Genomic DNA, 115,343 nt, shown 5'->3' on the forward strand with positions numbered 1-115,343 from the left:
ATTTTTTACCAAAGATGATTTTTTCATCCTTTACAACAGGATTGTTCATGTCATCGATGTATCCAAGTCCGATTCCGCCACCGCTTCCTACATCTATAAATCCATCTTGCGGACGTGTATACAGAGCATATTTTCCATTTACAAATTCGGGATGTAATACCACATTACGCTGTTGTCCTGTATTCGAGATTAAATCTGGGAGTCTTTCCCAAATAATTAAGTCTTTGGTGCGCACAATTCCGGCATTTGCTATAGCAGAACTTGTATCATTTTTTGGCGCTTTTGGGTCTTTTCTTTCGGTACAAAAAATGCCGTAAATCCATCCATCTTCATGCCTTGTTAAACGCATATCATAGACATTGGTGTCTGGTTCTTCGGTTTGAGGTATCACGCATGGTTTATCCCAAAACTGAAAATTATCAACTCCATTTGGACTTTCTGCAATAGCAAAAAAAGATTTTCTGTCGATACCTTCTACACGAACGGCAAGAATGTATTTTCCGTTAAACTTCATCGCACCGGCATTAAAAGCGGCATTGATTCCGATTCTTTCCTGAAGAAAAGGATTTGTTTTTTCGTCTAAATCAAAACGCCAGTTAATAGGGGCATGAGCAGCAGTAACTACAGGATTAATGTAACGGGTGTAAATGCCATTTCCAACAATGGGTTGTGGCTCGTTTTTTAATTCCAAAAGTGTTTTTAATTCTTTTTCTAATTCCACTTTTCGTTCTTGAAACGTGGTTACGGATTTTATTGTAGTCATAAATATAATGTGCTATATCAAGTTTTAATTATTTATATAAGATTTCTTTTTTCGTTAAGATCTTGTTCAATTATTTGTAATTTCTCTTCGGTTAAAGGGTAAAACAGTATAAAAATGAAGGAGATTATTGCCGCTATGGCAGGAAGAATACTTAACATTAGCTGGATTCCGTTTTGTGTAACTGCCGTTTGTTCTACATTGGCCTGAAAGCCGTAATATCCCAATAGCCATCCTGTTGCAGCGCCACCAATTGTCCATCCAAATTTTTGAGACATCGAAGAAGCAGAGAATACTAGACCTGTTGCTCTACGACCTTGTTTCCACTCCGAGTAATCGGCGCTATCGGCATACATAGACCATATTAATGGGAAAATACAACCAGCGCAAATACTAATTAATACTTGAAATGTCATGATAAGGAATACGTCTTCTTTCCCGAAGAAATAGAAAACCAGGCTAAGAATTGCAGCCATAGCCATTGCGCCAAAGAAGGTTTTTTTCTTCCCGATTTTGTTTGCAATAGGGGTTGCAATAATAACTCCGATGATATTTGCGGCTTGTCCTAAAACCAAATAAATAGAAGTGGGTGTCATATGAAAAGGAGTTCCGAATAACGTGAAATCAAAGTTTACGGCACTGCTTACATAATATTTAAAATAGAAAACAGCTGCTCCATCACGGATTGAATTGAAGATTAAAGCACCAATTCCAGCACCAAGAAGTATCCACCAAGGTTTGTTTTTTAATAAATCTTTTAAGTCTAGTTTTAAATCGGTTTTTTCGTCGGAGATTGGTTTTACTCTTTCTTTTGTAAAGAAAAAACACCCCCAGAAAAAGGCAGTTGTAATAACTCCAAAAACAATGATGGTAGATAACCAACCGATTTTGGAATTTAAATTTCCTCCAAAATAATTTACTAAAGGCTCAATAAGCCAAAGTGCCAAAAGGCTTCCGCCAAATGCAAATACCATTCGATAAGAGGAAAGTGTATTGCGCTCTTTTCTGTCTGATGAGATTACTCCCAAAAGGGATGCATATGGTACGTTTATCAATGAGTATACCATCATCATTAAGGAATAGGTAACGTATGCATATATTATTTTGCCTTTTTCGTCAAAGTCTGGTGTATAAAAAGTAAGTATTCCGATTACGGCAAAAGGGATTGCCACCCAAAATAAATAAGGTCGAAATTTTCCCCATTTAGTTTTGGTTCTATCAGCAATGATTCCTACGATTGGGTCAAAACAAGAATCCCAAATTCGGGTAATTAAAAACATGGTTCCCACAACAGCAGGTGCCAATCCGAAAACATCGGTGTAGAAAAATAAGAGATACATACTGAAGATTTTCCAGAACATTGATGAAGCGGCATCTCCAAGACCGTAGCCTATTTTTTCTTTTAAACTAACTTTATTGTGCATTTGGTTATTGGTTTAGGTAATATGATTGTGGTATTTATTTTTTTGCTTTTTTGAGGTCTTTTTCGAATATGATCCTGTCAAGATTATAGAAATCAACAAAATCCGGTGCGCTTACTTGCCCTGGATATGGCGCGTAATAATGCATTTTTTGTTCTTTTTCCTGCCATCCGTGGTTACGCCAAACCAGTACGTATGATATTTTGTAATTGCCTATAGCTTGCATTAAAGTTTCTGTCCACCATTTGGCATAAGGGATTGCTTCGTAACCTGTTTCGGCAAAAGCCATTAATTTATGTTGTTCACGTGCTACTTCGTCCATAATCCTGAACTGATTTTGGCAATTTTCTACAAACGAATTATCTTTTAAAGGATCGTTATATTGGTATTTGTCAAAGCTTAAAATATCGACATAATCATATCCGGGATAATATTCCAAGAATTCTTCTTTAGTTTTAAAATCGGCTGTATTGTATACGTAAATTAGGTTATGAACTCCTTTTTTTTGAAAATAATTGATGGTAAATTTCCATAACGTTTTAAATTCTTCGGGACTTGCATTATTTTTACACCACCAAAACCAGTTGCCTGTAAGTTCGTGATAAGGTCGGTAAAGAATAGGAATACTTTTTCCTTTTTTATCTTTTAAAGACAATAAGAAAGTGGCAGCATTATCAAGCCATTTGGTGAATTTTTCATGATTGGCGCCATTTGGTAAAACCGATTCAAGTGATTTTGGAGTGATGTCCCAAGCATTTTTTCCAGTTAAAGGATTGTCAAAATGCCAGCTTATGGTAGTGATTCCGCCTCTTTGATTAGATTCTTCGATGTATTGTTTCATTTTGTTAAAAGGAATACCATCAATATTATTGGCTGCATTATTTTCTAGCCCTCCAAGATCCCAACCATAAACAGCGGGATAGTCTCCTGTAACATCTTTTACGTCACTTCGACCAGGCTCATATTTCCAATTTACACCATAAGCCAAGTCATCTTGATGTCCAAAAAGAATTCCTTTGGAAGAAAGTAAATGAAGCTTTTTGTAAAGTGCTACGGTTTCGAGTGTCGATTTTTTATCGGAAATTGATAAATTAGTATCACTTATTTTGGGTTGAGATGAACAATATGTTCCTATGAAAACGACTGAAATTAGAGTTAAAATGGTGTTTTTCATGTTTGTAAAATGATGTTTTGAGAATTTAAATAAAGAAAACTCAATTTTTAAATTGAATTTTATGTAGTAAATTTTCAATCTAGAATTAGGTATTATTTTCTGTTATTAATTATCAAAACTATAAAAAGATATTATATTAAAAATGATTACTATTTATTATTAATATTTTTTTTGAATAAATGGTAATTGTATTTTTCAAAGATAAACCGATGTTTGTCGTGTAATTAATATTATTTTATCAATTATATATCATATTATTGCAAACAAAAAAAATCTAACATTATATTTTAATAACCTATATAGATGAGTAATTCTAAAAATTTTTATAGAGAGATAGCGCCGCTTTCTTCAGGAGATAGTTTTTTGGTTTTTGATAGAGTTAAAGATAGTTTTGATTTTCCGGTGCATTATCATCCTGAGTTTGAGATCAATTTTATATTGAATGGGAAAGGGGTGAAGCGTGTTGTGGGAGATAATATTGAAGAAATTGATAATGTCGAATTGGTTTTAATTGGACCAAATTTATACCACGGTTGGGAACTGAATAAGTGTGCGAGTAAAAAAATACATGAGATTACGATACAGTTTCACAATGATTTATTTCACGAATCATTGCTTTCAAGACGTATTATGAATCCTATTCGGGATATGTTCAATCGCTCGATTCATGGGATTTTATTTTCTAAAAAAGTAGCCGAAGAACTTACACCAAGACTTGTTAAGCTGTCTAAACTGGATGGTATGGACTACTTTTTGGAAATTACTTCTTTATTATACGATTTGGCTAATTCTAGAAATCAACGATTATTATCTACTTATACGGTTGATTATGATACGTTTGACGATTATGATAAAATGAAGTTGGTTTATGAATATGTACAAAAACATTTTGCTGATAAAATTACATTGGAGGATGCTTCGAATGTTGCTAGTATGTCGAGTATTTCGTTTAACAGATTTATAAAAAAACGTACCGGAAAAACTTTTGTTAACTATATAAATGATATCCGTATTGGGTATGCTGCACGCTGGCTTGTAGAAAAAGATATGAGTGTTTCGGAAGTTGCTTTTAAATCGGGATTCAATAATATCGCCAATTTTAACCGCAGTTTCAAGGCGATTAAAAAATGTACACCAAGTCAATATAGAGAAGATTTCTCTGGCTTGAAGCGCATTTTGTAATAATACTTTTTTTGCACAATCAAATATTATTTATAGCGAAATCGTTTTATTTTTATGCGATTTACTATTTTATATTTATACTTTATGCGTCTTTTGCGTGGTTATATTGAGTATAATGTAAAATTTTATTGTTTTTATTTTCATATATGTTTTTTAAAGTTAAAAAAGTAAAAATATTATCATCAAATGATATAATACTATTAACATGATGATAACTTCTGTTATAGATTTGTTAAATAATTCAGAAAATAAATACCACACTCTTTATAATCCTGAATTACTAGCATTATAAATATCAAACTTTAACTAACTAAACATTTATTATGAAAAAACTATTGTCTAATTTTATTCATTGGAATGCCAACCATATAGCGGTTCCACTGATTTTAATCTTATTGCTGACCAGTAATTTTATTTCGGCTCAAACGAAAATAAAAGGTAAAGTATCAGATGAAAATGGTTTGACTATACCGGGAGCCAATATTTCTATTGTAGGTTCATCGAAGTCTGTTTCTACTGATTTTGATGGAAAATACGAAATTGAAGTACCTACTAATGCAACATTATTATTCTCTTTTATTGGATTTAATCCTCAAAAAATTGCAGTTTCTGGAAAAACGACAATTAATGTCACTTTAAAATCTACTTCTGAAGATTTAAAAGAAGTTGTTGTAATTGGGTACGGAACTCAAAAAAGGAGAGATGTAAATGGAGCGATATCTTCTGTTAAAGCTAAAGATCTGGAGAACTTAAAGCAAATTTCTGTAGATCAGATGCTTCAGGGTAAGGTTGCCGGGGTTTCTGTTACAAATAATTCTGGTGCGCCTGGAAGTGCAGCATCTGTAAGGGTTCGTGGAACTACTTCTATATCAGGGACTAATGAGCCTTTGTATATAATTGATGGTGTGCCGGTTTCGGGTGATGCAACGGGAAAATCGACTAGCGGGCAAACTTTGGTCGGTAAAGATGGATTTTCTTCTTCGGGAGGAAGTGGTAATAATGCAGTAAGCCCTTTATCTATGATTAATCCAAGTGATATTGAATCAATGGATATTTTAAAAGATGCATCTGCAACTGCTATTTATGGTTCTAGAGGAGCAAATGGTGTAATTATCATTACAACAAAATCTGGAAAAAAGGGGGCAGGGAAAATTTCATATGAAAACTCTACGTCTTTTAGTACCGTTACCAATAAATTAAATGTCTTAAACTTACAACAATATGCAACGTTAAAAACTAATTTGGCCAATTTATGGGGGAATCAAACGCGTCAGGAATTTTCTCATCCGGAATTGTTGGGACCAGGTACAAACTGGCAGGATGAAGTATATAGAACAGCAATTACAACGAATCACCAACTGTCTTTTTCCGGTGCCAAGGAGGGAACAAGTTATTACTTGTCTGGAAGTTACCTAAATAATGAAGGGACAATTATTGCTTCTGGATTAAAAAGATATACAGTAAGATTAAATTTAGATTCTAAAATAAAGTCATGGTTAAGAATTGGTGGGAATCTTACTGGTGGTATTACCAATGAAAAAGTTACGGTTAACCAAAGTTATTCCGGTTTAATTGCAAATACATTATTACAATCTCCAGATATACCCGTTAGAAATACCGATGGAAGTTTTGCAGGGCCTCCTACAACAGATCAAAGTGTAACGTACTACAATCCGGTTGGAGAAGCTTTGACTAGAGATAACCAATTGATTAGAAAGAATTTCTTAGGAAATATTTATGCAGAAGCTGAGTTGTTTACAGGTTTAAAATACCGTGTTGAGGTAGCTGCCAATACTGAATATTCTGAAAACAATGATTTTAGACCATCTTATGCTTGGGGATCACAAGTTAATCTTACAGCAGATTTAGATGTTAGAAATCAAAATTGGTATTCTACCAATATTAAAAATTTGCTAACTTATGATAAAACAATAGGGAAACATAAGTTTACGATATTATTAGGTCAGGAAGCAAATGATTCACATTGGGAAGGTCTTATTGCTTCGGCATCTGGATTTAAAACAAATTCCATTCATACTATAAACCTTGCCGATGTAGATAATAATAGGGTTACAGGTTATCAGGGAAGTGCTTCTATATCATCACTTTTTGCCCGTGTGATTTACGATTTCAATGATAAATACAGTATATCTGCTTCATCAAGAAAAGATACTTCGTCTAAATTTGATCCTACTACAGATAATCAATCTGGTGTTTTCAATGCAATTTCTGGTTCTTGGAGATTATCTAGTGAGTCTTTTATGGAGGGAACTCGCAAATATGTCGATAATATTAAATTCAGAATTGGATATGGAGAAACTGGGAATCAACAAATTCCTAATAATAGTTACTCGGCAATGTTAGCGGTTCAAAATTCCGGATTAGGAAGTGGTTTTTTACCCTCTAATTATCCAAATCCAAATTTAACTTGGGAATCTTTAAACCAGACTAACTTTGGTATTGATTTTACTATGTTGGATTCTAAATTATCTGCGAGCGTTGATTTTTATGATAAAAAATCAAAAGGATTTTTGTTTCAAGTGCCATTACCATTGTACTTAACTGGTGGAGGAGGACAATATGGAGGGATTTCTGCTCCTTATTCTAATCTTGGAACGATGAGTAATAAAGGATACGATATTACGGTAGGTTATGATACAAGAAGTAGTGGTAGTTTTAACTGGAATAGTTCATTGGTTGTTTCACATTACAAAAATAATTTGGATGAAATTGCAAATGGAATTGTATTAACACAGGAAGTTAACACTAACGGATATCAACCAGTAGTTGTTACTAATACCGTTATTGGAAATCCTATTGGTATGTTTTATGGTTATATCGCCGAAGGAATCTTTAAAGACCAAGCAACACTTAATGCGGCTCCAATCCAGTTTGGGCAAGCAGTAGGAACAGGTGCTGGACAGACTTCTTTGGGAGATGTTAAGTATAAAGATGTAAATGGCGACGGAATTATTGATGCAAAAGATAAAACCTTCATAGGGAATCCACATCCTAAATTCACTTTTGGATTTACTAATAACTTTAAATATAAAAACTTCGATTGTTCTGTGTTTTTGCAAGGTTCTTATGGTAATGATGTAATGAATTTAACCAAAAGAGCGGGTACAACAAATGCTTCATTGTATGATAATCAATTGGTTGATGCATTGGATTACTATTCAGATTCTAATACAGCAAGTAATAATCCAAGACCTATAGCAAATACCTCAAATAATAATTTATTAATATCTAGTCGTTACGTTGAGGATGGATCCTATTTGAGAATTCAAAATTTAACTTTAGGATATTCTTTGCCTCAGGATATAATATCCAAATATAAAATAACAAGAGTTAGATTATATGGTACGGCACAAAATCTATACACATTCACAAAATATTCTGGTTATGATCCTGAAATTGGTTCTTTTAATCAAAATGTGCTTTTGTCAGGTATTGATAATGGTAGATATCCAACTCCAAGAACTTTTTCTCTTGGGATTAATCTAGAATTTTAATTATAAAAAAACAGAAAATGAAAAGATTTTTTAAAACATATAAATGGTCTGGCTTATCGCTCATATTTTTATTTATGGGAATATCTTGTCAGGAAGATTTTACAAACAGACCCGCAGAAGATGGTATTAGTTTGGATTCTTATTATAGTACAAATGAACAGGTAGCATCGGCTACAAACGGGATGTACAGCAGAACCTGGTTTCAGATGTACAATAAATTTTGGTGGGCTCTAGAAGTAGGAGCAGGAAATATGTATTCCGGTTCACCAGATGTTGCTGGATTGAGAACCTTTTCGCTAAACGGTAGTGACGCAGAGTTAGTGAATGGTTGGTCTTCTTTATGGGCCAATGTGCAACAATCGAATATGATTATCAATTTCCTTGCTAGTAGAGTTGGACCTGGGGTAGACCAAGCTGTTTTGAGTAATACTATTGGAGAGGCTTATTTTTTAAGAGCGACAGCTTATTTTGATTTAGTAAGATTATGGGGACCAGTGCCTATTATCGAAAATCCATTAGATTATGCAAGTAATCCGTATATAAATACCAATACTGTCGATGATGTGTATAAACTAATAATAATGGATTACTTAAAAGCGATTGATTTATTAGCTGATAAAAATAGAGGTGCTAATTATGCGAATAATGGACATGTTTCTAAAGGTTCGGCAAAAGCATTTTTGGCCAAAGTATATCTGTATAGAAAAGATTATATCAATGCAAGAGCAATGGCAGAAAGTGTAATAAACAGTGGAGAATTTAAACTTTTAGGAGGTGATGAATTACCTTCAAAAAGCTTCGGGGATTTATTTACTTATTCTAATAATAATAACGAGGAATCTATTTTTGCGATACAATGGAAAGGTGATGGTAATTACGGCTCGGCAAACAACTGTAATACACAATTTGGATTTGCAGACGGAGGTTTGTCAACTTCTAATGCTTCTTATGCCGGAGTGTTTGGACCAAGTCAGGATATATTTAATTTATACACTGCTGGAGATAAAAGAGAACATGAAACGATTATGGTAGGTGGTGATACTTATCCAAATATAAAAACAACTGAAGGGATTGGTCTTACTGTGCCAACAAATAAGGATTTGGCTCAGGGTTCAGGCGGTGCTATTAAAAAATACTGTATTGGAGTTGTTAATGGAACTGTAACTGGTCCAACGGATTCTTGGGCAATGATGGACAATAATAGCTATGTAATGCGTTACGCTGAGTTATTATTAATTCATGCCGAGGCTATCTTAGCAGGTGGCGGTAGTACAAGCGATGCTGCAGCTTTAAGATCGATAAATGCGGTTAGAAAAAGAGCAGGTTTAACGACTGTTTCTTCATTTACATTTGATGATCTCTTTCTTGAAAGAAGAAAAGAATTATGTTTTGAAGGTGATTATTGGTTTGATTTAGGACGTATTGATAAAACAAAAGCTATCGATATTATGTTTGCTCAAAATCGAGGAGATAGAAATGCAGCTCAACATTTTAAACCTATTTATAGTGAAGATCATGCTGCAAATGATTTTTATATGGATTATCCGGATAATGAAGTGGCGAAAAACCCAAAATTATTGGATCCACCAGTTCCTTATACTTTTAAATAATTATTAAAATTTTAAATATTATGAAAAATTTAAAAATAAAGTATCTATTGAGTTCTCTTGCGATTGCTCTGTTATTTGTAGGTATGTTTTCTTCTTGCGATAGCGATAGCTCCGATGGTTCAGATAATTTAGCAATCAAGAGCGTAAGTAAATCCGTAGCAGGAGATTTAATTCCAGTTACCCAAGGCGATCCTAATAATTATTATATAATTAGGGGGTCTGGTTTTTTATCTGTTCAAAAAATATATTTTAATGATTTTGACACTTATTTTAATCCTGTTCTGGTTACCGATACAGAGATTTTTGTATTGATAAATGAGAAAACCCCATACGCAAATGCTAGTAATAAATTAAAGATCGTTACCAAAAGCGGAACGGTTTCATACGATTTTGTAGTAGCTCCACCATCTCCAAGAGTAGATAGTTATAATTCTATTAATGCAGCTGCAGGTGATGTTGTAACTGTTTATGGAGATTATTTCTTAGATCCTATAGTTAAAGTAGGAACAGAAAATGTATCGATAATTTCTTCTTCATTAACCGAAATTAAATTCAAGATGCCGGCTAATGCAACCGATAAGTATGTAACGGTTACTAATATCTCGGGTTCTGCTGTAGCTCTGGAGGCAATAGGTTCTGCGCTTTATGATGACATATTGCAGGGAGATGCCGGACATTCGTTGTGGAGTGCTGCCGATACTTTTGACACCGCTTTTGCCGATGATAAAGTGCAAGGATTGGTGTCTGTTAAATTTATATTTGGAGGATGGAATGGTGCAGATATGAAATTTACGCCTAGAGATGTTACAAAATATAAAGCATTTAGAGTAAAAGTTAAAAGTATTTCTACAAATGCAAATGCAAGTATAACATTTGTTTTTGGCGGATGGGCATATCAGGTAAAAAAAGCGCTAACGAACAAGTGGACAACCATTGAAATCCCATTTTCGGATATTGGAAATCCTACCACTTTTGATCAATTAACACTTCAGGAGTCGGGCAATTTTGGTGGAAACACAATTCTTATGGATGACATGGGGTTTGTATTGAAATAATAGCAACATAAGCTATTTGTATTGAGTTTTTGTTTGTAAGTATTCCCTAATCCCTAAATTAGGGAATACTTTTTTATAATTATAAATTTAAAAAATGAAAAAAATAGTCTTCACATTATTAGCCTTGAGTTTGTTTACTTTGGGATTTAGTCAGGGGAATACACATACGCAAGGTGCCGGTAAGTTTGAAGGTCTGGCTATGACACCACCGATGGGATGGAATTCATGGAATACTTTCGAAACAAATATCGATGAGAAATTAGTAAAAGAAACTGTCGATATTATGGTTTCATCGGGAATGGCTGCTGCAGGATATAATTATATAGTTCTCGATGACGGCTGGATGACCAAAGAACGCGATAGCAATGGAGATTTAGTGCCAGATCCAATTAAATTTCCTGGCGGAATGAAAGTATTAATAGATTATGTGCATAGTAAAGGCCTGAAATTTGGTTTGTATAATTGTGCCGGAACACAAACTTGCGCGGGTTATCCAGGAACTCGTGGTTATGAATACCAAGATGCACGTTTTTATGCAAAACTAGGAATAGATTTTCTTAAATACGATTGGTGCAATACACAGGGAATTACTGCCAAAGAAGCATATACAACTATGAGTAATGCATTGAAAACGGCTGGTAAACCAATTGTTTTTAGCATTTGTGAGTGGGGAGATAATCAACCATGGGAATGGGGTAAACCAGTTGGAAATCTTTGGAGAATCTCGGGAGATATTTACCCATGTTTTGATTGTGAATATAAACATCCGGGTAATTGGTCGTCTTGGGGATTTATGAAAATAATCGAAATGCGAAAAGACATTCGTAAATATTCAGGTCCGGATCATTGGAATGATTTTGATATGATGGAAGTAGGTGACGGAATGACAAATACCGAAGACAAAGCCCATTTTGCAATGTGGTGTATGATGGCATCTCCATTAGTTGCTGGAAATGATTTTAGAAAAATGGCGAAAGAGACATTGGCAATTTTAACCAATAAAGAGCTTATTGCTGTAAATCAGGATAAACTAGGGATTCAGGGTTTTAAATATTCGGCAGAAGATGGACTTGAAGTTTGGGTAAAACCATTATCTGATGGGAATTGGGCAGTTACTTTCTTGAATAGAAGTGATGTTGCTAAGAAGATAAATTTCGATTGGAAAAAAAATACAATAAAAGATACCGATTTTAATTTGGAAGCCGATTTTAATAAAACAATATTCAAGATAAAAGATCTTTGGAAAAATAAAGAAGTTGGAAATACTAAAAAAGTATTCACTGCTGATATTGCTTCACATGATGTAATTACATTAAAATTAATCCCTTAATTGAATAAGATATGGATTTAAAATCTAAATTTTTTGCAATCATATTACTGCTTTTTTATTGTGTCTCGAATGCGCAATTTGTGAAAAAACATGGGCAGCTTAGTGTTCAGGGAACTCAATTGGTTGATAAAGATAAAAACCCAATTGTACTACGCGGAATGAGTTTTGGCTGGCATAGTATGTGGCCAAGATTTTATAATGAAAAAGCTGTTGAATGGCTTAAAAAAGATTTTAAATGCACCATCGTTCGTGCTGCGCTGGGTATTGAGGAAGGAGCCAAATCTTATAATAAAGAACCTCAATTCTCCAAAGAAAAGATTAAAGCAGTGGTTGACGGAGCTATAAAATCGGATATTTATGTAATTATTGATTGGCATAGCCATAATATTAATCTTAAAGAAGCTACAGTGTTTTTTGATGAGATGTCTAAAACCTATGGTAAATACCCAAATATTATTTATGAGATTTTTAATGAACCCGATTATGAAACCTGGCCAGAAGTAAAAGCATATTCAGAAGAAGTGATAAAAGTAATTAGGGCCAATGATCCTGATAATATCATTCTTGTTGGTTCACCACGTTGGGATCAGGATGTTCAGCTTCCAGCAGCCGATCCTATAAAAGGATATGATAACTTAATGTATACAATGCATTTTTATGCTGCAACTCATGAGAAATGGCTGCGTGATAGAACCGATGAAGCTATAAAAAGGGGATTACCGATTTTTGTTTCTGAATCTGCAGGAATGGAAGCAACAGGCGATGGACCTTTAAATTATGTTGCTTGGCAGGAATATATAGACTGGATGGAATCTAGAAAAATAAGTTGGATTACATGGTCAGTTTCCGATAAGGATGAAACATGTTCTATTCTTCAAAAATCAGCTAATTCAGACGGAAATTGGAAAGAAAAAGATTTAAAAGAGTCAGGAATTAAGGTTCGTGAATTTTTACGAAAGTATAATACCGAAAAATAGACTTTTAGTTTAAAATAAGAATCCCAATCTGAATTTTCAGATTGGGATTCTTTATTGTTTTTTGGCTTAAGCCAAATAAAATTATTTCTTTCTGGTAGGTTTTACTTCTACATCAAAAATACCTGGAATTGCAGTTAACTCAACAATTTTTACAATAACATCTGTTGCTTTTTGCATACTCTCTACAGGAACATATTCATATTTACCGTGAAAGTTATGTCCGCCTGCAAAGATATTTGGACAAGGTAATCCTTTGTATGATAATTGAGAACCATCTGTTCCACCTCTAATTGGTTTGATTAATGGTTTTATATTTAATTCTTTCATTGCTTTTTCGGCAATGTCAACAATATGTTTTACAGGTAAAACCTTTTCTTTCATATTGTAGTATTGATCATGTATCTCTACAATTACGATTGGTTCTCCGAATTGCTTGGCAAATTTGCGATTGATTTTCTTTGCAATTCTCTCAATCAATTTTTTACGTCTTTCGAATCTTTTAGAGCTATGATCTCTAATGATAAGTTCTAAAACTGTTTCTTCGATGCTTCCTGTTAAATGATGTACGTGAAAAAAACCTTCGTAGCCTTTAGTTTCTTGTGGAGTTTCTCCTTTTGGTAATTCATTGATAAACTCATTTGCAATAAGCATAGAGTTAATCATTTTACCTTTGGCATAACCAGGATGCACGCTTTTTCCTTTAAAAGTGATTTTTGCACCAGCAGCATTAAAATTTTCATACTCAAGTTCACCAATCTGGCTTCCATCCATGGTGTAAGCCCATTCGGCACCAAATTTATCTACATCAAAATGATGTGCTCCACGACCAATTTCTTCATCGGGTGTAAAACCAATTCTAATTTTTCCGTGTTTAATGTCTGGGTTTTTAATCAAGAATTCCATTGCGGAAACAATTTCTGTAATTCCGGCTTTATCATCAGCACCTAATAGAGTAGTTCCGTCGGTGGTAATTAAGGTTTGTCCTTTATATTGTAATAAATCTTTAAAATAGCCAGGGGATAAGATGATGTTTTGCTCCGCATTTAATACAATGTCTTTACCATCATAATTAGGGATAATTTGAGGTTTTATATTGGCTCCCGAAAAATCTGGAGAGGTATCAAAATGAGAAATAAAACCAATAGTTGGAACAGTATGTTCTACATTACTTGGTAAAGTAGCCATGATATAAGCCTTGTCATCTATAGTAACATCCTGCATGCCGATACTCTTTAGTTCTTCGACAAGTTTATTGGCAAGATCCCATTGTTTTGCAGTACTTGGTGTGGTTTGTGAATTTGGATCAGACTCTGTATCAATTGTTACATAACTAATAAATCGATCTATGATATGTTGCATTTTTATTTTTTTAAGCAACAAATATAGACAAATTTTTTAGCTGTATTATTTTAGAGTATCACAACCTGATTTAAACAAAAAAAAGGATTCTGTTTAAGTAGAATCCTTTTCGTGTTAATTTTATTTTAGATGCTCTTCACACATCTAAAACCTAGATGGTTTGCTGCTGATCGTACTTCTCCTTTTCCTCTGGTTCCTACCATATATCGGGTACAATATTGATCGGTACATAGAAAAGAACCGCCACGATGTACTTTTTTTAGTTGTCCCGGTTCAGATGGGTCATTACTTGCGTCTGGTCCTTGTGGGTTTTTAGCAACATTCCCATTTTCGGCTAATGATTTATAGTAATCTACGCTGTACCAATCATTAACCCATTCCCAAACATTTCCTGCCATGTCATATAATCCATAATGATTTGGTGCAAATTGTGCAGTTGGAGCAATTCCTTTAAAGCCGTCTTCTCCAGTATCGCCATCTTTAATAGGGAAATGCCCTTGATATATATTTGCCTGAAATTTCCCTTTTGGTTTTAATGTGTTTCCCCAAGCATATAGTTCTCCGGTTTTTCCTCCTCTTGCTGCAAATTCCCACTCGGCTTCACTAGGAAGTCTTTTGCCAGCCCATTTTGCGTAAGCGGCAGCATCTTCGTAAGCGATTTGTACCACAGGGTATTTTTCTTTTCCTTTTATAGTACTTTCTGGACCTTCTGGGTGTTTCCAATCTGTTCCGCCAACATATGACCACCATTGCAGGAAGTTATTTAAGTTTACAGATGTTGGTGTAGGAGTAAATACGACCGATCCGGTTACTAAATCTTCTTCGTTGGCAGTAGGGAATTCTTCTTTAGTAGGTTTTTGTTCGGCAACGGTTACATAACCAGTTGCTTTTACAAATTTCTCGAATTGTTCATTGGTAACTTCAGTTTGATCCATCCAATAACCATCTACGTATACGCGATGTATTGGAGCAGCATCCTTGGTAACACCTTTTATGCTGCATAAACTTTCGTCGGCAACGTTGCTTCCCATAGAGAATTCTCCACCCGGAATCCAAACCATCCCTTCTGGAGCTTTGGATGGTGCCGATTTTTTATTAACTATAGTAGGTTCAAATTTAGATTCGGATGATACCATTTGAACTTCGTTGCAATCTTGAGTTGTTTTTTCTCCAAGTGGTTTTATAAATTTTGTATAACCAAAGCTAATAAATAGAATACCAGTGGCTATTATTCCAAATAACCAATATTTGTTTATTTTTTTCATTAGTTCGACTATTTTTGTATAGTTTTTATTTTAAGGAATAAAATTACAATAAAAAACTTAAAAGCGATTAAATTATTTAAACTGTTTTATATAAAACTAATGCATTTTGGCATATTATAATTAAATTTGCAGCCACAAAAACAACAACACACTTATGTATAAATTGCTTATTCGTCCGATACTTTTTTGGTTTGATCCTGAAGAAGTCCATTATTTTACTTTTTCATTTGTTAGATTTATTTCAAAAATACCAGGAGTTTCATCGATTATAAAAATGATTTATAAAGTAAATGACCCTCGTTTAGAGCGTGAAGTTTTTGGGATAAAATTTAGTAATCCGGTTGGTCTTGCTGCAGGATTTGATAAAGATGCCAAATTATACAAAGAACTTTCAGATTTTGGTTTTGGATTTATAGAAATTGGTACCGTTACGCCAGTTGGTCAGGAAGGGAATCCTAAAAAGAGATTATTTCGTTTAAAAGAAGATCAGGCAATTATTAATCGAATGGGATTTAATAACGGTGGAGTTATTGAAGCTGTAGAGCGCTTGAAGCAAAATAAAGGCGTTTTAATAGGAGGAAACATTGGTAAAAATAAAATTACTCCAAACGAAAATGCAGTTGATGATTATGTTATCTGTTTCGATGCTTTATTCAGTCACGTTGATTATTTTGTTGTGAATGTAAGTTCTCCAAACACACCAAATTTAAGAGCTTTACAAGATAAAGAGCCATTAACACAATTGTTGCAAACGTTACAGAATAAAAATCTAACACATGCAAAACCAAAACCTATTTTATTAAAAATCGCCCCGGACTTAACCAATGAGCAATTATTGGATATTATAGACATTATTAAAACGACACAAATTGCAGGTGTAATTGCAACTAATACGACTATTTCCAGAGATGGATTACAATCGGTAAATAAAGAAGAAATGGGAGGCTTATCGGGGAAACCTTTGGCCCAAAGATCTACCGAAGTAATTCGTTTTCTTTCTGAAAAAAGCAACAAAGCATTCCCGATTATTGGAGTAGGAGGAATACATTCGGCTCAAGATGCTATCGAAAAACTAAATGCTGGAGCAAGTTTGGTACAGTTATATACCGGCTTTATTTACGAAGGCCCAGCTTTGATAAAAGCCATAAATAAAGAAATCTTAAAGAGTTTGTAAAAGCATTATTTGGGCAATTAAGCCTGTAAGTAATGCGATCCCAAAGCTTAATAATGTTCCGATAAGAACATATTCTGTAAGTTTACGGTCTTTGGCCTCCTTTAAATCTCCAAATCTAAAAATAGATTTTGCTGCCAATAAAAAACCAATGGCTTCAAAATGTCCGGTTACAATAAAACAAAATACAAATAGACGTTCTAGTATGCCAATGTAATTTCCTGCATTGGCAAGAGAATCGTTGGTTCCATCTTTATTTTCGGGAGTCCAAATCGAGATGAGGTTTTTGATGCAAATAGAAGTTGGTTTGGTTAAAAATAAAATACCCGTTAGTATAATCCAGAATTGACTATTAAGCCAAAGTAAATCTATTTTTTGTTGATTGTATAAGAGTGCAATTGTAACTAAAACGATGAGATGTGCTATTTGATCACCAATAAACCATGCTCTTTTATTGCTGTTTTTCTGAAAATGAAGTTTTGTAAAGTCGATAAATCCATGAGTAATTGCCAGTAAAAGTGCATACCATCCAAAGGATAATTCCCCAACTAGAATCCAGGTTAAAATACCATGTAAAGCTGCATGTATATATAGGTAAATACTTTTTTGTTTTTTAACTTCTTTATCTGCAACCCATTTGTTAGGTTGGAATATAAAATCACCGAGTAAATGAGCCAAGAATAATTTTACAAATAGTATCATAGAGTAATTTCTTTTATTTGGGATCTAAAATAACGATCTAAATCCATCATTAAATCATATTGTGCACGTTTTTGTCTTCGGCTTACAGCAGCTTGATTAATGCCTAATTTTATACCGATTCCTTCCTGTGATAATGTTGGATTCTGAACTGCAATTACTATAAATTTTGCTGAAGGAACCAACCAATTATCCATAAAAGTCAGACTTAAACGTAGCATTAAATTAAGCTTTGTATCAAAATCAAGATTTCCGGATTTTAATGCCAAAGTTGTTTTTTGCTTTTTTAAAGTTTCAAAAAGTTCTCCGGAATTTATGAAAGCAGTTCCGTTACTTTCGGATATTTTTTTTGCTGTATAGGTCTTATCTCCAAAACCAATACTCATTCTGGCATCCAGTTTTATAGATCTCAAATAGGCTTTTATCAATAAAGTTGTTAATAGAGCTTCTTCAGGATTTTTGATTTCTATCTGGAATTCATCACCACGATAAATTTCCCATTCGCTCGGATTCTTGCCAAATTGGGAGAATAGTTTTTTTAAACTCTCAATCCAATCTTTGGATTTTAGTTGTCTGGAACCTATAATATCTCCTGTGATTACACTTATCATATTCAAATATAATTAAAAATTAAATAACAATTTTGTTTCAATTTGCTCCCTTAGCTTTAGTTCATCTATCAAATAACTTTGTATTTGACTTCGCTCAGGAAGGCATATCTTGATTGTTTTTGTTATACTTTATGTTGTATCAGGCTGAGCGTTTCGAAACTTCGGGAGAAGTCTGTACTTAGTATAGATTGTAAACGTCATGATTCTTCATTTCGCTCAGGATAATAATATTACAAATATAAGGAATATTTTTAATTATTACGTTTTTATGTAATATTTGTATTTATTACAATTTTGTGTAATAAAATAAACGGAGAAGATATTTTTTATTTATATAAAAAAGACAGTAACTTAGCGTTTAGAAACTGAGTAGCTTTGAGTAAAGAAATTAAGATTATCGAATGTCCACGAGATGCCATGCAAGGCATTAAAACATTTATTCCTACTAAGAATAAGGTTTCTTATATACAGTCTTTATTGCGAGTAGGTTTTGATACTATTGACTTTGGAAGTTTTGTTTCTCCAAAAGCAATTCCACAGATGCAAGATACTGCTGCGGTTCTGGCGCAATTAGATTTGTCACAAACAACCAGTAAGTTATTGGCGATTATAGCAAATACACAAGGAGCCGAAATGGCTTCCGAACATAAAGAGATTCAATATTTAGGATTTCCATTTTCTATATCCGAGAATTTTCAAATGCGGAATACGCATAAAACAATTGCCGAATCGATAATTACACTCCGCGAAATATTAGAAATAGCCGATAAAAAGAATAAAGAAGTAATCACATATCTCTCGATGGGATTTGGAAATCCGTATGGAGATCCTTGGAGCGTTGAGATTGTTGCAGAGTGGACAGAGAAACTTTCCAAGATGGGAGTTAAGACACTTTCACTTTCGGATACAGTGGGAAGTTCAACTCCGGATATTATTACCTATTTATTTTCGAATTTAATCACACAATACCCCGAAATCGAGTTTGGTGCACATTTGCATACCACACCCAATACTTGGTTCGAAAAAATTGATGCTGCTTTTCATGCAGGTTGCCGGCGTTTCGATGGTGCAATTCAAGGCTTTGGAGGTTGTCCTATGGCCACCGATAAGTTAACCGGAAATATGCCCACAGAAAAAATGGTGTCTTATTTTACAGCACAAAAGCAAGATACCAATATAAGAGCTATGAGCTTTGAAAGCGCTTATAATGAAGCTTCGAAATTATTCGGAGCTTATCATTAATCAATCATTAATTCCTTTTTTAAAGTAATAAGTTGCAATTGTAAAACGTTGTAAGTATTACATCAAACTAAAATAATTCTGTAATGAAATTATATTACAATAATATGTTTTTTAGGCTCATAATTGTTGCGCTATTATTCTGTTCATGCGCGAGCGATTTAGATTTTAATCTAACCAAAGACCTAAAGTTAGAACCTGTATTTGTTGCCAATTTAACTTATTTCGATATTAAGGCAAATACATTTATCGATAATGGAAGAGAGCATGATGTCGTTTTTGATGTACAGGATTTTGATGTTTTTAGAGATAGTTTTTTCAGAGACAATTTAAAGAAAGTTCAATTTGATTTCGAAATTAATAATACAATATCCAGAGGTTATATTGTTAGTTTAGTTTTTTTGGATGCGAATAATCAGGTAACATATAGCACAGAAATTGATGTTCCCGCATATTCAAATACCCCAAATATTGTGAAACACACCGATGTTTTTGAAAATCAAACACTCGATTCACTAAAAAAATCTGTAAAACTAGAAATAAGTATTACCATGTCATCAGGAGCGCCATTAACCAAAGATAGTCCGGGAAGTTTAAAATTACGTTCGGGAGCAACTGTTTACTTCGAAATAAAATGAGAAAAATCTATTTAGTTTTGTTGTTAGCGGTAAGTGTTTCAGGGATGGCACAGAATAAACAAGTGTTGTATAATTTTGCCTCAGTTCCACAGTCTTTGCTTGTAAATCCAGGAACAGATGTTTCGTATAAATATTATTTTGGAGTGCCTTTGCTATCTGGTATTTCGGCTAATATTGGTTCGAGTAGTTTTTCTGCCTACGATTTGTTTGCAAATAACGGAGTCGATTTTAATACCAAGTTAAGAAATGCAGTAAATAAAGCTACCAGAAATGATAAGGTTTCTGTCAATGAGCAAATCGAATTATTCTCGGGAGGATTCAAGGTTGGAGGACGTGAAAGCAAAGCCTATATTTCTTTTGGAGTATACCAGGAAGCAGATTTTTTCATGTACGTTCCCAAAGATTTAGCATTACTGGCATTAGATGGAAATCAAAATTATATCGGAAAATCATTCGATTTAAGCGAGTTAAGTGTAAAGGCCGAAGTGCTTTCGGTTTTTCATATAGGTTATCATAAAAAAGTAAGCGATAAATTGGTTTTAGGAGGTCGAGCCAAGTTATATTCCAGTGGATTAAATGCAACTTCTACCAAGAATTCAGGATACATCTATACAGGGAACTCAAGTACAACAATGTATAATCAAATTATATCTTCGAATCTAGAGCTAAAATCTTCGGGAATTGCCGAATATCTCGAAGACGATTATAATGGAAGTATAGCTTCGGATATTGCACATAAAACCTTTTTCGGAGGAAATTATGGACTTGGTTTTGATGTGGGAGTAACCTATTATCCTAAAAAAAATATTCAAATTACGGCAAGTATAATTGATGTTGGTTTCATTCGTCATACGAAAGAAGTCGAAAATCTTACCTACAAAGGATATTATCAATATCAAGGTGTGAATCCTAATTTCACGAATCCCGATAAGCCAAAAAATGTATTCGACGAATTCGAGGCTGCGATTCCGCGAGACACACTTTATGGTAAATACACAACTTGGAGACCAGCTAAATTCAACTCGTCAATTCAGTATTCTTTTGGCGAAGCCAGATCAGATGAAAGCTGTAATTGTAAACCACATGGGGAAACCGAATATCTCAATGGTGTTGGATTACAATTGTTTGCCATGACTACGCCCAGAACACCATTGGCAGCTTTAACAGCTTTTTATAGACGTAGTCTTTTAGATAATTTGCAGGTAAAAGCGACTTATACAATCGATTCCTACTCGTCCAAGAATATAGGTTTTGGACTTTCGACAACACTTGGAAAGTTTAATTTATATGCCATGGTCGATAATATTCTCGAATATAAGGATATTACAAAAGCCAATAGTGCCACGTTCCAATTTGGGTTAAATTTTATTTTCAAAGAAAATTCTGAATACAATTAAGTTATTTTTTATTAGGAGCTAATCCGGCTATTCGCTATAATCTTTATTGTTTTAAAGAAAAACAATAAAGGATTTTCGCTGCTATCCGGGCTAGGATAGTAGTAGATTTTAGGGGCTTTTTTAATAGAAAATAACTATAGGAATTTATAAATACTTAAATTTCTGAATAGTATAATGTAAAAGTTTTTAATTTATTTACTATATTTGCACGCAATTCAACTAGAAATTGCACCATGATAGCACACAACTCCAAGATTATCGGCGAAGGTTTAACTTACGACGATGTATTATTAGTACCTAACTACTCGAATGTGCTTCCTCGCGAAGTGAGCATAAAATCAAAATTTTCTCGAAACATAACACTAAACGTTCCAATAGTATCTGCTGCTATGGATACCGTTACCGAAAGCGCAATGGCAATCGCTATGGCGCAAGAAGGCGGAATCGGTGTTTTGCATAAAAACATGACCATCGAACAACAAGCTGCCAAAGTACGTAAAGTAAAACGTGCCGAGTCAGGAATGATTATCGATCCAGTTACATTACCATTAAGTTCTACAATAGCCGATGCAAAAATGGCAATGAAAGAATTCGGAATTGGTGGAATTCCAATCGTTGACGAAAACAGAATCCTAAAAGGGATTGTTACTAATCGTGATTTACGTTTTGAAAAAAACGGAACAAGACCAATTGTTGAAGTTATGACAAGCCAAAATTTGGTAACTGTAGCCGAAGGAACTTCACTAGAACAAGCCGAAGTAGTTTTACAAGGTCATAAAATAGAAAAATTACCAGTTGTTAATGCAAACTATGAATTAGTTGGATTAATTACTTTTAGAGATATTACTAAACTTACTCAAAAGCCAATTGCTAATAAAGATGTTTTTGGACGTTTACGTGTTGCAGCTGCAATTGGAGTAACCGGTGATGCAGTTCAAAGAGCAGAAGCATTAGTTGCTGCAGGAGTAGATGCTATTATTATCGATACAGCTCACGGACATACCGAAGGAGTTGTAAATACATTAAAAGAAGTAAAAAGTAAATTCCCAGGAATCGATGTTATCGTAGGTAATATTGCAACTCCAGAGGCTGCTAAATATTTAGTTGCTAATGGTGCCGATGGTGTAAAAGTAGGTATTGGCCCAGGTTCAATCTGTACAACTCGTATTGTTGCAGGTGTTGGTTTTCCACAATTCTCTGCAGTGCTAGAAGTTGCTGCAGCAATAAAAGGAAGTGGAGTACCGGTAATTGCCGATGGAGGGATACGTTATACAGGAGATATTCCTAAGGCAATTGCTGCCGGAGCCGATTGTGTGATGTTAGGATCGTTACTTGCAGGAACCAAAGAATCTCCAGGAGAAACTATTATTTTTGAAGGAAGAAAATTCAAATCTTACCGCGGAATGGGTTCTGTTGAAGCCATGCAAACGGGATCAAAAGATCGTTATTTCCAAGATGTTGAAGACGATGTTAAAAAATTGGTTCCAGAAGGAATTGTAGGTCGTGTTCCTTACAAAGGAGAATTAAACGAAAGTATGCTTCAGTTTATTGGAGGACTTCGTGCAGGAATGGGATATTGTGGTTCAAAAGATATTCCAACTTTACAAGAAACAGGACGTTTTGTTAGAATCACTTCTAGCGGAATCACAGAGAGTCATCCTCATAACGTAACAATTACCAAAGAAGCTCCAAATTATTCAAGATAATCAAGAGATTTTTACATAAGACAAAGGCATAAGATTTAGTTTCTTATGCCTTTTTTATTTTATTCATATATGATTGCTCCCTTGAATATATCAGCAAAAATTTCCCAGTTAGGTTTGTCGGCATCTTTATGGATTTTCATGTTATCATAATATCCTTGAATGTCTTCGGTGTAAGATGATAATGCTTCAAGAAAATCAGGTAAAGTTTTATTTTTCCAACCCTCTGGGTTTTCACGTAGATCTTTATGTAATGCAGTAATAAAGTCTGCAAAAGATTGTCGATCGTTTACGTTAAAGTCAAATGCTTTTTCTTTCATGCCTATTTAGGAATTTAATCTTTTAAGTTTAATGGATCAATATTTTAAACCAGTCCTTTTATCTTAGCATGTTGCAATAATAAAATAGTCTTGGCATCTGTTATTTCTCCAGTTTCAATCATATTATAAGCCTCATCAAAAGTCATTTCTAGTACTTCGATATTTTCATTTTCGGCTTCAAGTCCGCCACCTTCGCTCACTTTCATGCTTTCGTCATATTGTCCTGTAAATAAATATAAAATTTCGGTTACAGATCCTGGAGACATATAAGTTTCGATTACTTTATCCACATTTTTCAATCGATATCCTGTTTCTTCCTCAGTTTCTCTAATGATGCATTCTTTAGGATTGTCTTTGTCTAATAATCCAGCGCAAATTTCAATCATCATTCCGGTCGCATTTCCGTTAAGATAAGTAGGCATGCGAAACTGTCTTGTTAGGACTACCGTTTTTTTTGTTGAATTATAAAGTAAGATTCCTGCGCCATTTCCTCTATCGTATACTTCACGAACGTGAGTTTCTTGCTCTCCATTATTCTTTTGATAATCAAAGGTTACTTTGTTTAATACATACCAATTATTAGATAATAATTTAGTTTCTGTTATTTTTATTTTTGGATTGCTCATGTGTGAAATGTTTTTGGCATAAAAAACGCTCTGGATTTCAGAGCGTTTAGTGTTTTTATTTAAGTATCGTTTGCTTTCTGTCTGGACCTACAGAAACAATCTTGATAGGTACTTCGACTTCTTTCTCGATAAACTCGATATATTCTTTTAATTCAATAGGTAACTGATCGTAAGTTGTCATTCCGGTTAAGTCAGCTTGCCATCCTTTGAACTCTTTGTAAACAGGAGTCACATTTTCTGGTTCGATGTTATAAGGGAAATGAGAAATGTTTTTTCCTTTGTAGTTGTATTCAGTACACACTTTTAAAGTTTCGAATCCAGAAAGTACATCCCCTTTCATCATCATTAACTGTGTAACACCGTTTACTTGAACAGCATATTTTAAAGCTACTAAGTCTAACCATCCACAACGTCTTTGTCTTCCTGTTACAGATCCAAATTCGTTTCCGATTTTTGCCATTGTAGCTCCGACTTCGTCAAAAAGTTCAGTAGGGAAAGGACCGCTACCTACACGAGTTACGTATGCTTTGAAAATACCGTAAACTTCTTTGATTTTGTTTGGCGCAATTCCTAAACCGGTACATGCTCCGGCAGCTGTAGTATTAGATGAAGTTACAAATGGATATGTTCCAAAATCAACATCTAGTAAAGATCCCTGAGCACCTTCACATAAAATAGATTTACCGGCTTTTTGAGCTTGGTAGATGTATTCTTCACTGTCAATAAAATCTAATTTTTTTAATTCTTCAATAGCTTCAAAGAATTCTTTTTCAAGTTCTGCTAAGTTATATTGAATAGCAACATCATAAAAAGCAATCATTGCTTCGTGTTTATCTGCTAAAGCTCTGTAACGTTCTTTGAAATCTTCTAATTCGATATCACCAACACGTAAACCGTTTCTACCAGTTTTGTCCATATAAGTTGGGCCAATACCTTTTAATGTAGAACCAATTTTTGCTTTTCCTTTAGATGCTTCCGAAGCTGCATCAAGTAAACGGTGCGTTGGTAAAATTAAATGTGCTTTTCTAGATATGATTAATTTCTTTTTGATATCTAAATTAAATTTCTCTAAACCTTCAATTTCTTTTTGGAAAACTACAGGATCGATTACAACTCCATTACCAATAATATTAATTGACTTTTCGTGAAAAATTCCCGATGGAATAGTTCTAAGAACATGTTTTATTCCGTCGAATTCTAAAGTGTGTCCTGCATTTGGTCCACCTTGAAAACGAGCAATAATGTCATAATTCGAGGTAAGAACGTCTACAATTTTCCCTTTACCTTCATCTCCCCATTGTAATCCTAGTAATAAATCTACGGTCATTCTGTTTTTAATTTTGTTGTCGAGGCAGTTTTTACCGCCTGCTCAGATTATCTATTTATTTAAATATTTTCGAGAGCAATCTTTTTATTGATCGCCTATTTTTGTTTTTTATTTCCGTAAAAATATAAGGAGTGATTCGTAATTTCGATATCAAATATTTCTTCGATTGTTTTCTTTATAGTCTGGATTCTAGGATCGCAAAATTCGATTACCTCGCCAGAATCAGTCATAATGATATGATCGTGTTGTTTATCAAAATACGATTTTTCGTAATAAGCCTGATTTTGTCCAAATTGATGCTTACGAACTAAAGCACAATCCAATAATAATTCGATTGTGTTATATAAAGTGGCTCTACTTACACGATAATTTTTGTTTTTCATTTTGATATATAAGTTTTCAATATCAAAATGTTCTTCACTATCATAAATTTCCTGAAGTATAGCGTAGCGCTCAGGTGTTTTACGATGGCCTTTTTGTTCAAGATATAATGTAAAAACATTTTTTACAATTTCTTGATTTTTGTTGTTGTCAGTTGAAATGAGTGTCATATCCTGCAAAGATAATTTATTATTTTTAAATGAATAAAAGTTTCCTGTTTAAAGTTTCACGTTCAAATGTTTAATCGTGAAATTTCAGACACTTATGTTCGATATTCTCTGGTTACTTTATCTACGCCATCAATTTTTTTAATATTGTTAATCATTTTCTTGAGAATAGAATTGTTTCGTACGATTACTGCAATCTGGCCATGAAAAATTCCTGCATCGGTACTCAAAGAAATACTCTGAATATTTACGTTCATATTGTTGGAGATTACTTTGGTTAATTGATTCGTAAGTCCTAAAACATCCATTCCTGTTATATTGATAATTGCCTTGAATTCTTCTTGCGAAGAGTCAATCCATTTGGCAGTCATTATGCGATAAGCGTAGTTGGATTGCATGCCAATAGCATTTGGACAGTCTTTTTTGTGAACTTTTATTCCTTCGTTTATTGTTACAAATCCAAAAACATCATCGCCTGGAATTGGGTTACAACAAGGGGATAATTTATAATCCAGTTTATCGTGTTCTGTTCCAAAAACCAACATATCATAATTGCTGCTAATTACAGGTTTATGAATATCGGTATCGGCAGTTGTAGTGTTGTTGCGTTTTATTTTGTTTTTGAAGAAATTGATAAACGAGTTGCTTTTTTGAGCAGCGTAATCTTTTAATTGCTGGTTTTCAATTGCACCAACACCAACTCTGTAAAATAAATCTAAACTTGTTTTAAGTTTAAAGAAATTAACCAACTCGTTTATAACTTGTTCGTTAATCGTTATTTTTAAGTGTTTTAGTTTACGGGTAAGTAATTCTTTTCCTTCCTCGGCAATCTTTTTGGTATTTTCGTTTAAAACGTTTTTAATTTTATTTTTTGCTCGGGACGTAGTAACATAATCCAACCAGTTCACGGTTGGTTTCTGGTTTTGAGAAGTGATAACCTCTACCTGATCACCGCTTTTTAATTCGTAGTTAAGAGGAACTAATCGTCCGTTAACACGTGTTCCGCGAGTTTTTATTCCTATTTCGGAGTGAATGCTAAAAGCAAAATCCAGTGATGTTGCTCCTTTGGGTAATGATTTGATTTCTCCTTTGGGAGTAAACACGAAGATTTCTTTTGAATATAAATTCATTTTAAAATCTTCAACAAAATCTACAGCATTGGTTTCAGAATTTTCTAAAGCCTCACGGAGGAGATTTAGCCAAACATCGAGACCACTTTCTTCTGTAGCTCCGTTTTTATATTTGTAATGTGCAGCATATCCTTTTTCGGCGATTTCATCCATTCGCTCGCTTCGAACCTGTACTTCGACCCAGCGACCTTTTGGTCCCATAACAGTTATGTGTAAGGCTTCGTATCCGGTAGATTTTGGTGATGAAATCCAGTCACGTAATCGGCTTGGGCTTGGTCTGTAATGGTCGGTTACGATAGAATATATTTTCCAGGCGAGAAATTTCTCGTCATGTGGATTGGATTTATATACAATTCGGAGTGCAAACTTGTCATAAACTTCGTCGAAGCTTACATTTTGCGCACGCATTTTTCTTCGAATAGAATAAATAGATTTCGGACGACCTTTTATAATATAGTCGATTCCTTCTTCATCCAAAGATTTTTTCAGTACATCCGAAATATCTTTAATGTAGGCATCTTGTTCTTCTTTGGTTTCGCGAATCTTACTTACGATATCATTATAAACATCGGGTTCGGTATATTTTAACCCTAGATCTTCAAGTTTAGTTTTAATGTTATATAAACCCAAACGATGGGCTAGAGGAGCATAAATGTATAAAGTTTCGGATGCGATTTTGGTTTGTTTGTATTCGGCCATCGAATCCATAGTTTGCATATTATGCAAACGGTCGGCTAGCTTTATCAAAATTACACGAACATCATCATTTAGAGTAAGGATCATTTTACGGAAATTTTCCGCTTGCATAGATGCATTTAAATCCTTTTGAACCATCGAAATTTTAGTTAATCCCTCTACAAGTTGTGCTACTTTGGGATTAAATAAACGTTCAATATCCTGAACTGTCATAGGAGTATCTTCGACAACATCATGCAATAAGGCAGCAGCAATCGAGGTGGCTCCCAAACCAATTTCGGAAGCTACAATTTTTGCAACAGCAATAGGGTGGAAGATATAAGCTTCGCCCGATTTTCGTCGTTGTTCTTTATGAGCATCAACAGCAACATCAAAAGCTTTTCGGATTAGTTTTTTATCTGTAGGACTTAAAGTCTGATAACTAATTCGAAGTAATTCTTTGTATTCCTGTGCAATAGCTTTATTCTCTTTTTCAATATCTATCTCTATCATAAGTACGCCTGGTTCAATCCCCTAAAAATAAGAATAAGTTTCAATATACACAAGGGAATGAAGTTGTTTTAAATATTGAAAATGGGATAAAATGTTTAAAAAAAGATAGTGCTTTTTAAGCATAAAAAAAACACTATCTAAAATAGTGTTTTGGTTTTTAGTTTGTTATGTTTTTGTTTATCTGTCACCCTGAGTGGAGTCGAAGAGTCTTTGTTAATAGGAGTGAGCTTCGACTCCGCTCAGCTTGACAATATCTACTGTACTCTAAAAAAATCCAAGTCTTGAAAATCGTAACTAAAATCGGTTAATTCAGAGATTGCCTGCATTTTTAAATTAGTATCTTTTCCATTAGAATCGTATTTAAAGAACAAATGCGCATCGGCATGAAAATAGGCATTATCCCATTTTACAACATAATTTCCATCTTTATAAAAGAATACTTCTCCAACTAATTGTGGAGAACGTTTTGAGGCAAAATATATTTTTCCTTTTTTCTCTGTAATAGTCACTTCTCCAAACCAATTGTCTTTGTAAGTTCCTATAATTTTGGTGAAATCAGTTTTTATTTTGTCTTTTTTATTTTTTGCGACTACTGCCCAAACTTCATCTGTTACTTTGTCTGCCGTTTCTTCGTTGGCTTTCATGCGACTGCTATATAACGCAACATAATCTTCGGATTTAATCCCTAAATAGCTGTCTTTTATCGTGTTCGTAATAGCGCTAAATGCTGCGCCAGATTGCTGATTTGTTAAAACAATAATTCCCAATTGTAATTCTGGAATCAAAGTAACCTGAGTAACAATTCCTTCTAAGCCACCTGTATGAGTAACTTGTTTGTATCCTTTTACATCGCTCAGGAACCAACCCAAACCATATCCGCTAAAATGAGTATTGTATGGAGCTTTGGTTCTTGCAGGAATAATAGTTTGTAACTGCCACATTTCGTCATGTTCTTTTTCGGAGAATAATTGTTTATTGTCTGAACCATATTTTCCATTATTCATTTGCATAATTGTCCATTTGCTCAAATCATTTACGCTTGAATAAATTCCGGCAGCAGCATCAAAAAGATGGTTTTGATATCTCTTAATCACTTTCAGTTTTCCGTCAATTGGCACGTGAGGGGCAATGATATTCGTAGAGTCTTTTAAACGTAAAAATGAAGCAGCGCTATGATTCATTTCCAATGGTTTCATGATGCGTTCTTCGACAAAATCACACCAGCTTTTTCCGCTTACTACATGAACGATTTCGCCAGCTACGATATATAATAAATTATCGTAATCATATTTTGTCCTAAAACCCGAAACAGGTTTTAGATATTGTAAATTTTGAATAATATCCTGTGCTGTAAAGTCACTTCCGTCAGGCCAAATCATTAAATCTCCTGCGCCAAGTCCAAGTCCGCTACGGTGCGTTAATAAATCACGAATTGTAAATTCCTGCGTTACATATTCATTATACATTTTAAAATTCGGAAGGTATTTTACAACTTTATCATCCCATTTTATTTTGCCTTCATCGACTAACATTGCCAGAGCAGCACTAGTAAAAGCTTTACTGTTGGATGCAATTCCGAACAGTGTATTAGCATCTACTTTTTCTTTAGTAATAATCGATTTTACACCATAACCCTGTGCTTGAACAATTTTTCCATCTTTGATAATTGCAACTGCAATTCCAGGAACATTGAACGTTTTTAAAGTGTTTTCTACCAGTTCATCAACTTGTTTATTGGTGATTTGTGCAGAAACTGAAAAACTAAATAATAATGCTAAAAGGGATAATTTATAGTTCATTAGATTTAAAATTTATAATTGATTAAAACCTCGTTGTCTTTTTGCTTCAAAAATTAATATGGCTGCTGCAACCGAAACATTCATACTGTCGATTTCGCCTTCCATAGGGATAATTATATTCTGTGTTGCTGCGTCTCTCCATTCCTGAGTTAATCCTGTGGCTTCGGTACCAACAACCAGAGCAGTTGGGGTAGTGAAATCCTGTGTGTGGTACGAAGTTGAATTTTGCAATGTAGCACAGTAAAAATCGATTTTATTTTCTTTTAAAAAGGTAATAATTTCGGTGGTTGTTCCTGTTGCAATTTGGTTGGTAAATAAACAACCTACGCTTGAACGAACAATATTAGGATTGTATAAATCACTCTTTGGATTAGCAATAATAACTGCATTCAGGTTGGCAGCATCGGCAGTACGCAATAATGCACCGATATTTCCTGGTTTTTCTGGAGCTTCGGCAACAAGAATTAATGGATTATCGGATAATTTTAAATCGGATAATTGTAACGATTTGGTTTTGGCTATAGCCAAGATACCTTCGGTTGTATCGCGATAAGCTAATTTTTGATAGACTTCTTTGTTGATTTCGATTAAATTAACTTGTTTACCGGTTAATTTATTGATTTCGTTTTCAGAAATTAATTCGGGTAAAAATAGGATCGTTTCTATTTCATAACCGCCTTTTATAGCCAATGAAATCTCCCGTTTTCCTTCAATTAAAAACGTTCCGGTTTGTTTGCGTGCTTTTGCTTTTTCCTGCAATAACACTAATGATTTTATAAATGGGTTTTGTATCGAAGTAATTTGTTTCAAGGGAAATAGTGCTGAGTTTGTAAGTGGCTAAGGTAATAAGATTTTTTAAATTTTAAATTCTATACTAATTTTTCAAAATGATTAAGATTTATTAATTGTAGTTAGCGTCCGTTTATAAAGAGTATTTCTTTATTTTTGTCAGAATACTAGATTTTAATTTCATTTTAAAAACATATAAATGTTTCACTTATTAGACATTATTGGAACAATGGCATTTGCTATGTCTGGCGCATTAACAGCAATGAATAAAAGACTGGATCCGTTTGGGGTTTTTATAATTGCATTTGTTACTGCAGTAGGAGGAGGAACGTTGCGTGATGTTTTAATTGGTAGAACCCCAGTGGGTTGGATGCTTGATTTAAAGTACGTTTATGTTATTATTTTAGGATTTATTCTGGCAGTTATATTTAGAAAAAAGTTTGACAAATTAAGAACATCCTTGTTTTTATTTGATACCATAGGTTTAGGAGTTTTTACATTAATTGGGTTAGAAAGAGGAATAATTACTGGTTTGCATCCTATAATTTGCGTTGCTTTGGGCACAATGACAGCTTGTTTTGGCGGTGTTCTCCGTGATATTTTATGCAATGATATTCCAGTTATATTTAGAAGAGAAATTTATGCTACGATTTGTATCCTTGGCGGAACTGTTTTCTTCATATTAAAAAAGTTAAACCTCAATGATGATGTTTTGTATCTTGTAACCTCAATTGTTATTATTTCGGTTCGATTAATGGCAGTAAAATACAAATGGTATTTACCAGCTCTGGAACACAAACGATAAATGATTTCTAATAATAAATTGTGAAAAACTATACTGTAAAATTATATCAGGAAACAGATTATGAAAAATGGAATGACTTCATCGGTCAAGCCAAAAATGCGACTTTCTTGTTTCATCGTGATTTTATGGAATATCATAAAGACCGATTCGAAGATTTCTCCTTATTAGTTTATGAAAATGAAAAATTAGTTTCAGTTTTACCTGCAAATAAAGTTAATGATGTCGTTTATTCTCATCAAGGATTGACTTACGGAGGTTTGGTTTATGGTGAAAAAACTAAGCTTGTTTCGGTTATTGAGATTTTTAAAAGTATTTTGATTTTTATGAATGAGAATGCTATTGCAAAATTACATCTGAAAACGCTACCATCTATTTATCATTTAAAACCTGCCGAAGAAATTCAGTATGCTTTATTTTTAGCTGAAGCAAAATTGATCCGTCGGGATTCACTTTCGGTTTTAGATTTATCTCAGGAAAACAAAATCGCTAAAATTAGGAAAAGAGGGATTCAAAAGGCTATTTTTAATAACTTAATAATTAAAGAAGAAGATAATTTTGAAAGTTTTTGGAATGAAATTCTAATTCCGAATTTAGATAAAAAACACAAAGCAAAACCAGTTCATACTTTAGAGGAAATAAACTATTTAAAAAATATTTTCCCAAAGAATTTCCGTCAATTTAATGTGTATTACAATGATAAAATAGTAGCAGGAACGACAGTTTTCGAAAGTAAGAATGTTGCGCATTGCCAGTATATTTCTAAAAACGAAAAGCAGGATAACCTGGGAAGTTTAGACTTTTTATTCGAGTTTCTGATAAAAGAAGTATTTGCTGAAAAACGTTTTTTTGATTTTGGAATATCCAATGAAAATCAAGGAAAAAAACTGAATGAAGGATTATCGTATTGGAAAGAAAGTTTTGGCGCGGGTACAATTGTCCACGATTTTTATGAAGTAGAAACTATAAATTACGATTTATTAAACAACGTTTTATTATGATTTCCTTTTTAGATCTAAAGAAAATAAACGAGCCGTACAAAAAAGCATTTCAGGAAAAAATGGAAGCTGTTTTGGATAATGGCTGGTATATTTTAGGAAAAGAAGTCAAAGCATTCGAAGCATCTTTTGCTGAATATTGTGGTGCAAAACATTGTATTGGAGTAGGGAATGGGCTGGATGCTTTATCGCTTATTTTTAAAGCATATATCCAACTAGGTAAATTACAAAAAAGAGATGAAGTTATAGTTCCCGCAAATACTTATGTCGCGAGTATTCTAGCTATTTTACAAGCAGATTTGGTTCCGGTTTTGGTCGAGCCAAAATTAGAAACATATAATATTGATCCAGATTTAATTCAAGAAAAAATCACACCAAAAACCAAAGCGATTTTGGTGGTTCATTTATACGGACAATTAGCCGAAATGGATGACATAAATGATATTGCAATTCGAAATAATCTTTTAGTAGTAGAAGATGCAGCACAATCACACGGCGCAATCGGCAATCAGCAATCGGCAATCGGCAATGAGCAATCAGCTGTAGCGTATAGTTTTTACCCAGGGAAGAATTTAGGAGCCTTAGGTGATGGCGGTGCAATTACAACAGATGATTCTGAGTTGGCTAAAGTTTTATTTTCGCTTCGTAATTATGGCTCAGAAACAAAATATTATAATGATTTTGTTGGTGTAAATTCGAGATTAGACGAATTGCAAGCCGCATTCCTGAATGTAAAATTACCAAACTTGAATGCCGAAAATGAACAACGAAGAAATATTGCAAAAAGATATTTGAGCGAGATAAAAAATGAGAAAATAATACTACCGATTGTGTCATTGCGAGGAACGAAGCAATCTAATCATGTATTTCATTTATTTGTTATTAGAACTCAAAAAAGAGATAATTTACAAGCTTATTTATTAGAGAATGGCATTCAAACAATGATCCATTATCCAGTTCCTCCACATAAACAAAAGGCATTTTCTCCCGAAACTTCGGGATGGAATAATCTATCTTTCCCAATTACCGAAAAAATACATAAGGAGGTTTTGAGTTTGCCAATAAGCCCCGTTTTGACTGATGAAGAGGTGAGTTTTATTATTGAAATTATTAATAGATACTAGCTTGAGTTTCATTAAAAAATATACCCAGACCAATCTGTTTAAAATAACCTCTTTAAATAGTTTGAGTGTAGTATTAAAAATTGGTATTGGATTAATTACGTCAAAATTATTAGCTGTTTTTGTTGGTCCTAGCGGAATGGCATTAGTTGGAAATCTTCGTAATTTTTTGACTTCATTGGAAAGTATTTCAACATTGGGATTCCAAAGCGGAATTGTAAAATATGTTGCTGAAAATGAAAAGAATGAAACAGAAATTCAAAAAATAATTGCCACAGTTTTTATCACATTATTACTAGTTGTACTTATTTTAAGCGGACTTTTATTTTTTCTAGCCTCGTTCTGGAATAGTAGAATTTTCGGGAGTAATTTTAAATTTTCATTAGTATTCAAAATCTTGGCTTTGGCTTTACCTTGGTATGCAATTTCGATTTTTTTTGCCTAAATTATCAATTGCAAAAAGCAATCAAGAGACAAAATTGATATTCTGGAGCTATTATAAAACGATTTTGCCTGTTTTTATTATTGGTGTTACTGTAATTTATTTTTTACGGTTTTTTATAATAAAGCTACTTTTTACATCCGATTTCCTTCCTGTGGAGAGTTTGTTTTTCTGGCAATTATTAGGAGATGTTTTTAAGGTTTGTTCTCTTATTTTGGGTTTTCAGTTTTTTGCTAAAAAAATGACCGTTGCCTTTATAATCTCAGAGTTGCTTTCTCTCGCCGTTTTATATTTTTCAAGTCTATATTTTATACAGTTTTTTAAAATAGGGGGAGTTGTTATGGCTCAGGCTTTGGATAATTTTCTTTATTTGGTTGTGCTTTGTGTGTATTTTAGGAAGAGTTTAGTTTAGTTAATTTTTTCTTAAATTCCCTTCAGTTTATTTGATTTTATTCAATACTTTTGCGCGAATTAATCTATAAGAAAACGCAAGAAATGAAACCATCTTTTACTCTTTTATTTTCAGGAATATTTATATTAAGCAGCATAACTATAAAAGCACAGATAAGTACCTCGACAGGCGGTTCCGGAAGTGTTTTGCCAAACTCACCAACTTCTAATAGTAACGTAGGAATAGGAACAACTAATCCTTCATTTTATCAACACGGCGGAAACAACAAAATATTAGAAATTAGCAATCCTAATGTTATTATAAATTCACAGTCTCACATTGTAATTTCCTCAGGATCTGTCCAGCCAAGTACCTCCATAGGTAGTCTCACTTGGGCATTGCCAAATACAACTTCTCTTAATAAAGGAGTTGCATATTTAGGAGTTGTAACGGCACCTAATTCTACAAGTTCAAATCCTTCTTCCTCTATTTTATTTGCAACACGAAACGCAACTTCTGATAATTGGAAAGAACAAATGATAATAGCTAATACTGGTAATGTTGGCATTGGTACTTTAGCCCCAACTGCTATATTAGATGTCAATTTGCCTCTACCTACTACGGGAAGATATAGTTCTCAAAAATGGTCTACCATTAATCCGGAATATAATCTAACATTACAAACTATTTGGAATACTGGCGGTATCAATCAGGAATTTATCCAACGTTTTAACGGAGTAGATTACACTTCATTGGCCTTTTTTCAAGGCAATGTAGGCATAGGAACTACAAACCCAACTGCAAAACTAACCGTTGCTGGAGATATTAATGCGCGTGAAGTACGAGTAACGGTAAATGCGGGAGCTGATTTTGTTTTCGAAAACGAGTATAATTTACCTTCATTAACTACTGTGGAAACTTACATTAAAGAAAACAAGCATTTACCTGAGATAGCATCTGCCAAAGAAATGCAGGAAAGCGGTATTAATCTATCTGAAATGAATATCAAATTATTGCAGAAAGTAGAGGAATTAACACTTTATACAATCGAGCAGCATAAAGAGAATACTGTTCAGTCGAAAAAAACAGAAGAATTAGCACTTTATTTAATTCAGCAAAATAAGGATATGGAAGAGTTAAAAGCTCAAATGAAAAAAGTATTAGAGAATAAATAAAAACAGTAAAACGATTATATCATGAAATATTATTTAATACTAATCCTGCTAGGATTTGCAATAACTACAAGGGCTCAGAAAAAAATCACATTCGAATATGATAATGCAGGCAATCAAACAAAAAGAGAATTATGTTTAACCTGTACCAGTAAAAATGCGGATGAAGTACCCAAAGAAATTGAAGCATTGGTCGAAGAAGACCTGCTGAAATTCTCACCGGAAGACGTCGTTTCTTATTATCCTAATCCAGTTAGGGAAGAATTATACTTAAAGTGGCAGCTTGTTAATGATAATTATGTTTCTTCATTGATGGTTTACAATTTTAATGGGCAAGTTTTACAAACATTCTCTCAATCGGAAAGAAATAATACACAAACAATTCCATTTCAATCGTATCCTTCTGGAACTTATCTGGTTGTTCTCCTGTATAATAATGGAGAGCAAAAGACAATAAAAATTATCAAGCAAAAATAATATGAAGCATTTTTACTTTACTCTTATATTTTTAAGTTTATCTTTTTTTGTTAATGCACAAGGGACTACACCTACTGGAAATTCCACAGAAGTTGGCGTAACCGAAGGTGAATTATCAGTCTCATTATCTGGGAGTGCTACTTATTCTATTCCTATTGCAGTGCCGTCTGGAATCAATGGAGTAGTTCCTCAAATCAGTTTGGTTTATAATAGTCAGGCTGGTAGTGGTATTGCAGGTGAAGGTTGGGGTATTTCCGGGGTATCTAGTATTACTAGAATTCCTTCTACCAAATTCCATGACGGTATAATTGATGCCGTAGATTTTGATTCATTAGACCGTTTTGCTTTTGATGGGCAACGATTAGTTGTAAAAAGTGGCACTTCTGGAGTTTATGGAGCAAACGGAACAGTATATGAAACCGAAAGATTTTCAAATGTAAAAATCACTTCTTATGGAGTGAATCCTTTAGGAGCTAATTATGGCCCGGCATATTTTCAGATAGAATATCCCGATGGTTCAATAGCACAATATGGGAATACATCAGAGTCACGTTCATTATTAGAATGGTCTATAACTTACTGGCAAAACCCTCAGGGAGTAAGAATAAACTACTCATACGTAACTACAAATAATACGCTTCGATTAACTGAAATATCTTATGGAGGTATGGGGGCTCCTGGAAGTAACATATTAAATTCCATTCAATTTAATTATATTTCGAGGTTTAACCCTATTGAAATTTATGTAGGAGGACAAAGTATAATTAACAATTATAAATTAGATGTAATTAGTATAAAAAACTTTGCAGCTGGTTTTAGAAATTATAAATTGGAATATATCAATAATAGTGATTTATTATCTAAAATAACCGAAAAATCAGGAGACAATATTTTAGCTTATAATCCAACAGTTTTTACTTATAATAGTACTAAGCACGACTTAGTACATAGTAATTTAACGGCAAAACTGAGTGTAGGAGATATTACTGCTCTTGATTTCGAAACGGTTAGTGGTGATTTTGATGGAGATGGTAATATGGACTTTCTACTATATCCCAAAATTGGACCAGATGCAAAAAAAATGTATTATTTGTTTTCAAATATTAAATCTATTGCGAATATTCCTGTAAATATGGGCTATAAGCATATGGTAGGTTCTTTTGAAACAATATTTCCTGTTTCATGGTTAAGTTCTCAAAATAAATTAATACCAATGCAAGGTTGGTGTACAGTAGTTATAAATCCAACAACATTTACTACTTCATTTAATAATTATTCTATTGGAACCCCTATTTATGGACAAGGAGGGAAATCATACGATTTTCCAAAGCTGATATATTTTTCAGAAGACCCAAGTGCTCGTTGCAATAATCCGAGGCCGCCAACGGAATACCAAGAAAACATTCCAAAAGAATATGTTAGTGGAGATTTTAATGGAGATGGAATTACTGATGTCTTGGTCATTGAGAAAAATATGGATTATAGTTACTATGCTCCATGTGATATTAATGGAAACTATGTTTATTATAATACTACCCGTAAAAGCAATGCTTTTTTTGTAGATTTAGATAGTCGAAAAACTATAGATTTTGTTTCTATTACAAACAATCTAAACATCGATGCAGCAGAACAGTTGCAAGTAGCAGATTTTAATGGGGACGGAAAGGCTGATTTGTTAGTATTCAAATCTGGATCTGTTAGGGTGTTTTCTTTAAACGATGCTAATAAATTAGAGTTATTGTTTACAACAACAGATACAGCTATACAAATTGACAAACCAATTTTAGTAGGGGATTATAATGGTGATGGGAAATCTGATTTTTTAATTCCATCGGCTTCAGGATCTGATGTTTGGAATAAATTTACTTCTACAGGAACTGGTTTTGTAAAACTATCAAGATCGTTGCAAGGAATAACTTTCAGTACTAATACTTCATTAAAAACAAATAGATATATAGCTTCTGATTATGATAAGGATGGAAAAACTGATTTAACAAATATAGTTGTGAATAGAAATCAAACCGATACAAGCGGATCAATTTCCATGACTTGTTTTAGAAATGTTAATGGATATATATCTGTAACTGATTCAAGGACAGTATATACTACTTCAGATGTTGCTATTGGAATTAATACTTTGCCTATTTATCTTCCTTCTAATAATAAAAATACTCATAATGGAGTACTTACATCGATATTTGATGTTGCTTTTATAATTAATGATAAAATTCAATATTTCTATAATACGAAGAATAGTATTACGGATAAGGAATTGAATTCAGTTACTATTGGAAATGGAGTTAAGAAAATAATAACTTATCAACCACTAGATGCTAATTACAATGGAGGTTATGATGCAGTATACCGATCTAGTGACAACATAGAAAGTTATCCTGGTATTGATATTGTAATTGCGCCCAATTTTAAAGTAGTTTCTCAACTGGAAAAGCAAAGTAGTGCAGGATCCTCTAAACAATCATTTAAATATTATGGAGGCGTTTCGAATGTAGAAGGACTTGGGTTTTTAGGTTTTCGTTCCACGATGAGAACTAATTGGTATAATGATCCTTCTAAAATTATCTCTAGTATTTCTAGGTTTGATGTGGGGCAAAGAGGAGCCAATACTGAAAATTATACAGTATTGGGATTACATGATCCTTTAAAGACTACAAGAACTGATCAAACTCCTAGGGTACTCGTAAAAGAAGGAGATTATACAGTAACCAGTACAGATAATTTAATTGCGACACAAAGAATAATTTTAAAACCGAATACCTGGATAAAATCTGGAAGTACTTTTACTGCAAAAATCAATGCAGATGCAAATTCAGCTGGTGACTCACCTACTGAATTCATCGTAAAATCAATACTTACCTACGAAAGTGATGTATTGCCTAATAAAGTTTTTAAAATTCAAAATACTAATAATAAACAATATAATGGTTTAGAGAATACGAATAGTGAAACTAATATTGTTTATGACGATAATAATAATCCAACTCAATCTACTACCGTACTAAGAGAGAGAGGAACAACTATACAAACCACTGTAGCTAATGTAGTTTATGAAAATCAAACGACTACTAGTCCATATTATATAGGAAGAACAAAAAGCAAATCCCAAACTGTGATAAGTTCTGGTGATAGTATGAATTCAAGTGAGATTTATGAATACGGCTCGGGATCTGAAAGTAATTTGCTAAAGACAATCCAAAAATATGGCAACAACACGAGTGCCATTATCGAAACAAATGGGTATGACACTTTTGGAAACATCACAACAAAAACGATATCGGCATCAGGTGTCACAGATAGAAAAACGAGTTTCATATACGATCCCACAGGTCGTTTCTTAAAAGAAAGTACAGATATTGAGGGATTCAAAACCGCATTTGATTACAATCCCAACAGTACACTAAAGTCTGAAACTAAGCAAACGGAACTTGGTATTTGGAACAATGCACTTGTAACAGGCTACGAGTATGATTCTTGGTTTAAGAAAACCACAATTACCGATTATTTAGGTAAAACACATACTTATGCCTATATACGACAAAGCGAAAAAGCCAAAATCACACTCACAGGAAATACGGACGATAGTTATAGTGAAGAACTATTTGATGATCTGGGCAGAAAGATACGTAGTGGTATAAAAGACATTCAAGGCAATATGTCTTATAAAGATTATAAATACGATATTTATGATCGAAATTTTAGTGTAAGTGAACCTAATACCGGTAGTCCATTATGGAATACCACTTTATATGATGTGTATGGTCGTCCCGAAACTATCACAGACTTTAAGGGGAAGGTATTGACAATAAAATATGATAAACGAACAACTACTGTAACTGATGGCAGTACAGGTCAAATCAAAATATCAACCAAAAATGCCATGGGTAATGTTATTACCATGCTTGAAGCCCCAATAGGTGGTACCGTAAATTATAGTTATTTTGCCAATGGAAACCTTAAGGAAACCAATTACAATGGGAATAAAATAACTATGACACAAGATGGTTGGGGACATAAAACCAGTTTAACAGATCCTTCGGCAGGTATGTATACATACGAATATAATGCTCTTGGCGAGAACACACAAGAAACTACTCCAAATGGCACAACTACGTATAAACTGAACGATTGGGGTAAACTTGAAACAAAAACCATAGTAGGCAATAATACCAACAGCACTACTCAATATCTTTATACACCAGACAGCAAATTGCTCCAAAAAACGATTTACACAGATACTGGAGATGCAGGTAAAACAATTATTACTGATTATACCTACGACGCAAAAAAACGTTTGGAAACAACTAGCGAAACCACAGGGTACGGTGCAGTTTTCACAAAAAAAATAGAATACGATGCTTGGGGCAGGGTTGATAAAGAAATTAATACGGCAACTCTAAACGGAAAAAGCAGTACTACTAGTATACAAAAGGAGTACAAAAATGGCTTTGCATATAAAATAAACGAAATAAAAAATGGACAAATTACCAAAACTCTTTGGGAGACAACCGAGATAAATGCCAGAGGACAGTTAACCAAAGCGGCATTAGGTAACGGAATTGTTATAAATAATGCATACGATAGTTATGGATACGTAACCAATATGAAGCATACTTTGGGTACCGTAACCACCATGGAATTAGGTACTAATTTTGATAGCCAACGTGGGAACCTCAAGTGGCGTAAAAACAGTCTTTTTGGTAATGTAACTGAAAATTTTAATTACGATACCCAAGATCGACTTACAGAATTCCCTAATGGATTAGGTGTACAAGAAAGTCAGGCTTATGAAGATGATGGACGTATCAAGTCTAATACGTTAGGAGTATATAATTATACCAATACGGGTAAAAAATACCAAAATACCTCTATAACATTAACGCCTGAGGCTTTACCTTATTATGAGACTAAGCCTTTGCAAACTGTTAGCTACAATACTTTTAAGAGCCCTGTAGAAATAGTAGAAGAGGGTATAGATAAAATAAGTTTTGTGTATAATGACAACAACAACCGTAGTGTTATGTTTTACGGAGGATTAGGACTTAAACAAACCCGAATCTATCGTAAACATTACAGTGCCGATGGTACTATGGAGATTAAGGAAAATACCCAAACAGGAGCTGTCGAGTTTGTAACTTATTTAGGTGGAGATGGGTACTCTGCACCAGTAGTTTATAAAAAAACATATAATAGCGCAGGAGCAGCTCAAGAACAAACATTATATTTGCACAGAGATTACCAAGGCAGTATCTTGGCAATAACCAATGAAACAGGAGTTATTCTTGAAAAAAGGCAATTTGATGCTTGGGGTGCTATTATAAAAGTACAAGATAGTGCCGGTAATATATTAAACGGTCTTACTATTCTTGACAGAGGTTACACGGGGCATGAACACTTGCAAAGTGTAGGTCTTATACATATGAATGGACGTTTGTATGACCCAAAATTGCATCGATTCCTACAGCCTGATAATTTTGTGCAAGACCCTGCTAATACCCAAAACTTTAATCGTTACGGATATGTGTTAAACAACCCCCTGAAGTATACTGATCCTAGTGGGGAGCTCAAAATTAATTGGAATGATATAGTTGCCGCTGTAGCAATAGCTGTTGGAACGGTTTTATCTGCAACTGGAGTAGCAACGGCAGTAGGAGCTGTATTAATTGGGGCAGGAGTCGCACATTTTGGTGCTACTTATGCAGAATATACTAGAACTGGAGATTGGAACGCTGCATCAAATAATGCTGGCATTAGTTTTAGCGCAACCATAACAACAGATTTTGGTTATAATAATTCTAAAGATGCGGCGAATGGTGTTGCTCAAAATGGATCTATTGTAAAACCTAAGACTGTAAATAATGATGGAGAAGATCAAGGTAATGGAAGAGATAATTTTAGCACTATTTCTAATTACACAGGGTTTATTGGCGATATAGGGGCTACGGCTAATTTTAATGGTAGATATTATTTTTCAGACATGGATAATACTTATTTTGATTTGAAAAACTTTTCTAAATGGGGAGGCTATTTAGGTACTGCTGCAAATACCTATGGTATAAGTACAGGAATATATGATGTTTATAATGCTAAAAATCAACAAGAAATGGATTTGGCAACAGCATCTTTAACATTTGATGCATCGGTAATTGCAGTATCTAGATACTATCCAGTTGTTGGTATTGGAGTAGGTACATTACGTATAATAGGTGATTCTGAAGTATATCATAATGCTCAATATGAAGGAAAACGAGAGGCTTACTTCAAAAAATATGGAAGCTACCCAAATGGAGTTAATCAAACAGCCATTATAAGTCAAAGCTCAGGAATGTATAGAGAATGTCCAACATGTCCTTTAAAATTTCGTTAATTATGAATATTTATAATTATGTTTTTTATAAAATGTTTAAATCTATTCATAATACAAATAAGATTTATCCTGAAATATTCACTTGTATGTATTTCTCAATATTGTTAAGTATTAACATATATACTTTTTTAATATTTTTAGATTTTAATATTACAAAATTAACAGTTATCTCGGTATTCATTCTTACTTTACTTATATTATACTTTAATTACCTGCATTTTTTAAAAAGAGATAAATACAAAGTAATTGTTGATGAATTTGAAGAAATTGATGAAATATGGATTGTTGAAAAATTAGTTTTTTTATACCCTCAAATAACTTTTTGTTTGTTATTTGTCTCTTTAAATATCAATTTTTGGCGTATAATTTTATTATTATTGGCAGTATCAATTACTGAAATTATATCTTTTTTAAAAAAATATAAGAGTTGATGTTTTGAAACCGCTGTAGCAATAGTAGCTGGAACTATTGTATCCTTTATACCAGGAGGTGCTGCTATTGGAGTTCCATTAATTGTGGCAGGAGTTGCACATTTTGGAGCTGCATATGCTGAGTATACTAGAACCGGAGGTTGGAACGCTGTATCAAATAATGCTGGCATTAGTTTTAGCGCAACCATAACAACAGATTTTGGTTATAATAATTCTAAAGATGCGGCGAATGGTGTTGCTCAAAATGGATCTATTGTAAAACCTAAGACTGTGGATGTTAAAGAAGATGATTTTAATCAGTATGGGGCTATTAATGCCTCTATGGGGATTTTAGGGGGAATTATAGAAATTGGTGTTGGTGGTGTGGGAGAAGGTGTTACTGCTGGATTCAGTACTGCACTAGTTGTTGATGGCTGGTATAGAGTTGGTTCCAACGGCGCTAGATTAGGAATGTATTTGGCAAATGAAAATTTGGCTGGAGATATTATTCCAAGTAATTCCGGAGCCTTAGCTGGAAAAATTATCGATGGGATGAATGGAACAAAAGCTACCGATGTTGGAAGAATGCAGTCATCAATGGGCTTTGCAAATGATTTAGGATTATTTGTTATTACAGGAGGAAATGGTAGTGCTTATTTGGATGCAAATGCATATCGGGATTTATATCATATTGGAATAATAGGGGGAAACTGGTATACAATTTATGATTATAAAAATACAGCAAAGGAATATAAACATAATAAATCAAAAAAGAAATAAAAATTATGAAGTATATAGCAAATAAGAACCTTGATCTCTGGTTCATAAATTGCCAAAGGAGGGAATCAAAAAATAGTATTTTCACAATTCTACTAATCCTCTTTATTGGGTTTGCTATATTGGCAGACCAAAGAGGTGATAAAATATTTGGTCTTTCGGGATGGACATTAATATCGTTATTCTTTTTTTACATTTTTATTCGAGCTAGTTTTATATTTAACAGAACTATAAAAGAGATTGAAATAAATGAGTTAGGGGTCGTTTTTAAAACTTACGGATTTAAGCTATTTGGGCTAATTCCTCTTACTGGAAAACGTGTGGCAACAGGGTATAGAGACTTGAAGTTTTCTCTTAAAGAATTTCCGTTAAAAGAAAATAAAAAAGCATTGATTATAGAATGTTATCTGATAGTAATAAAGGATGTCGAATATTACTTATTGCATAAAGACTTTGAGGATTCATTAATCCAAACTTTAGCAGATAAAATCCAAACTAAATAATATTCAGAAATGAAATATATTGCTAATTATAAACTTTTTGGATTGGTTAATAAGTTACAAAATTCAATCCTTTTTAATGGTGTTTCTACACTAATTTTTATTGTTTTTCCATGCACTTATGTTTTTTTTATATCAAATAGTAGCATAGCATTAGATAAATTTTGGATTTATGAAGTTGGATTAATTGTTATAAACATTATCACTTTTTTAAATTTTTACAAAAGAGGGAAATTACTAAACAGTACAATTCAAACAATTGATATTGATGAAGAAAATCTTATAGTAGAAACATATCCGTTTTATATCTTAAAATTTTGGTGTATGAAGAAAAAAATAAGAAGTGTAAAATTGGTAGAACTCACTTTTTTACCTGATACATATCCCTTAAAGGATAGGGATTACATTAGTGATCAATCTTGTTTTTTGGTTAAAATAAATGATAACTCTTTTTATTTTTTAAGCCACTTTTTTGAAGAGGAGATATTAAAATTATTGGTTCAGTCAAAACTAGATGAATCTGAGAGTGCTTTAAACGAATAACGACTAATAAGTGTTATTACTATTCTTCTAAGAGTTCTTTTTGAATAATTATTTTATAGAATGTGTTATGTAAAGCCCAAATTGCTCAGATATGCGCAACGATAGCGCTGATTTGTAATCAGTGCCAACAAAGGAAATCGCTATAAACAAGAAAACTTCGCAAATCTGCGAGGTTTTCTTGTTTATACTCCGATCTTGTATGAGTTCTCTTTAAATAATGAATTTATCAAATTTTAAGTATATGGAAATAAAAAATAATATGTACATTATACTCGTATTTTTAATGTGTAATTCATTTTTTTCTCAATTAACACATTTTACTAAAGAGGAAAAGAAACCTTTTTGTTAGGAATGTTTAATCATTACAATGCGAATACATTTATCCCAGCACATCCAATTTTAAAAAATAGGCTAACTTTCTTTTTAAATAATAAAGAAAGAATTCTTAAAGTTTTTAAGGATACACTTTTACAATATTCGTTAGATACTAATTTTAAATATGAAATAAGAGAAGGTCAATTTTTAGAATTGTATAAATTAGAGAATGAAAACCCTTTCGAAAAATATTTTGTAAAAAAAAGACATTCTAATGATTTTTATTCTGATGAGAAGGATGATAAAGAATACGTGCTTTATTTTCTTTAATTTAAATAAAAAAGCATTTAAAGAGAAAAATTTAAAAATATCATTTTTATTAGGTGCATTTATCAATAATGGTATTGTAATCTCTGATGATGAGTGTGTGTTTGAAAGTGGCAATACTGAATACATAGATTTCATCATTTATTTGTTAAAAATAATAAATGTTAAAATATTAAAAATTGAAAAGCCAAATAAAAGTACCTTGGGAGGTATGAAGTCTGTATTTTTTAAACCCTCTGGTAAATTGAAGAGTATGTTAGAAAATAACAGAAGTTTATGGGGAAATTAAGAAGTTTACTCGCTGTTCCCCCAGTTCTTCAAAATGATCTTATTAAAGAATAAATTTGTTGTGTGTGCTGTGCATAGTCTCCCGACTTTGCACCCGTAACGATAAGACGTAAACCAAATCATTTAAAACAATAAAACCTCACAGATTTGCGAGATTTTATTGTTTATATACTACTTTTCTAAGAGTTCTTTTTTAATAATAAATTTATCGAATGTGTTATGTAGAGACTCTCGATTTTGCAGCCGCAATGATGAATGATAAATACAATAATCGATTAAAATAAGCGAGCCACTCAGTAATGAGTGGTTTTTTTGTTTTCCTATTCTACTATATGTTTCTATATAATAATGGTAGCACACTATGAAGAGTCGTTCTGTTTTACTGTGTAAATTATTTCTTGGTACTGCCATGTTTTTGCAGGTATTTATGTTTTAAAACCATCCAGTATCCTGTTAATAAAAAGTAAAATATTTAGTATTTTTCTTAATTAATACATTTTTTTATTCTTCTTTTTTAATACTTTTAAGAGAATTAATTTATTAAAAAAAATATTAAAAATGAAAAAAATTACCCAATTATTATCTTTCGGAATATTTATTTTCGGAGCAATTACTACAAATGCACAAATAAGCACTTCGACAGGTGGTGCAGGAAATGTTTTGCCAAACTCACCAACTTCCAATACTAATGTAGGAATTGGAACAACTAATCCAACAGCTACATTAGAAGTGAATGGAGAGGTCAAAGCAAAAAGAGGAGTGTTCACTAATAGTTTACCTGATGGACAAACTTTTATTGATTCAAATGATAGAAATGTGAAGTGTAATACTTTTACGGCTGGTAGTTTTGTTAGTGCTACAAGTAGAATGATGAATTTTCTTGATTTTCCAGTCTCTAATATTAATAATAAATCGATGTTTTGGTTTTCTATTGATGACAGATCTGATAATCAAAGATTCAGAGTTTATGGCCAAACAGGGGGCTACGGAGGTTTTGAGATAAATGATGCTAAGCAGAGAAACGCATTTAAAGTTGCAGAAGAGAATACTTCTGATGGATGCAATTTTAGTCATGTTTCGCTTCCGCAAGCAAATACTAAATTAATTATTGGTTCAAGTTATGAAAGTTTGACATCAGATGAAAATATAAAATATAAGTTGATAGTAAAAAGTGGTAAATGTGGAGCAACATTTTTAGATGGTTCTGGTAGTGCTTTTATAGAAGGTAATATAATATCTATGGCTAATGTTGGAATCGGAACTACAAACTTTACCGATGGAGCTGATACTTACAAGCTGTCTGTAAAAGGAAAAATAAGAGCGGAAGAAATAAAAGTTTATAGTACTTGGGCAGATTATGTTTTTAACAAAGAATATAAGTTGCTAAACTTAAAAGAGGTTGAAAATTATATTGCTATAAATGGTCATTTGCCGAATGTACCTTCGGCAAAAGAGGTTACAGAAAAAGGTTTAGAGCTAGGGGAAATGGTAAAAATACAGCAAGAAAAAATCGAAGAGCTAACTTTGTATTTAATTAAACAAAATCAGGACATTGAAGAATTAAAAGTTCAAGTAAAAGCTCTATTAGAAAAAAAACTATAGTCATAGTTTAATCATTTAAATAATTAAATTATGAAAAAAGTATATTTTTATGTTATGCTATCTTTTTTAGCAATAAATACTATTGTTGCACAAGAGATTAATAATCATTGGCAATTAGGCACATCAGATTTGAATTTCGGAACTAATCCTCCCGCTGTAACGACAGTCGCAAATTCGGGACAATACGGTAATGCGTCGATTAGTGATGATTCTGGAAATTTATTGTTTTATACAGATGGACTTAAAATTTGGAATAAAAACCATCAGGTAATGATTATGCCATTAAGCTTTGATAATAGTATAGGTGTGCTGCAAGGATTTATTCAACCACAGCCGGTAGTTATAGTTCCTCATCCGGGTAATAAAAACCAGTTTTTTGTTTTTACAACTTGTAATGAAGTAATGATAGGAGCATCTACTTATCCGGGGTATTCTTATCGTTATTATATTGTTGATTTTGGTGATGTCCAATACCCATTGGGGAAAATTATTAATCCATCAAGCGCTCCAACAGGATATCAAAATATTTTAACTGATGGGGGAAATTATATACAATTCGATTATATATTCAGACCTATAATTTGTGTAAAAAACAGTACTAATGATGGCTATTTTCTTATTGGCCAACGTGCTTTTAGCGGAGGACAAACGGAGTTTTTTAGTTATAAAATAACAGCTAATGGTTTCAATCCAGTTCCAGTAAAGAGCATAATAACAAATGATATTTCGTACACTAATTCGCAAACAGAAGGAACATTTCAAAAATATTCATCAGCAGTGATTAAATTTTCTCCTGATAATTTAAAAATGGGAGAATTGGTTATTAATAAAACTTCTATTTCAGGATCAAATACAACCTATTCAAGTAGTAAGTTCTTTACTCTTAATTTTAATAATACAACAGGAGTTTTTAGTAATTTCATATTAGTAGAAGATAATTCAACAGCTATTGGGGCTAGTGTTGATTTTGATTTTTCTTCGGATTCCCAAAAAGTATATTTTGTGCATGGAAATATTTATGTTAAGGATTTAATGAATAGTGCAATACCAGCAAGAAATCTTTCCGATATTACGAATTCGGCTTCAATTCCTAATAATTTTGATCATATCCAAAGAGATAAAAATAATAATATCCTTGTAAGTTCATCCTCATCTTATTTGAATAGAAATAGTTATATCCATAAAATAGATAATCAGGATTCATTTTCAGGATCTTCTTTGATTTTAAACCACATTTCATTGAATGGCTATGCCATTCCGTCTGGGAATTATACGTTACCACAATTAATTCCTGCTTTGACACCACCTTGTTTAAATAATTCAGTCATTACATCCAATGTCGTATCAGGTACGGATAGAAAACAAGCTTCGAATAACATTACGGCTTTGAATAAAATAAGTAATGGAGCGAACGCATTTTATCATGCAGGAAATTCTATTGTTTTAACTAGTGGGTTTAATGCTGTTTCAGGCTCTAATGTTAAAGTTTATATTGAAGGATGTTCTAATAATTTTGGTAAAATGGTTTCTAACTCTGAAAAAGAAGAAATTACTCTAGAAAAGAGTGAAATTGACGGTGCAAGGCTATATCCAAACCCAAATAACGGAAATTTCGTAATTAATTTAGGGAAGGAAAATAAAAAAGAAATCAACATTGCTATTTATAATATTTTAGGAAAACTTGTTTATACTAGAGTTAGTAAAGATTCTGTTGTTGAGGTTAATTTACCAGATCTGTCCTCAGGTTTATATATTATAAAATTAGTTGGCGATAACTATAATGAAACAATAAAGTTTTTAAAACAATAAAAAATTAATAAAAAAGCAAGTCTTCCTAGCTTTAAAAAAAGAGTTCTTGAGAGGGCAATATCTGAGATGTAGTTTCTGATATGAATTCAAAAAAAACAGAAAAGAGGCTGTTTTACAAGTTGTGAGATAGTCTCTTTTTTTATTTATCTATAGAGATATTTAAAGGTTTAACTATATTAATAGGCCTTATTTTTTCGGATAAATAGATTTCATTGTTTAAGGTTGACACTAATATTTTGGAAATTTTTAAATAAATGAAAACCAATATCGTTTGGATTTTAATGTAGTTAAGTTTTTCTTAAATTCATTTCGGTTTCTTTAATTTTATTTAATACTTTTGAGAGTAATAATCTATTAAAAACCACAATAAATGAAGCTATCCTTTACTCTTTTATTTTCAGGAATATTTATATTAAACAGTAATATTACTAATGCACAAATAAGTACCTCGACAGGTGGTGCCGGAAGTATTTTTCCGAACTCTCCAACTTCTAATACTAATGTAGGGATTGGAACAACTAATCCAACGGCTAAGTTGGAAGTTGTGGGAAGTTTAAAAGCAGAAATAGGAGATTTCTCTAAAGTTTTGCCGGATGGAGCAAACTATACTGATTGGATGGATAGAAATAAATCTAGTAGGGTTTTAAATCTAGGGACTTTAAGAGATCCATTAGACAATGGTAGATTATTATGTTTTTACGATTTTCCACAATCAAATGTATTAAATTTAACTAAATCTGCTTTTTCTTTTCAGATTGATGATAGAAGTAATCATACTAGATTTAGAATGACAGCTGAAACTGGAGGATATACTCAAATGGTAGTGTTAAATAAAAGACAAGAGGAATTAATGAAAATTTACGAAGATGGTAATGATAATGTTTTTGCACATTTTCCTAAACCTAACTCAAGAGTTGTAATTGGTGGATTTGGAGATTATCTACCTGAACATAAGCTTGTAGTTAGAGAGAGTTCTAAAATCGAAGGAAATATCTTAACTGATTCTAATATTGGTATTGGAACTTCTAACTTTACCGATGGAGCAGATATCTATAGACTTTCGGTAAAAGGAAAAATAAGAGCAGAGGAAGTAAAGGTTTATAGTACTTGGGCAGATTATGTTTTTAATGAAGATTATAAATTACCTAATTTAAAAGAAGTTGAAAAATATATTGCAGTAAATGGTCATTTGCCAAATGTACCTTCAGCTAAAGATATTACAGAAAAAGGTTTAGAACTTGGAGAAATGGTAAAAATACAGCAGGAAAAGATAGAAGAATTAACGCTGTATTTAATTCAGCAAAATAAAGAGAATGAACAACTGAATAAAGATATTCAGGAACTAAAAGCACAGATGAAAATTTTATTTGATAAAAAATGTCAAAATTAAAATTAATTATTAAGAGATATATACCTGAAAAGATATGGATTTCACTTATAAAGATTTATAATTTTACTAATTTAAGGGCTCTCTATAATTTGTATTTAATTAAAGAAGCACCTAAAAAACATCAAAAAGCACTTGAAATTGTTAGAAAAAAAGAAAAAATAAGAGTCGCTTTCTTTTTGACGCATGAATCAGTATGGAAATATGATATGATTTTTAATTTAATGTTGGAGCATCCAAGATTCGAACCAGAAATATTTGTTTGTCCAATTGTTAATTATGGTGTGGAAAATATGCTTTTTGAAATGGATAAATCGTTTAAATCATTTAAAAATAAAGGATATGATGTTGTTAAGACTTATGATAATGAAACAGGAGAATATTTAGATATAAAAAAGAGCTTTTCACCTGATATAGTATTTTACACTAGTCCTTATAAAGGGGTACAAGATTACAGATACTATATAAATCAATTTTCAAACACCTTAACATGCTATGTACCTTATAGTATCCCAACTGTTAATTATGAGTTCACCTATAATTTAGATTTTCACAATCTAGTTTGGAAAATTTTTTCGGAAACAGAGATCCATCAAAAAATGGCATCCAAAGAGCAAAGAAATAAAGGGATTAATAGAATTGTAACAGGTTATCCAGTATTTGATCCACTTTTAATTAATAAAAAGCCAAAGGAGGTTTGGAAAAATAAAAATCCAATTTTAAAAAAAGTTATATGGACGCCCCATCATTTAATGAACGAATTAAGCAAAGTGTCTAATTTTTTAGAGTATTATGATTTCTTTTTAGAATTAGCCATTAATTATAAGGATAAATTGCAAATTGCATTCAATCCGCATCCTTTACTAAGGGTTAAATTAGAAAACGACCCAAATTGGGGCAAAGAAAAAACCGATTGTTACTTCAATAAATGGATAAATCTTGAAAATGGTCAGTTTGGAGATGGTTATTACATCGATTTATTTTTAACCTCAGATGCACTTATTCATGACAGTGGTTCTTTTATGGCAGAATACCTTATTACAGGTAAACCATCGCTTTTCATGATTAGAGATGAATCGGTTATGGACTATTGGAATGCTTTTGGAGAAAAAGCAATCGGAGCACATTATCAATCTAGAAACAAAGAGCAAGTTATAGATTTCATTGAAAATGTTGTGCTGGATGAAAATGATTGTATGAAAGAGCAGCGTAATAATTTTGTGCAAAATAATCTGATTACAGAAAACAAACAGACTGCCTCCCAAAATATTTTGGAGTATTTAGAGAATCAAATCTTTAAATGATTTTGATTATTTTTTAAGTTTAAGATTTTATTTATAATTAGTAAAGAGTATAATGATTTTGATTGAACAAATTAAATACAAATAAATTAAACATTTAATAAATGGACAAGATCTCTTTAAAAGCAATAGCTACTAAAGGAATTATTTGGTCTGCCGTAGATAAATTTGCCGTTCAAATAGGGCAATTCCTAGTAAGTATAGTGCTTGCACGGATTCTGTTACCAGAGGATTTTGGATTAATTGGTATGTTGGCCATTTTTATCGCCCTGTCGCAGACTTTTATAGAAAGTGGTTTAGGAGTAGGCTTAATTCAACGACAAGACAGAACTAATATTGATTTTTCGACTGTATTTGTATTTAATTTACTAGTATGTAGCTTTTTTTATATACTATTATTTTTCTCTGCACCGTATATATCAACTTTTTTTAATCAGCCACAATTAATAGATTTGGTGCGGATTTTAGGTTTAAGCTTATTTTTAAATGCCTTCGCAATAGTTCAACGAACTAAATTAACAATTGCGATTGATTTTAAATCCATAGCAAAAAGTAATGTAGTGGGCATGATCACCGGTGGGTTAGGTGGTGTAATAGCTGCTATAAATGGATATGGAGTATGGTCGTTAGTTGTCCAAATGCTTATTGGGTCTTTTTTTTCGTCTATGTCTTTATGGTTTTTAAGTAATTGGACTCCTTCGATTGCTTTTTCCAAAAAATCTTTTAAATCATTATTTGGTTATAGTTCAAAAATTTTAATAGCTGGTTTATATGCTCAGCTATTAAATAACGTATATAATATTTGTTTAGGTAAGTTTTATCCAACAGCTTCATTGGGTTATTATACAAGAGCTAAGAGTTTTGCAGACCTATCAGCTGGAACAATTGTTAGTATTATACAGCAAGCCACATTTCCTGTGCTTGCTGCAGTACAAAACGATAAAGAAAAATTAGTTTCTATATACAGTCGTATGATTCGTATGTCGGCTTTTTTGATTATTCCACTTATGACTCTAATTGCTTTATTGGCAAAACCAATTGTTATATTGCTACTTACTGAAAAATGGATTTCTCTGATTCCGCTTTTGCAATGGATGGTTTTTGCACGGATTTTTCTTCCAATGAGTGCAATAAATATGAATTTGTTAAATGCAGTTGGTCGTTCAGATTTATTTTTAAAAGTTGATTTATCCAAATTACCTCTAACTATCTTGGCAATCATAATAACAATTCCGCTAGGAGTAAAAGCGATTATAATTGGTCATGTTGTTACATCAGCAATATCATTTATCATAAATGCATATCTGCCAGGGAAGTTTTATGGCTATGGAGCTTTGAATCAATTGAAGGATATGTTGTCATTCTTTTTAGCAGCATTAGGAATGGCAATTTCAGTATTTGTTATATTTTGTTTTATTGATAATTTAATACTTCAGTTATTTTTAGGGTTTGTAACAGGGCTGATAACATATTTGGTTATTTGTTGGATGCTAAAATTAGAGGAACTAAAAGAAGTTTGGGAGTTGTTTTTGAAGTTAAAAAAAGATATTATTGTAAAGAATTGAGGTCATAGAAATAAATAATATTTTTTTGTCTCTAAGAAGTATTATTTATAAAATAGAATTAATTATTTTTCCAAGTTTTCAAATACTCATCTGCAATTTTGATGAAATTATGCTCCTTTTCTATAAATGTCCTTGCTCTTTTTCCAATCGCAATGATTTCTTGAGGATTTTCAATTAAAAAAGATAATTCATTAACTAAATAATCTACATCGGGGATGGCATTTACACAAACCCTCTGGGTTAAGTTATAATATTCCATAAATTCGGTTTCGGCTCCTGTGAAAACCACTTTTCCTTTTGCCATGGCTTCTAGAGCATTATATCCTTGGTCGTAAGTGAATGCTTGATCCAATAAAATATGTGATTTATTATATAAATTTATATATTCCGCATAAGGAATATTTTGGGTTCTAATTATCTCTACCTTATCTTGATATTTAGTTGCAATTTGTGTTAGGGCTTTTTCAAAATAATCAATCCCTTTTTGATAATAAGAGTATTGGTTTATTCCTAAAAAAATTATTATTTTATTTTTAAAAATTTGTTCTTGGAAAGTTAATTTCTCACAATTTATTGGATAGGGAATTAGTTTTTTAAATTTAGGGCTAGATTTGTTAGCATCTATATAATCCAAATCGGTGACAATTAACCCAGTACAATTTTTGAAAACAAAATCATGTATCTTTTTGTAATTTGGACTTAAATATTCGTGGATGTATTCATAATATTTATGGAGTTTTGGATTCTGTAAATAAGGTTGTAATAAAGATTTTTTATCTTTATTTGATAAATCATAGTTTAAGGTTAGGTAATCTACTCCACAAGATAAAATAAATACCTTTTTATTGTTATCGAAAATCTTTTTTATCAAGTAAAGTTCAAAATTGTTGGTTGTTTTTATTGGTTGTTCATTGATAAACTGAACAACATCATAATCTTTAAATTTACTTAATAAGAAATAAAATCTCAATCCATGTTCTAAATTAGCTATATCAAATTTTGATAATTTATAAATAGCTTGTCTAATGTAATTAACAAATTTTAATCGGCAAATTGTATAATCAATCGAATAATCTGTTGGATAATTTCTGAAGCCATTACTGTAAGAAACAATTTTCGGATTATGTCCAAGCTCAATCAATCCTTCTTTTAATGAATTATGTAAACGACTGTATTCGCCAACGAGTAAAATTTTCATATTTTTAAAAGAGTTGTAAGTTTAGTGTGATTGGATTCTTTAAAAGAAGTTTTTGTTTAGGATTTATATTGTAATTTCGTTGTAAATTTAGGGATTCAATAATAATATGCAAGCTAGAAAACACAAAATTGCTTTAGTAGGCTATCGCTTAAATAAAGGTGGGTTAGAAAAAGTAATGTCTTCTTTATCCGTTTATTTTGGTCAAAAGGGTATTGATATTCATAATATTGTTTTTGTTGACGATATTGGCTATCCTTATTCAGGAACTTTGGTAAACATCGGAAGGATGAAGCTTGGTAAAAATAAAGTTTTCGAGAAGCTAAAACTGTTTTTGTTTTTTAAAAAATATATAAAAGAGAATCAATTTGATTACATTATAGATTTCAGGTATCGTATAAAACCTTTTCAGGAATATATTTTGTCTAAGTTTGTTTATAACTCAAAAACAATTTATACGGTTCATAATTCATGGTTACAAACCTATTTGCCTAATTCTAAGTTTTTAACGAGACAAATTTGCAAGGGGAAGCATAGTGTCGTTTGTGTTTCAAATGGAATTAAGATGTTGGTGGAGGAAAAATTTCAACTTCAGAATAGTGTTTTGATTTATAATCCCATTGATTTGGATAAAATGAAAACCATTGCTAATGATCAAATCGATATTAAGATGCCCTATATAATAGCTGCAGGAAGGTTTGATTCTAATAATGTAAAACAATTTGACAGGCTAATTATAGCTTATTCTAACTCTATTTTACCTCAAAATGACATTTCGCTTGTGTTACTGGGAGATGGGGAACTCAGTGATGCCTATAAAGAGGTTGCGATTGAAAGTGGGGTTTCCGATAAAATTCATATTTTGGGATTTAAAAGTAACCCTTATAAATATTTTAAAAATGCTTTATTCTTGGTGTTGTGTAGCAAATACGAAGGATTTGGAATGACTTTAATAGAGGCACTTGCGTGTGAAACTCCAGTTATTTCATTTAATTGTGTTTCAGGTCCTAATGAAATTATTATAAATAATGAAAACGGTCTTTTGGTTGAAAATCAAAATTTTGATAAGCTTATCGATGCAATGAATTTATTTGTTGAAGACACTGTTTTGTATAATCAATGTAAAAATAATTCATTAAGGAGTATTGAACGTTTTTCAATCGAAAAAATAGGAAAGCAATGGCAGGATTTAATGGGAATTAATATATATTAGTAAAATGAATGTACAAATTATAGCTATTCCAAAAATTGAGGAGCGAAGAGGTAATATATCTGTAATAGAGAATGATACTATTCCTTTTGAGATTAAAAGAGTTTATTACCTATATGATGTTCCTAGCGGTGCAGAAAGAGGAGGGCATGCACATAAAAACTTGCAGCAATTTTTAGTAGCGCTAAGCGGAAGTTTTGATGTAACATTAAATGATGGAGTCGAAGAACAAGTAATTACATTAAACAAGCCTTATGAAGGTTTATTAATTAATTCCGGGATTTGGAGAGAACTTCAAAATTTTTCTTCTGGGTCTGTTTGCTTGGTAGTTGCTTCAGAAGTTTATATTGAAGATGATTATATTAGAGATTTTGACGAATTTATAAGTTATTCTATTGATAAATAGAAAAATTAATACCAATCCTTTTCAAAGAGTTTTTTAGTTTAAGAAAGAAGCGCAAAGAAAAGGCAGGTAGGTTTAATAAAAAACGGATTTTTAAACTTATATTTTGTTTGTCAACATCTTTTAAGTAAAAGTTCATTTTAGGCGTATAACCAAATATATAATAACGTAAACCATATTCGATTCGGTATAAATCCAAAAAAAATTTAAGAGAAGAGTTTTGTTGTTCTGATATCTTAAACTGTTCAAAATTCATTAAGTTCATAGAGCCTACGCTATTTTTAGCAAGACTATTTGGGATGTCATAATTATAAATAGCTGTAATTGTATTTGTAATTGCTATGCTATGTTTAATTCCGATTTTCGTCCACAGTTCTAAATCCTGACCGTTTGTTATGCTAGGTGTAAATCCTCCAAATTTTTCGATAATTTCTTTTGGAATAGCTAAGCTAGAAGTCCATGTAACTCTAAAAGGAATGTTTGATGAAAAGTAATCTTTTATAATTCCCTTAAAAGAGCTATCTATTTGATTATGATTAGGAATTTGAAAATGTTTTTTGGTTGTTTTAATTTTATAGCGGGAGCAATACATTCCGCAATCTGGAAAATTATGATATAAATTGTTTAATTCTTCCAAATGATTTGGATACCAATAATCATCTGCATCTAAGAAAGCAATTAGTTCGCCTTTGGATTTTTCAATTCCTAAATTTCTGGCAACTGAGACACCTTGATTTTTTTGATTGTATAGAGTTATTCGGGAGTTTTTTAAGCTAAGAACCTTGATTTCGCTATCATCTATTGACCCATCATTGACTACAATAATTTCATAATCAGTAAAGGTCTGTTCGAAAACACTTTTTAAAGTTTTTTCAATGTAATTTGATTTATTGTACAAAGGGATAACAACAGAAATAAATGGCATTTTTATTTTTTTAATGAACAAATATAACTGATTCTGTACAGGTTAAATAAAAATAAAGAAGGGTTTTGAGAACATAATTGTTTAAAGAGTAGTTTATTGAAAATTTTAAAAAATAAACCTCCGGGAATAACTAATTTATACTTTTTTAAAGAATAATAAAACCCTAATATTTTTACAAAGTTGGGATTTATTTTATTTTGTTGATCTAATAAAATAAGATTGTTTATGCTATTTTTTACTTTCGAAATAAAAATTTTACTTTCGTCAATGTCTCCATGCTCGATGGCGTTATCAATATGTTTTACATTGAAATTAGACTTACTAACTTCATAGGCAAATAAGGTATCTTCATGCCCATATTTTGTTAGGCTTGAATCAAATTTTATTTGATTAAAATGTTCTTTTTTAATCAAAGTATTATTGAATAATAATGTCTTATAAATCGCTAAATTTCTCTGAGAAACTGTTTTGTCTTCGATAATTTTCCCGTATTTCCAACGTAATTTTTGTTTGTTAGAACTTACTATTATAGGGTGAATACGACCTCCATGAATTATATCTGAGTTCTTAATATTATCTAAATAATTTTGGATATAACTTTTATTAATTACTATTGAATCACCATCTATATAGAGTAAATTGGAATATTTGGCTTTAGAGGCTAGAAGATTTCTATTGGAACTTAATCCAATATTTTCTGATAATGAGATAAAAAAACAATTTTCTAGTAAGTTTATTTTATTATTAGCTTTATTTAATTTAGAATTTGATCCATCATCCTGGCAAATAATCTCGAATTCAATTTTACATTCCAGGCATTGTTTATGTAGTGCTTCAACCAAAGGAGAAACATTATAATTGTAAACCGGGATAAGAATAGAAAGCATTACACCGTTCTTTGAACAACTTCAAAAATCCTAGCGTCCTCACATTTTAATGTTTTCGAAGGGAATTTCATTAATAATGCATAATCATGCGTTGCCATGATAACAGTTTTTCCAAGTGCGTTGATATTTCTTAAAACCTCAAGAACTTCCGAGCTGGTTTGTGGATCAAGGTTTCCTGTAGGCTCGTCAGCAAGAATAAACTCAGGGTCATTTAGTAAAGCTCTTGCAATTGCAACACGTTGTTGTTCTCCACCAGAAAGCTGGTGAGGCATTTTTTGAGTAAACTCTTTCATGCCAACTTTATCAAGTACTTCATCAATTTTACGCTCCATTCCTTCTTTATCAACCCATCCTGTTGCTTTTAGTACAAACAGCATATTGTCTTTTACAGAACGGTCCGGAAGCAATTTGAAATCTTGAAATACAATTCCGATTTTGCGTCTCAAATATGGAATTTCACTCTCTTTTAAAGTTGCCAAATCAAAGTCAACAATATGACCTTCACCTTCAGTCAATGGTAAATCACCATATAAAGTTTTCATGAAACTACTTTTTCCTGAACCTGTTTTTCCGATGATATAAAGAAACTCACCATGTTTTACTTCTAAATTTACGTGAGATAAAATATTTTTTCCTTCTTGATATATAGCTACATCTTTAAGAGACAGTACGGTTTGTGACATGATAAAATTGATTTGAATGGTAAAAGTAATAAGTTAACGCTTGGATTCAAAATAAAATTGAATCATTTACTGAGAAAACCTTTAAAAGGATAACGGAAAGAGAAATGATCATGGTCATTTAAGTAAATATTAGCAAAAGTCAATTAATGCTTTCTCTTGATTAACTACAATATTTAAATTTGATGTTATTTGAATGTTAAGTAAATAATTGTTTAAGAAAGTTTGAGAACCAATATTTTGAGGTTTAATAAGCTGTTAAATATCAGTTGATAATTTTTTTGTTTATAATAAATACCAAAACGGTTTCGTTATACCCAGTAGAAAATGATACATTTGAATATTAAATTAAAATCACAATGCGTAAACTTTCACGGTTATTTTTTATACTAGTTCTTCTTTTATCGATTAAAGTTTCGGCACAAAAGTCGGCTATTTATACCTACGATTTAAAGGATTTCGACAAAGCACTTTCCTTATATAATGACAAACAATATACATCGGCTCAGATAATTTTTGAAAAAGTAAAAGAAAAAGAGACGAGAGAAGAAGTAAAGGCCGATTGTGCTTATTACATCGCCAATTGTGCCATAAGAACAAATCAGCCAAATGCCGATGAGTTAATGGAACGTTTTGTGCAAGATTATCCAATTAGCACAAAGCAGAATCAGGCTTATATAGAAGTTGCTCATTATTTTTTCGATCAAGCCAATTACCCAAAAGCATTGCAATGGTTTGACCGTGTAGATGAGAACTATATGAGTAAAAGTGATTTGGATAAATTCAACTTCCAAAAAGGATACAGCTACTTTAATTCTAAAAAGAAAAAAGAAGCAACAACTTACTTTAATAAAGTGGTAAATTCTCCTGAATATGGTTCTCAAGCCAAGTATTATTTAGGATTTATGGCTTATGAAGGCGATGATTATAAAGAGGCTACTAAATATTTTGATGAGGTTTCGGGCGAAGAAAAATACAAAGAGAAGCTTTCGTATTATCAAGCTGATATGAACTTTAAATTAGGGAATTTTCAAAAAGCAATCGATTTGGGACAAAAAGCAATGCCTAAATCGAATGAAATCGAAAAATCGGAATTGAATAAGATTATTGGTGAAAGTTACTTTAATTTAAAAGCGTATGATAAAGCAATTCCATTTTTAGTACAATATAAAGGTAAAAAAGGAAAGTGGAATAATACTGATTTCTACCAATTGGGATATGCTTATTATCAGCAAAAGGATTATGAAAACGCCATTTCGCAATTCAATAAAATCATTGAAGGAAAAGATTTTGTAGCTCAAAATGCCTATTATCATTTAGGTCAGAGTTATTTAAATACCGATAAAAAACAACAAGCTTTAAATGCATTCAAAAATGCAGCCGAAATGGATTTTGATAAAGCAATCCAGGAAGATGCAAGTTTAAATTATGCTAAGTTGAGTTACGAAATCGGGAATTCATATCAAAATGTACCAGCAGTTTTGCTTGATTTTTTGAAAAAATATCCGAATAATTCAAGTAAATCTGAAGTAGAAAAACTATTGATAGACTCTTATATTTCTTCTAAAAACTACAGTGAAGCACTAAGTTTATTGGAAAAAAATAAATCTCCAGAAAATAGATTAGCTTACCAAAAAGTACTTTTTTACAGAGGTTTAGAATTGTATAATGATAATAATTATCAGGAAGCTTCGAAGATGTTTGTGAAATCACTTAACGAACAAAAAAGTCCCGAATTTACTGCTCGTGCCACTTTCTGGAAAGGAGAAACGGAATATCTTAATGAAGATTTTAAAAATGCATTAATCAGTTACAAGCAATTTGCAGGTATGGCTGCTGCCAAAACAACTCCTGAGTATAAAAACGTGAATTATAATATTGCATACACGCATTTTAAATTAAAAGAATATGATAATGCAGCAAGCTCATTTCAGGCGCAAATCGATAATTCGAAAGATGATGCTTCAAGATTACACGATTCTTATTTAAGATTAGCCGATTGTCGATTTGTAACATCTAAGTATACTTCGGCAATGGAAGCATATACTAAAGTTATGGCTTTTAAAGGTGTTGATGCTGATTATGCTTATTTTCAAAAAGCTATTTGTTATGGTTTTATGAATAAAAATGATAAAAAAATAGAAGAGCTTAATGGATTTCTTCAGATGTATAAAAAATCAGAATATCGTGACGATGCTTTGTTTGAGTTAGCAAATACTTATGCTACAGAGAGAAAAATAGAACAGGCAATTAAAACCTATGATCAATTGGTTACGGAATTCAAAAATGGAGCTTTCACAGCAAAATCTATTTTGCGTGAGGGATTAATTTATTATAACTCTGATAGAGATCAATTGGCTTTGGTGAAATTTAAAAAAGTAGCTGCCGATTTCCCTAGAACTCCAGAAGCTCTTGAGGCGGTTTCTACAGCGAGATTAATTTATGTAGATAATGGTAAAGTAGATGAATATGCTACTTGGGTACGTACGCTAGATTTTATTGCTGTTACAGATGCCGATTTAGATAATGATACTTTCGAAGGCGCAATAAAACAATATGAGCAAAATAATAACAAACAAGCTATTGTAGGCCTTAGTAATTATGTGAGCAAATTTCCAAAAGGAATACATGCGCTAGAAGCTAATTTTAAATTGGCGCAAGCCTATACGACTGAAGGTTCAGAGAGTAAATCGGTTCCTAATTATCAATATGTAATCGATCAGCCTAGAAGCGAGTATACCGAACAGTCTTTGATGCGTTTGGCTCAGATTTTCTTAAAAGCTAAAGATTGCGATAAAGCAATTCCGGTTTTATCTCGTATAGAAAATGAAGGTGACTCTTCTCAAAATAAAACATTTGCACAAGCTAATTTGATGAAATGTTATTATGATAAAAACGATTATAGTAACTCGGTTATATATGCAGAGAAAGTATTGCAAAATCCTAAAACAGATGAAAATGTAAAAAGTGATGCGCAAATTATTGTAGCAAGAGCAGCAATTAAATCTGGTGATGAGGATAAAGCTAAAACTGCTTATGCAAAATTAGCAACAACATCCAAAGGGGAATTAGCAGCAGAATCATTGTATTATGATGCTTACTTTAAAAATAAAGAGAATAAGTATGATGCTTCAAATGCAGCGGTTCAAAAACTAGCTAAAAATTACTCGTCATTTAAATATTTTGGAGCCAAAGGATTGGTGTTAATGGCTAAGAATTTCTATGGTTTAAAAGACAGCTATCAGGCAACTTATATTCTGGAGAATGTGATTCAGAATTTCACAGCGTATCCTGATGTAGTTTCTGAAGCTGAAAAAGAATTAAGTGCTATTAAAACAGAAGAGTCAAAAACCAATTCATCAATTACAAAGTAGAATATAGAACAAAGAATATAGAACAAAGAATATAGAATAAAGAATATAGAATAAAGAATATAGAATAAAGAGAATAGATATTGAAATCTATTTTCTATCCTCTTTTCTCTATTTTCTCAAAAATGATAAATATGAAAATCAATTTCCAAAATAAACATATCGCTTTTCTTTTGTTACTAACTTCTCAATTGATGTTGGCACAAAAGAAGGAAGAAACGAAAAAGAAAGAAGAAACAATTGGCACCGAAGAGGTAAATGTGGTAAAAGCATACTTGCCTACAATCTCGGATGCTTTTAAAGTAAAAGAAATTCCATCGTTAAATGATGAGGGGAATGCAGCTAAAGAAACCATTAAATACACGATTTTTTCTTTTCCTGTAGCATCTACTTTTACACCTTCAAAAGGAAATGCACAACTTGTAGATAAAGCCAAAAAAGAACATTTGTTTACTAATTATGCTACCGCAGGAGTTGGAAATTACGGAAGTTTAAATGCCGAATTGTTTGTAGTGCAGGAATTAGGAAATAATGATTATGTAGCAGGGATGTTCAAGCACCAGTCTTCGCAAGGAGGAATTAAAGATATAGAGCTTAATGATCAATTTTATGATACTTCATTGGATTTAATCTATGGGGTAAAAAATAGGGATATGTCCTGGAATATTGATTTAGGGTATCAAAACCAGATTTATAATTGGTATGGTTTGCCAGTAGATTTTGGTTCTACATTAACTCCACAAGACCGCGGAATATTGATTAATAGCATCAGTCCAAAACATTCGTATAACGGAATTAATCTTGGCGGAAATATCGATTTTAGCGATGGTATTTTTACTAAAGCGAGTATGAAATACAGTCATTTTTCGGATGGTTTAAAATCTTCTGAAAATAGATTTTACATAAAACCATCTTTCAAAGTCGAAATAATGGATCAGTCTATAAATACAGATGTAATTGTAGATTATGTTGGCGGAAGCTTTGAGAATAATTATGAGAAAACAAATTTACAGCCTATAAAATATGGTTTTACCAATTTTGGATTGTCGCCAAGTTTTGTAATGCAACAAGACGATTGGACGTTAAATTTAGGGGCTAAGTTGTTCTATAGTTTAGATAATGAAAACAGTAATAGTAAAATTTTAGTGTATCCAAATGTAACAGCTTCATATAAAGTGGTTGGAGACTTAATGATTTTTTATGCTGGAGCCGAAGGGAATTTAGAGCAAAATACCTATATGGATTTTGTAGATCAGAATCCGTTTTTATCTCCAACATTAAATATTAACCCAACCGATATGCAATTTAATATTTTTGCAGGTTTAAAAGGAAAATTGGCTAATAATGTGAGTTATAAAGTTCAAGGGTCGTATGTGAACGAAAGAAATAAAGCATTGTTTAAAAGTAATAACTATACAGAAGATATAAGTAATAAAAATTATGCTTTTGGGAACTCTTTTCAGGTTGTATATGATGATATGACAACATTGCGTTTTTATGGAGAATTAAAAGCTGATTTTTCTGAGAATGTTTCTTTTGGAATCAACGGAACTTTTAATAGTTATAGTAACGATCATCAAAGTGAAGCTTGGAATTTACCAACAATGAAATTAAGTACTAATCTTGATTTTAATATTACTAAACAATGGTATGCAGGATTCAACTTGTTTTATGTAGGAGAAAGAAAAGACGAACAAGTAAACACTAGCTTAGGAATTGATGCAAGTCCGATTACTTTAAAAAGTTATTTCGATTTAAATGCACATGTAGGATACAAGTACAGCGAGAGATTGACTTTTTATCTAAAAGCAAATAATATTACCAATCAGGCATATCAAAGATGGTTGAATTATCCGGTTCAGGGTTTTCAGATTGTGGCTGGGGCTAATTATAAATTTGATTTTTAAGGATATTTAACTGCAAAGTGCGGAAAGATCTACGCAAAGAACGCAAGGTTTTAAATTCATGATAAATTCTTTTTAGTTAATGAATGGAATTAGTGCTAATTGGTGTAATTCGTGGCCAACTTTTAATCCTTTAAATTTGTGGCGGATAAATTAACCGAAAAGTTTGTACAAAGTTCGCTAAGTCTTTTTTGAAGATTTAGCGAGCTTTTTTTTAAAAAATAATTGGCAAATCTCATATTGAGTAAATAAAATCTTTTTTGCGACCTTTGCCTAAAACCTAGCGCACTTTGCGGTTAAATTATATTATGACTTTCAAGCAAAAAATACATACCTATTATTTACAAATGGTTCAGGATCGAATAGATGTTTTTAAAGATATGATTTCGGCATTGACCGAAGATTCTAAAAACGATGCCAAAGGTTCGGCAGGTGATAAACATGAAACGGCTTTATCAATGATGCATATCGAACAGGAAAAGCTAACCAATAAATTAAAAGAAGCGATTACTCAAAAAGCTATTTTAGATCGAATAGATTCCGAGGCTGTTGCTTCGGCTATTATTGTTGGAAGTTTGGTTCAGGCAAATGGTATTTATTTATATCTGAGTGTTGCTTTACCAAAAATAACTATCGACGGGATTAATGTTATTGCATTATCACCTCAATCTCCGCTTGGGAGTAAATTGATGGGAAATGCCGTAGGTTTTGAATTTGATATTAATACAACTCATTATATAATTGAGAGTATTTGTTAATTAAACCTCTTGATTATTGTTGTTTTACTCCATTTTATTTGAATTTATATCTTCAAATTAAAAATTATAACCAGTATTCTGCTTTTAGTTCTTTTTAAATTACATTTTTATTGTAAATATCTATTTTCGGTTATAAATTATAATCATATTTGGCATTTGTGTTTTGTATTTGTAACTGTTAATGCATCTTTGCCTTATCAAAATAAACAAAACATCAAAATTATATAGTTATGTGCGGAATATTAGCCATTATTGGAAAAGGAAAAGATGAACAATTAGTTAGACAATTGTCAAAAAGAATGACTCACCGTGGTCCGGATGAAAGTGATATACATGTTACTGAAAATGGACACATATTAAGTCATGAGCGTTTGTCTATCATCGATTTGCATTCAGGAAGACAGCCTATTCAGGGAACTTCTACTGCCTGGATGGTTCATAATGGCGAAGTTTATAACCACCAAGTTTTAAGAGATGGTGTTTTAAAAGGGCATACTTTTAGAACAAAATCAGATTCGGAAGTGATTGTTCATTTATACGAAGAGTTTGGTTACGATTTTTGTAACATGCTTGATGGAGATTGGGCTTTCGTAGTAATCGATGGAGATGATTTTATTGCAGGTAGAGATCCAATGGGAGTGAAACCTTTATATTATGGTTTGGATGAAAGAGGAAGAATTTACTTTTCATCAGAAATGAAGCCTATTGCAGACCAATGTAAAACATTTTCAACGTTTCCTCCGGGACATTATTATACACCAAAAACTGGTTTCGTAAAATATTACCAACCAGAATATGAAGATTATTTAAAAGCAGATCAGGATTTGGATTTAGATCTAATCAGAGAAACTTTGACAGAGGCAACCCGTAAACGTTTAATGAGTGATGTGCCAATCGGAGTGTTGCTTTCGGGAGGATTAGATTCTTCTTTAACATCTGCAATAGCTTCAAGATTATTAGCAGAAAGCGGAAAAAAATTACATTCATTTTCTATCGGATTGGATGAAAATGCACCAGATGCAAAAGCAGCTAAAAAAGTTGCAGAGTTTTTAGGAACGGAGCACCATGAAATTCATTTCACGATTGAGCAAGGAATTGAGATTCTTGATAAATTGGTTTGGCATTTGGAAACCTATGATGTAACTTCTATTCGTGCAAGTACTCCGATGTATTTCTTATCAAAAGCAATTACTGATATGGGAATAAAAGTAGTGCTTTCGGGAGAAGGAGCAGATGAGATTTTTGGAGGGTATTTATATTTTAGAAATGCGCCATCAGCAGAAGAATTTCAAAAAGAAACAATCGAAAGAGTTCAGAAATTGTTTACTGCCGATTTATTAAGAGCAGATAAGTCTACAATGGCTCACGGATTAGAGGCTAGAGTTCCGTTTTTAGACAAAGCTTTCTTAGATATGGCAGTTCGTATCAAGCCAGAAGAAAAACAGCCTAAAACGTACGAAGGAAGAGAAAAATATATATTAAGAAAAGCTTTCGATACCCCGGAAGATCCATATTTGCCTGCAGAAGTATTGTGGAGACAAAAAGAGCAGTTCTCAGATGGAGTAGGATATAACTGGATTGATCAGTTGATCGAGTATTGTTCTTCTAAAGTTACAGATGAGCAATTGGCTGGAGCAACTGCTGAGTTTCCTTATAACTCACCAACTACAAAAGAAGCTTATTTTTACAGATCAATATTTCATAAATACTACCCACAGGTTAGTGCAGCGCAAACTGTTAGAAAATGGATTCCAAAATGGCAAGAAAACCAAGATCCAAGTGGTAGAGCGAATGCAGCACACGTAAAAGCAGATACAGAAATTGCTAAATCGGGAGTTGCAGTTTAATAAAACGAGTTTCATTTTGAGTTAAAAAAGAATACATAAGTCAATTGTCAAAATTTCAAAACAGCATTTTTAATGTTCGTTTTGAAATTTTGTCGTTTATAATACTTATAGTTTTTGTTTTTTATGCGTTTTAAAATACGATTTTTTAATAATATGTTAATAACTTAAGTGCTTTAAATGTTATTTTAACGGATATATAATTTGCGTTTTTATATATTTGCGTGTTAGACAAATATTACATTTTTTAGAATAAATTATATGAGCGAAGAAATCAAGAAGAACAGTTATTCAGCGGATAGTATTCAGGCATTAGAGGGGATGGAGCATGTAAGAATGCGTCCGTCGATGTATATTGGAGATGTGGGTGTTCGAGGACTACATCATTTAGTTTATGAAGTTGTAGATAACTCTATTGATGAGGCTATGGGAGGGTATTGTGATACTATTGGTGTTGCGATAAACGAAGATGGGTCTGTAACTGTAGAAGATAATGGGCGTGGTATCCCAGTAGATATTCATAAAAAAGAAGGAGTTTCGGCGTTAGAAGTTGTAATGACTAAAATTGGTGCCGGAGGTAAATTTGATAAAGATTCGTATAAAGTTTCTGGAGGTTTACACGGTGTAGGTGTTTCGGTAGTAAATGCTTTGTCAAATCACTTGCGTGCAACTGTTCACAGTAGTGACGGAAAGGTATATGAGCAAGAATATGAAAAAGGAAAAGCGCTTTATCCAGTTAAACAAATTGGAGAAACTACAAAAAGAGGAACTATTGTAACCTTTTATCCTGACGAAACAATTTTTACACAAACTACAGAGTTCTCTTATGATACTTTGTCTGCGCGTATGCGTGAGTTGTCTTTCTTGAATAAAGGGATAACAATCACATTTATAGATAAAAGAGAAGTAGATAAAGATGGTAATTTTGTTCAGGAAATATTTCATTCTGACGAAGGACTAAAAGAATATATTCGTTATCTGGATGGAAACCGTGAGCCTATTATTGCACACGTAATTTCTATGGATCATGAAAAAGGAGAAATCCCTGTAGAAGTAGCTTTGATTTACAATACAAGTTATACAGAGAATATTTTTTCTTATGTAAATAATATTAATACACACGAAGGAGGAACGCACCTGCAAGGTTTTAGAACTGGTTTAACCAGATCGTTAAAGAAATATGCAGATGCTTCGGGAATGTTAGACAAATTAAAGTTTGATATTTCGGGAGATGACTTCCGTGAAGGACTTACGGCAATTATTTCGGTAAAAGTAGCTGAACCACAATTTGAAGGTCAAACCAAAACTAAATTAGGGAATAGAGAAGTTGTTTCGCCGGTAAGTCAAGCTGTGAGTGAAATGATCGAGAATTATTTGGAAGAAAATCCAAATGATGCCAGAATCATTGTTCAAAAAGTAATTCTTGCTGCTCAAGCACGTCATGCTGCTAAGAAAGCACGTGAAATGGTACAGCGTAAAACCGTTATGGGTGGAGGCGGATTACCAGGAAAACTTTCAGATTGTTCTGAGCAGGATCCAGCACGTTGCGAAGTATATCTTGTCGAGGGAGATTCGGCAGGTGGAACTGCAAAACAAGGACGTGACCGTGCATTTCAAGCGATTTTACCATTACGTGGTAAGATTTTGAATGTTGAGAAAGCAATGCATCATAAAGTGTTTGAAAACGAAGAGATTCGTAATATCTTTACCGCTTTAGGAGTTACAGTAGGTACTGCCGAAGATAGTAAAGCATTGAATTTAGAAAAATTACGTTACCATAAAGTAATTATTATGTGTGATGCCGATGTCGATGGTAGTCATATTTCTACTTTGATATTAACATTTTTCTTCCGTTTTATGAAAGAATTAATAGAGGAAGGGCATGTATATATTGCTGCTCCACCTTTATACTTAGTTAAAAAGGGGAATAAAAAAGAGTACGCATGGAATGATGTTCAACGTGATCAGGCTAACGAAAGAATGGGCGGAAGCGCAGGGATTCAGCGTTATAAAGGTCTTGGGGAGATGAACGCGGAGCAGTTGTGGGAAACTACAATGGATCCAAGTTTTAGAACTTTACGTCAGGTAAATATTGATAGTTTAGCTGAGGCCGATAGAGTTTTCTCTATGTTAATGGGGGATGAAGTTCCACCTCGTAGAGAATTTATCGAGAAGAATGCAGTTTATGCTAAAATTGATGCTTAAAATAAGTGGTTGCAAATTAGATATTTGTTTTTAAATGCCTAATTTGCGATTATTATAATAATGATTGACCAAATTAACTAATAACCGAATAAATTTTAAAATATGAAAGTTACCATTGTAGGAGCAGGAAACGTTGGTGCCACTTGTGCAGACGTTATTTCTTATAGAGGAATTGCAAGCGAAGTAGTATTATTGGATATCAAAGAAGGTTTTGCTGAAGGTAAAGCTTTAGATATTATGCAGTGTGCTACAAATACGGGTTTTAATACTAAAGTATCTGGGGTAACAAATGATTATTCTAAGACCGCTGGTAGTGATGTAGTAGTAATTACATCTGGAATTCCAAGAAAACCAGGAATGACACGCGAGGAATTAATCGGAATCAATGCAGGAATTGTAAAAACAGTTGCCGAAAATGTATTGAAACATTCTCCAAATACAATTATTGTTGTGGTTTCAAATCCTATGGATACAATGATTTATTTGGCATTGAAATCAACAGGGTTGCCAAAAAACAGGATAATTGGTATGGGAGGAGCGCTTGATAGTTCTCGTTTTAGAACCTATTTGTCTTTGGCTCTTGATAAACCAGCGAATGATATTTCGGCTATGGTAATTGGTGGTCATGGTGATACAACTATGATTCCATTAACACGTTTGGCTTCTTATAATGGTATTCCGGTAACAGAATTCCTTTCGGAAGAAGTTTTACAAAAAGTAGCTGCTGATACTATGGTAGGAGGAGCTACACTTACTGGACTTTTAGGTACATCGGCTTGGTATGCGCCAGGTGCTTCGGTTGCTTATTTAGTAGACAGTATTTTAAATGATCAAAAGAAAATGATTGCATGTTCTGTTTTTGTTGAAGGCGAATACGGGCAAAATGATATTTGTATTGGTGTGCCATGTATCATTGGTAAAAATGGTGTTGAAGAAATTTTAGACATCAAATTAAATGACCAGGAAAAAGCATTATTTGCTAAAAGTGCTGACGCTGTAAGAGGAATGAATGACGCTTTAAAATCGATTTTAGTATAAAATTTACGAGTAAATAGGAAAAGACTGCACTTTTGCAGTCTTTTTTTTGAGATTAATTAATAAATAAATTGGTTAATCTTTTCGTTAATTATATATTTGCTCGGTTTAAAAAAATAATGTAATTCGTGATTTCGTTATTTAGATATAAGAAATAGCCTAAAGGCTTGATTTTGTATAATTTAAAACAAAACAAACTATAAAACATAATTAATTTTTAGTAATAATGCAGAATAAAGGACTTATTAAATTTTTCGCAATTCTATTTGCATTGGTAAGTATTTACCAACTTTCCTTCACTTTTGTCGCTGATAAAGTAAAAAGTGATGCGAAATCTTTCGCAGGAGGTAATCCTGATAAAGAAATAAAATATTTGGATTCTATTGGTAAAGAAAAAGTTTTCAATCTAGGATTTACTAGTTTTACTTTTAATGAAGTAAAAGACAAGCAAATCAATAAAGGTCTTGACTTAGAAGGAGGAATCAATGTTATTCTTCAAATCTCTGTTAAAGATGTTTTAAAAGGATTAGCTAATAATTCTAAAAATCCAGTTTTTAATAAGTCATTAGCTGATGCAACTGCTAATATAAAAGGGAATCAAACGTATTTAGATGCGTTTTTTGAAGCTTTTGAAGCAAATTCAAATGGAACTGTAAAATTAGCTTCTCCAGAAATTTTCGCAAACAGAAGTTTGCAAGGTGAAGGTGGAATTGATTTCCAAATGACCGATGCGCAAGTAAAAAAAGTAATCAAAAGAAAAGTTGATGAATCTGTAGAAAGTGCTTTTGGAGTACTTAGAAAACGTATCGATAAATTTGGTGTTACACAACCAAATATTCAAAAACTTGGTGAAACAGGAAGAATCCTTGTTGAGCTTCCAGGTGCGAAAGATGTTGATAGAATCAAAAAATTATTGCAAAGTACTGCTCAATTACAATTTTGGGAAACATACAAAATTGATGAGATGGGTAATTTCTTAATGGCTGCTAACGAAGCCTTGAAGAAAACTGAAATCAATAAAGTTGAAACTAAAGCTGTAGTAAAAGATTCATTGAATGATTTACTTACAGGTGGAAAAGATTCATTGGCTTCTAAAAAAGGAAATAATCCTTTATTTGACAAAATGATCGGTCAAGGTGGTGGACCAGTTTTAGGTCTTTTCTCTCCAAAAGATACAGCTGTTGTAAACAGTTATTTTAAAAGACCAGACATAAGAGTTTTATTAGGTGCTGATCAACATTATGCAAAATTTGTTTGGGGTAAACCAACAGATATTAAAGATGCAAAAGGAAAAGAAATTGAAGCTGTTGAATTATATGCTTTAAAAGGAAATAGAGATAATGTTGCTGCAATGAGCGGTGGTGTTGTAACTGATGCTAAAGATACTTTTGACCAAATGGGTAAACCAGCTGTTTCTATGCAAATGAACAGTCAAGGTGCAAGAGCTTGGGAAGAATTAACTGGAAGGGCTTATACTCAAAAAAGTAATATTGCTATTGTTCTTGATGATATCGTATATTCTGCTCCAGGAGTTTCTAGTGGTCCAATTTCAGGAGGAAGATCAGAGATTTCAGGTGTATTTGATGTAACAGAAACTAAAGATTTAGCTAACGTATTAAGAGCTGGTAAATTACCTGCTGCTGCCGATATCGTTCAGTCAGAAGTTGTAGGGCCATCCCTGGGACAAGAAGCAATTGATAATGGTACAACTTCAGCTATTGTTGGTTTGTTATTAGTATCTCTTTGGATGATGATTTATTATGGTAAAGCTGGTTGGTATGCAAACCTTGCATTAGCTGTTAACTTACTTTTCTTATTCGGTATTTTGGCAAGTTTAGGTGCGGTTCTTACTTTACCTGGTATTGCTGGTATCGTTTTAACAATGGGTACGGCAGTAGATGCGAATATCATTATATATGAAAGAGCAAAAGAAGAATTGCGTTCAGGGAAAACACTTGACGAAGCAATTAAAACATCTTACAGCTGGAGAGGTGCGATGTCATCTATTACAGATGCAAACGTTACGCACATTTTAACTGGAGCTGTATTATTTATATTTGGTTCAGGACCAATTAAAGGTTTTGCTACTACTTTGTTAATTGGTATTGTTACCTCTTTATTTACTTCTATTTTTATCGCTAGAATATTTATTGATAGAAATATTAGCAGAAAGAATGATTTAACATTCGTAACTAATTTCTCTAAAAATATGTTTAATAACTTCCATTTTGATTTCTTAGGAGCTAAAAAATGGACGTATTTATTCTCAAGTATTGTTGTTGTAGTGAGTATTACTTCATTATGTATCAATGGACTTGATCAAGGTGTAGATTTCGTTGGAGGAAGAACATTTCAAATTCGTTTTGAAAAACCAGTAGAAGCAGAAGTTGTTAAAGATGAATTAGCTGTAGTTTTTGGTAGTGCCGAAGCAAAAGTTTTTGGTAGCGATAACCAATTAAAAATTACAACTAAATATAAAGTTGAAGAGCACGGTATTAAAGCTGATGAAGAAGTAAATAAATTGTTGTTTGAGAATTTGAAAAAACATTATTCTCCTGGTTTAACTTATGATAAGTTTGTCAATGCTTACGAAGGTAAAAAACTAGGTATCTTACAAGCTTCAAAAGTAGGACCTACAGTTGCTGAGGATATTAAAACAAATGCATATTGGGCTGTACTTGGAGCAATGGCAATTGTATTCTTATACTTAATGATTAGTTTTAGAAAATGGCAATTTAGTTTAGGTGCTATTGCAGCTATTGCTCATGATGTTATCTTTGTATTAGGTATTTATTCATTATGTTACAAATTCATGCCATTTGGTATGGAAGTAGATCAGCACTTTATTGCTGCGATTCTTACTGTAATTGGATACTCAATGAATGATACTGTTATTGTATTTGATAGGGTTCGTGAATTCTTAGCGGGAAAAACAAAAGGTTCTTTTGCTCAAATTGTAAATGACTCTATTAATTCAACTATGTCTAGAACAATCAATACATCATTAACAATGATCGTGGTATTATTAATCATGTTTATTTTTGGTGGTGAATCAATTAGAGGATTTATCTTTGCTATGTTGGTTGGTATTATCGTAGGAACATATTCTTCATTATTTATTGCAACTCCAGTGTTAGTAGATTCTATTTCTGCAGCTGATAAGATTGCTATTGAAGAGAGACATAAAGAAGCATAATAGTCTTTATTATATATTAAAAAAAGGATCCAATGAAAATTGGATCCTTTTTTTGTGATTAAAAAGGAGGAAGGAACAAAGGTTTAAAGGGATAGAGTAACAAAGAGGCAAAGATTCTAAGTGAGGAAGGTTTAAGTTGTAAGTAGCCGGATAAGAGCGGTATATATCGAAGGAGGTAAGGGGAATTAGGGAGTAAAGTTTGTGATGAAATATTAATTCATCCACGATATAGCCATAATCTTGTCTTTCTTAGTGACAAAGTATCTTTATGAGCACTCGATAATTGTAGGGAAGGATTGGGTTTGTGTTAACTTTAGGGTAATTAATTTTTGTGTTCTAAAATAAAACTATTCGTATGGATTGTGAGGCTAAGATTTAGAATGGTAAAAACAACACTAAGGTTTTGAGCTAATATAGGTTTAGGTATTTTTAAGCATAAAAAGACCCGATACTTTTGTAAAGGGTATCGGGTCTTTTTATTGTATGTGCTTTATTTAGTTTTTAGCGACCTTTTTATTGGCTCTAATCATAAAGAAAGCTCCAACTATTATAAAAGGAATACTTAGCCACTGTCCTGTTGAAAATACGCCTAATTCGTTTTCAAAACCGCCCTGACTTTCTTTTACAAATTCGACTATAAAACGAACTGCGAATAGAAGAACTAGGAATAAACCGAATAGGAATCCTGGTTTTTGGCTTGCATTTGTTTTCCAGTATAAATAATAAAGGATGGCGAATACAAAAATATAGCAAAAACCTTCGTATAATTGCGCTGGATGTCTTACGGGAACCTGTGCTAATAAATCGGCAAATTTTGGGTCTGTAGCGATTGCTGTGTAGGCATCTTTAGGATTTGCGATTTGAGTCTTGTTTACTGCATCACTTTTACTGAAATATTCATGTAGAAATCGAATTCCAAATACTGAGTCTGTTACGTTTCCTGTGATTTCTGAATTAAAGAAGTTACCTAAACGTACAAATATTGCTCCGCTGGCAACTGGAATAACAACTCTGTCTAATATCCATAATAATGGGCGTTTTAATATCTTTTTGCTGTAATAGTACATTGCGATTATAATTGCAATAGCTGCACCATGACTAGCTAATCCTTGGTATCCTGTAAACTCAAAATTGGGGCTAAAACGAAACGGTAGGAAAATTTCTGAAATGTGATTTCTGTAATATTCCCAATCATAAAATAATACATGTCCTAAACGTGCTCCAATCAAAGTAGCCAAAACGGTCCAGATAAATAAAGAATCCAGTTTGTCGATTGGTTCATTTTCGCGTTCGAAGATTTGCTTCATGATATACCATCCTAAACCAAACGCAATTACAAACATTAGGCTGTAATAGCGAATCATAAAAAAACCTAGATCTATTCCTTCAGAGGGATTCCAAACAATGTTTAAAGAGTGTATCATGTAATAATATATTTTTAGGTTGTAAAAATAAAAATTTAAAGTAAAGTTATACTTTATAAAAAGTTAATGTTTGTGTTTGCATTTCTTTGCAGGCACAGGATCGTAGCCACTTCTTCCCCAGGGATGGCAACTTAATATTCGCTTAATGCCTAAATAACCTCCATAGAATAAACCGTGAGTTTGCAGCGCTTCAATCATATAACTCGAGCATGTCGGTTCAAATCGACAAGCAGCAGGTGTAAAGGGTGAAATTGCACTTTGATAAAATCGCACAATTAAGATAAATGGATATATGAGAATTTTTGACAGCATATTTTTATTGATACTAATCAGCTTTGTTTTATTTAATCGTTATCAATTGTAACAGACTTATTTGATTAATTTCAATAGCTGAGTATAAAAAACTATTTGCTAAATACTAAAAGAGGTTCCTTCTTTACCATCTTTCAGATTAATTCCAAGAGCAATCAATTGATCTCTAATTTGATCAGAAAGAGCAAAGTTTTTATCAGCTCTTGCTTGATTTCTCATTTCGATTAGCATAGTCACCGCACCTTCTAATTTATCATTATTTGTGTCGGCTTTCTCATCTTTTAGTCCTAAAACATCAAATAAAAATGCATGTAAAGTAGTTGATAAGGTTTTTAAGTCATCCGCAGTTATGGTTTCTTTTTTCTCTTTTAATAAATTGATATAACGAACTGCCTCGAATAATTGTGCGATTAAAATAGGAGTATTAAAATCATCATTCATTGCATCGTAGCACAATTGTTTCCAGCTTGCAATGTCAATCGAAGAAGTAGAGCCAGGTGTTATGGTTTCGAATGTATCTAGAGCTTCCATTAATCGCTTATATCCTTTTTCGGCGGCAACAATAGCGTCATCCGAAAAGTCCAAAATACTTCGGTAATGTGCCTGAAGCATAAAAAAGCGTGCTACAGAAGCCGAAAATGGTTTGCTAAGAATAGTGTTTTCGCCACTTAAAATTTCACCAGGTAAAATGTTGTTCCCGGTGGATTTTGCCATTTTCTTTCCATTTAAGGTAAGCATATTGGCATGCATCCAGTAGTTAACTGGACTCTGACCTGTACAAGCTTCATTTTGTGCAATTTCACATTCGTGATGAGGGAATTTTAAATCCATTCCGCCACCATGAATATCAAAGTGATTGCCCAGATATTTGGTGCTCATTGCTGTGCATTCAAGATGCCAGCCTGGGAAACCATCACTCCAAGGAGATGGCCATCTCATTATATGTTGTGGTTCTGCTTTTTTCCAAAGAGCAAAATCCTGTGGATTTCTTTTGTCTGATTGTCCGTCAAGATCACGTGTATTGGATAGCATATCTTCGATATTTCGCCCGCTTAATACACCATAATTATTGGTTTCGTTGTATTTTACAACATCAAAATAAACAGATCCATTGGCTTCATAACCAATTCCGGTATCAATTATTTTTTTGACAATCTCAATTTGTTCAATAATATGACCAGTAGCTGTAGGCTCAATACTAGGTGGTAAAAAATTAAAAGACTTAAGGATATCATGAAAATCTACAGTATATCGCTGTACGATTTCCATAGGTTCTAATTGTTCTAAACGTGCTTTTTTGGCAATTTTATCTTCACCTTCATCTACATCATCTACTATATGCCCGACATCTGTAATATTACGAACGTAACGAACTTTATAATCTAAATGTAAAAAATACCTAAAGATTATGTCAAATGACATGAAAGTTCTAACATTTCCCAGATGCACATTACTATAAACCGTAGGTCCGCAAACATACATTCCAACATTTCCTTCATGAATGGGGTTGAAATTTTCTTTTTCACCCGAAAGTGAATTGTATATTTTTAGATGTTGACTTGTATATAATGGCATATTATTTTTAATGTTTAATCGTTTAACTGTTGATTTGTTTAATCAGGTAAACGTTTGTCGTTAATTAGATTTTATTCTTTTGTAAGATAGTATTTTTTTAAACTATTTATTTGATTGCGGATCTTTTCAAGTTTCTTTCTACAATTTAAGTATTCTTCTTCTGATACATAATTTAAGTCTTTGGCAATTATTATGTGATTTAAAGTTTCCATTGCAGATGAATACGAAATAGTTAAAAAATGTGCTTTGTCTTTATTTGTATTTCTAGAAGTACCTTCAGCAATATTCTTAGCTATTGAGGATTAACTTCTTTTTATTTGAGAAATTATTCCGAATAATTCATTTGATGGAAATTTACTAGTTAATTTATAAATATCCAAAACAAACATTCTCGAGTTTTGCCAAACATTTAACTTTTCAAAGGAAAAAATGTTTATTTGGTTAATCGTTTATTTATTTAACTGTTTTCGATTAAACGATTAACCAATCTAACTAAAACTGTGTTTCTAATTTGATGTAATCTAAAAATTCTCTTCGTGTTTGAGGATCTTTAAATTTACCACCAAACTCAGATGTTACGGTACTGCTTTCGATATCTTTAATCCCTCTTGAATTTACGCAAAGATGTTTGGCATCTATAACGCAAGCTACATCTTCGGTACCAAGAGCTCTTTGTAATTCCTGAACGATTTGCATGGTAAGACGTTCTTGAACCTGTGGTCTTTTGGAATAATATTCAACAATTCGGTTCATTTTTGATAATCCAATTACTCTTCCGTTAGAAATATAAGCAACATGGGCTCTTCCTATAATTGGTAATAAGTGGTGTTCGCAGGTAGAATAAAGTGTAATGTTTTTTTCAACCAACATTTCGCCATATTTATAATTATTATCAAAAGTAGACGCTTTTGGTTTTCTTATTGGGTTAAGTCCACCAAAAATTTCTTTAACAAACATCTTTGCTACTCTGTTAGGAGTGCCTTTCAAGCTGTCATCTGTTAAATCCATTCCAAGAGTAATTAGAATATTTTCAACATCTTTCTTTATTTTTTCTATTTTTTCATCGTCAGTAATTGCAAAAGCATCTTCTCTTATTGGGTTTTGCGCACTTGATCCGATATGATTGTCACCTATTTCGTCTAAAAAATCTTCGTTATTTATCATTAAAAACTACTATTATAATGGGTATATCTTTTTGAGTGCGTAAAGATAATTAATAAAAGGGAAACAGTTTCTATCGTTTCTACTATTTAATGTGCAGTTTTTGGATATAAATTAAATCACAGACTCGTATGTACCTAAAACAGAAATGACAACAACTTTTGATCGTTGTTGCCATTTGCATTTTATTAACTAATTGTTTCTTCTGTTGTCTTTTATTTTTTAGCATTATAAGCTAAAAGGGCTTCCTTTAAAACAGTAACTGCGCGAATTAAATCTTCTTTATTCAAGACATATGCGATTCGAACCTGGTTCAATCCCATTCCCGGAGTTGAATAAAATCCTGCAGCAGGAGCAATCATTACAGTTTCGCCATTATAGTCATAACTTTCCAAAAGCCATTGTGCAAAATCATCTGCATTATCAATTGGCAATTGCGCAATACAATAAAAGGCACCTTTTGGTTTGGTAACTATAACGCCTTCTATTTTATTAAGTTCGGTGATTAATGTATCTCTTCGTCCTCTATATTCCGAAATTACTTCATCAAAATAACTTTGAGGTGTGTCTATTGCAGCTTCGCAAGCAATTTGTTCTACTGTAGGCGGACTTAAACGCGCCTGAGCAAATTTCATTACTGTTGCAATAACATCTTTATTTTTTGAAATCAAACAACCAATTCTGGCGCCACACATGCTATAACGTTTCGAAACAGAATCGACCATAATAACGTTTTGTTCAATCCCTTTTAAGTTCATAACCGAATAATGAATATCGCCATCATAAGTGAATTCCCGATATACTTCATCAGCTATTAAATACAAATCATGTTTTTTAACTAAATCCGCCAATTGCAAAATTTCAGATTCAGAATATAAATATCCAGTTGGATTCCCAGGATTACATATTAATATAGCTTTAGTTTTTGGTGTAATTAGTTTTTCGAAAGAGGCGATACTTGGTAAAGCAAATCCTGTTTCGATACTGGAAATTACTGGAACTACAGTTGCACCGGTTGATGCCGAAAAAGCATTATAATTGGCATAAAAAGGTTCGGGAATAATTATTTCATCTCCCGGATCGGTAATTGTAGCCAATGCAAAAAGCAAAGCTTCAGAACCTCCAGTCGTAATAATTATATCTTCTTTGTTTACATTTACGTTTTGGCGTTGGTAAAATTGCGCTAGTTTTTTTCTATAACTTTCATACCCTGCAGACGGACTGTATTCAATAATGTTTAAATCAATATTTTTTATGGCCGCGATGGCGACTTCTGGTGTTTTTATATCAGGTTGACCAATGTTTAAGTGATACACTTTATGTCCTTTTTTCTTAGCTATATCTGCATAAGGAGCAAGTTTACGTATCGGTGATTCGGGCATGTTTTTGCCTTTGCTTGAAATTTCTGGCATGATCTAAATTATTGAAGTGCAAATTTGCATTTTTTTTTCGAATTTAACGTGAACAATATAAGTACTTGTTGATTTGTATCAATTAACTAAAATTTTAGTATTTTTATAAGAAATACTCTTAATGAAAAGAAAAATTACTTTGTTTTTTTTGCAAATAATCACCTTTACTACATTTGCACAGAATGGATTTGTTATTGATAATCATGCCGATAAAATCACTATTCCTTTTAAATTAATAAATAATCTAATATTTGTACCGATAAAGGTAAATGGAGTCGAGTTGAATTTTTTATTGGATTCGGGAGTCGATGATACTGTACTTTTTAGTTTAGAAGATAAAAAAGAAGTAAATTTTTTTAATATCGAGAAAATCAGACTTCGGGGTTTAGGAGCCGAAGATGCTATCGAAGGTTTAAAGTCTACAAATAATACATTGGAGGTGAATGGATTGAAATCCACCAATCATTTATTGTATGTTATATTAGATCAGGAATTTAATTTATCTTCCCATATAGGTATTCCGGTTAATGGTATTATTGGTTACCAGTTTTTTAGAAATAATTTGGTCGAGATAAATTATCTAAAGAAAAGAATTATAGTTCTTAAATCGAATGAAGTAAATCGAAAAAAATTCGAGAGAAAATTTAAAGCTATTCCAATTACTATTGAGAAATCAAAACCTTATATTCATTCAAATACTGTTATAGATAGCGTCGAAGTCTCTGCAAAACTTCTAATTGATATAGGTAATAGTGATGCTTTTTGGATCTTTCAAAACCCCAAGATTAAAGTACCTAAGAAAAATTTTGAAGATTATTTAGGAAAAGGATTTAGTGGAGACATTGAGGGAAGACGCGCTAAGGTTGCTAGATTTTCTATTGGAGATTTTACTTTTAAAAACCCTATAATTGCTTTTCCGGATTCAAGTTCTATTCGAAATGTAAAAATGGTTCCAGATAGAATAGGTTCTGTAGGAGGAGAAATATTAAAGCGATTTACACTTGTTTTTGACTACGCAGGTAAAAAAATATATCTCAAGAAAAATAGAGATTTTTCACATCCGTTTACATATAATAAAAGTGGAATTACATTGCAACATAACGGATTACAATGGGTTCAGGAAACGGTTCGTCTGGAAACAGTTCCATTAATGGGAGAATCATTAGATGCCAAAGGGGAAAAAATTAGTAATGATTTCAAATATAAATTCCAGTTAAAGCCTATTTTTGAAATAGCTAATATTCGTAAAAATTCGACCGCAGAACGTTCCGGTTTAAAGACTGGTGATATTATTGTAAGTATCAATAAAAATAAAGCTTATAAATATTCATTGCAACAGATAAATACATTATTAAAATCAGAAGAAGATATTTGGATTACATTAGAGATTGAAAGAGACAGTCAGGTCTTAAAATTTAATTTTCAGTTAACCGATGAGTTGTAACTGTTTTATCTTTTTTGGTGCTTAATAGTAATCAAGTTATTGATAGTTAATTTGTTAAATTATTTTATTTTAATAAGGAATTGGCGAAATAAATGTGTTTTTTTGGTGTTAAGGAATTGTTTTGTTATTTTTATCAGAAATTTAATAATAATACATGGCCAAAAACTACTTTGTTGCATTAAAATTACTTTTATTTTCTCTAGCTTTATTCTTATTACCAACCAAAAGTATTGCACAATGTGCCGGTATAGATACCGAAGTGAAAATATGTGATATTGAGAATCCGGTAAATGAATCGATTAATCTACTCGGATTATTAGACGGAAGTCCAACTGCGGGAGGAAAATGGTCAGATGATAGTAATACACAAGCGCTGGATGTTAAAACGGGGATTTTATATGCACAAAATATTACTAGTGGTGGTATCTATGAGTTCACGTATACTGTTCCAGCTGTTCCAGGCTGTGTAAAGAATACCGCAAAATTAAGAATTACTATAGGTGCCTATGCGGGTGTGGCAGCTCCTTTTGCGACTCCATGTAGTGATAGAGAGGCTTATAATCTTTTTGAAGCATTTAATGGTACAGTTATGGGACCACATAAAAACGGAACCTGGACTAATAGTGATGGTCAAGTTGTATCTTCTTCATTTCCAATTAAAGGATTGCAAGGAATTTTTAAATTTACATATACAGTACCTCCAGTACCTGGCTGTGTACTACTAATTCCATCAGTCACAGTATGGATAACGGTTGTTAGAGCACCAGAATCGGGAACAGCAAATGATTTATTGTTGTGTGGAAGTACTGATTTAGCTGCTTATACCAATTTTGATTTACACGATTTACTCTCCGGACATGACGCTGGAGGCGAATGGAAAGGTCCTGGGCTAACTTCGCCAGCAGACCATAATGTCAATCTTCAGCAATTATTTGATACGTCTGGAGCGGGAGATTATACGTATGTTTATACTGTTTTGGCGCCTACTCTTAATGGTCATAGGCCATGTTCTAATAAATCCGTATCTGCGATAATCACACTCGAAAAAAGCGTTGATTTTACAGGAGCTACTCTTGTTGTAAATTCGGATATATGTGAGACAGAAATTCCTAATGCGATTTATTTTGCAACACTTAGAAGAGGTCCAGAAGTTATTCCAGACGGTAAATATAATGTTACTTATAGCATATCGGGTCCAGCTGGGACAACAGTTAATACGGAGTTGCTAACTTTAAATAATGGTATGGTGACTTTTCCATTATCTGCTACCTATTTTCAGCAAGTAGGTGCTTTTAAGGTTGAAATTACAAGTATAGTTGCCGATTGGAATAAAGGAGCTTGTGTTAATATAGTTAATGATTTATCGGATATTTTAAATGTTTTTCCAACTCCGAATATAGATTCTGCAAAACTGAAAATTGACCCAATTTGTCAAAAAGAAAATGCGTTGGTACAGATTACAGAAGCCTCAAGTCTTACGGATGGGACTTATCGTATTGTGTATAAATTAGGTGGAGCCAATGTAATAAATGGAGTAGTAGTTTCTATATCTGTTATTAACGGAGTTTCTAGTTTTGTAATTCCATCGGCCTTAATTAGTAATGAGGGGAATACTTCGGTTGTAATTACAAACATTACAAATACAATTACCAATTGTACCAATACTGCTAATGTTGCGGGGAGTATTGTAGTGAAATCTTTGCCTAATCCAATTAATTACAAAATACATATAGATGATTTTTGTTTAAACGAGCCAGTTTTAGTTTCACTTTCGGGATTAGGAACTTTAACAGATATTATTATTTCATATACAATTTCGGGAAGTAATTTGGCACCAACACAAATGATTACTTTAGTAGTATCTGGTGGGAAAACAAGTTTTGTAATTCCGCAAAATTTATTTCTCAATACAGGTTCAACAACAGTCTCAATTACAAGTCTTAGAAATAACGAAACGGGTTGTGGTATTGTGATCACGAGTTTATCAGATGATTTTTTAGTAAACCCTATTCCAATAGCGCCAACTGCTGGTCCTATGAGTTTTTGTAAATCAGATGGAGCTACAGTTGCTAATTTATTGCCAAACGGGACACAATATAAATGGTATGATTCTGTAACGGCTACAACGCCTCTTACGGCTTCATCTATATTAGTTTCGAAAAATTATTACGTTAAAGAAACGGCACTTTCCAGCGGATGTGTATCCCCTGCAACTTCTATTATTGTTACTATAAATGATGTGGCGTCACCAGTATTAAACCAGAAAGGACAAAATTTTTGTGGAATAGACAATCCTACAATTGCAAATTTGTCTAATAATACCAATGCTTCGGCTTCGGTAGTTTGGTATGATGCTCCAGATAATGGAAATCCGTTAACCAATGCAGTTTTACTTCAGGATAATGCAACCTATTACGGATTTGATTTCTCAAACACTATCAATTGTTTCTCTAATGATGCTCTGATAGTAAAAGTTTCGCTTACAAATTGTACTGATACACAATATGGTGATTTCTTTATTCCCGATGGATTTTCTCCAAATGGTGATGGAATAAATGATACCTATACAATTCCCGGAATTGATTTTTTATATCCGAATTATACGCTTGAAATCTATAATAGATATGGGAACTTAATGTTTAGAGGTAATAAAAGTAAACCGGATTGGGATGGGAAAAATTCCGATTCAAAAATAATTGATGGAGTTGCTCCAAATGGCGTTTATTTTTATGTTGTCAATTTCAATAAAGACAATAGACCACCTATACAAGGTCGACTTTATTTAAATCGATAATTCCTTTTCTCTTAATATAATTTTCAAATGAAAAAAATAATACTAATCATAAGTTTTCTTTTTTATATCATGCATGCATCCGCGCAGCAGGATCCCGAATACACACATTATATGTATAATATGAGTATTGTAAATCCAGCTTACGCAACAGGAACTCCTGCAATGTTAAACTTAGGAACTTTATACAGAACACAATGGGTAGGTGCAGTTGGAGCACCAAAAACGTTTAACTTTTTTGCGCATACTTCCCTGAGTAATAAAATAGAAGTAGGAGCATCATTAATATCTGATGATATAGGTGATGGAGCCAAAAAAGAGAATAATTTCTATGCCGATTTCGCTTATATACTAGAATTAGGAGGTAAAAATAAACTTTCGTTAGGATTAAAAGCAGGATTTACATCCTTGCAAACTAATTTTAATGGATTCAAGCTTCAGAGCGGTGATGTTACAACCGATTTAGCTTTTGCGGAGAATATCAACGTTACCAAACCTAATATTGGTCTGGGAGCCTATTATTTTACAGATAAGTTTTATGTTGGATTATCGGCACCAAATTTACTTCGTTCCAAGCATATCGAAGAAAAATCGGGAATAAACGCCTATGGTTCCGAAGATATTCATACGTTTTTGACTGCTGGATACGTTTTTAAACTTAGTGATGCATTTAAATTAAAACCTGCATTTATGTCAAAATTTGTGGTTGGAGCTCCGGTTTCTGTAGATCTTTCGGCAAATGTTTTGTACAATGAAAAGTTTGAATTGGGTGCGGCATACAGGATTAATGACGCCATAAGCGTTTTGATGAATGTAAATGTTTCTAAAGCAATTAGAGTAGGTTATGCCTATGATTATACAACATCCAATTTGGGTCAGTTTAACTCTGGGACTCATGAAATTATGCTCCTTTTTGATCTGGATTTACTAGGAAAAGGATTTGATAAATCACCTAGATTCTTTTAAAATGAAAAATATGAAAAAACTACTTGTTATACTATTCGTATTTTTAATACAATTTATAAACGCTCAGGATCAGGATGTAGCAAGAGCAAAGCGCTTTTTTGATAAAACATATTATAGTGAAGCCATTCCGTTATACGAGAAAATAGTTTCAGAAAAACCTTCGATGGAAGCTATCAGGAATTTAGCCGACTCTTATTATAATACCAATGATTTAAAGAAAGCCCAGCAATATTATAGGCTTCTGATTAAAAGTTATGATAAAGATTTAGATAGAAATTACTATTTTAAATATGCGCATACGCTTAAAGCAACTAATAGTTATGAAGAAGCAAATGAAGTTTTAAAACAATATTATTCTAAGAATAGTCAGGATTATTTAGATTTGGAAAATGCTACAAAAGAGCTTGAAAATGTTTCGGCAATTGGAGACAGATATATTATAAAGAATCTGGCTATAAACACTAAAAATTCAGAATTTGGAGCTGTAAAATATGGGGACAGTTTAGTTTTTGCTGCAGTAAAAAAGAAACCTGGATTATTTGATAAAATGTACAAATGGGATAATGAAACGTATCTAAACCTAGTTTCGGCATCAATAAAAAGGATAAATGCAGGAGATTCGATTGCTTATTATTTTGCAAAAGAATTAAAAACAGGAATGCATGAATCCAATGCAGTTTTTACTAAAGATGGTAAAATCATGTATTTTACAAGAAATAATTATAAAAATGGACATCGAGGTAAAAACAAAGAAAAAGTTTCAAATCTCCAAATTTTCAGGGCTGAACTTGTAAAAGGAAAATGGACAAATGTGGTATCACTTCCGTTTAATAGCGAAGATTATTCGGTGGAACATCCAGCATTGAGTCCAGATGAAAAAACACTGTATTTTGCTTCGGATATGCCGGGAACATTGGGCTCATTTGATATATTCTCGGTAGAAATATATGAAAAAGCATACGGGAATCCTCAAAATCTAGGAGCATTAATTAATACCGATAAAAGAGAGCAGTTTCCATTTGTTTCAAAAGATAATAAGCTTTATTTCTCCTCCGATGGGCATTTGGGCTATGGATCACTAGATGTTTTTGTATCCGAGATTAAAAGCGGAACATACAGTAAGGCTTCAAATGTTGGTTTGCCATTAAATTCTAATCTAGATGATTTCTCATTTAATATAGATTCAGATACTAAAGAAGGATATTTTGCTTCGAATAGAGCAGGAGGAAAGGGAAGTGACGATATCTATCAATTAAATGAAACCAAAGCTTTAATAATCGAGGATTGTAAACAGCTTATTACGGGAATAATTACCGATATAGATACCAAACTACCACTGGAAAACGCTGTTGTAATTCTTCGACAAGAGGAAAGTAAAGAGTTGCGTACGGTTATAACTTCTGCCGATGGAAAATTCAATTTTATTGTGGCTTGCGAGTTATCGTATACTGTTTTGGCATCCAAGGATAATTATACAAATGATTCCAGAAAATTAGTTTTGGATAAAACTAGAGGTAAAAGTAATGATGCTTCGATGGCACTTAAATCTCTGGAAGTCATAAAACAAGAGGAAAAAGAACTCGAAGAACAGAAAAAACAAAGAGAAGCATTAGAGTTAGTAGCTTTAAAAGCAAAAGAAGCAAAAGCAAAAGCAACTGAAATAGCACAGGCGGAAATCAGGAAAAAAGAAAAAGCGGAGAAAGCAGTTGCAGATCAGAAAGAAAAAGTAGAGAAGATCATTGCACAGGAAAAAGATGTGGTAAAAGATAAAGACCGATTAATTATCAAGACCGATCCTATCTATTTTGACTATGATTTATGGTACATAAGAAAAGATTCAAAAATTATACTCAACAGGGTTTTCGAATTAATGAAGAAATATCCTGATATGGTTGTCGAAATTGGTTCTCATACCGACTCAAGAGGTAATGATAAGTATAATGCAAATTTATCTGAAAAAAGAGCACAATCGACCAAAGATTATTTGGTAGATTCCGGGATTGACAAAAAGAGAATTATAGCCAAAGGTTATGGTGAATCGGTGCCTATTATAAAATGTAAAACAGATGATGCTTGTTCCGAAGAGCAACATGAGCTTAACCGCCGAAGTGAATTTGTGATTAAAAATCTATAAGAATCATTTATGTGGGGGAATTAACCGCAAAGGTCACAAAGGTTTACGCAAAGCTCACAATCCCGAAGCGTCGGGATTAAATAGTTTAATCTTTTAATCTGTGGCAAAAAAAAACGTGCTTATTCGTGGCAAACTCTATAAAAAAAATCGCTTCCTAAATTTTAGGAAGCGATTTCTATTTATAGGGAAGTATGCTTTAATATTAATTTGCTACGTCTCCTTTGATTTTTAAAGCAATACGGCCTTCGTCGTAATTTACTGCATTGGTTTCTACGGTAATTGTTTTTCTGATTGGCCCAGAAGCCATATTAAATTTTACTTCAATTTTTCCTGATTTGCCAGGCATAATTGCTGCAGATGGTTTAGATACGATACTAATACCTGCCGTAGATTGTACTGATGTGATCATTAATGGAGCGTCACCAGTATTTGTAAACTCGAAGGCTTTAACTCCGTTATCTCCTTTACTTACTGTACCATAATCAATAGTATTGTCCTTGGCAGCAAAATCAATTTTTGGGCCGTTTTGAGCAAAGCTGATGGTTGTTACCATTAGGGTTGCTATAAATGAGGCTACTTTCTTCATTTGAAATTGTTTTAAGTTATTAAGGTAAATATACTTTCTTTTAATTAATACACAAATTATTAATTCGCTTTTTATAGTGTACTTAATTATTTACTTTTGTTCTCTATTACAAATACAAAAATCAAACCAAAGTATAAAAGGGTTATTTGTTAAGCTGCTTGATCGTTTATTTTACTGAGGTAAAAACGATTAGACAATTTAGTGATTAAACAATTTAATGATAAAAACATATCCAAGATAAAATGACAATTCCAGCACAATTTGACGCTAAAACAATCGAGAACAAATGGTACGACTATTGGATGAAAAATAATTATTTTCATTCAGAGCCAGATCATAGAACACCTTATACTATTGTAATCCCTCCGCCTAACGTTACTGGGGTCTTACACATGGGGCACATGCTTAACAATACCATTCAGGATGTATTGATAAGAAGAGCGCGTCTTAAAGGATTCAATGCTTGTTGGGTACCAGGAACAGACCATGCATCGATTGCTACAGAAGCTAAAGTTGTTGCTAAATTAAAAGCCGAAGGAATCAATAAAAATGATTTAACCCGTGAAGAATTCTTGGCTCATGCTTGGGAATGGACAGATAAATATGGTGGTGTAATCTTAGATCAGTTAAAAAAACTAGGAGCTTCTTGCGACTGGGAAAGAACTAAGTTTACAATGGATCCAGATATGTCGGCTTCAGTAATTAAATCGTTTGTTGATTTGTATAACAAAGGATTAATCTATAGAGGTTACCGAATGGTAAACTGGGATCCTGAGGCAAAAACAACTTTATCTGACGAAGAAGTTATTTATGAAGAACAACAAGGAAAATTATTTTTCCTTAAATATAAAATAGAAGGAACTGAGGAATTTTTGACCGTTGCTACAACACGTCCGGAAACTATTTTTGGAGATACTGCAATTTGTATTAATCCCAATGATGAGCGTTTTACTCACTTAAAAGGTAAAAAAGCTATTATTCCTATCTCTGGAAGAGTTATTCCTATTATCGAAGATGAGTATGTAGATGTAGAGTTCGGAACAGGATGTCTTAAAGTGACGCCTGCACACGATATGAATGATAAAACGCTAGGAGAGAAGCATAATCTGGAAATTGTAGATATCTTTAATGAAGATGCTACCCTTAATAGTTTTGGATTGCATTATCAAGGAAAAGATCGTTTTGTAGTTCGTACTGAGATTGCAAAAGAACTAGAAGAAATCGGTGCTTTGGCGAAGACCGAAACTCACCTTAATAAAGTAGGAACTTCTGAAAGAACCAAAGCAGTTATCGAACCAAGATTATCAGATCAATGGTTTCTTAAAATGGAAGATTTAGTAAAACCAGCAATTAAATCTGTTTTAGTTGATGGTGATATTAAATTACACCCAAAACGTTTTGAAAATACGTATGCACACTGGTTAAATAATATTCGCGATTGGAATATCTCTCGCCAGTTATGGTGGGGACAACAAATTCCAGCTTATTTTTATGGAGATGGAAAAGAAGATTTTGTAGTTGCAGAAAATATAGAAGACGCTTTAAAATTAGCACAGGAAAAAACTTCTAACAATTCACTAAAAACATCTGACTTAAGACAAGATGTTGACGCACTAGATACTTGGTTCTCATCTTGGTTATGGCCAATGTCGGTTTTTGGTGGAATAATGGATCCAGAAAGTGAAGATTTTAAATATTACTATCCAACAAATGATTTGGTTACAGGTCCGGATATTTTATTTTTCTGGGTTGCCAGAATGATTATTGCAGGGTATGAATATGCAGGCGAAAAACCATTTACAAATGTATATTTAACAGGTTTAGTACGTGATAAGCAACGTCGTAAAATGTCTAAATCATTAGGTAACTCACCAGATCCTTTAGATTTAATTGATACATTCGGTGCAGATGGTGTTCGTGTAGGATTGCTTTTAAGTGCTTCTGCAGGAAACGACATCATGTTTGACGAAGAATTATGTAATCAAGGAAAAGGATTCTCTAATAAAATATGGAATGCCTTTAAATTGATAAAAGGATGGGAAGTTTCGGATACTATTCCGCAACCAGAATCATCAAAAGTAGCAATCGAATGGTACGAAGCTAAATTGCAACAAACATTAGTAGACATCGAAGATAATTTTGAGAAATACAGAATTTCAGATGCTTTAATGGGAATTTATAAATTGGTTTGGGATGATTTCTGTTCTTGGTTCCTTGAAATGATTAAGCCAGCTTACCAACAACCTATTGACAGTGCTACTTTTGCGAAAGCAATAGAAATGTTAGAAAGTAACTTGAAATTATTACATCCGTTTATGCCTTTCTTAACAGAGGAAATTTGGCATTTAATTGCTGATAGAACTCCAGAAGAAGCTTTAATTGTTTCGACTTGGCCAGAATTAAAATCATTTGATGCTAAATTAATTGCTGATTTTGAAAACACAAGCGAGGTAATTTCTGGAATAAGAACAATTCGTAAAGACAAGAATATTCCGTTTAAAGATGTTATCGAATTAAAGATTGTAAACAACGATAAAGCTTCAACTTATTTTGATTCGATTGTAACTAAATTAGGAAACATTACTTCATTAGAATATGTTTCGGATAAAGTAGATGGAGCGTTATCTTTTAGAGTAAAATCGAATGAATATTTTATTCCGATAACAGGAAATATTAATGTTGAAGAAGAAATTGCAAAACTTACTGCAGAGTTGGTTTATACGCAAGGATTCTTGAAATCGGTTCAGTCTAAACTGGCAAATGAGAAATTTGTGGCTGGTGCGCCAGAGAAAGTTTTGGCTAACGAAAAACAAAAAGAAGCTGATGCTTTAGCAAAAATTGCTACAATCGAACAAAGTTTAGCTGGTTTGAAATAAGAACTAGAATTGCTTTTAAAAATAAAAAATCCCAATACTAAATTTTAGTATTGGGATTTTTATTTTCGTAAAAAACATCATTGATATAGAAAACGGTATCAATAAATTGTAGAATCCCATTTTCTGTTAATACGTTTTCATCATGAAGATCTTCAAGGATAATTCCTAGTTCTGGATTATAGTAATCATTGTTTTTCGTATTTAAAAATCCATTTGCAAGCATGAACTTCTTAACTAAATCTAGATTGGTTTTTTCAGTTGCTTTTACAAAGGGTTGCTCAACAACGGCATACAATGTATCTGTTTCTTTATGAAATCCTAATAATTTATAAGCTGTGTCGGGGAAAAAATAATTATTTAAAAGTAAGTTGTTTAGATAATCTAACCAAGAATTGTAATAAATGGAATCATTTAGTTTTATTACATTTTTTCCATCTTTTAAATAAACTTTCTGTTCAGCTCCTTCAGAAACATAATTATCTATATTAATATCTAAAACCCAAAGGTTATTTTCTGTAATAAATTTTTCTAAGGCTTCTGTTTCTTGTTCTTTGAAGTGCTTGAACCCTTTAGCCATTTCACTTGAGCTCTGGCTTCGGCTAAGGTAACTGGTTGTTGCTTGGATAGTTGTTCCATGCTTAACTTTGCCCTTTCCTGAAATGATAGATTGTAATTCATATTTCATAGTATAAAATGTAAAAGTATTACATTTTATCACATTATCAAAAGCTATTTAGTTTTTGTAGCTTTTATATTATTTTTTTTCGGTTTACTTCTTTCTGGTTAAAACCAAAAACAAAGGATAAGAAACCACAGTAATACCCAGTATAATTACAAAGCTTTTTGGGTCGCTATATATGAATCCGATTAATAATGCCAATGAAACGATAATAGCCAAAATGGTAGTCCAAGGATACCAAAAAGAGCGATATGGTCTTGGTAGATCAGGTTCTGAAATTCTTAGCTTTAGCAAAGAAAAATATGCCAATCCCCAAACGATGATTGATGTAAATGCTGCAAACGAAAACAATACTTCGAAGGAACCAATACAAATTAAGAATAAACTAAATACTGAAGAAACTAAAAGTGCAACAATAGGGGTTCCGCCTTTGTTAACGATTGTTCCTTTTTCGATAAAAAAGCCATCTCTACTCAATCCGTATAAGATTCTTGGTGGAATCATCATAAAGGCATTTAGAATACTAATTAAGGAGAAAATAGAAATAACGGTTACTATTATGGCTCCGTTTTTTCCGAAAATAATGTTTGCTACATCTGCAGCAGCCAAATTAGATTTTGCCAACGTTTCGATTGGTAGAACATGAAAGAAAGCAATGTTCAGTAAAACATAAATGGCAATTACAAGAAGTACTCCGCTATATAATGATCTTGGAATATTCTTGCTTGGATTATCATTTTCTTCTGCAAAAAAGCAAACACCATTCCAACCATTATAGGTTCCGATAATGAGTTGAAGTGATTTGAAAAATCCAAATATAAGTCCGATTTGAAAAAAAGAATTGTCTTTTTGGATAGGAGGTAACTTTACGCCAGCATACATAAAACAAGCAATAACCAGTGCAACAAAACAAATAACTTTAATGAAACTGGTAATTTGCTGAATGGCGCTACCATTTTTTACACCACTTAAATGCAGTAATACAAATGCAATTAATAACGAGATGGCAATTGTTGTTGAATAGCTTTCGAGACTTGGAAATAAAATAATGATATATTCACTAATAACGATACAGTAAAACGCAGGCGGAATTACATTGGTAATATAATCGAACCAACCTGAGAGGAAACCGGCATATTCACCAAAAGCTCTTTTTATGTAATTATAAGATCCTCCAGCTTTGGGAAGCATTGTGGCAAGTTCTGCATAAGAATTGGCTCCAATTAAGACAAATAATCCACCAAAAAGCCAAGAAGCAATAATGAGCCAATAATTATCTAATAAGCCAGCAATTGTTCCCGGAGTTCGTAAAATTCCGACTCCAATTGTGCCTCCAATTAATACGGCAATATTAAAGCTTAATCCTAAACTTTTTTTTAGTTGGTTTTTTTTAGAATCTGACATATTTAGAATTTTGTTTTTTTGAAATTTGAATTGTTGGGGCAGCAAAAGTAATACAATTAAAGTACTTTATTTTGAAAACAAAAAACCTCGTTTATTGCTAAACGAGGTTTTGTATTTTGTTAGTATAAAATTGTATTAAGCTAGTAAAAACAAGAATATAAGTGGGAATAAAATTCCAGCCACAGCTAGTTTCCAACCTCTGTTTTTAAAGCTAAATTTACTTGCCGATTTTATCATTATAATTCCAGTTACAGCAATTACAATTAAACTTAAAGCAAAGATATCCGAGTAATAAATCCACCAGTTTGAAGTGCTTTTATGCAATTTCATCGTCTGGCTAATAAAAGGTGTTTTTATGAAAGTAACGATTTCACCTTTTCCTGTCTTCATATCAATCTCTACATCATGATTTTCGAAAGAGATTTTGTAAGTCCCTTTTTTAGCTCCCTGACGACGGATTTTATCATCTATATTTAATTTATTTCCAAGTTCTTCGGCAAATTTCTCGTTCAGTTTTTCTTCTGCTGGAAGGCTTACCTCTATCGCTTTAGTCTCGGTAGTGTATTTATCAGGATGCCAATTTTCGCGGTGGTTCATTAATATTCCTGAAAAAGAGAATGAGATAATAAGTCCGACGTAAAAATAACCTAGATCACGGTGTAGATTTCTGAGTTGTTTTGCTGTTTTCATAACGGGAATTTGATGTGGTATATTAATAGATTGCTGAAAATTTTGTGCTGCGAAAATACTTTATATTTAACTAAAAATCAAAAACCTTTTTCTGATTTTCAATAGATGAAAATTTAAGAAAAAAGTTTTTGATTAACAGAAACAATATTGTCTCTTAGAATTTATATCTTAAACTTGTCATTACTTGACGAGGTGCAATTGGGTTCACACTATAATTCTCGTGAACTGTATAATTTAACTCGTTTGTAATGTTTGATAATTTACATAAGATGGAGAATTTATTCCATTCGTAACCTGCAGAAACATCAATAGTAGTATATGCTGTTAATGGAATTTCTCTGTCATTGATTCCGCTTGGTTTTGTAGCGTCGTATTGACTGTTCCAACCACCAGTTCTTTTTCCAATATAATTTCCGATTGCTCCAAAAGAAACACCTTTAAGTAAACCGTTTTGTAAAGTATAAAAGAAACTTAAATTTGCTGTATTAGCAGGAGTTCTTACTAAACGATCCCCTTCGATAAAACTACCATTTGCTCCAGAAGTTTTGGTATAACGCATATCGTTATAGCTATATCCTGCAATAATGTTTAAACCATCAAGAGGTCTTGCGGTAATGTCAATTTCTATTCCTTTACTTTTTGTTTCTCCACTTAAAACTTTAATAGTTGTATCTATGTTTTGAGATCCATCAGCTTTAAATTCGGCAGTTTGGGCTAGATTACTGTTGGTAATTTGGTATACAGTAACATTTGTACTTAATAAACCTTTCCAGAAATCTTTTTTCACACCAAATTCATATTGATCAATGATAGATGGTTTTATCGCGTCTCCATTAACAGTTGTTCCTGTATTTGGAGTAAAAGAGTTAGAGTAACTTCCAAATAACGAAATGTCTCTTGTAGGTTGGTATACTAATCCTAATTTTGGGGAAAAGGCTGCGTCTGTAAGTTTCTGGCTTTTGATTACTGTGGTTGGTGATACACTATAATCTGTTGTTTCAACTTGAGTTTCTTGCCATGACCAACGTAATCCTGCTAGAACTTTGAATTGATCTGTAATCGAAATTAAATCCTGGAAATAAACTCCAAAACGATTAGAATCTGTATTTGCAAGTTTAGTTGCTTTTGCATTCGGGATGTCCATACGTTGTCCCATATAAGTAAGATCATAAATGTTTACGCGGTCGTATGCATTTGCAATGTATTTTCCTTTGGCATCTTTCTCTGCTTGTTGACTAAAAGCATAAGTATATGCTTGTGTAAATGAGTTTTCAAAATCAACACCTGTAAAAAGTTGGTGTTTTACTTTTCCAGTATAAAAATTACCTTGTAAGCTTAATTGTTCTCCAATTATTTGTTCAAAATTATCGTTTTGACCTAATGGACGAATATAATCACCATTTACATAATTTGGAATAGTAGTATCAATAGATACACGTTCAGTACCTTTAGAAGTTCTGTGGTAATTTTGGAAAGAAGTATTAAAGTTTAATTTCCAATTGTCATTAAAATCGTGGTTTATCAAAGTCGAAACACTTGTTTGAGTTGTTTTTCCGTTTGACCAAAGTGCTCCTAAATATTTGTTTCTTGGTAGATCGGCAAGTTCTTTTCCAATAATTCCTGTTCCAAAATCCGGAGTCCAGTCGTAACTTAAATAATCTCCTTGTAATGTAATTTGAGTTTTATCGCTTACTTTAAATAAAAATGAAGGGTTTATGTAATAACGCTCATTTTTAACGATATCTCTAAAACTTTCTGAGTTTTCGTAAGTACCAGTAAAACGATACGCGATGTATTTGTTTAAAGGACCGTAAATATCAACCGATGGTTTGTAAAAAGAGTAACTTCCCATTTGCATAGAAATCTCTCCACCTTTGGTAAATTGTGGACTTTTTGTAACCATGTTCAAAATTCCTCCCGGAGCAACATTACCAAATAATAATGCAGAACTTCCTTTTAGGAATTCTACTTTTTCCAAAGATGAAACTTCCGGCATAGAACCGCTGCTGAAACGAAATCCATTTTTGAACATATTATTCGCCGACATATCGTAACCTCTGGAGAAAAAAGATTCTTGAGCTCCACCACGTGCGGATCCTACATAAATACCATTCATGTTTTTTACAACTTCACTCAATCTAATAGCTTGTTGTTGCTCGATTATTACATTATCTATTACTTGTACACTTTGAGGAAGATCCATAACCTTTATCCCTGATCGCACTGCAGATACTGGCTTTCTTTGTTTATTGGCTGTAATTACAACCTCATTAAGAACTTCGCCTTTTTTATTTTTTACTGTATCTGTAATTGCAAGGGCGGTATCATTATTGCTTTCGACTGTTTTTGCACTTCCTTGCGCAAAACCTGATAGACTGAATAATAAACCTAAAGTGGGTAGAATATATCTCATGTTTGTTTATTTGGAATAAAAAAAAATAACGATGCAAAAGTATGTTCTATGTTTCGATATTCAAAGCTTATTTAGATTAAATATGCTTAATTTTGCCTTAAGTTTATGTATTTGATTTATTATAAAGTAAGTAACCCTCGCTTAGACAAGCGAGGGTTACATGTTTTGATATAAAAAATGGATTTATATTGTTCCTTTTAAGAATTTTTATTTAACATTTATAGCATAAGTTGCCATTTTCCATACTTCGTCATATTTTTTTCCATTATGTTCACCAGCACTTTTCTCTGTATGAGCAAATTCTACCATATATTGTCCTGACCAGATTGGTGTAAATTCGAATGAACCTTTATCATCTGTGTATAATTCTTTTTCCCAACCATTAGGAGCAATTACCTTAATTTTTTGTTCTTTGGCAGAAACACCGTCATATAAAGCAAATACAGATACCTTTATGTCTTTTTTTGCGATATCGGCATTTTCAGCAAATACACCGATTGCATTTTTATTTGCAGTAGCATAATTACCTGCAGCTTTGTTTCCAACAACTACATTGGCGCTTGAATTATAATCTAATTTCATAGTTCCGTACACATCTTTTACAGTATGTTGCATTACTACAGTATATACTCCATCTTCTTCTGGTGTGAAAAAAGCTTGGTATTTTTTCTCTAAAGCTGTTGGAGTTAATTTAATTTCTTTTTTAGAAGGAGTTATCAATACTAATGAGAAATCTTTTAAATCCGAAAACCATTTTGCGGAAGGCGTAATATCGTTATCTGAAAATTCTCCAAAATAAACCGAAATTTCCTGAGGTTTTCCTTTGGTACCAGTTGCTTTGGTTTCTATCCAAAGTGCATGAGCAAATAATTGTGGGCTAAGTAATAAAGTAAGTAATACCAGGGCTGTTTTTAAAGTGCTTAATTTCATAATATAAAATGTTTAAGTTAATTTTTATTGGGAATCTCTTAAATAGATATTTTTGATAACGGAGATTTCTTTATTTTTTTTTAGAATTTATAGCTTACCGATAAACGTACGTTTGTTCCTGGTTCTGCTTGCCAGTAGTAATATCCGGGATTGTATTTTCCTCCTGAGTATAAATATTTGTTTAATACATTATTGACAATAACATTATAGATCATTTTTCCTTTTTGGTAGGTAACTCCACCATCAACACGGAAATAATTAGGTAACATAGAATTTTGATCTTTAGAAACAAACCACGGAGATCTGTCTACTTGATATTGGTATCCCAAGGAAAGTCCCAAACCGTTTAAAGTTCCATGATCCATTTTATAATTAAGCCATGTGTTTTGAATATGTTTTGAAGTTCCAGCTACTTGAGTTCCTACTAATGCAGGATCTGAATCTTTGGTTATTTTAGCTTCTGTGTAGGCATAGTTGATAACAACGTCCAAATTTTTAAAAATTTCCCCTCTCACATCTACTTCAACTCCTTTTACTTTTTGTTCTCCGCTTTGTCTGCTGTATTGAATTGCTCCCGTAGAATGTTCCGGATCTGCTGTTAAAATGTTTTTGTTTGTAATTTGATAAACTGCAATTACCGAGTTCCATTTTCCGTTCATCCAGTCTCTTTTAAAACCAAATTCAAGATTACTTCCTGTTTGTGGATTAAAACTTTTTCCTTCCCAATCGGTACCGTAATTCTCGTTAAACGATTGATCGCTTACAAAATAAGCTGCTGTGTTTTTATTAATTGAATAACTTACACCAACACGAGGAGTAAATTTACTGTTTTTAAACGAACCCGAATATACATCAGAAGTTCTTAAAGTGGTATACCTACCGGCAAGTGTAACACGAAGTTTGTCTTCAAATAAACCTATTTCATCTTGAAGGTAAAAAGCATTATATCCATTATGATATTTTACACCTCTGTCTTTTATGTCTTTGCTTCGGTCGAATATGGGCATTTTATCATCTGGAACATTTCCGTGAATGGGATTATAAATATCAAAAGGAACAATATTTCCGGCAGCATCATAACCATTAAGTGCCGCAGATTGGCTCCAGTCATGATAATACATTTTATCACTTATATCAAATCCACTTAAAATTTTATGGTTTACAGAACCTGTTTTTACTTGTCCGTTTACAAATATTTGACCAGTTCCGGTGATTCCTAATACATCCCAAATAGATACGCCACGGGTTAAGATGTTTGTATTTGCAGGGTCAAAACCTGGCCATTGTGGCCACATAGACATCCCTTGTTGTTTGTAATTAAAATAAGAACCCTGAGCGGTAAATTTCCAGTCACTATTGATTTTTTGTTCCAAAATTCCCAAAAGACTTTTATCGGTCATTTTAGTTGGATCAAAATTAGGTTCTCCTGTTGTAAAGTTTCTAGGTAAATCTGCGTAGGCATTATTGGAGAAAACATAATTAGAACCAATAATATTTACTTTAGAAAATTGTTGTGTATATTCAAGTGTAATAGCGGTTTTATCGTTAGGTACATATTTTATGACTGGTGCGATAGAATAACGGTCGTTAAAATCAAATGGGCGATGACTCCTTTTCTTTTGTCCCATAACATTTAAACGGTATAGAAATTTCCCGTCTTTTGTTAGTTTTCCATCCAGGTCAAAAGCTGCTCTGTACATATCAAAACTTCCTAATGAAATATTTGCTTCTCCTTTAGTACGTCCACTAGGTTTTTTGGTCACTACATTATAAAATCCGCTTGGGTTTCCGTTTGCAAGCATAAATCCTGCAGGACCTTTTACAAATTCTATACGCTCTACCATACTCATATCCTCAGTAAGTGGTCCCCAAGTTGTACTCACGTTCATACCGTTTCTAAAAGCGGCTACTTGGCTACCTCTCATCGTAATGTTGGCATAATTATCCCAATGTTCTACTCTGGTTGCACCACTCACGTTGCGCGTTACTCCTTCGAGCATATCATAAATTTGTTGATCTTGAATTAATTTTCCGGTAATAACCTGAATGTTTTGTGGGATTTCTATAATTGCCGATTGTAAACGAAGCGAAGATGAAATTCTGTTGGTTTTAAAAGCACTTTTATTACTTAAAACCACAACTTGGTTTAGTTCTGTGTTAGATAAAGTAAGTTGGATATTTGTTGTAACAGTTTCTCCAGTCACAACAGTAACTTCTTCTTGAAGGTCATTATATCCTACCAGAGTTATAATTAATATTTGGGTTCCTGCGGGAGCTTTTTTTATTTCGAATCCACCATCATTGTCGGCTATAGTCGGCTTATTTATTCCTTTAATAGAAATAGAGACTCCTTCGGCAGGCTTGTTATCGTTTGTAAGTACTTTTCCCTTTATAGTACCAGTTCCTTGTGCCGAAACTGTAGTTATTGTAAGTATAAAAAAGCTCAGAATTAAAGCTACTTTCTTTATTTGTTGATTCAGGTATTCCATAATTTAAAATGTAAAATTTGGTTTTAGGTTTAAATTGGGTTTGGTTTTTAAAATCTGCAGCAAATGTAAAATTTAATATTTGTTTAACAATGCTTATTTAGACTAATTATTAATAATAATTTAAAATTTATGGTTTTAAAGCTTTATGAGCAATCGTAAAAGAATCATTTTAAGTATATTATTCAGTTTATGAATGTATTATTTTGTTAGTAGTTCTTTAGTGTTATTGTTTACATTAGATAAGGCTTAAAATACTTAATTTTGCAGCTAGAATAAATTGAAACACACTTAATGATCATACCTTATTTTAAGAAATTACAGCATTCGCCTAAAGGATTTAGACTAGCAAATACTGTATTTTTTTTCGTCTCGGGATTTGGATATTCTTCTTGGGCTTCCCGTATTCCCAATATTAAAGCACAGTTACATTTAACCGAAGCACAATTTGGAGCTGTTTTATTTGCTTTTCCAATAGGGTTAATGCTTACGATGCCTTTTACAGGAAGGTTATTAAATAAATACAGTAGTAGATATTGTATGCTTCTTGGAGCAGTTTTATTTAATATTGTTTTGGCTCTACCTGGGTTTAGTGCTTTTGTATGGCAGTTGGTGATTATACTTTTGATATTTGGTGCTTCGCGAAATATCCTCAATTTATCGATGAATGCTCAAGCTCTGGAAGTACAGAAGTTATATCCAAAATCGATTATGACAAGATTCCATGCCGTTTGGAGTTTGGCAGGATTTGCCGGAGCCGGTTTAGGCTACGTTATGGTGGCACAAAATATTGCGCCATCACATCATTTACTCGGAATAAGTATTGCTATGATGGCTATTACAGCCTTTTTTTACCCAATGAGTATCCATACAGAACCTGTACCGGTTAAAAAGAAATTCTTTTCGATGCCGGACAAAAATCTAATCAAGTTTGCGATTATTTGTTTTGTTTCCATGGCGTGCGAAAACACGATGTATGACTGGAGTGGAATCTATTTTCAGAATATATTACATGCATCGCCTAAACTCACCACAGCAGCATTTGTATTTTTTATGACAGCTGTTACTTTAGGTCGCTTTTTTGGAGATTATGCGGTAATGAAACTGGGAGTTAAACGCATTTTGTTTTACAGTGGTATTTTTATAATGATAGGGTTTTTAACTTGCTTTCTGTTACCGTTTATTTACCCTACGATCTTTGGTTATGTTCTTATCGGTATTGGAGTTTCTTGCGTTGTGCCATTGGTTTTTAGTATTGCTGGAAAATCAAAAAGCTTGAGTAGTGGTTCTGCATTAACCTCTATTTCTACGATTGGATACCTTGGTTTTTTACTTGTGCCACCAATGGTTGGTTTCATATCAGAATTCTTAAGTATGAAATGGGCCTTCTTGGTAATGGCTTTTTTAGGCGGAATTATGATTTTAATGGTGAATAAGATCGGGGAGGAGGAGTAAGGGTAGAGGTTCTGAGAGAGAAAGGTTTTGAAGTATTAAGATGTTAAACTAAAGATATTTTTGAATACTGATTAACGATTTCAGATTTTGTGTGAATAAATAAATATCTATTTTAAGAAGTTCCTTTTATCTGAAATCAAAAATCTTAAATCATTTTTTTAGTGCCTTAATCAGTTCGATGATTCCATATGTAATTAAGTGTAATGTTAAAAACGCTAAACCATAAAATAAAACCGATAATGAACCTCCATATTTAAAATTATTTTCATCTGAAAAAAAACAAAATGTATTTATTAATGTTGAATTTCAATTTTTATAACTTTAAAAGAATTACTTCTTAGCCATAACAAATTTCTCTGTAGTTGCTTTTCCTAATTGAACACCAGAAATTTCGGCAACTAAACTTTCATTAGCTTCCTTGGTATAGCTAATTTTTTGTGGATAATCGTGTTTTGGATTTTCGAAAACTAGTCTTTTTTCGGTTGAACTGGTTAACTCAAAAGCAACTGGCTCATCATTATTTTGACCTTTTACAGTAGCGTTATAAGTCAATACTTCACCTTTTTGTTGTAGTTTGATAGTTTCAAAATGAATAGTATCTTTTCCTTTTATAAAGAAAGAACTTCCTTGAAAAGTACTATCGTTAACTTTGCTCCATGTTTCGGTTAAAGTTCCTTGTGGAGATACATTTTCCCATTTTCCAATAAGCCAATCCGCAGCTTTTATTTTGTCTTTTTCTGGAGTTTCAGCTTTTTTGCAAGAAACGAAAGCCAATAAAAGTAGTATAAGAGTAATTTTTTGAAACATTTGTGTAAATATTTGGTGTTATTTGGAATTGCTAAATTATAAAAAAAAAGTTAGCGTAAATTAGAGAAATTCGTGGCAGAAGTAAATTATTTTAATCCTTTAAATCTGTGGTAAAAAAACTAAATGCTTTCTTGTAAAATAGAATAAACTAGTTCTTTGGTAGGTTTTTGGTCTTTTAGTTTTTCTCTAACAGTATCGAAAGTTACTTTAAAATCACAACCCAATTTATAATCTCCGCAACCATAAGCTGTTTTTCCTTTCATTATCGTTCCCTTTTTGCATTTAGGACACGTTAAAGAGTCTGATGTTGCTGCCGAAGTTGTTTTTGGTGTTGCTTTCTTAGGTTCTAGTTTAAGTTTGTAATTCTCTTCAAACCGAATCAAACCTTCTACTGTACCAGCATCGGTTTTAAAGCCTTTTATATTTACTGTTGATCCTTTCTGAACTAATCTTAAATATTGGTTTTCGGATATTTTTTTGTCAGCAAAAGTATAAGGTAATACAAAATCGCAACCCGCTTTATAATTGCCACAGCCATAAGCCGATTTTCCTTTTATAAGTGTTGCTTTTTGGCATTTAGGACAGGTTTCTGCCAAGATTCCTGCTGCTTTCTTTTTCTCAACTTTGGCAACTTCTTTTTGTACGCTTCCCACATGCGAAATATTGGCATGTCTGGTTTCACTTCGCACTTCATATACCAAAGCTTCGACCATGCGTTTCATATTGATGATAAAAGCACCAGCGGTAAAAGTTCCTTTCTCGATATCTTTCAACTGCTTTTCCCAAGACCCTGTGAGTTCTGCCGATTTTATTAATTCATTCTGAATTGTCTCAATAAGCTGAATCCCTGTTGGTGTTGGTAAAACTTGTTTTTTATTTCGAACAATGTATTGACGTTTAAAAAGCGTTTCAATAATATTAGCTCGGGTAGATGGACGTCCGATACCATTTTCTTTCATCAATTCGCGTAAATCTTCATCATCGACCTGTTTACCTGCAGTTTCCATGGCACGTAATAAGGTTGCCTCTGTAAACTGATTGGGCGGTTTGGTTTCCTTTTCTAAAAAAGAAGGTTCATGCGGACCTTTTTCTCCCACAATAAAACTTGGTAATAAATCGGCTTCTTTTTCCTTTGCATTTGGGTCTTCAAAAACAACACGGAATCCTTTCTTTAAGATTTCTTTTCCGGTGGTTTTAAAGTGCACTTCGGCGGCTTTTCCTATTACTGTAGTATTAGCAACCAAACAATCATCATAAAATACGGCAATAAATCGTTTTGTAATGATATCATAGACTTGCTGCTGATTGTATTGCAAATTAGATTGTATGCCCGTTGGGATAATTGCGTGGTGATCGGTTACTTTTTTATCGTTAAAAACCTTAGGTGATTTTTTAATCTTTTTTTCTAAAAGTGGTTGGGTTAATGCTGCATAATTGGTTAAGTTTTGCAAAATCCCCGGTACTTTTGGATAAATATCGTTTGGTAAAAACGTAGTATCAACTCTGGGATAGGTGACTACTTTTTGTTCGTATAGCGTTTGTACAATTTTAAGCGTTTCATCTGCCGAAAAACCAAACTTAGTATTGCAATATACTTGTAAACCTGTTAAGTCGAAAAGTTTTGGCGCAAACTCATTCCCATTCTTTTTGTCTACAGAAACAATTTCGAATTCACTTTCTTTAACTTTATTGGCGAGAAGTTCTCCATCTTCTTTTTTTAAGAAGCGACCTTCTTCATAGCTAAAAAGTGTTTCTCGATATAAAGTTTGTAATTCCCAATAGGGTTGAGGTTTAAAGTTTTCGATTTCTTTCCAGCGATCTACAACCATCGCCAATGTTGGGGTTTGTACCCGACCAATAGACAATACTTGTTTGTAACCACCGTGTTTTACAGTGTATAAACGGGTGGCATTCATACCAAGTAACCAGTCGCCAATGGCTCTTGAAAATCCTGCGTAATATAAATTATCGTAGTTAGCAGATGGTTTTAAGTTTTCAAAACCCTCTTTTATGGCTTCGGTTGTTAATGACGAAATCCATAAACGTTGTACTTCGCCTTTATAGTTGGCTTCATTCATAACCCAACGCTGGATTAGTTCTCCTTCTTGTCCAGCATCGCCACAGTTTATAACCAACTCGGCTTTGTCAAATAGACCTTTTATGATTTTGAATTGTTTCTGGATTCCTGAATTTTCCACCACTTTGGTTTCAAATTTCTCGGGAAGCATGGGTAAGTTGTTCAAATCCCAACTTTTCCAATGTGGTTTATAATCGTTAGGTTCTTTTAAGGTGCATAAATGTCCAAAAGTATACGTTACCGCATATCCGTTGCCTTCATAATACCCATCGTGTTTGGTATTGGCTCCTAAAACGGATGCGATTTCACGTGCTACACTTGGTTTTTCAGCAATACAGACCTTCATTTTTCTCCTTCTTATTAAAAGGCGAAATTAAGGATTTTTTATAAGAAAGGAGCAAAGGTTCTTAGGAACAAAGGCACAAAGGCTCTTTTTTAATATTACAGAAACGCAATTTTTTTGTTTCACGCAGATTGTTAAAAGATTAGAGCAGATATATACAGCGGATTTATTTTATTTGTAGAATCTGCTCTTGATTGCTATAGAGACTGAGTAAAATAATCTTTTTAATCTATTCTAACTCCAAGCCAAAGGAACGCTGATTATAGGGATTTGCTAAAGCAAAAACACGGATTAAACGGATTTTATTTTTGATTGTTTTAAATCAGTTTTTATTCTTGTAGCCCATGAATAAAGCATAAAAACCACAAACAGAAGCTTGTGGTTTTTGAACTTATAAATTTCAGCATTGCTTTAAAAATAAAGAAGCTTGCTATTTGGCTATTTTAATTTTAGACGTAAAGTGTATTCTTTAACAAATTCATCAACATGTTCTTGTTTGATTTGTTGTCTGTTTAAGCCCTTCAGACTGCCTACATATCCTGTAAAAACATGGCTAATAAAGAGGGGAGAAACAGCTTTGTTATAAGATGCGCTATGGCAAAAAAAGCAATTAACAAGATTTTCGACTGAAGTTTCATGTATTGATTTCGGTTTAAAACCAGCCTGAACATAGGTTTCCATCGTAATATTGTAGGCCGCAACGGAACCTCTGGTCAGTTTTCCGGGTGCAGAATTTGAAAGATTACCAGCTAACGAATCTAATAAGGCAGCTTGTTCCTGAGTAGTATTGTATCCTTCAGTATTAATCCATAGCGAACCATTGTAAAAATAATTATTCCAGATACCTTTTAGCTGTGCTTTAACGCTTTGATTAATAGTACGAACATTATTGAAGTTTTGTGAACCATCTTGGCTCGTTTTCATATAAAGCTGAACATTAAAAGAGCCTTTCATTGCTTTTTCAACAGGAACGCCATATTTATAAACGGAAAAGACATCGGTATAAATCCCGTTTTTTGTAGTTATATTCTTAACTGTTGCAGTGCTACTTTTATTAAAAAAAGGATAATCAACTGTACTCGTCACTGGCGCATCAGTTGTTGGCGTAGCTTTTGACCAATCGTAAGCAGGTGCAAGATTTTCATGTTCAAAAGTAGCCCATACAAATTCGGGATGATTTTGTACAACCCCAACGACATGCATTCCTAAAAGTGCCACTCTTTTTTTAACTCCATTGATTACGCCCTCAGTTACAAAATAAGAGGAAGGATCTTTAAGAACGCTCGCATCAATCCAAGAGGTTTTAAGTTCTAATGCCCCTACAGGAAAAGTTATACCTTTCACTTGCAAAGGGTTCTTCTTTGCTATTGGACCATATTTTAGCATTGTTGAGTAAAGGAGGTTGTCCATGAATATAGAATAATAGACTGTAGTAGATCGAGGAACACCCGATGTATAATTAGGGGTTTTTAAAATGTCAATAGTAGAACTCGCCTGAGCAGTATCTCTTAGAACAATTCCTTGACTTGGATCTAATCGCTTACCTTCCGCAGTCACCTGAATCAAATTAGAAATAAAGAATGGTTTTCCATTAACTTCATTGGTGAGAAAAAGAAATTTTTGCCACGACCATTGATGAAAGTCACAATTCGTTACTGTTGCATTGTTAGCAAATACGCTAGTTGGACCTTCATTTGGTGGAGGAGTTTGGCGCGTGTTGTTTACGATCGTAAACCAATTAGAAGGAGCTAAACACTCGGATGTAGCGGCACTTTTTTCTATAGTTGTATAATTATCTTTTTCTCCCTTTGAATCCTTTTTACAGGCACAGAATGAGATTAGGGTGATAAAAAGTAATACCTTTTTTGTAGTTTTCATAATAAGGGGCTTTAGTTAATTTTTGTAGTTATCTCTTTTGAAGATCTGAAATTAAGTAATTAAGAAAATGACTTCTGAAAAAATGTCATAAGCTCTCCATATTTAGGTATAAAGCCAATAAAAATGTGTATTAATAAAAATAGTATAAGTGCTATGGTTCTGATGTTTTGCAAAAGAGTTGCTAAGGTTCTAAGATACTAAGTTTTTTATGCCGTAGTATTGATTCTTGTGAAGTTACAGAGCCGGAAAGCTTTTTTCTTTCATGCAGATTTTAAAATATTTAAGCAGATAGGCGCAGGGTATGCTGCTGGCGAAGTCTCCCGACTTCGTCCCCATTACTATATTCCGCTATAATTTTGAAAATCAATAATCATTATATCGAGTAAAATTATTCAAATTCAATGTGTCAACGATAGGGATGTCAGCTTTTACAATTTTTAATAAGCCTGTATCCGTGACATAATTACTAGCACTAGAATAAATATAATGTGATGCTTTTTCGACAATTCCAGCACGAACGGGATTAAGATGAATGTAATTCAACTTTGACCACATAAATTTGTTGCTATAAATTTCCTCGGGATGGCTGCCATATTGCCAAAACTGATAGTTTTTGTTTCTAGAATGACTTTCGGTTGCTAATTTAAAACGTTCAAGCATCCATTCTCTTCTGCTTTCTGGTTCAGATTTTATCTTTTCTATAGTTTTTGTAGCAGTAAATTTTTTAAAATCTCGCAATAAATCCGACAACTCTCCATTACCAGATTGTACTATCATATGAATATGATTACTCATAATTACATAGCCATACAAAAGCATTGATTTGTTTGTAATACAGAAATTTAAACATTCAACAACTAGGTCTCTGTAATTTTTTCTTGTAAAAATATCAACCCAATCAACAACAGTTATTGTTATAAAGTGTGGTAAATTTTGATCCCTTATTTTATAACCGCCTTGCATTTTTTTATCCAAATATAATCTTTTTTCTTACAAATAAGTTTTTATCTCTGATTATTGCTTATTGGAATGTGTACGAAGTCGGGAGACTTCGCCCAGCAAGTGATATTTATTTTGAATGGCTAACCTTCTTTCTCCTATCTGTAAGATATTTTCGAACAGGAATATCATAGGAAATCATTGTAAGATAGGCGATACCTACTAGAAGAATTGTTCCTATAATTATAATAAAAGTAAGTTGACTTGTTTCTGGCTTATACTTGGTGTAATAGTTTGCAAATATCCACATCACAGCGTAATGCGTCATGTATAGCGGATACGATATATTTCCGAGGAAGACGCATAGTTTTTTGAATCCTGATGCTAGAGTTGCTCCAGCTCCTAATACAATCAATAAGGGGAAATATAACAATACAACTATAGGTTCTGTAAGCCAGTTCCAATTGGAAAAAGGAACTAAGAAAGCTAAAAGCAGTAATACTGATAAACCAATAAAGCCTAGTTTTGACTTTATAATCCAATTAGAACGATAAATTAGCATTCCTGCTAAGAAAGAATAGGAAATACGAGCACAACCATCCCAAAAATTTTCTCCGCTCCATCCACCCATTAGGGAACCTCCCGCGCGGTGACTAACAAAACAGATTCCTGCTGCAGCAAAAACAGTTAATAAAAAGAGGGATCGGCGACTCAGTTTATAAAGGAAAAGCGCATAAAGAATATTAGCAACGTATTCCCAGAACAAAGACCATCCTGGCGCATTTAAACCAAAGAGGTTAAAATAACGATCTGCCATTACTGGAAAAGGAATCAGAAATATAGAAGCCAAGAATATCAGAATCAGTTTACCTGTTTCGTAGGTCCCAGATTGACCACCAAATGGATCAAAAAGAAAAGCCAATAATCCTAATACGGAACCAAAAATAACCAAGGGATGTAACCTGATTAGCCTTAATTTAAAAAAGTCAGTGATTCTCATTTTATCAATTCGATCATGATAGGCGTAGGCAATAACAAAACCAGAGAGACAAAAGAAAAAGTCGACTGCTAAAAATCCGTGTGCGATGAAGTTTTCGTTGGGAGGATAAACTATTTCCATAAAATGAAAAATTACAATCGCCACAGCGGCAATTCCTCTTAAGCCGTCAAGGATTTCAAAATGTTGTTTTGGTTTTAAAGTTTCGGTTTTTATCATGTTTATAGATATCGCATTTCAATAGTACGGTTTATGAATTGGATTGGGTTTACGAGCGGGTAAATTAAGAATTTACAAGTTGATATTAAAGAGAAATCATCAGGAGTTATGAACGGTGGTTTTGCCTCGAAGACGCTAAGGTTCGAAGGATTTATTTGTTCTCGTGAAGTTGCGAAGTTTTTTAATGATTATTTTTTGGTTTTCTATGCCAGTGAACTAAAAAATCATGGCAACCCGAAATAATATTCCTAAAATCAAAAATAGTATTATTGAAGACTATCGTTTTATCTTATATTTTTATTTTGTTGTAAATGAAGCAATAAAATTACTACCATATAAAGAGAAAAATTTATTTGACTGTTCGTTTTCAATTTGATTTGTTTTTAGTGTTATTTCTTCAAATAATTTTTGAAAATCTTCTTGGGTCTTACATTTTAAAATCTGACTGTTGCTGAAATTAACTAAATTTTGAAATGAAATTCTTCCTTCTTCTCTAAGTTTCCAAGTTTCAAAGACTTTAAATTGCAAAATAAACGTTGCAGCTAATGAGCCTATTAAAGGAATTAAAATGCTAATAATTCGTGTTGTAAATGTCCAGGTTTCTTGGGTTTGAAATGCTACAAAGATGGAAGTAATAAAACCACTCAATAAAGATAAAAGTTGTAATGAATACCATATTCTATAATTTAATCGGCATGCCTTAGCATACCATACTTCATATTCTTTATGGATTTTTGTTATAAATGTTTGAAGAGATGCAAAGTCGTTTGGAATTTGTTCTGACATATTTGTAATTTTTTAGTTGGTTAATTTTTTTTTACTTAACTAAAGTGCTAAAAATTAGCATGTAAGCTTTCTAAAAAAAATAGCGGTTTTGTGAATATTTTCTATTTATAAAAAAGTTACAGGAATTATTTTCCTGTAGCTTTTTGATATTGAGTATTCGCTTACTGTGTAGGAGCAGCGGATTAAATAAAATTCATAAATAAAAACCGCTACAAGAACACTCTTGCAGCGGTTTAATTTATTTGTAATATGCATAGTTTTTTATGGCAGAACAATTTATTTGAAACTTAATTTAAATTCAACTTTACTTATTTCTTCAGGTTTATTTGATGTAAATTTTATATTTTTTATTTTATCTAATTCTACATCTATTTTTACTGTAGAATTTACTTTTGCTTTTTTAACAACTGCAGTATTTTTAATTAGTGTTTTCATACTATTTTCTTTTAATAATAAATCCGTAAAAATCACCGTTTGAATCAAAAGGAACGTCAAAAACATCTCCATTTTCATCTTCCATTGCACCAAAGATATGAAATGTTTCAGACAATTCTTTAAGATTTAGCGATATAGCTCTTCTGTATAATCGTGTTCTTGCTTTAGTACTACCTCTAATAAAAATATTTCTGTCTGGATATATTTCTGAAAATGTATAAGCAGATTTGGCAACTGTAGCTAGAACTACATTTCTATCTCCATTATCGCTTACAGCTAAATCATCAATGATATATCTATTTTGGGCTGGGTCAAAAATTAAATCTCCAAAACCTAAATTGTATAATGTCTTTTTTTTTGTCTTTGTATAAGCAATGCCTTTAGATATTTCGCCACTAGTTCCAATACTTTCAAATCTAAAAAGAGTTGAATCAGTGTTTGTGAGCAAATCATATTTTGGAATATTCATTATTAAAAATTAGTATCGCGAAAATACATTATTTTTTATAAGTATTTACTTACAAAATTATTTAGTTTCGATTATATAATCTACGCTTTAAAAATATCAAGTCTTTGCATCCAGAATATTCCTGACTCTAAAAACGTAAGTTTTGTTTTTATTACTTGATCTGTTTTATCTTTTGGATTTTTGGTTACAAATCTAGCTTTCGAATTATTAAAATCTAAGGTGTATTTATCATCAAAGTCTTCTTTTTTATTTGATAAAAAAGTAATTACATTGTCTTTTGAAGTCCATTTTCCTTTTCCGTATTTATTTACTTCTGGAGGATTTCCTCCTTTAATTTTCGAATACGAATGAAATACAAATGTCCCGTCTTGATTTAAGGTTAATTTATATTCGATGTTATGTTTTCCTTCTTCTGTAAGTGTACGATTATAATCGCCCACAAATGCATTAGATTGTGCAAATAAAGTTAAGTTGGAAATTAAAAGTAAGGTTGTAATTAATAGTTTCATTGGTTTGGTTTTATGGTTTTTTAGGTTTCAGTTATTACTTTTTCTCTGTTAGATATAAATTTGCTATATCTTCTATAAAACGTTGAGGATGTCCGCCTTGTAAATTGGTTAAAATCACTATCGAAACATTATCTTTCGGATAAATATATAAAGCATTTCTAGCACCGCCTAAGGCAGTAATTACAGGATTTTTGAGTCTTGAATTGGTATCAAAACCAATCGCAGTTCCATAAGTCGAGTCGGCTTCTCCAGGCTTTTTTCCATTGTTCAATAGCGTTGGTGTCCAAAGTGTTTTTAACGTTTCGGCTTTAAGCAACGTATTGTTTTGTAGAGCAATAACCCATTGTGCAATTTCTGTAGCTGTTGAGTATATGCTTGCTGCTGGATACAAATTGGTAGGAATTACTTCGTAAACATTGGTTAAGCTACCATTTCTAAAATAAGAATAAGGTCTGGCGGCATGATTTACTATTTTATAAAAATCTCCTAAACCAGCTTTACTGGTATTTTTCATTCCAACTTTTTCGAATTGACTTTCTTTAAGGAATTTTTCAAAAGATTTTCCGTTTATTTTTTCGATAATCATTCCGAGCAGAATGTAATTGGTTTGATTGTATTTTAAATCTTCTCCAGGCTGAAAAACAACTGGTAATTCTTTTATCTTTTTGAATAATATTTTACTGTCTTCAGATAACATATGCTCTGGTCTTTCCCAAATATCAGGAAGTCCCGAGGTATGTGTTGCTATTTGTTTTACTGTAATGTTGCGCCAAGTATTAGGAAGGCTATCTACATATTTTGAAATAGGATCTTCTAGTTTTAATTTACCATTTTCTACCAATTGCATAATGGCAACACCCGTAAAAGCTTTGGTCATAGAATTTATGCTAAAAACAGTTTTGCTATCAACAGCAATTGAATCTTGAATACTCGCTAAACCATAATAACTAGTTTTAATAATTTTATTGTTTTTAACTACAGCTAATTGTAAACCAATAATTTTATTTTTTTGCATTAGGTCTTTTATTACAATATCAACTTTGTCAGTTTGTGAGTAAGTGAAATTGATGAAAGTAAAAAAAGTAAGTAAGAATAATAGTTTTTTCATTTGGTTGGTTTTATGGTCTGTTTGTTTATTCTTCTAATGTATAAGGAAAATTTCCACAATTTTATTTTGAGCATTTAAATGTTTTGCAAATAATAGAAAAATTAGGATTAACAAACTGTTTGTTTTCAATGTTTAGTTTTGGTGTTATGTTGATAATTATTTTAGATTCTAATCTGGATGCTCTACGAAGTTTAGAGACTCCGCTGCCCGCTGGCAAATGTCTCTGACTTCGCGTAGCTTTTCATAAGGAACTTTTCGTATAGCAGATTGTAATTATTAACAATCCTAAAATGATTCCTATGATTTTTTTCATTGATTTTTTACAAAATGTGATTACCTACAAAGATTGATTTTTTCTCTTTATAAATGTTAAAAAGCTACAAAAATATTTTCTTGTAGTTTTTTTATTCAATAGTTCACTATTAAGAACATAGTTATAAATTTCAGTTGAATACAACCGATTGTATACAATCACTTAAAAGTAATCTGGTTCTTGTAATTTCGTCTCTATAAAAAACAAGAAAGCAATCAATTAAAATTCAATAATGGAAATACAACATAAAGAATCAGCCACAGAATTATTAGAATCAATGAATAAAGTAGAATATTTCAAAAAACTAAAACTAGCAAATACTACTGATAATTCGTTTAGCGTAACACTAAAAGTATCTTGTTATAACGAGCTAAATCTAATGGTTTCGGATTTGCTTAAAGCAAGTATTATTTTGCTAAATGAAGATGCCCGAAATTTGTCAAGTTTAACAACAGTTACTGATATTAATGTAATGACTTTGCTTGAAATCGCTTTACAGCTATTACCAGAGGAAGAAATGGAATTATTGGATGATTTGCATAAGATTCATTTGAAGACTGATGCAGAATAAATATTATTGAAAGGCAAATCATTAAAATTTAGAATGTTGTACGAAGTCCGAAGACTTCGCACAACGATCGTGATAGTTGGAATATTTCGGAGAGCGGGGTGTATTTTTTTTAATATTCAGATCTATACATGTTAATAATTAATTCTTTTATATCTTCACCTTCATTTGTTTGGATTTCCGAACTGTTATTTTTTTGAAATGTAATTACGTTAATTGTTTTAACAATGGTTGAGTCGAGGGATTTACTGTCTCTTGTATCTTTTTCAAAACGTTTAAAAATCCCATTTTCTGTTAACCATTTTTTTGCTAATTCATATTCTCTATCTTCTTCAATAGCTTTTTCTGCTGAGTTCATAAGTATATATTTATTATTATCATATTTGTTGTTTTGTGAATGCTCGATTTTGCATTCCGATAGCGTAGATGAGTATAAAGTACGAAGACTTCGCACAGTGATTCCAACATTTAAAAAGAAAAGCTTCGCAGAGCAGAGGCTATTTAGAAGGTTTTGGTGCAGAGGGTCTAGAAGGGGAACTTGGAGGGTTGTTTCCTCTTCCTGGTCCTGATGGGTTTCCTGTTGTACTTGGTCCGTTGGGTGATCTTTGATTGCTCATAGTTATAAAATTTTAAAAGTTAGATATTCAGTTATTTTATATTGTATTGTTTCTCACGGTTGCGGGCACGGATTTTCAACCTGTGCTATTGAACATTGAAGATATATCCGCGTCATCTGGGTGTCGAATTATATTTATTATTCGTATAATTCCCAATACTGATCATCAATAAATTGCACAAAAGATTCACTTGTAAATATTTCGCTATAATCTCCGTCTTCGTCTAAAAGGTAAAAACTTTTTCCTTTTTTTATTAAAGCACTATAACTCATATTGGCTTGATATGGAGTGTCAAAATAATAAAGTTTGTCTTCTTCTGTGCAAACTTTATTAAAAACTGAATAGAGAAATAAAAGTCTAGTTTCACGAAGTATTTCAGTAATTTTGTCAATAGTTTCTAAGTATTGTTTAGGTGTTTTTATTTCATTAATATCAAAATCTTCTCTAAGTAATTTTAAATAGCCTGTCAAAGGTTAAGTTCAAAATTATTCGAAATATTTTCAATTTCCAGTGATAGTTTGTTTAGTTTTTCTTTTGCCATTGTTGTTTTTAGTGTGTTTTTTGGTTAGAGGTGCATGATCAGGATAGATTTTCGGTTAGCTAAAACGTCCCGCTCGTGCACTCATAGTTTTTTATATTTGGTTATTGAGATGGCTTGTGCTCACGAGCGGGGCGTTCTAATTGCAATATTTAATGAAATGGATTCTTTCTTCTTCGAAACTAAATTCCTCAAATTCTTCTTTATCGAGTGAATAGACAAGAATTTTATCGCCTATCTCATTCAGGTAAATAAGACCATTCTCACCTACTGAAATATTTTCAATGTCACGACAGTTATCGTTTTTGCGATATCTGGTTATTGTTTTAGATTCAACAATTTTAAAGTTATGAATTTTAATATACTCAAATACACTATCTCTTCTACATAAATCCAAATAGGCGCAAAAAAGATTTAAGTTGATACCATCGTCAATATAATCCAGAGCAATAGAAACAGATTCCTTTAGATGGTGAATATTTAAAATTTCGAACCCACTTTTTATTAAACGGATTAGTAAAAAAACTCCAGTTCTGTTCATGGAACCTCTTAGTAAAATTAATTCTTTACTATTATAATAAATCCTTTGAATATCCTGTAATTCACTTAAAAAAGATAACTCTTCATTTGATTTAACGGAGTATATCCATTCTTTAATTCCCTTGAAATCCTTAACGCTAGTTCTTATTGATTCAATAGTTATTATGGGAAAAATTTGAAAATCTTCATTTATTTGGTAGACTAGTGTCTCGCTGTTATGTGTATAATTATTTTCTATTCCCACAAAACTATTTTTATAAGCTGTCAACTTGAGGTAGAGTTCCATGTAATGACTTTTTAAATGATGAAATTCATTGAAAACCAATATTTTTATTCCAATTTGTACTATGGTTTCAATTTTGCCGTCATTTTTAATTTTACAAAATACGTCATTGATTCTCTCTTTTTCTGAAGCATGATAAAAGAAATGTGCCATTAAATCTTTTTCAGGATTCCAATAAAAACAATCTCGAGCATTGACACCTACGATAACTGTTGAATCTAGTGTTCTGACTACTTCAATCTTGGATACTTTTAATTGTTTGTCTAATGGTAGTTTTGCATATACTTGATTTAAGTTCTTAGGATTTCTCAATGTAAGTTCGTTGGAAGTTGTAACCAATACAAACTTTTTAGGCAAATTTCTAAGAATAGAAGCCTTCGGTTTTTCAACATAAAGATCATTTACATTATACTCTAAATATTTCTTCAATGAATTAATTATTCGGGTAAGGTTTTCAAAAAAATATCTATCCGAACTATATGTTTCGATTAAATCTAATTTTAAATTCATTGAGACCTTTATTTCTCTAATAAACTTAACTAGATGACCAGAGAAATAACCATGATGAATAGGACACCAATTTAATAGTTTTAGATCCATTAAAATATCTTTTGGAATTTTATCTAAACAACTATAAGCTAATAATCCGCTATGAATAATTCGCAAATGATCTAGATTTTCAAGTGACCATGAATTTTTATGCCAGTCATCAACAATTTTATTTAATTCTGATAAGTCAAAAATTGACTGAATAATATTTTGGCTGAAAATAAACTTCTCTCTTTTGTCAGTAATAGTAGCATTGTATTCTTCAAGCGCTTTATTGAATACTATTACTTTTTCAGACTCAATCCAATAATATTCTTTATCATAAACCTCTTCTATAATTGAATTTAGCTTCTCATTGTTTTGCCCTGCTGTTAGTAGTTTCTTTATTTCAGCCAATTCTTTAGTTATATTTTCTATTGCCAATTTATTAGAGTCCCCATAGGTTGTACCGCAAAACAATCTACACCATTCATCCCCAAAGAAATTGCGAACTATGATAGGATGTTTTTTAAGAATTCTATTGATTTGGATACTATCCCATTTAATAAAATCTATTTCGACCTTTTTTAGGTCTGATTTTAGGGTATTGAATTTATCTTGTAATCCTGTTGAATTTAACGCTAGACTTGTGCATAAAAAAAACTTGTCACTTTTTGAACACCAACTCCCATTCTTAAACTCTTGAACTATTTCATCAAGCTTTCCTGGTGATATGGTTTGATATCTTTTGCATTGGAAGCACTCATATTTGTTGGAGTCTTTGGAAGCGAAAATATCAATTCCTTCTTGTTTACTGCCAGAAACACCATAGATTTCGCATTTATCAATTGAATGATATTCTTCGACCAGCCTGAGACAAAGTCTTTCAAAATCATCCCAAGATAATTTATTGATAGGTAACTCGCTAATTCTCGAATCAGCAGGAGGCGACATTTCAGACTCAGGATTAGCGAATAAATATGATTTATCATTTAGTTTTTCACTCATTACTTTTTTCTTTCCTATTTCCAAATCTTGTACAACTGTATATATGTAAAACAATATTCGTGTATATGTCTTTTTTAGATAAATTGGCGAATCGTTGCTTCATATTAATGTTTTTCAAATATATAAATTAACAACGATAATACTAATAAAAAGAATTTAATTTAAAATATTTCCCAAAATTATATTCTTTTAATCCAATCATTTTACTGAAAACCGTAAATCCTCTTATTTATTACAAATATCTTAGCCCTGATAGCCCCGAAGTGTCGGGAGAAATCCTTTTGTGAAGCTTTGGCGGAACAAAAGATTGTAACGTCCCGAGGCTTCGGGAGCAGGAAAAAGCTCCTAAAAAAGGGTATAATTGGGTTAAATTTTGTTGTGAAATTGTGGCTAAAAAACTCAGAACTTTAATGATAGAATTTTAAACAAAAATTTTGTAATTTTGCAGTCCAAATAAAGGATTTATAAAATGTTAGATAGACTTCAAATAGTAAAACAACGTTTCGACGAGATTTCGGATTTAATCATCCAACCGGATGTTATTGCGGATCAGAAACGTTATGTGCAATTGAATCAAGAGTACAAGAA

Annotated in this window: 87 protein-coding genes and 1 pseudogene (2 of these 88 cut by a window edge); 44 read left to right on the top strand and 44 right to left on the bottom strand. The window is 32.5% G+C overall.

Features of this window, described 5'->3' with window-relative positions:
• The 3 genes in view from OIU83_RS11525 to OIU83_RS11535 are tightly spaced (at most 34 nt apart) and all read right to left on the bottom strand, a layout consistent with a single transcriptional unit that may run on beyond the window.
• Window positions 1-763, bottom strand: the 5' portion of a protein-coding gene (locus OIU83_RS11525) for a glycoside hydrolase family 130 protein (RefSeq protein WP_264206404.1). It extends 428 nt beyond the left edge of the window; the window shows 763 of its 1,191 coding nt (coding positions 1-763); its start codon is at window positions 761-763; its stop codon lies off the left edge, out of view.
• 32 nt (window positions 764-795) lie between these two features.
• Window positions 796-2,184, bottom strand: coding sequence for an MFS transporter (locus tag OIU83_RS11530; protein WP_264206405.1), 1,389 nt, complete (start codon window positions 2,182-2,184; stop codon window positions 796-798).
• A gap of 34 nt (window positions 2,185-2,218) precedes the next feature.
• Window positions 2,219-3,355 (bottom strand): glycoside hydrolase family 26 protein, encoded by a 1,137-nt coding sequence (locus tag OIU83_RS11535; protein WP_264206406.1) that lies wholly within the window; start codon window positions 3,353-3,355, stop codon window positions 2,219-2,221.
• Window positions 3,356-3,658: 303 nt separating this feature from the next.
• Between OIU83_RS11535 and OIU83_RS11540 the strand changes: the two genes are divergently transcribed.
• The 6 genes from OIU83_RS11540 (at window position 3,659) to OIU83_RS11565 (ending at window position 13,024) form a co-directional block, all read left to right on the top strand.
• Window positions 3,659-4,537 carry an AraC family transcriptional regulator gene (locus OIU83_RS11540; protein WP_264206407.1) on the top strand — a complete coding sequence of 293 codons (879 nt, stop codon included), beginning with the start codon at window positions 3,659-3,661 and terminating at the stop codon, window positions 4,535-4,537.
• 323 nt (window positions 4,538-4,860) lie between these two features.
• Window positions 4,861-8,052, top strand: a complete 3,192-nt coding sequence (locus OIU83_RS11545; RefSeq protein ID WP_264206408.1) for a SusC/RagA family TonB-linked outer membrane protein — start codon at window positions 4,861-4,863, stop codon at window positions 8,050-8,052.
• A gap of 17 nt (window positions 8,053-8,069) precedes the next feature.
• The gene (locus OIU83_RS11550; protein WP_264206409.1) at window positions 8,070-9,662 is read left to right on the top strand and encodes a RagB/SusD family nutrient uptake outer membrane protein; all 1,593 of its coding nucleotides are present in this window, start codon (window positions 8,070-8,072) and stop codon (window positions 9,660-9,662) included.
• A 20-nt stretch (window positions 9,663-9,682) separates the two neighbouring features.
• Window positions 9,683-10,717, top strand: a complete 1,035-nt coding sequence (locus OIU83_RS11555; RefSeq protein WP_264206410.1) for an IPT/TIG domain-containing protein — start codon at window positions 9,683-9,685, stop codon at window positions 10,715-10,717.
• A 94-nt stretch (window positions 10,718-10,811) separates the two neighbouring features.
• Window positions 10,812-12,047, top strand: a complete 1,236-nt coding sequence (locus OIU83_RS11560; protein WP_264206411.1) for a glycoside hydrolase family 27 protein — start codon at window positions 10,812-10,814, stop codon at window positions 12,045-12,047.
• Window positions 12,048-12,058: 11 nt separating this feature from the next.
• Window positions 12,059-13,024, top strand: a complete 966-nt coding sequence (locus OIU83_RS11565) for a glycoside hydrolase family 5 protein (protein WP_264206412.1) — start codon at window positions 12,059-12,061, stop codon at window positions 13,022-13,024.
• Between the two features lie 81 nt (window positions 13,025-13,105).
• On the opposite strand, the gene pepT is transcribed toward OIU83_RS11565, so the two are convergent.
• Together pepT and OIU83_RS11575 are read right to left on the bottom strand one after the other, a co-directional pair.
• Window positions 13,106-14,383: a peptidase T gene (gene pepT, locus OIU83_RS11570; RefSeq protein WP_264206413.1), complete on the bottom strand. Its 1,278-nt coding sequence runs from the start codon at window positions 14,381-14,383 to the stop codon at window positions 13,106-13,108.
• A gap of 125 nt (window positions 14,384-14,508) precedes the next feature.
• Complete coding sequence (locus OIU83_RS11575) at window positions 14,509-15,648, bottom strand: formylglycine-generating enzyme family protein (protein WP_264206414.1); 1,140 nt, start codon at window positions 15,646-15,648, stop codon at window positions 14,509-14,511.
• A 154-nt stretch (window positions 15,649-15,802) separates the two neighbouring features.
• Here OIU83_RS11575 and OIU83_RS11580 point away from each other — a divergent pair, with 154 nt between their 5' ends.
• Window positions 15,803-16,822, top strand: a complete 1,020-nt coding sequence (locus OIU83_RS11580) for a quinone-dependent dihydroorotate dehydrogenase (RefSeq protein WP_264206415.1) — start codon at window positions 15,803-15,805, stop codon at window positions 16,820-16,822.
• Here OIU83_RS11580 and OIU83_RS11585 read toward each other — a convergent pair.
• Together OIU83_RS11585 and OIU83_RS11590 are read right to left on the bottom strand one after the other, a co-directional pair.
• Window positions 16,808-17,521, bottom strand: a complete 714-nt coding sequence (locus tag OIU83_RS11585) for a DUF3307 domain-containing protein (RefSeq protein WP_264206416.1) — start codon at window positions 17,519-17,521, stop codon at window positions 16,808-16,810. The genes OIU83_RS11580 and OIU83_RS11585 overlap by 15 nt on opposite strands.
• A complete protein-coding gene (locus tag OIU83_RS11590) occupies window positions 17,518-18,129 on the bottom strand; it encodes a hypothetical protein (protein ID WP_264206417.1) in 612 nt (203 codons plus the stop codon). The genes OIU83_RS11585 and OIU83_RS11590 overlap by 4 nt, the downstream gene beginning before the upstream one ends.
• Window positions 18,130-18,504: 375 nt before the next feature.
• Here OIU83_RS11590 and OIU83_RS11595 point away from each other — a divergent pair, with 375 nt between their 5' ends.
• The 4 genes from OIU83_RS11595 (at window position 18,505) to guaB (ending at window position 23,109) form a co-directional block, all read left to right on the top strand.
• Window positions 18,505-19,371 carry a hydroxymethylglutaryl-CoA lyase gene (locus OIU83_RS11595; RefSeq protein WP_264206418.1) on the top strand — a complete coding sequence of 289 codons (867 nt, stop codon included), beginning with the start codon at window positions 18,505-18,507 and terminating at the stop codon, window positions 19,369-19,371.
• Window positions 19,372-19,454: 83 nt separating this feature from the next.
• Window positions 19,455-20,006, top strand: a complete 552-nt coding sequence (locus tag OIU83_RS11600; protein ID WP_264206419.1) for a hypothetical protein — start codon at window positions 19,455-19,457, stop codon at window positions 20,004-20,006.
• On the top strand, window positions 20,003-21,403 hold the full coding sequence (locus OIU83_RS11605; protein WP_264206420.1) for a DUF5723 family protein: 1,401 nt from the start codon (window positions 20,003-20,005) through the stop codon (window positions 21,401-21,403). The genes OIU83_RS11600 and OIU83_RS11605 overlap by 4 nt, the downstream gene beginning before the upstream one ends.
• Window positions 21,404-21,636: 233 nt before the next feature.
• The gene (gene guaB, locus OIU83_RS11610; protein WP_264206421.1) at window positions 21,637-23,109 is read left to right on the top strand and encodes an IMP dehydrogenase; all 1,473 of its coding nucleotides are present in this window, start codon (window positions 21,637-21,639) and stop codon (window positions 23,107-23,109) included.
• Between the two features lie 59 nt (window positions 23,110-23,168).
• Here the strand turns inward: guaB and OIU83_RS11615 are convergent, their stop codons facing one another.
• From OIU83_RS11615 to OIU83_RS11645, 7 genes are all read right to left on the bottom strand, one after another.
• Complete coding sequence (locus OIU83_RS11615; protein WP_264206422.1) at window positions 23,169-23,426, bottom strand: DUF7660 family protein; 258 nt, start codon at window positions 23,424-23,426, stop codon at window positions 23,169-23,171.
• A 44-nt stretch (window positions 23,427-23,470) separates the two neighbouring features.
• Window positions 23,471-24,052 (bottom strand): NUDIX domain-containing protein, encoded by a 582-nt coding sequence (locus OIU83_RS11620; protein WP_264206423.1) that lies wholly within the window; start codon window positions 24,050-24,052, stop codon window positions 23,471-23,473.
• 55 nt (window positions 24,053-24,107) lie between these two features.
• Window positions 24,108-25,379, bottom strand: a complete 1,272-nt coding sequence (locus tag OIU83_RS11625) for an adenylosuccinate synthase (RefSeq protein ID WP_264206424.1) — start codon at window positions 25,377-25,379, stop codon at window positions 24,108-24,110.
• Window positions 25,380-25,474: 95 nt separating this feature from the next.
• Window positions 25,475-25,930, bottom strand: coding sequence for a Fur family transcriptional regulator (locus OIU83_RS11630; protein WP_035618963.1), 456 nt, complete (start codon window positions 25,928-25,930; stop codon window positions 25,475-25,477).
• Window positions 25,931-26,022: 92 nt separating this feature from the next.
• On the bottom strand, window positions 26,023-28,245 hold the full coding sequence (locus OIU83_RS11635) for a RelA/SpoT family protein (protein WP_264206425.1): 2,223 nt from the start codon (window positions 28,243-28,245) through the stop codon (window positions 26,023-26,025).
• A gap of 254 nt (window positions 28,246-28,499) precedes the next feature.
• Window positions 28,500-30,044 carry a serine hydrolase gene (locus OIU83_RS11640; protein WP_264206426.1) on the bottom strand — a complete coding sequence of 515 codons (1,545 nt, stop codon included), beginning with the start codon at window positions 30,042-30,044 and terminating at the stop codon, window positions 28,500-28,502.
• Between the two features lie 12 nt (window positions 30,045-30,056).
• Complete coding sequence (locus tag OIU83_RS11645; protein ID WP_264206427.1) at window positions 30,057-30,854, bottom strand: TrmH family RNA methyltransferase; 798 nt, start codon at window positions 30,852-30,854, stop codon at window positions 30,057-30,059.
• 178 nt (window positions 30,855-31,032) lie between these two features.
• Between OIU83_RS11645 and OIU83_RS11650 the strand changes: the two genes are divergently transcribed.
• The 16 genes from OIU83_RS11650 to OIU83_RS11725 all read left to right on the top strand — a co-directional run bounded on the left by OIU83_RS11650 (window position 31,033) and on the right by OIU83_RS11725 (window position 53,442).
• A complete protein-coding gene (locus OIU83_RS11650) occupies window positions 31,033-31,638 on the top strand; it encodes a trimeric intracellular cation channel family protein (RefSeq protein ID WP_264206428.1) in 606 nt (201 codons plus the stop codon).
• Between the two features lie 20 nt (window positions 31,639-31,658).
• A complete protein-coding gene (locus OIU83_RS11655; protein ID WP_264206429.1) occupies window positions 31,659-32,636 on the top strand; it encodes a GNAT family N-acetyltransferase in 978 nt (325 codons plus the stop codon).
• Window positions 32,633-33,757: a DegT/DnrJ/EryC1/StrS family aminotransferase gene (locus OIU83_RS11660; RefSeq protein WP_264206430.1), complete on the top strand. Its 1,125-nt coding sequence runs from the start codon at window positions 32,633-32,635 to the stop codon at window positions 33,755-33,757. The genes OIU83_RS11655 and OIU83_RS11660 overlap by 4 nt, the downstream gene beginning before the upstream one ends.
• 61 nt (window positions 33,758-33,818) lie before the next feature.
• On the top strand, window positions 33,819-34,199 hold the full coding sequence (locus OIU83_RS11665) for an oligosaccharide flippase family protein (protein WP_264206431.1): 381 nt from the start codon (window positions 33,819-33,821) through the stop codon (window positions 34,197-34,199).
• Between the two features lie 492 nt (window positions 34,200-34,691).
• Window positions 34,692-35,762, top strand: coding sequence for a centromere protein H (locus tag OIU83_RS11670; RefSeq protein ID WP_264206432.1), 1,071 nt, complete (start codon window positions 34,692-34,694; stop codon window positions 35,760-35,762).
• A gap of 21 nt (window positions 35,763-35,783) precedes the next feature.
• A complete protein-coding gene (locus OIU83_RS11675) occupies window positions 35,784-36,236 on the top strand; it encodes a T9SS type A sorting domain-containing protein (RefSeq protein WP_264206433.1) in 453 nt (150 codons plus the stop codon).
• A 1-nt stretch (window position 36,237) separates the two neighbouring features.
• Entirely contained in the window at window positions 36,238-42,618 is a 6,381-nt protein-coding gene (locus OIU83_RS11680; protein WP_264206434.1) for an RHS repeat-associated core domain-containing protein, read from the top strand.
• Window positions 42,619-43,133: 515 nt separating this feature from the next.
• Window positions 43,134-43,808 carry a hypothetical protein gene (locus OIU83_RS11685; protein ID WP_264206435.1) on the top strand — a complete coding sequence of 225 codons (675 nt, stop codon included), beginning with the start codon at window positions 43,134-43,136 and terminating at the stop codon, window positions 43,806-43,808.
• 5 nt (window positions 43,809-43,813) lie between these two features.
• Complete coding sequence (locus OIU83_RS11690; RefSeq protein WP_264206436.1) at window positions 43,814-44,308, top strand: hypothetical protein; 495 nt, start codon at window positions 43,814-43,816, stop codon at window positions 44,306-44,308.
• A gap of 9 nt (window positions 44,309-44,317) precedes the next feature.
• Window positions 44,318-44,848, top strand: a complete 531-nt coding sequence (locus OIU83_RS11695; RefSeq protein WP_264206437.1) for a hypothetical protein — start codon at window positions 44,318-44,320, stop codon at window positions 44,846-44,848.
• A 589-nt stretch (window positions 44,849-45,437) separates the two neighbouring features.
• Window positions 45,438-45,779, top strand: a complete 342-nt coding sequence (locus OIU83_RS11700; RefSeq protein WP_264206438.1) for a hypothetical protein — start codon at window positions 45,438-45,440, stop codon at window positions 45,777-45,779.
• A gap of 557 nt (window positions 45,780-46,336) precedes the next feature.
• Window positions 46,337-47,380: a hypothetical protein gene (locus OIU83_RS11705; protein WP_264206439.1), complete on the top strand. Its 1,044-nt coding sequence runs from the start codon at window positions 46,337-46,339 to the stop codon at window positions 47,378-47,380.
• A 30-nt stretch (window positions 47,381-47,410) separates the two neighbouring features.
• Window positions 47,411-49,189: a T9SS type A sorting domain-containing protein gene (locus OIU83_RS11710; protein WP_264206440.1), complete on the top strand. Its 1,779-nt coding sequence runs from the start codon at window positions 47,411-47,413 to the stop codon at window positions 49,187-49,189.
• Window positions 49,190-49,559: 370 nt separating this feature from the next.
• A complete protein-coding gene (locus OIU83_RS11715) occupies window positions 49,560-50,579 on the top strand; it encodes a hypothetical protein (protein WP_264206441.1) in 1,020 nt (339 codons plus the stop codon).
• A complete protein-coding gene (locus OIU83_RS11720) occupies window positions 50,567-51,880 on the top strand; it encodes a CDP-glycerol glycerophosphotransferase family protein (protein ID WP_264206442.1) in 1,314 nt (437 codons plus the stop codon). Before OIU83_RS11715 ends, OIU83_RS11720 begins: the two co-directional genes overlap by 13 nt.
• 101 nt (window positions 51,881-51,981) lie before the next feature.
• Complete coding sequence (locus tag OIU83_RS11725) at window positions 51,982-53,442, top strand: lipopolysaccharide biosynthesis protein (protein ID WP_264206443.1); 1,461 nt, start codon at window positions 51,982-51,984, stop codon at window positions 53,440-53,442.
• Between the two features lie 58 nt (window positions 53,443-53,500).
• Here the strand turns inward: OIU83_RS11725 and OIU83_RS11730 are convergent, their stop codons facing one another.
• Window positions 53,501-54,640: a glycosyltransferase gene (locus OIU83_RS11730; RefSeq protein WP_264206444.1), complete on the bottom strand. Its 1,140-nt coding sequence runs from the start codon at window positions 54,638-54,640 to the stop codon at window positions 53,501-53,503.
• Between the two features lie 106 nt (window positions 54,641-54,746).
• Between OIU83_RS11730 and OIU83_RS11735 the strand changes: the two genes are divergently transcribed.
• Both OIU83_RS11735 and OIU83_RS11740 read left to right on the top strand, forming a co-directional pair.
• Entirely contained in the window at window positions 54,747-55,850 is a 1,104-nt protein-coding gene (locus OIU83_RS11735; protein WP_264206445.1) for a glycosyltransferase, read from the top strand.
• A gap of 4 nt (window positions 55,851-55,854) precedes the next feature.
• Complete coding sequence (locus OIU83_RS11740; RefSeq protein WP_264206446.1) at window positions 55,855-56,253, top strand: sugar 3,4-ketoisomerase; 399 nt, start codon at window positions 55,855-55,857, stop codon at window positions 56,251-56,253.
• On the opposite strand, the gene OIU83_RS11745 is transcribed toward OIU83_RS11740, so the two are convergent.
• The 3 genes from OIU83_RS11745 to OIU83_RS11755 are packed head-to-tail and all read right to left on the bottom strand — an operon-like array spanning window position 56,240 to window position 58,745.
• Window positions 56,240-57,175, bottom strand: coding sequence for a glycosyltransferase family 2 protein (locus OIU83_RS11745; RefSeq protein WP_264206447.1), 936 nt, complete (start codon window positions 57,173-57,175; stop codon window positions 56,240-56,242). The genes OIU83_RS11740 and OIU83_RS11745 overlap by 14 nt on opposite strands.
• Before the next feature lie 2 nt (window positions 57,176-57,177).
• Window positions 57,178-58,062, bottom strand: a complete 885-nt coding sequence (locus tag OIU83_RS11750) for a glycosyltransferase family 2 protein (RefSeq protein WP_264206448.1) — start codon at window positions 58,060-58,062, stop codon at window positions 57,178-57,180.
• Complete coding sequence (locus tag OIU83_RS11755; protein WP_264206449.1) at window positions 58,062-58,745, bottom strand: cell division ATP-binding protein FtsE; 684 nt, start codon at window positions 58,743-58,745, stop codon at window positions 58,062-58,064. The genes OIU83_RS11750 and OIU83_RS11755 overlap by 1 nt, the downstream gene beginning before the upstream one ends.
• Before the next feature lie 356 nt (window positions 58,746-59,101).
• Between OIU83_RS11755 and OIU83_RS11760 the strand changes: the two genes are divergently transcribed.
• From OIU83_RS11760 to secDF, 7 genes are all read left to right on the top strand, one after another.
• On the top strand, window positions 59,102-62,116 hold the full coding sequence (locus OIU83_RS11760) for a tetratricopeptide repeat protein (protein WP_264206450.1): 3,015 nt from the start codon (window positions 59,102-59,104) through the stop codon (window positions 62,114-62,116).
• Between the two features lie 131 nt (window positions 62,117-62,247).
• Entirely contained in the window at window positions 62,248-64,020 is a 1,773-nt protein-coding gene (locus OIU83_RS11765) for a TonB-dependent receptor (RefSeq protein ID WP_264206451.1), read from the top strand.
• Between the two features lie 305 nt (window positions 64,021-64,325).
• The gene (locus tag OIU83_RS11770; RefSeq protein WP_264206452.1) at window positions 64,326-64,775 is read left to right on the top strand and encodes a hypothetical protein; all 450 of its coding nucleotides are present in this window, start codon (window positions 64,326-64,328) and stop codon (window positions 64,773-64,775) included.
• A 230-nt stretch (window positions 64,776-65,005) separates the two neighbouring features.
• Window positions 65,006-66,622: an asparagine synthase B gene (gene asnB, locus OIU83_RS11775; protein ID WP_264206453.1), complete on the top strand. Its 1,617-nt coding sequence runs from the start codon at window positions 65,006-65,008 to the stop codon at window positions 66,620-66,622.
• A gap of 258 nt (window positions 66,623-66,880) precedes the next feature.
• On the top strand, window positions 66,881-68,824 hold the full coding sequence (gene gyrB / locus OIU83_RS11780) for a DNA topoisomerase (ATP-hydrolyzing) subunit B (protein WP_264206454.1): 1,944 nt from the start codon (window positions 66,881-66,883) through the stop codon (window positions 68,822-68,824).
• Between the two features lie 102 nt (window positions 68,825-68,926).
• Window positions 68,927-69,862 (top strand): malate dehydrogenase, encoded by a 936-nt coding sequence (gene mdh, locus OIU83_RS11785; protein ID WP_264206455.1) that lies wholly within the window; start codon window positions 68,927-68,929, stop codon window positions 69,860-69,862.
• Window positions 69,863-70,085: 223 nt separating this feature from the next.
• On the top strand, window positions 70,086-73,055 hold the full coding sequence (secDF, locus tag OIU83_RS11790; protein WP_264206456.1) for a protein translocase subunit SecDF: 2,970 nt from the start codon (window positions 70,086-70,088) through the stop codon (window positions 73,053-73,055).
• A gap of 494 nt (window positions 73,056-73,549) precedes the next feature.
• Here the strand turns inward: secDF and lgt are convergent, their stop codons facing one another.
• From lgt to OIU83_RS11820, 6 genes and pseudogenes are all read right to left on the bottom strand, one after another.
• A complete protein-coding gene (gene lgt, locus OIU83_RS11795) occupies window positions 73,550-74,479 on the bottom strand; it encodes a prolipoprotein diacylglyceryl transferase (protein WP_264206457.1) in 930 nt (309 codons plus the stop codon).
• 63 nt (window positions 74,480-74,542) lie between these two features.
• Entirely contained in the window at window positions 74,543-74,791 is a 249-nt protein-coding gene (gene yidD / locus OIU83_RS11800; RefSeq protein WP_264206458.1) for a membrane protein insertion efficiency factor YidD, read from the bottom strand.
• Window positions 74,792-74,890: 99 nt separating this feature from the next.
• Window positions 74,891-76,366 carry a cysteine--tRNA ligase gene (cysS, locus tag OIU83_RS11805; protein WP_264206459.1) on the bottom strand — a complete coding sequence of 492 codons (1,476 nt, stop codon included), beginning with the start codon at window positions 76,364-76,366 and terminating at the stop codon, window positions 74,891-74,893.
• A 71-nt stretch (window positions 76,367-76,437) separates the two neighbouring features.
• Window positions 76,438-76,812, bottom strand: a pseudogene (locus OIU83_RS11810) (four helix bundle protein).
• Between the two features lie 46 nt (window positions 76,813-76,858).
• Entirely contained in the window at window positions 76,859-77,530 is a 672-nt protein-coding gene (gene folE / locus OIU83_RS11815; RefSeq protein ID WP_264206460.1) for a GTP cyclohydrolase I FolE, read from the bottom strand.
• 212 nt (window positions 77,531-77,742) lie between these two features.
• Complete coding sequence (locus OIU83_RS11820; RefSeq protein ID WP_264206461.1) at window positions 77,743-78,939, bottom strand: pyridoxal phosphate-dependent aminotransferase; 1,197 nt, start codon at window positions 78,937-78,939, stop codon at window positions 77,743-77,745.
• A 121-nt stretch (window positions 78,940-79,060) separates the two neighbouring features.
• Between OIU83_RS11820 and OIU83_RS11825 the strand changes: the two genes are divergently transcribed.
• The 4 genes from OIU83_RS11825 to OIU83_RS11840 all read left to right on the top strand — a co-directional run bounded on the left by OIU83_RS11825 (window position 79,061) and on the right by OIU83_RS11840 (window position 86,274).
• Window positions 79,061-80,383, top strand: a complete 1,323-nt coding sequence (locus OIU83_RS11825; protein ID WP_264206462.1) for an aspartyl protease family protein — start codon at window positions 79,061-79,063, stop codon at window positions 80,381-80,383.
• A 154-nt stretch (window positions 80,384-80,537) separates the two neighbouring features.
• Window positions 80,538-83,177: a gliding motility-associated C-terminal domain-containing protein gene (locus OIU83_RS11830; RefSeq protein WP_264206463.1), complete on the top strand. Its 2,640-nt coding sequence runs from the start codon at window positions 80,538-80,540 to the stop codon at window positions 83,175-83,177.
• A 27-nt stretch (window positions 83,178-83,204) separates the two neighbouring features.
• Window positions 83,205-84,140 (top strand): PorP/SprF family type IX secretion system membrane protein, encoded by a 936-nt coding sequence (locus OIU83_RS11835; RefSeq protein ID WP_264206464.1) that lies wholly within the window; start codon window positions 83,205-83,207, stop codon window positions 84,138-84,140.
• Between the two features lie 10 nt (window positions 84,141-84,150).
• Window positions 84,151-86,274 carry an OmpA family protein gene (locus OIU83_RS11840; protein WP_264206465.1) on the top strand — a complete coding sequence of 708 codons (2,124 nt, stop codon included), beginning with the start codon at window positions 84,151-84,153 and terminating at the stop codon, window positions 86,272-86,274.
• Between the two features lie 202 nt (window positions 86,275-86,476).
• Here OIU83_RS11840 and OIU83_RS11845 read toward each other — a convergent pair whose 3' ends face one another.
• Window positions 86,477-86,860: a DUF1573 domain-containing protein gene (locus tag OIU83_RS11845; RefSeq protein WP_264206466.1), complete on the bottom strand. Its 384-nt coding sequence runs from the start codon at window positions 86,858-86,860 to the stop codon at window positions 86,477-86,479.
• 242 nt (window positions 86,861-87,102) lie between these two features.
• Between OIU83_RS11845 and OIU83_RS11850 the strand changes: the two genes are divergently transcribed.
• Window positions 87,103-89,736 (top strand): valine--tRNA ligase, encoded by a 2,634-nt coding sequence (locus OIU83_RS11850; protein WP_264206467.1) that lies wholly within the window; start codon window positions 87,103-87,105, stop codon window positions 89,734-89,736.
• 37 nt (window positions 89,737-89,773) lie between these two features.
• Here OIU83_RS11850 and OIU83_RS11855 read toward each other — a convergent pair whose 3' ends face one another.
• The 6 genes from OIU83_RS11855 to OIU83_RS11880 all read right to left on the bottom strand — a co-directional run bounded on the left by OIU83_RS11855 (window position 89,774) and on the right by OIU83_RS11880 (window position 98,341).
• Entirely contained in the window at window positions 89,774-90,421 is a 648-nt protein-coding gene (locus OIU83_RS11855; protein WP_264206468.1) for a putative polyvalent protein kinase domain-containing protein, read from the bottom strand.
• An 84-nt stretch (window positions 90,422-90,505) separates the two neighbouring features.
• Window positions 90,506-91,819 carry an APC family permease gene (locus tag OIU83_RS11860; protein ID WP_264206469.1) on the bottom strand — a complete coding sequence of 438 codons (1,314 nt, stop codon included), beginning with the start codon at window positions 91,817-91,819 and terminating at the stop codon, window positions 90,506-90,508.
• Between the two features lie 135 nt (window positions 91,820-91,954).
• Window positions 91,955-92,509 (bottom strand): PepSY-associated TM helix domain-containing protein, encoded by a 555-nt coding sequence (locus tag OIU83_RS11865; RefSeq protein WP_264206470.1) that lies wholly within the window; start codon window positions 92,507-92,509, stop codon window positions 91,955-91,957.
• Between the two features lie 154 nt (window positions 92,510-92,663).
• The gene (locus OIU83_RS11870; protein WP_264206471.1) at window positions 92,664-94,922 is read right to left on the bottom strand and encodes a TonB-dependent siderophore receptor; all 2,259 of its coding nucleotides are present in this window, start codon (window positions 94,920-94,922) and stop codon (window positions 92,664-92,666) included.
• A gap of 207 nt (window positions 94,923-95,129) precedes the next feature.
• Complete coding sequence (locus tag OIU83_RS11875; RefSeq protein WP_264206472.1) at window positions 95,130-95,852, bottom strand: DUF4198 domain-containing protein; 723 nt, start codon at window positions 95,850-95,852, stop codon at window positions 95,130-95,132.
• Between the two features lie 80 nt (window positions 95,853-95,932).
• On the bottom strand, window positions 95,933-98,341 hold the full coding sequence (locus OIU83_RS11880) for a TonB-dependent receptor (RefSeq protein WP_264206473.1): 2,409 nt from the start codon (window positions 98,339-98,341) through the stop codon (window positions 95,933-95,935).
• 291 nt (window positions 98,342-98,632) lie between these two features.
• Between OIU83_RS11880 and OIU83_RS11885 the strand changes: the two genes are divergently transcribed.
• A complete protein-coding gene (locus tag OIU83_RS11885) occupies window positions 98,633-99,793 on the top strand; it encodes an MFS transporter (RefSeq protein ID WP_264206474.1) in 1,161 nt (386 codons plus the stop codon).
• Window positions 99,794-100,123: 330 nt separating this feature from the next.
• Here OIU83_RS11885 and OIU83_RS11890 read toward each other — a convergent pair whose 3' ends face one another.
• From OIU83_RS11890 to OIU83_RS11935, 10 genes are all read right to left on the bottom strand, one after another.
• Window positions 100,124-100,600, bottom strand: a complete 477-nt coding sequence (locus OIU83_RS11890; protein ID WP_264206475.1) for a DUF6265 family protein — start codon at window positions 100,598-100,600, stop codon at window positions 100,124-100,126.
• A 119-nt stretch (window positions 100,601-100,719) separates the two neighbouring features.
• Window positions 100,720-103,023: a type IA DNA topoisomerase gene (locus OIU83_RS11895; RefSeq protein WP_264206476.1), complete on the bottom strand. Its 2,304-nt coding sequence runs from the start codon at window positions 103,021-103,023 to the stop codon at window positions 100,720-100,722.
• Between the two features lie 435 nt (window positions 103,024-103,458).
• Window positions 103,459-104,898 carry a hypothetical protein gene (locus OIU83_RS11900; protein ID WP_264206477.1) on the bottom strand — a complete coding sequence of 480 codons (1,440 nt, stop codon included), beginning with the start codon at window positions 104,896-104,898 and terminating at the stop codon, window positions 103,459-103,461.
• A 363-nt stretch (window positions 104,899-105,261) separates the two neighbouring features.
• Window positions 105,262-105,861, bottom strand: a complete 600-nt coding sequence (locus OIU83_RS11905; protein ID WP_264206506.1) for an REP-associated tyrosine transposase — start codon at window positions 105,859-105,861, stop codon at window positions 105,262-105,264.
• Between the two features lie 106 nt (window positions 105,862-105,967).
• Window positions 105,968-107,053, bottom strand: a complete 1,086-nt coding sequence (locus OIU83_RS11910; protein ID WP_264206478.1) for an acyltransferase family protein — start codon at window positions 107,051-107,053, stop codon at window positions 105,968-105,970.
• A gap of 297 nt (window positions 107,054-107,350) precedes the next feature.
• Window positions 107,351-107,839 (bottom strand): hypothetical protein, encoded by a 489-nt coding sequence (locus OIU83_RS11915; protein WP_264206479.1) that lies wholly within the window; start codon window positions 107,837-107,839, stop codon window positions 107,351-107,353.
• A 276-nt stretch (window positions 107,840-108,115) separates the two neighbouring features.
• On the bottom strand, window positions 108,116-108,274 hold the full coding sequence (locus OIU83_RS11920) for a hypothetical protein (RefSeq protein WP_264206480.1): 159 nt from the start codon (window positions 108,272-108,274) through the stop codon (window positions 108,116-108,118).
• Between the two features lies 1 nt (window position 108,275).
• Window positions 108,276-108,743 (bottom strand): DUF6934 family protein, encoded by a 468-nt coding sequence (locus OIU83_RS11925; RefSeq protein WP_264206481.1) that lies wholly within the window; start codon window positions 108,741-108,743, stop codon window positions 108,276-108,278.
• Window positions 108,744-108,823: 80 nt separating this feature from the next.
• Complete coding sequence (locus OIU83_RS11930) at window positions 108,824-109,252, bottom strand: copper resistance protein NlpE (protein ID WP_264206482.1); 429 nt, start codon at window positions 109,250-109,252, stop codon at window positions 108,824-108,826.
• 34 nt (window positions 109,253-109,286) lie between these two features.
• A complete protein-coding gene (locus tag OIU83_RS11935) occupies window positions 109,287-110,360 on the bottom strand; it encodes a serine hydrolase domain-containing protein (RefSeq protein WP_264206483.1) in 1,074 nt (357 codons plus the stop codon).
• A 545-nt stretch (window positions 110,361-110,905) separates the two neighbouring features.
• On the opposite strand from OIU83_RS11935, the gene OIU83_RS11940 reads away from it, so the two are divergent.
• Entirely contained in the window at window positions 110,906-111,244 is a 339-nt protein-coding gene (locus tag OIU83_RS11940; RefSeq protein WP_264206484.1) for a hypothetical protein, read from the top strand.
• 109 nt (window positions 111,245-111,353) lie between these two features.
• On the opposite strand, the gene OIU83_RS11945 is transcribed toward OIU83_RS11940, so the two are convergent.
• From OIU83_RS11945 to OIU83_RS11955, 3 genes are all read right to left on the bottom strand, one after another.
• Window positions 111,354-111,599 (bottom strand): hypothetical protein, encoded by a 246-nt coding sequence (locus OIU83_RS11945; protein WP_264206485.1) that lies wholly within the window; start codon window positions 111,597-111,599, stop codon window positions 111,354-111,356.
• 396 nt (window positions 111,600-111,995) lie between these two features.
• Entirely contained in the window at window positions 111,996-112,328 is a 333-nt protein-coding gene (locus OIU83_RS11950) for a hypothetical protein (RefSeq protein ID WP_264206486.1), read from the bottom strand.
• Between the two features lie 207 nt (window positions 112,329-112,535).
• Complete coding sequence (locus OIU83_RS11955) at window positions 112,536-114,755, bottom strand: restriction endonuclease (RefSeq protein ID WP_264206487.1); 2,220 nt, start codon at window positions 114,753-114,755, stop codon at window positions 112,536-112,538.
• A gap of 469 nt (window positions 114,756-115,224) precedes the next feature.
• On the opposite strand from OIU83_RS11955, the gene prfA reads away from it, so the two are divergent.
• On the top strand, window positions 115,225-115,343 hold the 5' portion of the coding sequence (gene prfA, locus OIU83_RS11960; protein ID WP_264206488.1) for a peptide chain release factor 1. The gene runs 958 nt beyond the window's last position; 119 of the gene's 1,077 nt are visible here — the first part of the coding sequence; it begins with the start codon at window positions 115,225-115,227; its stop codon lies off the right edge, out of view.

The organism is Flavobacterium shii, from assembly GCF_025847235.1.
Classification (GTDB): domain Bacteria; phylum Bacteroidota; class Bacteroidia; order Flavobacteriales; family Flavobacteriaceae; genus Flavobacterium; species Flavobacterium shii.

What these genes read in the sequence shown, in the direction of transcription:
- OIU83_RS11765 (WP_264206451.1), top strand. Translation starts at nt 62,248, where the DNA reads ATGAAAATCAATTTCCAAAATAAACATATCGCTTTTCTTTTGTTACTA.
- OIU83_RS11725 (WP_264206443.1), top strand. Translation starts at nt 51,982, where the DNA reads ATGGACAAGATCTCTTTAAAAGCAATAGCTACTAAAGGAATTATTTGG.
- folE (WP_264206460.1), bottom strand. Translation starts at nt 77,530, where the DNA reads ATGATAAATAACGAAGATTTTTTAGACGAAATAGGTGACAATCATATC.
- OIU83_RS11580 (WP_264206415.1), top strand. Translation starts at nt 15,803, where the DNA reads ATGTATAAATTGCTTATTCGTCCGATACTTTTTTGGTTTGATCCTGAA.
- OIU83_RS11705 (WP_264206439.1), top strand. Translation starts at nt 46,337, where the DNA reads ATGAAAAAAATTACCCAATTATTATCTTTCGGAATATTTATTTTCGGA.
- OIU83_RS11680 (WP_264206434.1), top strand. Translation starts at nt 36,238, where the DNA reads ATGAAGCATTTTTACTTTACTCTTATATTTTTAAGTTTATCTTTTTTT.
- OIU83_RS11875 (WP_264206472.1), bottom strand. Translation starts at nt 95,852, where the DNA reads ATGAAATTAAGCACTTTAAAAACAGCCCTGGTATTACTTACTTTATTA.
- OIU83_RS11755 (WP_264206449.1), bottom strand. Translation starts at nt 58,745, where the DNA reads ATGTCACAAACCGTACTGTCTCTTAAAGATGTAGCTATATATCAAGAA.
- OIU83_RS11760 (WP_264206450.1), top strand. Translation starts at nt 59,102, where the DNA reads ATGCGTAAACTTTCACGGTTATTTTTTATACTAGTTCTTCTTTTATCG.
- OIU83_RS11735 (WP_264206445.1), top strand. Translation starts at nt 54,747, where the DNA reads ATGCAAGCTAGAAAACACAAAATTGCTTTAGTAGGCTATCGCTTAAAT.
- OIU83_RS11625 (WP_264206424.1), bottom strand. Translation starts at nt 25,379, where the DNA reads ATGACCGTAGATTTATTACTAGGATTACAATGGGGAGATGAAGGTAAA.
- OIU83_RS11575 (WP_264206414.1), bottom strand. Translation starts at nt 15,648, where the DNA reads ATGAAAAAAATAAACAAATATTGGTTATTTGGAATAATAGCCACTGGT.
- OIU83_RS11720 (WP_264206442.1), top strand. Translation starts at nt 50,567, where the DNA reads ATGTCAAAATTAAAATTAATTATTAAGAGATATATACCTGAAAAGATA.
- OIU83_RS11550 (WP_264206409.1), top strand. Translation starts at nt 8,070, where the DNA reads ATGAAAAGATTTTTTAAAACATATAAATGGTCTGGCTTATCGCTCATA.
- OIU83_RS11935 (WP_264206483.1), bottom strand. Translation starts at nt 110,360, where the DNA reads ATGAAAAAACTATTATTCTTACTTACTTTTTTTACTTTCATCAATTTC.
- secDF (WP_264206456.1), top strand. Translation starts at nt 70,086, where the DNA reads ATGCAGAATAAAGGACTTATTAAATTTTTCGCAATTCTATTTGCATTG.
- gyrB (WP_264206454.1), top strand. Translation starts at nt 66,881, where the DNA reads ATGAGCGAAGAAATCAAGAAGAACAGTTATTCAGCGGATAGTATTCAG.
- OIU83_RS11670 (WP_264206432.1), top strand. Translation starts at nt 34,692, where the DNA reads ATGAAACCATCTTTTACTCTTTTATTTTCAGGAATATTTATATTAAGC.
- guaB (WP_264206421.1), top strand. Translation starts at nt 21,637, where the DNA reads ATGATAGCACACAACTCCAAGATTATCGGCGAAGGTTTAACTTACGAC.
- OIU83_RS11895 (WP_264206476.1), bottom strand. Translation starts at nt 103,023, where the DNA reads ATGAAGGTCTGTATTGCTGAAAAACCAAGTGTAGCACGTGAAATCGCA.
- asnB (WP_264206453.1), top strand. Translation starts at nt 65,006, where the DNA reads ATGTGCGGAATATTAGCCATTATTGGAAAAGGAAAAGATGAACAATTA.
- OIU83_RS11750 (WP_264206448.1), bottom strand. Translation starts at nt 58,062, where the DNA reads ATGCTTTCTATTCTTATCCCGGTTTACAATTATAATGTTTCTCCTTTG.
- pepT (WP_264206413.1), bottom strand. Translation starts at nt 14,383, where the DNA reads ATGCAACATATCATAGATCGATTTATTAGTTATGTAACAATTGATACA.
- OIU83_RS11880 (WP_264206473.1), bottom strand. Translation starts at nt 98,341, where the DNA reads ATGGAATACCTGAATCAACAAATAAAGAAAGTAGCTTTAATTCTGAGC.
- OIU83_RS11545 (WP_264206408.1), top strand. Translation starts at nt 4,861, where the DNA reads ATGAAAAAACTATTGTCTAATTTTATTCATTGGAATGCCAACCATATA.
- OIU83_RS11910 (WP_264206478.1), bottom strand. Translation starts at nt 107,053, where the DNA reads ATGATAAAAACCGAAACTTTAAAACCAAAACAACATTTTGAAATCCTT.
- OIU83_RS11825 (WP_264206462.1), top strand. Translation starts at nt 79,061, where the DNA reads ATGAAAAGAAAAATTACTTTGTTTTTTTTGCAAATAATCACCTTTACT.
- OIU83_RS11715 (WP_264206441.1), top strand. Translation starts at nt 49,560, where the DNA reads ATGAAGCTATCCTTTACTCTTTTATTTTCAGGAATATTTATATTAAAC.
- OIU83_RS11690 (WP_264206436.1), top strand. Translation starts at nt 43,814, where the DNA reads ATGAAGTATATAGCAAATAAGAACCTTGATCTCTGGTTCATAAATTGC.
- OIU83_RS11585 (WP_264206416.1), bottom strand. Translation starts at nt 17,521, where the DNA reads ATGATACTATTTGTAAAATTATTCTTGGCTCATTTACTCGGTGATTTT.
- cysS (WP_264206459.1), bottom strand. Translation starts at nt 76,366, where the DNA reads ATGCCATTATATACAAGTCAACATCTAAAAATATACAATTCACTTTCG.
- OIU83_RS11870 (WP_264206471.1), bottom strand. Translation starts at nt 94,922, where the DNA reads ATGAGATATATTCTACCCACTTTAGGTTTATTATTCAGTCTATCAGGT.
- OIU83_RS11710 (WP_264206440.1), top strand. Translation starts at nt 47,411, where the DNA reads ATGAAAAAAGTATATTTTTATGTTATGCTATCTTTTTTAGCAATAAAT.
- yidD (WP_264206458.1), bottom strand. Translation starts at nt 74,791, where the DNA reads ATGCTGTCAAAAATTCTCATATATCCATTTATCTTAATTGTGCGATTT.
- OIU83_RS11565 (WP_264206412.1), top strand. Translation starts at nt 12,059, where the DNA reads ATGGATTTAAAATCTAAATTTTTTGCAATCATATTACTGCTTTTTTAT.
- OIU83_RS11640 (WP_264206426.1), bottom strand. Translation starts at nt 30,044, where the DNA reads ATGAACTATAAATTATCCCTTTTAGCATTATTATTTAGTTTTTCAGTT.
- OIU83_RS11675 (WP_264206433.1), top strand. Translation starts at nt 35,784, where the DNA reads ATGAAATATTATTTAATACTAATCCTGCTAGGATTTGCAATAACTACA.
- OIU83_RS11560 (WP_264206411.1), top strand. Translation starts at nt 10,812, where the DNA reads ATGAAAAAAATAGTCTTCACATTATTAGCCTTGAGTTTGTTTACTTTG.
- OIU83_RS11695 (WP_264206437.1), top strand. Translation starts at nt 44,318, where the DNA reads ATGAAATATATTGCTAATTATAAACTTTTTGGATTGGTTAATAAGTTA.
- OIU83_RS11925 (WP_264206481.1), bottom strand. Translation starts at nt 108,743, where the DNA reads ATGAATATTCCAAAATATGATTTGCTCACAAACACTGATTCAACTCTT.
- OIU83_RS11745 (WP_264206447.1), bottom strand. Translation starts at nt 57,175, where the DNA reads ATGCCATTTATTTCTGTTGTTATCCCTTTGTACAATAAATCAAATTAC.
- OIU83_RS11850 (WP_264206467.1), top strand. Translation starts at nt 87,103, where the DNA reads ATGACAATTCCAGCACAATTTGACGCTAAAACAATCGAGAACAAATGG.
- OIU83_RS11920 (WP_264206480.1), bottom strand. Translation starts at nt 108,274, where the DNA reads ATGAAAACACTAATTAAAAATACTGCAGTTGTTAAAAAAGCAAAAGTA.
- OIU83_RS11945 (WP_264206485.1), bottom strand. Translation starts at nt 111,599, where the DNA reads ATGAACTCAGCAGAAAAAGCTATTGAAGAAGATAGAGAATATGAATTA.
- OIU83_RS11845 (WP_264206466.1), bottom strand. Translation starts at nt 86,860, where the DNA reads ATGAAGAAAGTAGCCTCATTTATAGCAACCCTAATGGTAACAACCATC.
- OIU83_RS11955 (WP_264206487.1), bottom strand. Translation starts at nt 114,755, where the DNA reads ATGAGTGAAAAACTAAATGATAAATCATATTTATTCGCTAATCCTGAG.
- OIU83_RS11740 (WP_264206446.1), top strand. Translation starts at nt 55,855, where the DNA reads ATGAATGTACAAATTATAGCTATTCCAAAAATTGAGGAGCGAAGAGGT.
- OIU83_RS11535 (WP_264206406.1), bottom strand. Translation starts at nt 3,355, where the DNA reads ATGAAAAACACCATTTTAACTCTAATTTCAGTCGTTTTCATAGGAACA.
- OIU83_RS11940 (WP_264206484.1), top strand. Translation starts at nt 110,906, where the DNA reads ATGGAAATACAACATAAAGAATCAGCCACAGAATTATTAGAATCAATG.
- OIU83_RS11770 (WP_264206452.1), top strand. Translation starts at nt 64,326, where the DNA reads ATGACTTTCAAGCAAAAAATACATACCTATTATTTACAAATGGTTCAG.
- OIU83_RS11620 (WP_264206423.1), bottom strand. Translation starts at nt 24,052, where the DNA reads ATGAGCAATCCAAAAATAAAAATAACAGAAACTAAATTATTATCTAAT.
- OIU83_RS11600 (WP_264206419.1), top strand. Translation starts at nt 19,455, where the DNA reads ATGAAATTATATTACAATAATATGTTTTTTAGGCTCATAATTGTTGCG.
- OIU83_RS11540 (WP_264206407.1), top strand. Translation starts at nt 3,659, where the DNA reads ATGAGTAATTCTAAAAATTTTTATAGAGAGATAGCGCCGCTTTCTTCA.
- OIU83_RS11865 (WP_264206470.1), bottom strand. Translation starts at nt 92,509, where the DNA reads ATGAAAACAGCAAAACAACTCAGAAATCTACACCGTGATCTAGGTTAT.
- OIU83_RS11830 (WP_264206463.1), top strand. Translation starts at nt 80,538, where the DNA reads ATGGCCAAAAACTACTTTGTTGCATTAAAATTACTTTTATTTTCTCTA.
- OIU83_RS11900 (WP_264206477.1), bottom strand. Translation starts at nt 104,898, where the DNA reads ATGAAAACTACAAAAAAGGTATTACTTTTTATCACCCTAATCTCATTC.
- OIU83_RS11905 (WP_264206506.1), bottom strand. Translation starts at nt 105,861, where the DNA reads ATGCAAGGCGGTTATAAAATAAGGGATCAAAATTTACCACACTTTATA.
- OIU83_RS11820 (WP_264206461.1), bottom strand. Translation starts at nt 78,939, where the DNA reads ATGCCAGAAATTTCAAGCAAAGGCAAAAACATGCCCGAATCACCGATA.
- OIU83_RS11835 (WP_264206464.1), top strand. Translation starts at nt 83,205, where the DNA reads ATGAAAAAAATAATACTAATCATAAGTTTTCTTTTTTATATCATGCAT.
- OIU83_RS11530 (WP_264206405.1), bottom strand. Translation starts at nt 2,184, where the DNA reads ATGCACAATAAAGTTAGTTTAAAAGAAAAAATAGGCTACGGTCTTGGA.
- OIU83_RS11630 (WP_035618963.1), bottom strand. Translation starts at nt 25,930, where the DNA reads ATGACACTCATTTCAACTGACAACAACAAAAATCAAGAAATTGTAAAA.
- OIU83_RS11700 (WP_264206438.1), top strand. Translation starts at nt 45,438, where the DNA reads ATGATTTTTATTCTGATGAGAAGGATGATAAAGAATACGTGCTTTATT.
- OIU83_RS11555 (WP_264206410.1), top strand. Translation starts at nt 9,683, where the DNA reads ATGAAAAATTTAAAAATAAAGTATCTATTGAGTTCTCTTGCGATTGCT.
- OIU83_RS11635 (WP_264206425.1), bottom strand. Translation starts at nt 28,245, where the DNA reads ATGATAGAGATAGATATTGAAAAAGAGAATAAAGCTATTGCACAGGAA.
- OIU83_RS11590 (WP_264206417.1), bottom strand. Translation starts at nt 18,129, where the DNA reads ATGATAAGTGTAATCACAGGAGATATTATAGGTTCCAGACAACTAAAA.
- OIU83_RS11840 (WP_264206465.1), top strand. Translation starts at nt 84,151, where the DNA reads ATGAAAAAACTACTTGTTATACTATTCGTATTTTTAATACAATTTATA.
- OIU83_RS11650 (WP_264206428.1), top strand. Translation starts at nt 31,033, where the DNA reads ATGTTTCACTTATTAGACATTATTGGAACAATGGCATTTGCTATGTCT.
- OIU83_RS11855 (WP_264206468.1), bottom strand. Translation starts at nt 90,421, where the DNA reads ATGAAATATGAATTACAATCTATCATTTCAGGAAAGGGCAAAGTTAAG.
- OIU83_RS11890 (WP_264206475.1), bottom strand. Translation starts at nt 100,600, where the DNA reads ATGTTTCAAAAAATTACTCTTATACTACTTTTATTGGCTTTCGTTTCT.
- OIU83_RS11915 (WP_264206479.1), bottom strand. Translation starts at nt 107,839, where the DNA reads ATGTCAGAACAAATTCCAAACGACTTTGCATCTCTTCAAACATTTATA.
- OIU83_RS11930 (WP_264206482.1), bottom strand. Translation starts at nt 109,252, where the DNA reads ATGAAACTATTAATTACAACCTTACTTTTAATTTCCAACTTAACTTTA.
- OIU83_RS11615 (WP_264206422.1), bottom strand. Translation starts at nt 23,426, where the DNA reads ATGAAAGAAAAAGCATTTGACTTTAACGTAAACGATCGACAATCTTTT.
- lgt (WP_264206457.1), bottom strand. Translation starts at nt 74,479, where the DNA reads ATGATACACTCTTTAAACATTGTTTGGAATCCCTCTGAAGGAATAGAT.
- OIU83_RS11605 (WP_264206420.1), top strand. Translation starts at nt 20,003, where the DNA reads ATGAGAAAAATCTATTTAGTTTTGTTGTTAGCGGTAAGTGTTTCAGGG.
- mdh (WP_264206455.1), top strand. Translation starts at nt 68,927, where the DNA reads ATGAAAGTTACCATTGTAGGAGCAGGAAACGTTGGTGCCACTTGTGCA.
- OIU83_RS11660 (WP_264206430.1), top strand. Translation starts at nt 32,633, where the DNA reads ATGATTTCCTTTTTAGATCTAAAGAAAATAAACGAGCCGTACAAAAAA.
- OIU83_RS11730 (WP_264206444.1), bottom strand. Translation starts at nt 54,640, where the DNA reads ATGAAAATTTTACTCGTTGGCGAATACAGTCGTTTACATAATTCATTA.
- OIU83_RS11860 (WP_264206469.1), bottom strand. Translation starts at nt 91,819, where the DNA reads ATGTCAGATTCTAAAAAAAACCAACTAAAAAAAAGTTTAGGATTAAGC.
- OIU83_RS11885 (WP_264206474.1), top strand. Translation starts at nt 98,633, where the DNA reads ATGATCATACCTTATTTTAAGAAATTACAGCATTCGCCTAAAGGATTT.